The sequence below is a fragment of the uncultured Aquitalea sp. genome (assembly GCF_945957525.1).
GTDB lineage: Bacteria > Pseudomonadota > Gammaproteobacteria > Burkholderiales > Chromobacteriaceae > Aquitalea.
Genome location: NZ_CAMFLA010000001.1, coordinates 111,492 through 222,541 on the forward strand (window position 1 = coordinate 111,492; position 111,050 = coordinate 222,541).

A 111,050-nucleotide genomic window follows, 5' to 3' on the forward strand; every position below is an offset into this window, starting at 1 on the left:
CCGGCGCATTACAGATCACCAGCATAGATTTCATAACGGATACCCCTGATTCATGCGCGCCCTATTATTTGCTTTGCTGCTTTACCCGTTTCTGGAGATCGCCACGCTGGTTGCGTTGGCGGATCGTCTAGGCGGCGGCACGGTTTTCCTGATGGTGCTGGCTTCCAGTCTGCTGGGAGTCTGGATGTTGCGCAACCAGAAACTGGGCGCGCTCATCACGCTGGGCAGCGTCATGCGCCAGGGTGGGCAGGTGTCGCTCTACTCGCTGCTGTGGCCGCTGCGTTACGCCTTGGCCGGACTTCTGTTTGCCATCCCCGGTATTTTGAGTGATGCTTTTGCTCTGCTGTTATTGCTGCCGTTCAAGGGGCCCAGCATCAATATGGGCAGTGCTTCGCCCTTGCGGGAAGATGCGATAGAAGGGGAATATCGTCGTGTGGACGACACTACGCCGCCCGATCGCCGCCTTCACTGAAGTCTCAGCAAGGCCAGCACCGCCGCCGCATCCAGCTCGCTGGCGATGAGCACCACCTTGTGCCTGCTCTTGTCGCCGCTGACCAGTTCCACATCGCGGCGCGGCGCATCGAACAGTGCCGCCAGCCAGGCGATCAGTGCCGCATTGGCCTTGCCGTCCACCGGCGGCGCGGCAAGACGTATTTTCAGGCAGTCGCCATGTTCGCCGGCCGCCTCGGTTTTTTTCGCCCCGGGTTGCACGTGCAGCGTCAGGCGCACACTATGCCCGTTGCACAGTAGCCAGGGTTTCATGCAGTTTTCCGTAAAAAGGGGAATTCTAGTCCAGAACGCCCACCGCGCCCAAAAGCATGCCGTCGGGCCGGAGCGATGGATGGAAAACCCGGCAACAAGGAGATATTGGTATGGATATCGGCATCAATGAGCAAGACCGTCAGGAAATCGCCCATGGTCTTTCCCGCCTGCTGGCGGATACGTACACCCTCTATCTGAAAACCCACAATTTCCACTGGAACGTCACCGGTCCGATGTTCAACACATTGCACCTGATGTTCGAAACCCACTACAACGAATTGTCGCTGGCAGTGGATCTTATCGCGGAACGCATCCGCGCTCTGGGACATTACGCGCCGGGCAGCTACGCCGAGTACGCCAAGCTGACTTCGATCCCGGAAGCCGTCGGCGTCCCCAAGGCGGAAGACATGATCGCCCAACTGGTGGACGGCCACGAGACTCTCTGTCGCACCGCTCGCAGCATTTTCCCCATTGTCGACCGCGCTGCGGACGAACCGACTGCCGACCTGCTGACCCAACGCCTGCAGACGCACGAAAAAACCGCCTGGATGCTGCGCGCCCTGCTGGACAAATAAGCACGCGCGCTGTTGCCGGCGCACCACCCGCAACGCCGCGCCCTGCGCGGCGTTTTTGCTGGTCGCCGCAGCCAAAAGCGCAGCCATGCTACACTTCGGCAAACCGTTATTCTCACTTTGCCCATGTCCAGCCGCCTTGCACGACCGGTATCCCGCCAGACCAATCTTCCCTTCATGGTGATGATTGCCGTCTCCGTGCTCGCGCATCTGATACTGTTGGGCGCCAGCGCCGTGCGCTGGGTGCTGCCGGTTCATCTACCCGCCGACCAGATCATCAGCGTCAAACTCACCGAAAAGCCCGTACTGAACGCCCCCAAGACCGCCAGGCTGGCAGAGAACAACAATCAGGGCCAGGGCAACACCGCCAAGCAAGGCAAGCTGGCCACGCACAGCGCGCAACGCGGCGCACCCGACCCGATACCAGCCCAGCCAGCCGAACCTGCCGCGGATCAAGCCATGCCGGCCACCATCGCCCACCCGAAGCCGGGCAAACGCGCCATCACGCCCGCCACGCCAAGCAATGAAGCCGCTCCTGCCTTCTCTTCGGCCAACCTGCTGGGGCAGATCGATAATCTGATGGCCAGCAAAGGCGACGACGGACTGCGCGACAGCCCCCAGGAAACCGGCAACGCCAACGGCAGCGGGGACAGCGCACGACGTTACGAATGGGCCCGGTACCAGACCGACTGGCGCCAGAAAATCGAACGCATCGGCAATATGAACTATCCGGATGAAGCCCGTCGCCAGAACGTGCACGGCTCCGTCACACTGGAGGTGATCATAATGCCCTCTGGCGCGCTGAAGAGCAGCCGCGTACTGCGCGGCTCCGGACACAACGTGCTGGATGACGCCGCCCTCAACATCGTGCGCATGAGCGCCCCCTTCAGCGCCTTTCCGGCCTCGCTCTCCGGCCAGGGGCCGCGCAAGATCACGCAAACCTTCGCCTTTACCAAAGAAAACCAGCTCAGCAGCCGCTAAGCCGCAAGGAACACCATGTACGAAGTCAATCGCAGCATCGCCCTCATCCGCCCCAATGCGCCTTTTCTCACCTGGTTGAAAAGCCTGCCCGGCGGACTGGACGCCGGCTTGCGACTGGAAGATCTGGCCGCCGACTGCAATGCCCTGCTGATTCCGCCGGTGGATGACGCAGACAGCGCTGCCGACTTTGTCCTGCATCATTACCAGACGCTGTTCCAGGCCGAGCTTGCCGACTGGTGCGAAGATGAAACGCTGTGGCCGGCGCCGCTGACGGCCGAGCGTTTTTCCGAATGGTTCTCGGTGGAAATCCATTCGGTCCTGACCGACCTTGTCGACGCGCCGTTAGAGCGCGAGGCCTTTGTTCCGCTGGACCTCAACGCCGAGGATTGAGGCCCGGCTTCACTGCAAGCACAAAAAAGGGGAAACACAATGACGCATGAAACCCGCATCAAGGTGCGCGGCTACCATCTGGACCTGTACAGCCACGTTAACAACGCCCGCTACCTGGAGTTTCTGGAAGAGTCCCGCTGGACCTTCTTCGAAGAGCGCGGAGACTTGCCCTGGTTCCTGCAGTCCGGCCTCGCCATGGTGGTGGTCAACATCAATATCGACTACCGCTACCCGGCCACCATGGGCGACGAGCTGGCCATTGCCACCTCGGTGAAAACCATCAGTACCCGCAGCGCGGTGCTGCATCAGCGCGTAACGCTGGCCGGCACTGACAAAGTGGTGGCGGAAGCGGATGTCACCTTCGTCATCTTCGACGCAAAGCAGAACAAGGCGGTGGCGCTGGAAAGCCGCCTCAAGGAACTCCTGCAATCCATGCAGGACCAATAACCCGTTTCGCGGGAGCGCCGCTCTCGCCCCATTCAGGACCGCAGCACATGAAGAAGGCATTGATCGCACTGGTGGCGCTGGTAGTGGCAGGACTGGTCGGCTACACCTTGATGGACCGCAACCCCGCGCCGCAGGTGAATTTCACCTCCCTCAAGGGCGAGCAAGTCAGCACGGAATCTCTCAAGGGCAAAGTTGCGCTGGTGAATTTCTGGGCTACCAGCTGCCCTGGCTGCGTGGAAGAAATGCCGGAAATCAAGAAGCTGCATCAGGACTACGCCGCACACGGCCTGAAAGTCATTGCGGTGGCGCTCAGCTATGACCCGCCCAATTATGTGCAGGCTTTCGTGGATAAATACCAGCTGCCCTTTTTTGTGGCGCTGGACAGCCAGGGCGTGATCGGCAAGGCTTTCGGCGACATCCAGCTGGCACCCACCACCTTCCTCATCGACAAGCAGGGCAATATCATCAAGCGCTATGTCGGGGTAATGGACTTCAAGGAAGTACGCCAGATTCTGGACAGCCAGCTCAAAGGCTGACGCCGCCAGCCTGTGGTTGGCCGAAGAAAAGCCCCGCAATGCGGGGCTTTTTTCTTGTGCCGGTCATCCATTCTCAAGCATGTCGCCCACCACATACCGGGCAGGCGGGATCGCGCGGAAAACGCAGCTGGCGGAATTCACCGCTCAAAGCATCGTACAGGGTAAGGCGGCCAGTAACCGCTGCATGACCGGCCAGCAACTTGATTGCCTCCACCGCCTGCAGGCTGCCAATTACCCCCACCAGCGGCGACAACACGCCGAAAGTCGCACACGGGCCATCGCCAACCTCGCCCTCTTCGGCAAACAGGCAGTGATAGCAGGGGGTGCCCGGCTGGCGCGGGTCAAACACCGCCAACTGGCCGGCAAAGCGCACCGCCGCACCGGATACCAGCGGTACTCGGGCAAGCACCGAAGCGCGGTTGACAGCATGTCGGGTAGCGAAGTTGTCGGAACAGTCCAACACCAGATCGTGCGCGCTCACAGCAGCCTGCAAATCCTCGCCTTGCAAGCGCGCCGCCAGCGCATGCACCTGTACGGCGGGATTCATCGCATGCATGCGCCGCGCGGCGGATGCCGCCTTGTTGACGCCCAGACTTTGCATGTCGTGGGCAATCTGACGCTGCAGATTGGTCAGCTCCACCTGGTCGTCATCCGCCAATGTGATGCTGCCTACACCGGCGCTTGCCAGATACAAGGCCACCGGCGAGCCCAGTCCGCCCGCGCCGACCACCAGCACGCGCGCAGCCAACAGCCGGCGCTGCCCTTCCACATCGATCTCCGGCAACAGAATGTGCCGGCTGTAGCGCAACAGCGCCTCGTCATTCAATTCGGTCATGGCAGCAAGGGTAGCGCAGCAGTCCGTCGCCGCGCCATAGTCTCGAAGAGCTAGAAAACAAAACGCCGGCACAAGGCCGGCGTTGCGGATAAAACGGAAAGCGCGCTTACTCTTCCACCACCTTGCGGGCGAACTTGATGCCCAACTGCTTGAGCTTTCGGTAAAGGTGAGTGCGTTCCAGGCCCACTTTCTGCGCCACGCGGCTCATATTGCCGTTTTCCAGCGAGATGTGGTACTCGAAATAGCGGCGCTCCAGCTGCTCGCGCAATTCGCGCAGCGGCATGTTGAAATCGAAGCCCGACTCTTCCACCGGTTTTTCATGGCGGAACTGCGCCAGCACCTTGTTCACTTCCGGCGCATCCACGTCGTCCGACTCAGACGTCAGCGCCAGGCTCTTGATGATGCTGCGCAGCTGCTCGAGGTTGCCCGGCCAGTCGTACTGGCGCAGCGCGTTGAGCGCAGCTGTGGTGAGCTTCTTGTTGGGTACCTGTTTGGACTCCACCAGCTCGATCAGGATCTGCTCGGCAATGAAGATGATGTCTTCGGAATGCTCGCGCAGCGGCGGAATCGGCACAATGACGCTGGAGAGCGCAGTCAACAGACGGTTGTCGCACTCCGGATCAACCAGCAGCTCCTGCAAGGGGCGACTGCAGGAACAGAGCAGGCGCACATTGAAGCGGTCTAGCTTGGACAGCAGGAACAGCAGCCCCTGCTGGATGCGGCGATTGTATTGGCCGATTTCCGGCAGGTAGAGCACGCCGTTGTTTGCCTTCTGCAGCAACTCCAGCGGCGCGTCGGCCAGCTGCTCGGGCTTGGCCGGCGTCACCCACGGGGTATTGCCCTGATGGAAGAAGCGCGCCACCAGCTCGAAACCGGAACCCGGCTCGCCGGTCAGCAGCACCGGCGACTTCACTTTGGCCACGCGCTCCAGCTGGCGTTTGAGTTCCTGGATCGGCTCGCTGCGCCCCAGTTTGTCCAGGTTGAGCGAGGTATTGGCCTGCATGTCGCCATACTTGAGCGCGCGCTGCACCGTGGTGAGCAGCTTTTGCAGGGCAATGGGTTTTTCCAGAAAGTCGAAGGCGCCGATGCGCGTGGCTTCGACTGCGGTATCGATGCTGGCGTGACCCGACATCATCACCACCGGCATATTGAGCTGACCGGACTTGGCCCACTCCTTCAACAGGGTGACGCCGTCGCAATCAGGCATCCAGATGTCCAGCAGCACCAGCGCCGGGCGCGTCTGATTGCGCAATTGCCTCGCCACTTCGGCATTTTCCGCCAAAGCGACCGTGTATCCCTCATCCTGCAGGATCTCCGAGAGCAGTTCACGAATCCCGATCTCGTCATCAACTATCAATATATCGCTGCTACGCATTAGGCCTCCAGCAATGGCAGGGTGAGAAGAATTCGCGCGCCTTGCTGCTCGGCATTCTCCAATGTGACCTGTCCGCGGTGCTCCTCTACGATCTTCTTCACCACGGCCAAACCAAGGCCTGTCCCCTTGGATTTACTGGTCACGTACGGCTCGAATGCGCGAGTGAGGATGTCCGTGGCGAAGCCCGGACCGTTATCCTGGACGCAGACGGTCGCGTTTCTTCCTTCTTGTCGGCTGCTAATGTGAATCATCGGGTTGACAACGTCAAGGACGGCATCTTGCGCATTCTGAATCAGATTGTGCAAAACCTGCCTCAACAATGCCGGGTCGCCCATGATCATCAGCGGCCGGTCTTCCAGTTCCATCTTAACAGCCGGACTGGATTCGTACAGGGTCATCACCTCCCGGATCACCTGATTGAGATCAAGCTCCGTGAGCTTGATGCGCGGGGCACGCGCGTAATCGCGGAATGCGTCAACCATGCCTTTGAGCGCCGCCACCTGTTTGACGATGGTGTCGGTCGCCCGTTTGAGCATTTCGGCGTCCGGCGCTTCCAGCTTGCCGGACAATTTCATCGCCAGCCGTTCGGCCGACAGCTGGATGGGCGTGAGCGGATTACGGATTTCATGGGCCAGCCGCTTGGCTACCTCGCCCCACGCCGCGTCGCGCTGCGCGCGCGCCAGGTCGGTAATATCGTCGAACACCACCACATAGCCGCCGCCGGACTGTTCCGGCAGCCGGGCGCCGCGCACCAGCAGGGTGCGCTCTCCCTGTGCGGTAACGTATTCCAGCTGGGTGTTCCAGTCTTCCTGCTTGGGATCTTCCGCGTGCTGCAGCATGACTTCCACTAGCGGCGTCATGGCCGGCACCAGCGTGGACCACTGCCAGGCCGGCAAGGGCGCTATCTCGGAAAAATCCACACCCAGAATCCGCCCGGCGCTGGTATTGGCGGCGCGCACCAGCCATTCGCCGTCCAGCGCCATCACGCCGGCGCTGAGCGTGGCCAGAATGCTTTCCAGGTAAAGTTTGCCGCTTTCCAGCGCCTGCTGGTTCTGCACCGCCGTCAGCCTCGCCTCTTCCAGTTGCTGCGTCATGCGGTTGAACAGGGTGGTGAGCATGCCCAGTTCATCGCGGCGAAACACCGGATGCCGCCGCGAGAAGTCGCCCTGCGCCACCGCCCGCGTACCTGCGGCCAGCTCCGACAGCGGAGCGGACAAGCGTTCGGACATGAACAGCGCGAAAGCCAGCGCCGAGGTCAGCGCCAACAGGCAGGCCAGCGCCAGCGTCAGCATGTAAAACGTCTTTAAGCCATCCCGCGACAACAAAAGCTGGTGATACTCCGAGCGCGCATTTTCAATCTGTTCCGCGTCGCGGGCAATGCCCGGCGGTGCGGACTGCAAGACCTGCAGCACGCGCATCTGATCGTCCAGGCCGCGATAAGCCAGTAAAACACGCAGATTCAGGCCGGAAGCGTCGTTCTCGATACTCTTGTCGGCGATGCGCGGCTTGAGCGCGCGCACCGCATTGCGGGCCGGTGGTTGCGGCAGGCCGGAGCCGCCATTGGCGAATGCCTGCAACTCACCGTTGCGATTGAACAGGGCCACTTCTTTGAGGCCGAACTGTTCGCGCAAGCGCTCCAGTCGCGAGGGCAAAAGCCCATCCGGCGCGCCATCGATATCGTCCAGAATCACGCGACTCTTTCGGCCAACGTCGTCCAACACGTAGTTGAGCGAGCTGCGGCCCAAGTCCAGGCCGCGCTCCAGCGCCGACTCGACGCGCACGTCGAACCAGCTTTCGATGCTGCGAGTGAGAAATTGGGCGGAAATGGTGAAAACCAGCAAGCCCGGCACCAGGGACACCAAGGCAAACATCACCACCAGCCGCTGGGTGAGCTTGGCGCCGAATACGCGGTTTTTCACGCGCTGGCGCAAGCGCAGCAACTGGCGGCCCACGATGGCCAGCAAGGCCAGCAACAAGGCGCTGTTGAAGCCGAACACCCACCAATAATATTCAGCCAGCTTGGAGGCGTTGCCGGTGGCCACCGCCAGAAGATAGAGCATGATGGCGCCGAACGCGGCCAGGGCCGTCACGGCAAAACGCATCAGCCGCCCTCCTTGACATTGAGGGAGGTCCAGTTGGAGGACAGGCTCCAGTCGGAAGAGCCCAAAGCATTTAACTGGAAGGGTTTGGGCAACTCGCCGATGTCCAGTACCAAGCGGATGCGGCCCGCCACTTTGCCGGGGCTTTTCGGGTCCAGCGCGCCGTTGTCCAGTACGCGCCAGTCCTGAATGGCGCCCACTACGCCCATGGCTTCGTTCAGTGAGCCGTAGTAATTGGAAAAGCTGCCGATGGTGACGCGGTAGCGCGAGGTCAGCGGTTGGTAGCTGAGTTTGTAGGCCAGCGAAGCATGCGGATCGAACCACTCCTTGAGGTCAAGGTAGTAGGCGGTGCTGCGCGGTTTGGTCAGCTGGAATTCCAGCCGGAAGGTGAGGGTAACGCCCTGCTGCAGGGCATCGCTGAGGCTGTTCGGCAAACGGGTCTGAAAGCGGCTGCTTACCGACAATTGGCCGTCAGGCGTCAGTTCTGCCTCGGCTCGACGCGCCACAATGCCTTCGGCCTGCGCCGTCATGACGGTGCAGGCCAGCAGCCAGATGCACAGGCTAATGTTTCTCAAGCAGCGCGTAATAGAAGCCGTCATGGCGCTCACAAGGGAGCAGCTGCCGCTGCTCAAGACAGACGGCGTCAGCGTGGCGGCTCAGGAACGCCGTCAGCTGCTGCTGGTTTTCTTCCGGAAAAATCGAGCACGTAGCGTAAAGCATTTTCCCGCCGGAAGCGAGTAGCGGCCAGAGCGCGTCCACCATGGCGGCCTGCTGGCGCGCCAGTGCGGCGAAATCGCCCGGACGGCGCAGCCACTTGATATCCGGATGCCGACGCACCACTCCGGAAGCCGAGCAGGGCACATCGGCCAGGATGCGATCAAAGCGGCGGCCTTCGGCAAACGTGTCGGCCTGGCCAGCATCAGCTGCCAACAAGGTGGCGTTCAGACCGATGCGGTCCAGATTGTCCCGCACCCGTTGCAGGCGTTGTGCGTCGATATCCAGCGCGGTAACGTCCACGTCGGCGATTTCCAGCATGTGGCAGGTCTTGCCGCCCGGCGCGGCGCAGGCATCCAGCACATGCTGTCCGGGCTGGAGATCCAGCAGCCGCGCGGCCTGTTGCGCGCCCCAGTCCTGCACCGATACCCGGCCTTCGGCAAACCCCGGCAGTTCGCGCACATTCACCGGCCGGGCCAGCAGCACCGCAGTGTCGTCCAGCGCCTCGCCCTCCATGCCGGCCTGGCGCAAGGCGTCCAGATAGGCCTTGGCGTCGCCATGGCGGCGATTGACGCGCAGCGTCATCGGCGGATGGCTGTTATTGGTTTCCAGCACGCGCTGCCATTCTTGCGGATAGGCTTTCTGCATGGCCTTGATCCACCAGCGCGGATGGCTGGTGGCGGCTTCCAGATCGCGATCCGCCGCCGCGATCAGGGCCTCCCGCTGGCGCAGGAAGTTGCGCAGCACGCCGTTGACCAAGCCTTTGAAACGGCCTTGCTCCAAGCGCTCGGCCATTTTCACCGCTTCGTTCACCACCGCGTATTCGGCGGCGCGGGTATGCGTCAGCTGGTACATGGCCACCATCAGCAGACGCTCGACGCGCGCCTCCGGCAAGGGCTTGGCCACCAACCGTCGCAGCCAGAAGCGCAGACGGCCCAGATGGCGCAACGAGCCGTAGCTGATGTCCTGCAGCGCGGCGCGCTCGGGCGGCGGCAAATCGCCCTGACGCTGGGCTTGGGCCAGCGCCTCGGTGAGCGTCTTGCCGGATTCCACATCGCCGATCACGCCGGCGGCCAATTGCTGAATGTAATGCATGCCTGTCGCTATACCTTGCTGTCGCCGCCTCTGGCGGCATGAAAAACGGCCGGGGTCGCGCGGGACGCCGGCCGATATTGCCCGTATCGGGAGGGAATGATACTTCAGACCACCCCGCGCGCCATAGCCTGCAAACGGGCGACGCGCTCTTCCGTGTGGGGATGGGTGCGGAACAGATCGCCCATGCCGCCGCCGGACAGCGGGTTGATGATCATCATCTGCGCGGTTTCCGGATGCGCCTGCGCGGGCGGCATGGCAATGCCCTGCGCGTAGTACTCGATTTTTTGCAGTGCGTTGGCCAGCGCCAGCGGATCGCCGGAAATTTCCGCCCCTCCGCGATCGGCTTCGAATTCCCGCGCGCGGGAAATGGCCATCTGGATCACGCTGGCGGCCAGCGGCGCCAGCAGCGCTACCAGAATGCCGGCCAGCGGATTGACGGGTCGGCCGTTCTCATCGCGGCCGCCAAAGAACATGGCGAAGTTGGCCAGCGCCGATACCGCGCCGGCCATGGTGGCGCTGATGGTGGAGATCAGCGTGTCGCGGTGTTTGACGTGCGCCAGCTCGTGCGCCATCACCCCGCGCAGCTCTCGGTAATCCAGCATGCGCATGATGCCGGTGGTGGCCGCCACGGCGGCATGCTCCGGGTCGCGCCCAGTGGCGAAGGCGTTGGGCTGATCCTCGTGGATAACGTAAACGCGCGGCATGGGCAGGCCGGCACGCTGCGAAAGCTCCGCCACCATGCTGTAAAATTCCGGGGCGCTCTGGCCGTCCACCTCCTGGGCGTTGTACATACGCAACACCATTTGGTCGGAATTCCAGTACGCAAACAGATTCATGCCGCCGGCAAACAACAGTGCCAGCAACATGCCGCTCTTGCCGCCCACCATGCCGCCGATCAACCCGAGAAATGCCACGAAGGCGGCCATCAGCGCCGCCGTTTTCATCCAGTTGTTCATCCTGTTACCTCCGTCGCGTCAGACGTCACTCGCCCAGCCGGGTTCCCGCCAGCGAGGCGCGGCCCGCGACAAACTCCCTTGCCGCCAGTCGCTTACCGCCAGCCGCCTGCAGCTGGCTCAATGCCACCAGCCCCTCACCGCAGCCCACCACCACCCCGTCGGCATCGGCCCTGACAACCTTGCCCGGTTCGGCCTGCCCGGCCACCGCCTGCGCCATCCACAGTTTGAGCGGCTCGCCGGCCAGCAGCGTATGCGCGCCCGGCACCGGGTTGTAGGCGCGAATGGCCCGCGCCACCTGCTCGGCCGGCAGCGTCCAATCCACCAGCGCCTCTGCCTTGGTCAGCTTGTGCGCATAGGTAACGCCCTCTTCCGGCTGCTTGACCGGCGCAAGCGCATCCAGCCCTGCCAGGGCGGCAACAATCGCCTCCGCGCCGCAAACAGCCAGCCGGTCATGCAGGCTGGCGGCAGTTTCATCGGCGGCAATGTCCAGTTCATGCACCGACAGCATGTCGCCGGTATCCAGTCCCACGTCCATCTGCATGATGGTGATGCCGGTCTGGGCATCCCCCGCCAGCAATGCCCGCTGAATGGGCGCCGCGCCGCGCCAGCGGGGCAGCAGCGAAGCATGGATATTGAGACAGCCGCGCTGCGGAATCTCCAGCACCGCTTTAGGCAACAGCAAGCCGTAGGCCGCCACCACCATCACTTCGGCGCCCGCTTCGGCCAACATGGCCTGCGCTTCTTCCGTTTTCAGACTCAGCGGCTGCTCAACCCGCAGGCCGGCGGCCAGGGCCACTTCCTTGACCGGGCTGGGCTTGAGCTTCATGCCGCGCCCGGCCGGGCGGTCCGGCTGAGTCAGCACCAGGGGAATATCATGCCCGGCATCGATCAGCGCCTTCAGGGCCAGAGCGGCGAATTCGGGCGTGCCCGCAAAAATCAGTTTCATGGAAAGCCTTGTTGCGTAAAGAGAAAGAGACACGCTTTGCGTGTCTCAGATTATTGACACCCCCTATCGCTTCCCGGTCAGAAAGCGAGGCTCCCTTGCGGGGCAAGGGGGGATTGGGAGTAAACGGGAAGGCCGCGAAACCAACAGCTTGGCCGAAGGGCCCTTTCTCCCAATGACTTTGTCAGCAGCCTGAGCACGCTTCGCGCGTCTCTACAAATCCGGCCATGAGCCATCGCTTGCCCATGTTGGCCGAAGGCTTACATATTTTGCCGCTCCCGCTTCTTGAGCTTGGTGCGGATACGGCCCTGTTTCATCTCGGACAGGTATTCAACAAACACCTTGCCGTCCAGATGATCGATTTCATGCTGGATGCAAATGGCCAGCAAGCCGTCGGCTTCCAGTTCAAACTCTTTGCCGTCGCGGTCCAGTGCGCGCACTTTCACTTTCTCGGCGCGCGTCACCTTGTCATAAATACCGGGTACGGACAGGCAGCCTTCTTCGTAAACTGTCTCGCCTTCTTTTTCCACGATCACCGGATTGACGAACACGCGCGGCTCGTTGTGATCTTCGGAAATATCCATGACGACAAGCCGCTTGTGGAAGTCGACCTGAGTAGCCGCCAGGCCGATGCCCTTGGCGTCGTACATGGTTTCGAACATGTTGTCGATCTGAATGCGCAGGGCATCGTCAAAGGTCTGCACTGGCGTTGCCACGGTGTGCAGTCGCTCATCCGGGTAATGCAGAATGTTCAGCAGCGCCATCGGTTTTGTAGCTCCAAGTTGTCGTAATGCCATCAGCACGCCGATAATAGACGTGTCTGACGCATGCTCGTTTGTGGAAGGAGCGCACTCAGGCGCTCGATACTCTCATTATTGGGGCACTTTTCATGCGTAAAAGTATTATATCGCTTGCTTTGGCTCTGGGACTGGCCCTCCCAGCATTTTCCGACACGCTGACCCTGCGCGCCGATGCGCCCACCCGTTACACGGTGGTGAAGGGCGACACGCTGTGGGGCATCTCCGGCCGCTATCTCAAGAGCCCATGGAAGTGGCCGCAGCTGTGGCGGATGAACAAAAGCGAAATCCGCAACCCGCACTGGATCTATCCCGGCGACGTGCTGGTGCTCACCTACGTCAACGGCGAACCCCGCCTGACGCTGGAAAAAGGCGCGCAAGGCGACATCAAGTTATCGCCGCAAATGCGCATGGATGACATCGACCAGGCCGTCAACAGCATCCCGGCCAAGGCGATCGAACCTTTCCTCAAACGCCCCCTGGTCACCGACCAGGCCCAGTTCCAGAGTGCGCCGGTCCTCATCGCCGGCCCGGAACAACGCCTTGCCTTCGGCACCGGCGACAAGGTTTACGCCAATGGCGTGACCGAACCGGGCAGCTGGCAGGCCTTCCGTCCCGGCAAACCGCTGATCGACCCGGACACCAAGGAAAACCTGGGTTACGAGGTTGTCTACGGCGGCGACCTCGTGGTGGACAAGATCTCGCCCGATGTGCAAACCCTGCGCGTCACCGGCATCGCCGAAGAAATTCTCAAGGGCGACAGACTGGTGAAAGCGCCGAAAGACCAGTTCGTACGCTATGTGCCGCACGCGCCCGACAACGGCGTACAAGGCAAGATCATCGCCATCTACAACGGCGTGGACGGCGCGGCCCAATACTCCACCGTGATCATTAATCGCGGCAGCCGCGAAGGCGTGGAAAGCGGCCATGTGTTCGGCGTGTTCAAGAAAGGCAAGCCGATGGAAATCACCGCTGCAGACGGCCAGAAGAAGGTTGTGCTGCTCCCCGCCGAGCCGGGCGGCAAGGTGTTTATCTACCGCGTATTCGAGAAGGTTTCCTACGGTTTGGTCATGGAAAGCGCCACCGAACTGAACAAGGGAGACGTTATCGCCGCGCCGGAAGCGGAGTGACGGACAAAGCCTGGCTGCAACTGGCGCTGACGCCGGGCATAGGCCCGGCGGGTTTTTTGCGCCTGTTGCAGGCTTTCGGCCAACCTGAAGCGGCAATTGCCGCTCCTGCGGCTCATACCACGCCCTTCATCGGCCCGGCTGCCGCGCAAGCCCTGCGCGAGGGTGCCTCAGCAGCCGATGCCGATGCGGCGCTGATCTGGGCCGAACAAGCAGGCTGCAGCCTGATGACCCTGGCCGACCCCGACTACCCGCAAGCGCTGGCGGAGTCTCCCTCCCCGCCGCCGCTTCTGTTTCTGCGCGGTCGCAGAGCAATGCTGCAACAACCACTGCTGGCCATGGTGGGCAGTCGCAGCGCAACCCCGGTTGGCGAGAAAACCGCCCGGCGATTTGCCGGACAATTGGCGGAGCACGGCTACACCATCGTCAGCGGACTGGCCGGCGGCATCGACGCTGCCGCGCATCGGGGCGCGCTGGAATATCCGTCGTCCACCATCGCCGTCATCGGCACCGGCATCGACCGCGTCTACCCTTCGGCCAACCGCCAGTTGGCCCGCGATATCAGCGATCAAGGCCTGATCGTTTCCGAGTTCGCCCTTGGCCTGGGCCCGCTCGCCAGCCACTTTCCCCGCCGCAACCGCATCATCGCTGCCCTGTCGCGCGGTTGCCTTGTCGTGGAAGCCGGACTGAAATCCGGCTCGCTGATCACCGCAAGACTGGCAGCCGAGCAGGGGCGCGAGGTCATGGCGGTCCCAGGTTCCATCCATAATGCGCAAGCCCGCGGCTGCCACCAGCTGATTCGCGACGGCGCAGCGCTGGTGCAGAGCGCAGAAGACGTCCTGGATGAAGTGGGCCGCCTCCAGCGCCAAGCCAAGCCCAAAACAGTCATCCAGCCCTCGGACAGCGAGCACCCGTTGCTGGCCGCCATGGGGCATGACGCCATCCATGCCGAACAACTATCGCAGCAACTCGGGTTGACGCAAGGAGAGGTTTACGCGATGCTGCTCGAGCTGGAGCTTGCCGGCAGGCTGGCAACCCTGTCTGACGGCCGCGTCCAGCGGCTGGACTGACCCGGTCCGGCCCTCATGGCTTTATCACTGAAGATGATCTGATGTTTGACATTCTCGCCTACCTGTTTGAACAGTACCAAGACCCGGATTCCTGCGGCGATCGCGGCGTGCTGATGCGCCAGCTCGAAGCCGCCGGTTTTGAGGACGAGGAAATCAACGACGCACTGGACTGGCTGGACAGCGTGGCCAATATGGCCGACGGCCTCTACGCCAGCGCTGACGACGCCAGCGGCATGCGCATTTATGCCGATGCCGAACAGGAACGCCTGCCGGCGGAAGTGCGCGGCCTGATCCAGTTTCTGGAAGACCACGGCGCCCTGTCTCCGTCACAGCGCGAAATGGTGATCGACCGACTGTTCGCCCTGCCGGAAGACGATATCAACGTCGGCTCGGCCAAGCTGGTGGCATTGATGGTGCTGTGGGCGCAAAAAGCGGAACTGCCCATCCTGCTGGGCGAGGAGTTGCTGGACGCCATCCATGGCGAACCCACCATGCAATGACTTGTCAGCGGGCTATGGCCGGCTTACCATCCCGGCCTCCAAGCAAGCGGGCCGAATGACGGATTTCGACACAAGAGCGCCGACTGCGCTCTTGTTTTATTTGCATAGTTGCTTTATTTGATAGATAGACCCGCTATCAGAACCGCACACACCGGTTAACCAACGAAACGAAAACATGCCCTCCAGCCTCTTGATCGTTGAGTCGCCGTCCAAGGCGAAAACGCTGAAGAAATACCTGGGCCCGGACTTCGAAGTCCTGGCGTCCTACGGTCACGTGCGCGACCTGGTCCCCAAGAACGGGGCGGTGGATCCCGAAAAGGGCTTCGCCATGAAGTACCAGCTGATCGCCCGCAACAGCAAACACGTCGACGCCATCGTCAAGGCAGTTGGCGAGGTTGACCACGTCTATCTCGCAACTGACCCGGACCGCGAAGGCGAGGCCATTTCCTGGCATCTAGTGCAGATTCTCAACGGCAAAAAACTGTTGAAGGACAAAACCGCCCAGCGCGTGGTGTTCCATGAGATCACCAAAAACGCCGTACTGGACGCCATCCAGAACCCGCGCGAGGTAGCGCAGGAGCTGGTGGACGCCCAACAGGCTCGACGCGCGCTCGACTATCTTGTTGGTTTCAATCTGTCGCCGCTGCTGTGGAAGAAAATCCGCCGCGGCCTGTCCGCCGGTCGCGTGCAAAGCCCCGCGCTGCGCCTGATCTGCGAGCGCGAAAACGAGATCCGCAGTTTTGTGCAGCAGGAATACTGGTCAGTTCATCTGGACAGTCACAAAGGCCGCACCCGCTTTTCCGCCAAGCTTACCCAGCTGGCCGGCAAGAAGCTGGACCAGTTCGACATCCCCTCGGAAACCGAACAAACCGACATCCTGGCACGCTTGGCCAATGCCCCAGCCAGCGTGTCCAGCATCGAGAAGAAAAAGAAGTCGCGCAGCCCCGCCGCGCCCTTCACCACTTCCACCCTACAGCAGGAAGCCGTGCGCAAGCTCGGCATGACTACCGATCGCACCATGCGTACCGCCCAGCAACTGTACGAGGGTATCGACATCGGCCAGGGCACGGTGGGTCTGATCACCTATATGCGTACCGACTCGGTGGCGCTGGCCAATGAGGCCGTGGAAGAAATCCGCGGCTACATCAGCGACAAGTTCGACAACGAATTCCTGCCGAAAAACCCGGTCGCCTACAAGAACAAGTCCAAGAACGCGCAGGAAGCGCACGAGGCCATTCGCCCCACTTCCATCCTGCGCACGCCGGAATCGGTCAAGCCCTTCCTCACCAGCGACCAGTTCAAGCTGTACGACATGGTGTGGAAGCGCACGCTGGCCTGCCAGATGGCGCCTGCGCGCTTCGACACCACCTCGGTGGACATCGCCATGGGCGAAGGCGTATTCCGCGCCAGCGGCCAGGTGCAAACCTTTGCCGGCTTCCTCGCCATCTACGAAGAAGACGTGGACGACGCCGAAGACGAAGACAACGCCAAACTGCCGCTGCTGGAAGAGGGCGAAGCCCTGCCGGTGGACAAGCTCTACGGCGAGCAGCACTTCACCCAGCCCCCGCCGCGCTTCTCCGAAGCCAGCCTGGTGAAGGCGCTGGAAGAGTACGGCATCGGCCGTCCGTCCACCTACGCCAGCATCATCTCCACGCTGAAGGATCGCGAATACGTCATCCTGGACAAGAAGCGCTTCTTGCCCACCGACACCGGCGACATCGTCAACAAATTCCTGACTGAGCACTTCAGCCAGTACGTGGACTACAACTTCACCGCCAAACTGGAAAACCAGCTGGACGACATCGCCAGCGGCCAGCGCGCCTGGGTGCCGGTGATGGAAAGCTTCTGGAAGGGTTTTTCCAAGCAGATCACGGAAAAAGAAAGCATTTCCCGTGCGGAAGTCACCACGGAAAGCCTGGATGAAGCTTGCCCGAAATGCAGCAAACCCTTGTCGATCAAGTTCGGCAAACGGGGGCGCTTCATCGCGTGCACCGGCTACCCTGATTGCGACTACACCCGCAACATCGGTGAAACCGCCGAACAGGCGGCTGAAGAGGCGGAAGCGCCCACCATCATCGAAGGCCGCTCCTGCCCGGACTGCGGCGGCGAACTGCACATCAAGAAGGGCCGTTACGGCAAGTTCATCGGTTGCGCCAATTACCCGAAGTGCAAGCACATCGAACCGCTGGAAAAACCCCGCGACACCGGTGTGGAGTGTCCGGAGTGCAAGTCTGGCCACCTGATCGAACGCAAGAGCCGCTATGGCAAGCTGTTCTACAGCTGCAACACCTATCCCAAGTGCAAATACGCCACCTGGAATCCACCGGTAGCCGAGCCTTGCCCCAAGTGCAACTGGCCCATCCTGACCATCAAGACCACCAAGCGTCGCGGTACGGAAAAGGTGTGCCCGCAGAAGGAATGCGGCTATAGCGAAGTGATTGCTCCGCCGGAAGCCAAGGCTGAAGAATAAGCCGGCAAGTACGTACTGCCCGCCATCACAACGCCGCGCTACCGCGGCGTTGTTTTTTTGCAGCCGACCCACACCCCAACACGGATGCGACATCAGCGCATTGTCATCAACAAACAACTGATTTTAATGATTATTTTCCAGCAAAGAGGCCTATAATCCGCTGACCGGACCACAACACGGGCCCGAGTTGTGCGGGCCGGAACGCAGCCGGTCGCAACGGTTCCCTCGACGGACCGCCCCACCCTTGATGGGCAAGGCGCCGCCTTTACCAACAGGCGGCGCTTTCTATTTCGCCGCGCCCCATCCCGTCCGCGGCACAGGCAGATTGCTGGACATGAATAGTCGGTTCTTTTTCATCGGAGGCACGGTCCTCACCCTGTTCGGGCTGTTGTCAGGCCATTGGCTGATGCTGCCCATCGCTTTCTTCGTGGCGTTTTCCGGCATGATTTTGGCCGACCGCGAACAATTGTCCGAGATGGACGCACACACCGCCGCCATGCTGCTGGCGGTACCAGGGCGTCCACCGCTGTTGCCGCTGGACCACTTCACCGGCCGCGAGCTGCTGTTTTACCGCGCCGGCTGCCCGGTCTACCGCCAGTTGCTGTCGCAAGGGCGCTGCTGGGAGCTGGTGGGCGAACAGGGCAAGGTGGAGGATGAGTCCGGCTGTATCCGCGTTTACCCCGGCTATCTCTACCGACGCGTTCAGCGCTGAGCCTCTTCGGCCGACGTCGGTTCGGCCTCTGTTTCCCGGATCTCCCGACCAAGAAAGAAGTTGAGCGCGGTTCTCAGTACCGCAATCGCCGCCAGTTTGCCGATCTGATCCCAACTGGGAGCCACTGCGGTGGAAAGGATGTCTGCCGCCAGTTGCAGCTCCAGCGCCAGCGCCAAGAAGCGAGCGAAGCGCAGGCGCACGGCGTTGTATCGCATCGCGCTGCCGGGGCTCAGGCAGCTTTTCAGATACAAAGCACCCGCAGACACCACCCCGACGCCAATCACCAGCGCGCCGCAAGCTTCCACGCCCAGCTTCAGCCACAGCACCAGATTGAGCACCAATTCTTCCACGCCGGCCTCAGTGGGGTTCAGCATGCGCGCCTCCTGTTCTTCATAGACAGCTTGGAGCTTGCCAGAGTCGAGGCTCCGGCTCCAGCGCAACGGGCAAGGCCGGCTCGACGCACGCTACAATGGCGCGTCCCTCCCTTGTCCTTGCCATGCTTATTCTTCTCAAAATCGCGCTGGTGCCAACGCTGCTGTACTTGCTGGCCCAAGCAGGCCAACGCTGGGGCTACCGTCGCGCCGGTTGGCTGTCTTCCTTGCCTTGGGTGGCAGGGCCAATTCTGTTGGTGCTGACGCTGGAGCAAGGCCCGCGCTTTGCCGCTCAGGCCGCCCTACTGTCGCTGGCGGCCATTGCCGCGTCGGAAGCCTTCAATCTGGCGTACGCTCACGTCTGCCGGCGCACAAACTGGCCTGCCGCGCTGAGCGCAGGCCTGGGCGCCTGGCTGATTATCGCCTCGCCGTTGCCCTGGCTGGCTGTCAATCTGCCTGCGGCTTTGGCCATTGCAGCGCTGGCTTGCGTGGTAAACCTCTGCTGGCTGCCTATTGCGGCAAACGCATCGCCGCCCTTGACCACCGCCAGGCGCAGCCTGCTGCCCCGCATGCTGGCAGGCGGACTGCTAACGCTGGCGGCTTCCCTGATAGCGGGTCGCGCTGGCCCGCACTGGGGCGGCATCGTGGCGGTTTTTCCCTTGCTGGGCAGTCTGCTGGCGATTGAGGTGCAATGCAGTCAGGGCACGAATGCGGTTTGGCATCTGATGCGGGGGATGACCCAGGGGCGACCGGGCTTTGCAGCTTTCTGCGCGGTACTGACCACCAGCCTTGGCAGTTTGTCACCGGCAGTTGCGTTTGGCGCGGCAACCATCGCCAGCGTCGCGGTTCAGCAGGCCGCGGAACAATGGCGCAGGAGAAGGGAAATAACGGTAGCACTGCGCAGCTGACCCCAACCCGGCCCCGTTCAAGCCTTGTCGCTAAGCGGCAAGGCTTGCGCAATGCGATATTGGAGATGGGCTTTTTGCGGGGCGAGCCAAAGCGCAAGCAAGACAAGCAGAGCGGGATGTCAAGTGCATTCCGCGGCCGCTTTAACGACGCGCGGCGCGCTCGCTGTGATGCTTAGAGAAAACAACAAACTACTGATGCCACGTTGCGCCGGCTGGCTTTACGCAAACAGTGCCGGCGTCGTCGCGCCCTGGGTCAGCCGTAAAACTGATTTTTGGCAGCCGTTCTTAGCCGAACAACACCAGCCCCCACATGGTGGCCAGATTGATCAAGCCCAGCAGCTGGGCGGCGCTGCCCATGTCCTTGGCGCGCTTGGCCAGCGGGTGGCGCTCCAGCGAGGTGTGATCAACGGCGGCTTCGATGGCCGAATTAAGCAGCTCAATGATCAACGTGGCGATGGAACTGGCGATCAGCAAGGCGCGCGCCAGGGGTGAGGCGTGAATCAGCAGCGCGGCGGGAATGAGGATGATGGCCAGTAATGAGAGCTGCCGGAAGGCATCTTCATGGCGAAAGGCGGCGCGCAAGCCGTCCAATGAGTAACCGAATGCGTTGATGAGGCGCTGGACGCCGGTCTTGCCCTTGAACGGGCTTTCCTGATGCTGGGTCATGTCGGATATCCAGTAATGGTCATGGCGCGGCGCGCGGCCGGCCGGGTCGCAGGCATGGTAATGGCTGGCGGGACGCCATCGCAAGCCTTGCCTTGCGCTGAACCGTCGCAGTTGCACGCTCCTGCTCCATGCTGCGCCCGGTTGATGACAAGACGTCAGGCGCTGCTTTTTAGCGCAGGCAAGATGATGGCCGCACCGGGAAAACGTTTCGGCCAACCGCGAGGTTGGCCGAAGAGGTGCTCCGCGAGAAGCAAAGCCGCTGCGCGATGAGACGGTTTAACGCCGCTGACGACACCTCGCGCAGACCCTGGGTCATGGTGCTCCGGCGCTGGCAGTACTTGAGTACGACAAGGAGGCGCAACGCAGGATCAGGGGTTTTGTCAGCGGGTCTTACTGGCCGCAGGCGCGCTCCAGCGCATCGATGTACAAGCCTGCAACATTGAGGTCGGTCTGGTCCATGATTTCGCGGAAGCAGGTGGGGCTGGTAACGTTCACTTCGGTCAGGTAATTGCCGATGACGTCCAGGCCGGCCAACAGGATGCCGCGCCGCTTCAGTTCAGGCCCGACGATCTCGGCGATTTCGCGATCGCGCGCGCTCAGGGGACGGGCTTCGCCGCGACCGCCGGCAGCCAGGTTGCCGCGCGTTTCGCCGGCAGCGGGAATGCGCGCCAGGCAGTAATCCACCGGCACGCCGTCGATCACCAGCACGCGCTTGTCGCCGTCGCGGATTTCCGGAATGTAACGCTGCGCCATCACGGTGCGCTTGCCGCGCAAGGTGATGGTTTCCAGAATCACCGACAGGTTCGGATCATCCGGCGTCACGCGGAAAATACTGTCGCCGCCCATGCTGTCCAGCGGTTTGAGAATCACATCCAGATGCTGGCGCACAAAGGCCTTCAAGCGGGCCGCCTCGCCGGTGACCATTGTGGGCGCCGTCAGCTCTGGGAAATTCAGGATCGCCAGCTTTTCGTTGAAATCGCGCAGCGCCTGACCGCTGGTGAATACCTTCACGCCCTGACTCTCGGCCATGGTGAACAGCTGAGAGGCGTAGAGGTACTCCATGTCGAACGGCGGGTCCTTGCGCATCACCACCGCATTGAAGGCGGTGAGCGGTTGGCGATGCATCTCGTCCAGCTTGTACCAGGCGGGATGATCGCCCTTGCGCTCATCCGTGACGGTGAGCCCGCGCGCGTCCACCAGCAGGCGGCCGCCCTCCACCGACAAATGCCTCGCTTCGGCAAACGACAGGGCGTGGCCGCGGCTGGCCGCCTCCTCCATCATGGCGAAGGTGGTGTCCTTGTAAATCTTGAACTGCTCAAGCGGGTCGGCGATGAACAGGATGCGCATGGGTGTCTCCTGAGTGAGGGCTTAATCGCGCTCGGGGTCGGTGGCTTCAAGTTCCAGCGCGGAAGCCAGCAGCGCCAGACGGGCGATGACACCGTAGGCGTAGAAGCGGTTGGGCGCACAGTCCGGCGTGCCGTTCTTGTCCGGCAGGCAGACTGTTTCGAAAGACAACGGCACAAAGTGCATGCCCGGCGCATTGAGGTTTTCGTCGATGCCGCGACCAGTATGCACGCGATAGAAACCGCCGGTAACGAAGCGATCCATCATGTACACCACCGGCTCGGCCACGGCATCCTCCACCGTTTCGAAGGTATAAACGCCTTCTTGCACGATGACTTCGGACACTTCCAGACCTTCCTTCACCACCGACATCTTGTTGCGCGCCTTGCGGTTGAGGCCGATCACCTCTTCCGGCGACTTGACGCTCATCACGCCCATCCCGTAGGTGCCGGCATCGGCCTTGACGATGACGAAGGGATCGTTGCTGATACCGTATTCGCGGTACTTGGCGCGGGTGCGGTCCAGCATGCGCGCCACAGCCTCGGCCAGCGCGTCCTCGCCCTGGCGAGCATGGAAATCCAGCCCGCTACAGCTCTCGAAATAGGGATTGATCGTCCACGGGTCGATGGAAATGAGCTGGGCGAAATCGTTCGCCACCTTGTCGTAGGCCTGAAAGTGATTGCTCTTGCGGCGCACAGCCCAGCCGGCATGCAGCGGGGGCAACAAATGTTGCTCGATGTCGACCAGCAGCTCCGGGATGCCTGCTGACAGATCATTGTTGAGCAGTACCACACAGGGGTTGAAACCATCCGCCAGCATCAGGCGATTGCCGCGACGCACGATGGGTTCCAGACGGACGATATCGCCGCCCGCGCTGGTCAGCTCGGTGATTTCCGTGATTTCCGGGTTGAGCGAACCCAGGCGTACCTTGAGGCCGGCCTGCTCGAAGATGTGCACCAGCGTGGCCACGTTCTGCAGGTAGAACGTGTTGCGAGTGTGATTCTCGGGAATCAGCAAGATGGAGCGCGCTTCCGGGCACACTTTTTCCACGGCGGCCTGCGCGGCCTGGATGGACAAGGGCAGGAAATCGCGGTTGAGATTGTTGTGGCCGCCCGGGAACAGGTTCATGTCCACCGGCGCGAGCTTGAAGCCACTGTTGCGCAAATCCACCGAGCCGTAGAACGGGGCCGCGTGATTGTGCCACTGGCTGCGGAACCAGTGTTCGATGTGAGGCTGCGCCGTGAGAATGCGGCTTTCCAGCTCCAGCAGCGGGCCGGTCAGGCTGGTGGACAGGTGTGGGACGGTCATGTGCTCCCCTTCGGTGCAATGCATCGGAATAATCCTTGCATGGTGGGGGTGTGCAGGCGTTTCTTCAAGCGATGCGTGCCATTCGTTTTGCATTTTCAGCGCAACAAGGGCCGCGCATGCGCGGCCCTTGTTCGACAGTCTGACGGCAGTCACCGCACACGCCGCTGCGAGCGGCACTTGCTTACGGCAAACCACTGCAGCTCAGCATCAGGTATTTGCTGGCCGCGCTTAGGCCGGCGCGCCATCAAACGGCCAGTCCTCGTGGTATGCGTCCCGATACAGCGCCTGCAATGTGTCCCAGCCAAAATGGTGGTTCTGACAGCCCGGCGTCGTCACCTTGATGGCGCCGATGATGTTGGCGAGGCGGCCAGTGAAGCGCCAGTCCAGTCCGCGGCTGATGCCGTACATCAGGCCGGCGCGGAAGGCGTCGCCGCAACCCATCGGGTCCACCGGTTTTACCGGCATCTGCACGCGCGGAATCAGATGGATGGAGTCGCCCACATACACCTCCGCCCCCTTGGAACCGCGCGTCACCACCAGCGCCTTCACCTTGCGGCGCAGGTCCTCCACCGTCAGGCCGGCGCGCTCGCGCATCAGCTCGCTCTCGTAGTCGTTGATCGTGACGTAACTGGCCAGCTCGACGATCTGGTGAATCTCGTCGCGCGACAACAGCGGCAGCTCCTGACCCGGATCAAAAATGAAGGGGATGCCCGCTTCGGCCAACTCGCGGGAATGTTGCAAAAAGGCCTTGTAACCGCCCGGCGAGAGTATGGCCAGTTCGATGGGGTCGGGAATGTCGGCAATGTGGTTTTCCGTAGCGAAATCCATCGCGCCCGGATGGAAGGCCATCAGTTGATTGCCGTCTTTGTCGGCGATGCCGAAACACTGCGAGGTATACTGCTTGCGGATCAAGCGGATGAAGCGGTCGTCCACGCCTGCGCGCTTCAGGTGCTGGCGATAGGGCTCGAAGTCCTCTCCCACCACGCCCATCACGATGGGTTTCTCGCCCAGCAGCGTCAGGCTGTAGGCGATGTTGCCGGCCATGCCGCCAAATTCGCGACGCATGCCGGGGGCAAGGAAAGTGGTGGATATCTTATGCAATTGATCGGGCAGAATCTGACTGTCGAACCTGCCGTGAAACGAGAACAAAGTATCGTAGGCCAGCGCCCCGCATACCAGGAGAGACATGCTGAATCCGGAAAAAAATCAATCTAGTAGTTTAACATGAAACTATCTGACAATTCCGAGCCTGTTCAACAGCTTGCGCGCATGCGTGCGGCATGGTACGGGCAGACACCATACTGCAGGACAGCGTTCGCGCAGAGGCCTGAACGGAAACTCTGTCCCACCGCTGCCCTCCAAGCCACTTCACCGTTATGAGCACAACCACCATGAATCGCCGCTCCCTGTTTGCCGCGCTGCTGCTTGCCTGCGCCCTTCCCCTCGCTGCCCAAGCCGACACGCCGCTGGCGCAAACCCGCTTCGGCACGCTGGACGGCAAAGGCAGTACCACGCTGTCCGCCTGGCGCGGCAAAGTAGTGCTGGTGAATTTCTGGGCCACCTGGTGCGCGCCCTGCCGCGAGGAAATGCCCATGCTCAACAAACTGCGCGAACAATACAAAGGCAAGGGTCTGGAAGTGGTGGGCATTGCACTGGACAATCGCACGGAAGCCAGCAACTTTGCCAAGCAATTGCGCATCGGCTATCCAGTGGTGATAGGCGACAGCGATACCCTGGGCCTGCTGCGTCAACTGGGCAATCCCGCCGGCGCGCTGCCCTACTCCATCATTCTGGATCGCAACGGCCAGCAAGTGGGCAAGTTGCTGGGCAAGCTGGATGAAAAAACGTTGTCCGACACCTTGCAACGCTATTTCTGAGCGCCCGCGCGGCGCTTGGCGAGAAGGCTGCGCATGCCGCAGGACATATGCTCGCCCTGAGGCCGGAGCCCGCGCCGTAGCGCCAGACAGACAAAACGCCCCGCCGGTTCATACCCGGCGGGGCGTTTTCGTTTGCTTGCCGCGCAAAGGGCACGGCGGGCTGGCTTACAGACTGGCAGCCAGCGTCGCGCCCTGATTGATGGCGCGTTTGGCGTCCAGCTCCGCCGCCACGTCGGCACCGCCAATCAGATGCACCGCCTTGCCAGCATCCAGCAAGGGTTGTTGCAGTTCGCGCAGCGGCTCCTGACCTGCGCAGAGAATCACATTGTCCACCGGCAGCACTTGCGGTTCGCCCTTGATCACCACGTGCAGGCCGGCGTCGTCGATGCGCTCATAAGACACGCCGGACACCATCTTCACCTTCTTCATCTGCAGGCTGGCCCGATGAATCCAGCCGGTCGTCTTGCCCAGACCGTCGCCAACCTTGCTGGCCTTGCGCTGCAACAGCCACACTTCACGCGGGCTGGCGTGCGGCTGCGGGCCTTGCGGGCTGAGACCGCCCGGATGCTCCACCGCCATGTCCACGCCCCATTCGCGCATGAAAGCTGCGACGTCCAGCGAGGTGGACGGGCCTTCCTGGGTGAGGAACTCCGCCGTATCGAAACCGATACCGCCCGCGCCGATGATGGCCACGCGGCGCCCCACCGGCTTGCCGTGCTTGAGCACATCCAGATAGCTCAACACCTTGGGATGATCCACGCCCGGGATGGCGGGGGTGCGCGGCGCGATGCCGGTCGCCAGCACCACCTCGTCAAACGCTGTCAGGTCTTCAGCCTGCACGCGGCGACCCAGCGCCAGCGCGACGCCAGTTTCCTCGATACGTTTGCCGAAGTAGCGCAGGGTTTCATAGAACTCTTCCTTGCCCGGCACGCGCTTGGCCACATTGAACTGGCCGCCGATTTCAGCGGCGGCGTCAAACAGGGTGACCGCGTGACCGCGTTCGGCGGCGATGGTGGCGCAAGCGAGGCCGGCCGGGCCGGCGCCGACCACGGCGATGTTCTTGCGCTGGGCGGCCGGCGTGTAGTTGAGCTCGGTCTCGCGGCAGGCGCGCGGATTCACCAGGCAGCTGGTGAGCTTGCCCTGGAAAATGTGGTCCAGACAGGCCTGATTACAGCCGATACAGGTGTTGATGCTGTCGGCGCGGCCGGCAGCGGCCTTGTTGACGAAGTCCGGATCCGCCAGGAAGGGACGCGCCATCGACACCATGTCGGCGCAGCCCTCGGCCAGGATGCCCTCCGCCACTTCCGGGGTGTTGATGCGGTTGGTGGTAATCAGCGGAATCTTCACCTTGCCCATCAGCTTTTTGGTCACCCAGGCAAAACCGCCGCGCGGCACCATGGTGGCGATGGTGGGCACGCGGGCTTCATGCCAGCCGATGCCGGTGTTGATAATGGTGGCGCCAGCCGCTTCGATCGCCTGCGCCAGCTGGGCCACTTCGTCCCAGCTGCTGCCGTCCTGTACCAGGTCCAGCATGGACAGGCGGTAAATGATGATGAAGGCCTCGCCCACGGCGGCGCGCACCGCCTTGACGGTTTCCACGGCGAAGCGAATGCGGTTTTCAAAACTGCCGCCCCAATCATCGCTGCGCTTGTTGGTGGCGCGGGCGATGAACTGGTTGATCAGATAGCCTTCGGAACCCATCACTTCCACGCCGTCATAGCCGGCGGCCTGCGCCAGCGCTGCACAGCGGGCAAAATCGGCGATGGTTTGCCGAATGTCGGCATCGGAGAGTTCACGCGGTTTGTAGAAGTTGATCGGCGCGATCAGCGGCGACGCGGAAACGCACTTTTCCTGAAAACTGTAGCGGCCGGAATGCAGAATCTGCAGCGCGATCTTGCCGCCGGCGGCATGTACGGCGTCGGTCACTTTGCGGTGGTCCGGCACATGCGTTTCGTCCGCCAGCATGGATGCGCCTTCCGCCACGCAACCTTCCGCGTTGGGCCCAACGCCGCCGGTGACGATCAGCCCCACGCCACCGCGCGCGCGCTCGGCATAGAAGGCGGCCATCTTATCGAAACCGCCGGGGGCCTCTTCCAGACCGGTGTGCATGGAACCCATCAGCACCCGGTTTTTCAGCGTGGTGAAGCCCAGGTCCAGCGGCGCGAGCAGATGCGGGTAAGCGGTCATGTTTCGTCCTCGTGTTGCCGGGCAGTTTCGCCCGGTCGGTGTTGCGGCGCGGCCCGCTCTTGGAAGAGGCGCGGGCGCGGCGTTCATGATGCGTCGACAATACTTACTAGTAAGTAAGTTGTCAACGCGCTCTCCTGTGCGCCGGCTGGTCAAAGCCGTCGGCACCGTGGACAATGGCTTTTTTGCCTCAACTTCACCGCATCATGACCACGCTGACCGGCCCACGTTTGCGCCTGCGCCCGCTCACTGCCGACGACGCCCCTTTGCTGGTGGCGGCCGCCAGCGATGGCGAACTATGGCGCTCGCCCTTTACGGTCATCCCCTCGGCCGACACTGTCGCCGCCTATCTGGACAAAGCCCTGGGCGGACTGGCGCAAGGCCATATGCTGCCCTTCGCCATTGAGGCGCAGGCCAGCGGCCAGGTGATAGGCAGCACCCGTTTCTGGAAGATAGACCACGCCAACCGCAAGCTGGAAATCGGCGGCAGTTGGCTGGGCCTGCAATGGCAAGGCGGCTTTGCCAATCCGGAAGCCAAATGGCTGATGCTGTCGTACGCCTTCGACCAACTACGCTGTGTGCGGGTGCAGTTCACCACGGATGTGCTCAATGAGCGCTCGCGCGCCGCCATCCTGAAGCTGGGCGCGGTAGAAGAAGGGATCATCCGCCATGAGCGCATCATGCCGGACGGCCGCCTGCGCGACTCGCTGCGCTTCAGCATGCTCGACCACGAATGGCCGGCCGCACGCGACCGCCTGTTAACCCGCCTTGCCCACTTTGACTGAACCATGTCCCTTGCCCGCACCCTAGGCCGTCTGGCCGCCCTGCCGCCCCTGATGGCCGCAGCGGTTGTCGCCCTCACCGATTCGATGTTCTGGCCCGGCGCGGTTTACCTTGCCCTCAGTCTGCCCACTCTGCTGCTGTATGGCTGGGACAAACGGCAGTCCATGCGTCATGGCCGGCGCATTCCGGAAAAATGGTTGCATCTGTGCGAACTGGCCGGCGGCTGGCCCGGCGCACTGATCGGCCAACAGTGGCTGCATCACAAATGCAGCAAAGCCGCCTATCAATGGCGCTACTGGCTGATCGTTCTGATTCACTGGGCGCTGTGGGCCGGCTATTTCGGCTGGCGCTGGCATCTGGCCCACCCTGTTCCGGCCGCCTGACCTCCTCCAGCAGTTCAGCGCAACAGCGGCAAACTGCCGGTGTGGCCGGTCACCCTCTCGGATGGGCCATACAGCGCCAGTCCCTGATAGCGGAGACTCGTCTCAGGCGTGACCGCCAGATGCGCGGCGTATTCCTCATAGCTGCGGGTGGTGCGAGTAGCGCTGGTCACCTCCACTACCGTCAAGCCGGTTTCGGCGTGCAAGGTTTGCCGAAGGGTAGAGAGCTGTTCGGGCGTGGCCTTCAATACCGGTAAGGCCAGACGGGTAATGCCGGCGCGTTCGCGGCCTTCAGCATCGGGCAGATCCTCGCCCACCAGTTCCGGGTGCCGCCGCCCCAGGCTCAGCGCCAGGATGGCCGCAGTATTGGCAATCACGCCGCCCGGCAGGGTGCCGTCCAGCACCAGCACGCATTTCAGTTGTGTCATGGGATAACTCCGAGTGGTGAAAACGCTACTGTAGCGGGCGGACAGCGCCGACATAATCCCATAATATTGACGCTCACCATTCTACAAAATCGAACAATGATCGATGACCTGCGCGCGCTGGCCGTGTTTGCCAGCACGGTGGACAACGGCTCCTTTCGCGGTGCGGCAAAACAGCTGGGGCTGTCTCCTTCGGTGGTAAGCCACCATGTGGCGCGACTGGAAAGCCGGTTGGGCACGGCCTTGCTGTATCGCTCCACCCGGGCGCTGTCGCTGACCGAGGCGGGCGCACTGCTCTATCAGCACGCCAGCGTCATGCTGGCTTCCGCCCGCGAAGGGCTGGATGATGTGACCCGGATGCAGGCCCAGTTGCGCGGCACGCTCAAACTGACGCTATCCGCCTTTCTGGCGCGCCACCCGCTGCTGGGCTGGCTGGCCGAATTTGCCGCCGCGCACCCCGGCGTGGGCCTGCGCATGGACTTTTCCGATGACAAGCAAGCGCTGATCCGCGACGGCATCGATCTTGCCATCCGGGTGGGCCCGCTGGAGGACAGCAATTTGCGCACGCGGCGACTGTTCAGCCTGCAACGTTGCCTGGCGGCGTCGCCCGCCCTGTTGCGCGAGCGCGGCCATGCAGCCTCTCCCGAAGCGCTCGCCGACTGGCCGTGGATAGGCCTGAGCATGCGGGCCGACCACAAGACGCTGCGCCATGCCGAACTGGGCGACAAGCACTTTCGCATCCGGCCGCGCGTGGTGGTGAATCAGGTGGATGCCGCCTGCCAGTTGGCGGCTGCCGGGGCAGGTTTGGCCACCCCGCCGCTGTTTCTGGCGCAGGCAGCACTGGAGAGCGGCGCGCTGGTCAATCCCCTGCCCGGCTGGGCGCCGCCGCCGCTGGAGGTGCAGGCGGTGTGGCCGGCAGGCGGCGCGGAAAGCCTGGCGCGACGATTGGCGGCCTGGCTGGCCGAACGGGCCGAGACTAGGCCACTCGTTTGAGCCAGCCGAGCAAATCCGCCATCACTTGATCGCGATTGCTTTCGTTGAGCATTTCGTGACGACCGCCCGGATAAACCCGGGTTTCCACATCACGCAGCCCCGCCGCCCGATAGCGGCGCGCCAACTGCCCCAGCGCCAGCTTGCCCTGGCTGACCGGATCGCGACTGCCAGCCAGCAAGTAAACCGGACAGTCCTTCGGCAAACCTTGCCCCGCCGCCTCGCCCGCTTCCATGGCGATGATGCCGCCAAACAGGTCATGCCACAGCCCGGGAGCCGGGTCGCCGCCGCACAGCGGGTCGGCAATGTAGGCGTCCACCTCGGTCGAATCGCGCGACAGCCAGTCCATGCGCGTGCGGGTGGGCATAAAAGCCAGGTTGAAACTGCCAAACACCAGTTTGGCCATGAAGGGGCTGGCTTGCTGCCAGCCGCGTCGCCTGCCGTCCCAGGCCGCCAGCTTGCGCAGGATGGCCGCCAGCCAGCGCTGCCGATAGCCGGTAGACGACAAAACCAGACCGGCCAGCCCTTCGCCATGACGCAGAAAATAGGCGCGGGCGATGAAGGAGCCCATGCTGTGACCCAACACCACCAGCGGCAAACCGGGGTGGGCTGCCTCGGCGTGGCGGCGTACCGTGTGCAGATCCGCCACCACCCTGTCCCAGCCCTCCTCTTCGGCAAACCAGCCAAGACGCCCCTCCTGCGCGGCCTGCGCGCCATGACCGCGATGATCATGGGCATACACGGCGTATCCGGCCGCGTTCAGCGCCAGTGCGAAGCGATCATAGCGGGCCGCGTACTCGCTCATGCCATGCGACACCAGTACCACGCCGCGCGCAGCCGTGGCCGGCAACCAGTGGCATAGCGGCACGTCCTGGCCATCTTCGGCCCTCAATCGGGAAAGCTGCATGATGTTTTTCCTCGTGGCCGGTCGCTCGGCATCCGTACAAGCCTTGCCGCGTTTCGGCAGGCATTGCACAGTTGCTCCGGCACCCGCTCAATAGGCGGCGCTGTCGCGCCTTATGGTTGAACCGCTACTCATGCCAGCATGGTGGCGGGATCGAACTGCTCGTTGATGAGCGAAGTCAGCACGTGATCGCGCCATTCGCCGTTGATGAAGAGATAGCGCGCCGCCTGGCCTTCTTCCACAAACCCCAGCCGCTGCAACAAACGACCGCTGCGCAGGTTGGCCGGCTGGTAGTTGGCCTGGATGCGATGCAGGCGCAAATCGTCGAAGGCGAAACGGACCAGCTCGCGCAAGGCTTCGGCCATCAGACCCTTGCCCTCCTGCTCGCGGTCGATGCTGTAGCCAAGATGACAGGCCTGAAACACACCGCGCACGATATTGGTGAAGCTGGCCATGCCGATGACGGCGTCCGGCGCACCGCGCAGCGTAAGCAGATAACGCGCCGTGCGCCCGTCCTCCCAGCCTTGCGCCGATTGGCGCAGTTGCATGGTCCAGTACAGCTCGGTGAAAAACATGTCGCCGGGTTTCGGGTCCCAGGCGGCCAGATGCTGGCGATTGCGCACCTGATAATCCAGCACGGCGCGGGCAAGGCCGATATTGGCGGGCAGCAACTGGAGATGTTCGGTCTGCAAAACAGGCTGGGATGCGGGCATGGCGGTGCGGGACGATAGCGGTGACAAGGCCTCAAGACTACGTCATCCGCCGGCAGGGCAGCAATACGGGTTGCGCATTCCGCGCCGGCTCGCCGGGCAGCGTCGGGAAAGCTTGGCCGGACAAGCAGCAAAAACGCCCGGCAAGCCGGGCGTTGATGGATGTTGGCCGAAGCTGTTAGCCGGTGAGGCGTTCCAATGCCTCGCGGTACTTGGCGGCGGTTTTTTCGCGCACGTCCAGCGGCACTTTCGGTGCCGGAGCTTGCTTGTTCCAGCCGGAGGCTTCCAGCCAGTCGCGCACGAATTGCTTGTCGAAGGACGGCGGGTTGCTGCCTTCGGCATAACTGTCGGCCGGCCAGAAACGGCTGGAATCCGGCGTCAGCGCCTCGTCCATCAGCACCAGCGTGCCGTCTTCGTCCAGACCGAACTCGAACTTGGTGTCGCAAATGATGATGCCGCGGCGGGCGGCGAATTCAGACGCGGTTTTGTACAGCATGATGGCGGTGTCGCGCACCTTGGCGGCCAGCTCGGCGCCGACGATTTCCTCGCAACGCTCGTAGCTGATGTTTTCATCGTGGTCGCCCACGGCGGCCTTGGTGGACGGCGTGAAAATGGGTTCCGGCAATTTGCTGGATTCTTTCAGGCCGGCTGGCAGTTGCAGGCCGCACACCGTACCGGACTGGCGATATTCCTTCCAGCCGGAGCCCGCCAGATAACCACGCACCACGGCCTCGATCGGCACGGCCTTCAGGCGCTTGGCCACCACCGCGCGGCCTTCCACTTGCGGCAGGTCTTCGGCCGACACCATCTCCTCGGCCTTGTCGCCGGTGAGGTGATTGGGCACTACGTCTTTCAGAGTGTCGAACCAGAAATTGGAGATGGCGGTCAGAATCTGGCCCTTGGCCGGAATGGGATCGTCCAGGATGACGTCGAAGGCGGACAGGCGATCGGTGGCGATCATCAGCATGCGCTTGTCGTCGATCTCGTACAGGTCGCGAACCTTGCCGGAGTAGATCTTCTTCAGGCTCTTCAGATTGGTGGTAGTGATACCGGTCATGACACGTCTCTCATCAAATTGATCGTTTTGATTCCGGCGCGGTGCGGGCAGTCCGGCGCCGCGCCTCAGTCAAACCATTGCATGCCTGCGTAGGGCTGCTGCCTGCAGGCGGCCAGGCGCCTCTCCAGCGAGCCAGCGTGCAGCTCGAGCAGGTGGCCATCCGGATCCCGGAAGTAGAACGACGCTCCCTCGCTGCGATTGTCCTTGCAAGCAACGATGCCCAGCGCCTGCAGCGCGGCCACCGCATCGGCGAATTCCTCCGCCTTTACGCTGAAGGCGGCATGGGTGTAACCCGCCCGAATGCCGCCGGCAACGGCGTCGTCCTGCGACAGGCACAGCCAGGCGTCTCCCCACAGCAGATAGCCGCCGCCGTCCCAGCGGGCTTTTGGCCTGACTCCCGGCAAGGCGGTGTAGAAGCGCCAGGCGCGTTCCAGATCCGCCACCGCCAGAGTCAGGTGATTCAGCCCGGCCACCATCACGGCCTTACAGCGTGTCCTTGAGGGCCTCGGCCTGCTCCAGCGCGGCGTCGGCGCTGGCCGCCATCACGTTGAAGTGGCCCATCTTGCGGCCCGGGCGCGCCTGTTTCTTGCCGTACAAATGCAGCTGGGCATTAGGGGTTTCCGCCAGCACGTCCCAGTTGGGTTCGCCGCCGTCTTCCTTCCACACGTCGCCCAGCAAATTCACCATCACCACCGGGCTGAGCAGATCGGTTTTGCCCGGCAACAAGCCGCACATGGCGCGCACTTGCTGCTGGAACTGATCGGTCAAACAGGCGGTAAGCGTGTAGTGGCCGGAATTGTGGGGACGCGGGGCCATTTCATTGACCACCAGCGTATCGTCGCCCAGCACGAAGAACTCCACGGCCAGCACGCCAACATAATTCAGCTCTTCGGCCAACCTGACAGCCATCTGCTGCACCTGTGCGGCCAGCGCGGCGCCGATGCGGGCCGGGACGATGGAGACATCCAGAATGCCGCCCTCGTGACGGTTTTCCGCCACCGGAAACACGGCCACCTGGCTGGCGCTGGTGCGGATGACGATGGCGGACACCTCCAGTTTGAGGTCCATCATCTTTTCCAGCACACAAGCCTGGCCACCCAGATCGGCATAGGCGGCGCGCGCCTCCTCGGCGGTGCGTACGCGCACCTGGCCTTTGCCGTCATAACCCAGACGCGCGGTCTTCAGGATGCCCGGCAGGTAGGGAGACAACTCCACCTGGATGTCGGCCACGGTCTCGATCGCCAGATAGGGCGCGGTGGGCAAACCCGCCTTGCGCACCCAGGCTTTTTCCGCGATACGGTCCTGCGCGATGGCTACGCAATCGCCGGACGGCGACACGGGCACGCGGCGCGCCAGCTCGCGCATGGCGTCGGCGTTGACGTTTTCGAATTCGGTTGTGACCGCGGCGCAGGTATCCGCCAGCGTTTTCAGCGCGCCGGCGTCGTTGAACGGCGCGCACAGATGCACATCGGCAAACTGCGCGGCGGGCGCGTTTTGGTCCGGGTCCAGCACAGTGACGCGGTAGCCCATGGTCTTGGCGGCCATGGCGAACATGCGGCCCAGCTGGCCGCCGCCGAGAATGCCCAGCATGGACGGCGGCAGAATGGCGCGCATCACAGCACCTCCGGCAAGGTCATTGCCAGCACGGTGTCTTCCTGACGCTTGCGGAAAGCCTTGAGCTGTTCGGCCAGTTCGGCGTTGCCGTTGGCCAGCATGGCCACGGCAAACAGGGCGGCGTTGGCGGCGCCGGCTTCGCCGATGGCGAAAGTGGCGACCGGAATGCCCTTGGGCATTTGCACGATGGAAAGCAGGGAATCCTCGCCGCGCAGGTACTTGGACGGCACCGGCACGCCCAGCACCGGCACATGGGTCTTGGCCGCCAGCATGCCCGGCAGGTGGGCCGCGCCGCCGGCGCCGGCGATGATGGCCTTCAGACCGCGCGCTTCGGCGGTTTCAGCGTACTGGAACAGGAGATCGGGAGTGCGGTGGGCGGAGACGACGCGGGTTTCAAAGGCGATGCCGAAGTCTTTCAGAACGCGCGCGGCGTTTTGCATGACTTCCCAGTCGCTGTTGCTACCCATCACGATGCCGACTTCAATCATGGCGGTGAAGCTCGCAGGGAGGAAAAAACAGGGATTTTACCCGAGTCGGCGGGTGGTCAGATACGGTTTTTTATTTTCAGATCAAGACATTTGCCACAGTCCGGCCAAGGGCCCCGCTCAATAGGCAGCCAGACGCGGATAGGTAAACAGCAAGAGATGCGCCAGATTGAAACCCGCGTGCGCCAGCGCCGCCAGAAGCACTTGGCCGGTGGCCGCGTACACCAGCCCGTAACCCAAACCGGCCAGCGAAGCCAGCATCATCCAGCTCCAGCCGCCGGCCAGATGCGCCCCGCCAAACAGCAGCGAAGCGGCAATCAGGGCCGGGAAGGGTTCTACCCGGTTCTGCAGCCAGCGCTGCGCGCCGTGGCGAAACAGCGCCTCCTCCGGCAAGGCCACCAGAAACACATTGGCAAACAGCCAGGGCGCCAGCCAGACCGGCCACTTGGGCGCAAAAGACACCATGCCCATCACCTGCGCCAAGGCCAGGGTCAGCGCCAGCAGCAAGCAGCCCACCCAGGCCACGGTCGAGCCCCAGGGCTTGCCGGCAAGACCGGCCTGCCCGGCGCCGCAGAGCAGCAGCCAGCCGGCCAGGCCTTTGTCGAAGCTCCAGTACAGGCGGAACACCTCGCTGTCCGGCGTAGCGCGCCCCTGCCACAGCAGCGGATTGGCGTAGCCCGGCAGCGCGTGCAGCGCGATGGTCAGCAGCAAGGCCAGCCAAATCAGCCGCCACTCCAGCCTCGGCGCAAAGCGCACCAGACCGGTGAGGATCAAGGCCGCCGCCACCGACAATAGCCCCAAGGGCTGCAACAAACCGGACAAGGCCGCCACACCGATGGCAAGCGCGCCGCCAAACCAGCCCACGCGCTCCAGACGCAGGCACTGCGCCAGCATGGCCAGCGCCAGCAGGACGAAGGCCGCCAGCATCGGTGGCGGCGGGTGGGGAATGGTGGCGAGGTTCATCAGGAAAACGGGGCCGGAGCCCCGTTGCTTACATCTTGGTGAGCTGCTCGCGCGCTTTCTGCGCGGCGGAGCTGGAGGGATACAGCTTGATCAGGCGCTTGAGCGTGGCTTTGGCGATGTCGGCCTGCCCCAGATCGCGCTGGCAATTGGCCACGTTGCGCAAGGCGTCCGGCGCTTTGGCATTGTCCGGATACTGTTCGGCAAACCGGCGATGGATATCGATGGCGGCGTCGTACTGGCGCTGCGCGGTATGCGCCACGCCCAGCCAGTACATCGCGTCCACGGCCTGCGGCGAGGCGGGGTTCTGCTTGATGAACAGCTGCAAGGCGTCAACGGCGCGCGGGAAATCGCGGCTGCGCAGCAAATTCAGCGCCTTGTCGTAATCCGGGCTGGCTTGCGTGTCGGCGGCGGCGGGGCCACTGGCTGCGCCCGGCTGGCTTTGCGCGGCGGCATTGTCACGGCCAGCGTTTTCCAGATGGCCCAGACGGCCGTCCAGATCGGCATAGAGATCGTTCTGCCGCTTCTGGGTGGTTTGCAGGTTGTAGTTCAGCACTTCCACATCGCCGCGCAGTTTGGCCACTTCGGCTTTCAGGCTGTCCACCTGATTCACCATCTCCAGCAGCTTTTCATTGGAGAGCTTGCTCTCCACCTCGGTCAGGCGCGTGGAAGCCTGACGATTGACCTGATCAATCTGACGACGGGTTTCTTCCAGATCGCTGGTGGAAGCGCAGGCACTGAGCAGCAACAACAGCGCGGCACTGAGGGCAAGCCGTTTCATGAGCGGGGGTTTCCGGTGGTTGCGGGAACAGGTTGGCCGAACATCATACCAAAATCCCATTGGCGTGATGCCCGGCCAGCGTTCGGCGAAAAGCCGGTTTATTCGCCGTTGTACAGAATATCGGCGCGGCGGTTCTCAGCGAAATCCGCCTCGGTATTGCCGGTGGCCTTGGGCTTTTCCTTGCCCAGGCTGACGGCTTCCACCTGATTGTCCTTCACGCCCAGCACTTCCAGCGAGCGCTTCACGCTTTCGGCACGGCGCTGACCCAGACCCAGGTTGTACTCGCGGCTGCCGCGCGAGTCGGTATTGCCCTGGATGATGACTTTGCGGTCGCCGTGCTCTTTGAGGTAACCGGCATGCGCCTCAACGGTGGGCTTGTCGCTGCTCTTCACGCTGGAGGAGTCGAATTCGAAATAAACGCTGCGCTTGGCCAGCGGGCTGTTCGGATCATGCAGCGGATCCACCTTCATCTGACCCTGATTGGCGGCGCCAGTGTCCACCGGGGCCGTAGTCTGGCCGGAGGCGTTGCTGCCGCTGGTTACCGGAGCCGGGGTTTCCGGTTTGGTGCTGGCGCAAGCGGCCAGCAAAGTCACGGTTGCGGTACCCAGAACGAGTTGTTTCCAGTTCATGCCTTCACTCCTCAAGTCGGTTAGCGGGTTTAGGGGTTATTGAACGGACCCCATGACGGGTCCTGCACATCGCCGTTGATCACTGCCAGTTTCATTCTGCTGCCACCATCCACATTGGCGGCGTACAGCACGCTCTTGCCGCCGCTCTGGCTGGCGTAAAGCACCATGCGGCCATTGGGCGCAAAGCTCGGACGCTCGTTGTAGCCGTTTTCGGACAGCTGTCGGGTGTCGCCGGTGGCGAGATCTTTCATCATCACCTTGAAGCTACCGCCCTCGCGACGAATCCAGGTCAGCGTCTTGCCGTCAGGCGACACGCGCGGGGAGACGTTGTAACCGCCTTCCCAAGTGACCCGCTGCGCCGGACCGCCGTTGACGTCGCTGCGGTAAATCTGTGGGCCGCCGGTGCGATCGGACACAAAATAAAGCTGACTGCCGTCCGGGGTGAAAGCAGGCTCGGTATCGATGCCGTCGCTATAGCTCACCCGGCGCGGCGAACCGCCGGCCGCGCTCACCACATACACTTGCGAATTGCCTGTAGTGGTCAGCACCACCGCCAGCCGGCTGCCGTCCGGGCTCCAGGCAGGGGCGGAATTGCTGCCCTTGAAGTTGGCCACTGCCCTGCGGCTGCCGGTAGCCAAGTCCTGCACCCAAACCACGGGTTTCTTGCTCTCGAAAGAAACATAGGCCAGACGACGACCGTCCGGGCTCCAGCTGGGCGAAATGATCGGCTCCTTGGAGCGCAGGATCGTCTGCGCGCGCTCGCCGTCGATATCCGCCACTTGCAGCAGGTAATCCCGGCCTGCTTTCAGCACATACACAATGCGGGTGTTGAAGATGCCCTTCTGCCCGGTAATGGCTTCGTAGATCATGTCGGCGATGGTGTGCGCCACTTGCCGCGCCCGATCCGGCGACACGGTGAACTCACCGCCGGTCAGCTGCTTCTTCTGCGCCACGTCCATCAGCCGGAAGCTGATCTTCACCTGCCCATCAGCCGCCGGCTCCACTTTGCCGAAGGCCACGGACTGCGCGCCGGCGCTCTGCCACAAGGGATAGCGCACATCGGCCGGCTCGTAAGGCACATTGGCCACCGAAACGGCATCGACGATGCGGAAAGCGCCGGACAGATTCAGGTCGTTGCGGATGACCGGCGTCAGCGGTTCGCGCACGCGGCTGGTTTCATCCTTGAACGGCGTGACGGCGATAGCGTGGCGATTGGCCCCCCCGCCGACGATTTCCACCACGATTTCCGCTTGCGCGGCGCTGGCGGCAAACAGGACAACAGTCAGCAACAGCTTTAACAGAGTGCGCATGCTTGGCATGAGTTCCCTCAAAAACACGAATTCATCATCAAATCATGATGTACTGGTTAACGCGGCTTCCGGGCGATGGATGACATCAGCCCGGACGGAATTTCAACAAGGGCTTGCGATAGTCGCCGCCAAAGGACGCGCCCGCCGGCAAGGACGGGAAGGTGCGCGCTTCCATTACCGCCCGCTTCACGGCCTCGTCATAGGCGGGATTGCCACTGGATTTCACCATTTCCACGCTCTGCACTTCCAACGTGGGCAGCAGTGTGACGCGCAATTGCACTTCCTGCGTGGGCTTGGCGTTGGGTGGCACCTGCACCAAGGGGTGGATCTTGGCCTGGATGCGGGTGATCCAGCCGGCGGCAGCTGTGCTGGAACCGTTGGCCGAACCACCAGCCACGCCATTGGCGCTGCCGGCCTGATTGCTGCGCGCCGTTGCCTTGTGGGTGGTATCGGTACTATCGAGCGAAGCCAGCAGATCATTGGTGTCGTCGCTGTAGGCCTTGGCCGGTTTGCTGCCCTTGCCGGGCGCATGGGCGGCTGGCGGCTGCGCTACCGGCTTGGCCGGCTTTTTCTCCACCACCGGCGCTGGCGTGGGTTTGGCCGGAGCCTTTTCCGCCGGCTTGGCCGGTTTCTCTTCTTTCTTCACCGGCTCAGGCTTCTTCGGCGCCGGCTCCGCTTTCTTTTCCGGCGGTTTCTGCACCAGCTTTTCCGGCGGCGGCGTCTTTTCCTTCTTGCCCAGGTTCACCTCGGCCGGCGGCTGCACCGGCGGCGGGGGCGCCGGCTCTGCTCTGGGCGCGGCTTTTACCGGCGCGGGCACGCTGACTACCGGCGGCGCGGACGGCGCGCTGGTCCACAGCTCAAGCGCCAGCGGAGCCTGTTCGACTGGCTGGGTTTTATTGAGGCCAGCCCACAGCAACACGGCGATGAACAGGCCGTGCAGCAGCACGGAGCCAAGCAGGGACCAGCGCGAGGAAATCGCTTCGCGACGCATTGCTCAGTTCTTTGCCTTGACGGTGAGAGCGACGCGCTTGATGCCGGCTTCGTGCAGCTTGTCGGCCACGCGCACCACATCCTGATATTTGAGGTTGCCGTCGGCGGTGATGGCGACCGGGCGGTCGCCGATCTTCGGCAAACCCTTGAAGTGGGCCAGCAGTTCTTCCAGCGAAGAAACGGTAGTTTTCTGGTCGTTGTCGGTGATGTCGAAGCGGTTTTCCGCTTGCAGCACCACTTCCACCGGGCGGGTATCCAGCGCGGCGGCGCGCGACACGCTGGGCACGTCGATGACGCCGGGCGTGAACATCGGGGCGGTCACCATGAAGATGACCAGCAACACCAGCATGACGTCGATGTAGGGCACCACGTTCATCTGGTTCATCTGACGGCGGGGACGTCGATTGAGCATGACAGGTCTGTTCGTAAAATCAGGGAATCATCATAGCACCGGCTTCCTGTCCGCCGAATGACAATGAGGAAGCCAGTCTGACCGCCGGGCCGCGCGGAAAGTTCGGCGGTCTGGCAAGGTTTGCCGAAGCGGGATGCGCTGACGGGCAAGGTGCCCTTACAGGCGGGTGCACAGCGTGAGGCCGTCGCCCACCGGTAGTACGGCATGACGGATGCGCGGATCGCGCGCCAGCTCGTCGTTGAAGGCATGCATCAGATGCACGCCCGGCGGGTCTTCCGGCTGCGGCGATACGACGCGGCCGGAAAGGAAGATGTTGTCGATGGCGATGACGCCTCCGGGGCGCACCAATTGCAGGCAAGCTTCGTAGTAATCGCGATAGGACGGCTTGTCGGCATCGATGAAGGCGAGGTCGAACTGCCCCGCCATGCCTTCGGCCAACTGTTGCTGCAGGGTGGACAACGCCGGTTGCAACACCAGTTCGATCTGCCCGTCCACGCCAGCTCTGGCCCAGTAATCCCGTGCGATGCTGGTAAAGGTGTCGCTAACGTCGCAGGCCAGCGCGCGGCCGGCCGGCCCCATGGCCAGCGTGACCGCCAGCGCGCTGTAACCGGTGAATACGCCGATCTCCAGATAACGGCGCGCGCCGATCAGGTGGGCCAGCCAGCCCATGAACTGGCCTTGCTCCGGTGCGATCTGCATCTTGGCCATGCGGTGGCCGGCGGTAAATTCGCGCAATTCGCGCATCACCGGATGTTCGGTAAGGCCGATGCGCAGCAGGTAGTCATGCAAGGCGCCATCCATCGGCACGGTACGACTGGTCATGAGTTTCCGTTCAGAAATGACAAAACGCCCTGAGCGGGCGTTCAAGGTTGACCGAAGCCCAGGCGGGCCGGCGACTTATTCCGGCTGGTAGACGTAGGGCTTCTGCGCCACGCGGGATTCTTTCCAGCGGCGCTGGTCTTCCAGATCCACCTTGCGGTCCCACAGGGTCAGGCGCAGATCGCGGCGCTGCTGCTCCACTTCCGGGTGCTTGTCCAGGTAGTCGTTCATGAATTTGGTGAAGTCGGACTGATACATGGTGGTTTCCCCTGATAGATCGGGCGATTCTAATGCATCTGCCGGCGCGCGGTCACGCGCCGCGCCCACTAGGCGACGGGAATGCCACAACCGGCCTCAGCGCGCTACCGCCGGGGTCTTGTCGCCGTACATCTTGCGATCCGCCGCGTCCAGCAGCTCGTCGATCAGCACGCCGTCTTCCGGATAATAGGCAATGCCGATGCTGACGCCCAGCGAGATGGCGTGACCCTCCACCTCGAAAGGCTGCTGGATGGCGTGCTTGAGACGCTCCGCCACCTGATCTGCCTCGTTGCCGGACACCACGTCCTCCATCAGCAGCACGAACTCGTCGCCCCCCAGCCGCGCCACTGTGTCTTCGGCGCGCATCACGCTCAGGATGCGCGCCGCCACCAGCTGCAACACCTTGTCGCCAATGGCGTGGCCGTAACGATCGTTCACCGGCTTGAACCGGTCCATGTCGAGAAACAGCACGGCCAGCTTTTTCTGACTGCGTTGCTGGCGCGAGACGGCGTGCTGCAGACGGTCGTAGAACAGGTTGCGATTGGCGAGGCCGGTCAGCCGGTCATGGTTGGCCAGATGGAAAAGATGATCTTCGCGAGCGCGGTAATGCCGCTGCTGCCGCCAGTAGAAACGGGCCGCCAGCGCAATCAGCAGCAGCATGACCACCGACACCAGCAGGATGCTCACCCGCTCAAACACCGACAGCACCGACCAGCCCAGGCGCCAGTCCAGACGCACCACCAGCGGCTGGGTATCATCGCCGACATGTTGCGTCAGTTGCAGATGCGGCAAGCCCAGCGTCTCGAACCAGTGGCGCGGCGCAGCCGGCTGGTCGACAAACAGTTCCGGCTGCAGCCGGCTGTCGCGTTGATGCCAGATTTTCAGTCCGACGCCTTCGGGCAACAGCAGCGTGGCCGGCTTCAAAGCGTCGGCGCGCACCACCATGGCGATGAAGCGATCGTTGACGCCAACTTGTCTTGGCAGGGCGCGAATCAGCAGATAACCGCGGTAGCCCTCGCGCAGCATGAAAGGCAGGGAGGTGGCGGTACGCCCGCTAAGCTGGGTTTCCTGCAAGGCCAGCCGCAGGTGGCGATCATGGGAAATATCGGTGCCGAGCAAGGGTTTGACGTTGTCCGGCAAGGGCTGGATGGAAACAAGGCTGTAGAACGCCGGTTGGGCTGGCAGAGGGAAGACCACCGCGCCGTCTTCCGGCCGGTAGGCATGCAGCTGAAAACCCATGCCCCAACGCACGCGCTGACGCGCTAGCCAACGCTCGCGATCGGCATCCTCTACCCGCTCGATACGCTCCAGCGCCGTCAGTTGCGGGTAGCGCGCCTGCATCTGGCTGACAAACAACTGCTCCTGCCGCGCGATGTCGCGCTCTCGCATGCCGCTGAAGGCGGCGAAGCTGTCCAGTACCGTCTCGTCGGCCAGCGCCTGCTGGGTGATCTGCTCTTCCAGCCGCTGCGCCAGCGCCGCCAGCTCCTGCTCCGCGCCCAGCACCGCGCGGCTGATGAATGCCGTGGCAATCAGGGCGGTGAGCAGCAACCAAAGCAGGAAGCCGCCCAGCAGCAGCAGTCGCATTCTCATGAAGTCGGGGCCGGAAAAGGATGGGCGCAAAAGCGAAGCCCTGATTCTATAAGACGGGGCCCGCTTTTTTCAGGTTTTGCCGCGCAATCCGGGCAGCGGTACGTAGTTGCACCTAGCCGAAAGTGTCACAGCATCAGCCGAAACATGGTCAGGAGGAGGTCTGCAGCGCCATGCGCAGGGCAGAAAGTTGCCGACGACTAACGGGCAAGGGTTGCGGCATGTCGCGCAGGAACACCATCCATTGCTCATCTTGCGGCGGCCCGACGCGCTCGATGCGCAGCACGGCGTGGCGCATCACCAGACAATTGCGATGGATGCGCAGCACGATATCGGGCAAGCGGGATTCCAGACTGGTAAGCGATTCGTCCAGCAGATACTCGTCGCAGGCGGTGACCAGCGTGACGTACTTCAGCTCGGCTTTGAGATAGCGCACATCGGAAAACGGCACCAGCAGCATGCGGTCGCGATGGCGCACAGAGAAATGCGGTTCGGGGGCGGGCGCTTCGCCGCAGCGTCGCGCCGCGCGTTCCAGCGCCTGACGGAGACGCTCCAGCCGCACCGGCTTGAGCAGGTAGTCCACCGCGTCCAGCTCAAAAGCATCCACCGCATGGTTTTCGTGCGCGGTGGTAAACACGACTTGCGGCACCAGCGGTTGGGTCCGCAGCTTCTGGGCCAGCTCCAGCCCGTTCATGCCGGGCATGGAGATATCCAGCAGCAGGACATCGGCCGGGTGGCGCTCCAACCAGCGCAAAGCGTCCTGACTATCGTCCAGTGCGGCAACCGCGCGCGCGCCGCACTGCGCCACCAGCGCCACCATGCGGTCCCGCGCCGGCGGTTCGTCGTCCACCACCACCACCCGCAGCCTGTCTAGAGCACCCATTGCGGCTTACCCATTTTTTCCACCAGCATGCGCCAGGCTTTGAGAATCTTCTGGAACTTGTTGTTGGTGGGTGCCTCGGCGCGCACCTTCACCAGCATGTCGTAAGCGCGACGCATGTGGCTTTCGTGCCAGCCGTTGCCGTGCACATAGGCCATGGTGGCGTTGACCAGGTTGAGCATCACCTGCACGTTGTGCGGCATTTCATCGTGCGCTTTGACAAAGCGGTCGATGGCCGAGTCAAACTGCCCGGCCTGGGCTTCGCGCACGGCCTGGTTGTTGAGCTCCAGCACCGACTGCACATTGTCGGCGATCAGCTGGCGACCTTCATCGCCCAGGCCCATTTCTTCAAACAGGCTGCCAATATTGGACAACAGCTCTTCGTTGTCGTGATTATTGCGCACAAGACTGCGCATGGCGGCATTGCCTGCATCCTGTTTGCCTTGCGAAAAACAGGCGCGGGCGAATTCCATCTGCGCCTCCGCCGGCAGATCGTCCTGCAGGCGATCAAATGTGGTTTGCGCATCGGCCAGCAGGCTGCGCGCCTTGTCGCGGTTGCCAAGCTTGGTCTGCAACTGGCTGTCCACCACATTGCACATCCATTCGCCCAACTCGTTGTAACGGTAATCGCGCCGCAGATTGCCCAAGGTCCGACCGGCGGCCCCGGTTTCACCGCGCGCCATTTGCACCCTCGCCAGCATGGCATAGTGGGTGGGGCTGCGGTGCCAGGTGTATTTGGCGATATTGAGAGTTTCCTGGCTGGCCTCTTCGGCCGTTTCCAGATCGTTGTTGAGCAGCGCCACTTCGGCCAACTGCTTCTGCCGCCTCAGCACCACCGGCGACAGGTCCGTAGCCTTGTGCAGGGTGGATTGCGCGCCGGGCAGGTCGTGATTGATGCGATGCAGCTTGGCCAGCCAGTCGTAGGCTTCCATGATGCGATCGTTTTCGGTAAGCACTTCTTCAAACAGCAGGCGCGCCTCGTCGTACGATTTCAGCCCGGTCAGCGATTTGGCCAGGCCCAGCTTGGCCCAAGGCAGCGCCTTGATGCGCAGCACATCCATGTACAGGCCGCGCGCGGTGTCGTAGTCGCCGATTTTCTGCGCCAGCGAGCCTTTCAGCTTCATGAAGTCCAGCGTGAACTCGCTGCGTTCGGCAATCTTGCGGCTGCAAGTATCTATGGCGGCCAAGTATTCGTGCCGCATGATGGCCTCGTCCACCGCCTTGAACGCCTCGCGGCGGCGCATAGCCTTTTCCAGCCGCTGGCTCAGCACTTCGCCGGTGAAGGGCTTGAGGAGATAGTCGTCCGGCGCCAGTTCGGCGGCGGAAATCACGCGCTGGGAACGGCGCTCGCCGGTGACGATCATGAACACGCAGGACTGTTTGATGAGGTTGCGCTCCTTCACCTCTTCAAACAGGTAGAGCCCGTCATAGCCGTTGCCCAGATCGTAGTCGCACAACACCACGTCGAATTCGAACTTGGCCATTTTGGCCAGCGCGTCGCCAGCCTTGCTGGCGTACTCCACCTTGTCCGCGCCGAAAGACGCCAGCGTCATCGCCAGCGCGCGCTGCATTTCCGGCAGGCTGTCGATGATAAGGAACAGCCGGCTGCCGTACGGATCCTGATAGGAAGTCCGCTGGGCAGGTTTGTCAGCCTGAACCAGGCTTTGGTAACTATTGGAAATCGGCGCGTCGCTCATGACGTTATCTTGGTCCATGCCGGCCGGTCTGTCACCCACCGACCGTGAGTTTGGCGTAGCGCAGGTCCAGCCATTTGAGACCATGCTCGGCGAAATTGATCTGCAAGCGCACATCGTCGCCGCCGCCTTCGGCGTTGATCACCACCCCGGCGCCGAACTTGGCGTGCGTCACCGACTGGCCGATGCGATAGGCCGAACCCGCCCCATCGCGACTTTTGGGCGCGGCTGCCGGCGCGTCGTTCATCCACGGTGCGCGCGCCGGCGCGGCCGGCTTGGAGCGGGACGAGATTTCATGCAGCAATTCGCCCGGAATCTCGTCAACAAAGCGCGAACGGATGGGGTAGCGGCTCTGCCCATGCAGCATGCGGCTTTGCGCGCAGGACAAATACAGACGCTGGCGGGCGCGGGTGACCGCCACATACATCAGCCGGCGCTCTTCCTCCAGCCCCTTGGCGTCGCTGAGGCTGTTTTCGTGCGGGAAAAGCCCCTCTTCCAGGCCGGTAACGAACACCGCATCGAACTCCAGACCCTTGGCGGCGTGCACCGTCATCAGCTGCAGCGCTTCTTCACCGGCTTCGGCCTGATGCTCGCCTGCTTCCAGGCTGGCGGCGGTGAGGAATTCAATCAGCGCCATTTCCGGCACGTCCGGCATGAAGCCCACGGCGGCGTTGACCAGTTCGTCCAAGTTGGCGAGGCGCTCTTCGCCTTCTTTCTTGTCCTGCTCGTACATGCTGCGCAAACCGGAATGGTCCACCGCCAGGCTGACGCACTCGGCCAGATTGGCCCCTTCGGACTTGGCGCGCAGTTTTTCAATCAGCAGGACAAACTCGCCGATCTTGGCGGCGGTGCGGCCGCCGCCGGCCGAGCACGCTGCCTGCCACAGGGTAACGCCCTGTTCGCGGCTGGCGGCCTGCAAGCCTTCGATGGTGCGGGCGCCGATGCCGCGCGCCGGCACATTGATGACGCGCAGTAGGGCGTTGTCGTCATCCGGGTTGGCCATCAGTCGCAGGTAGGCCAGCGCGTGTTTGATTTCCTGCCGCTCGAAAAAGCGCAGCCCGCCGTAAATGCGGTAGGGCAGCTGGGCGTTGACCAGCACGTGCTCGAGAATGCGCGACTGGGCGTTGGAGCGGTACAGGATGGCAACGTCGGACAGCGCCACGCCCTCTCGCTTGAGGCCGCGCACTTCATCAACGATGAACTCCGCCTCTTCGCCATCCGACCAGGCTTCATACAAGCGCAGTTTTTCGCCGTCGCCGGCGTCGGTCCAAAGATTCTTGCCCAAGCGGCCGTCGTTGCGCTCGATCAGCGCGTTGGCCGCATTGAGGATGTGGCCGGCGGAACGGTAGTTTTGCTCCAGCCGCACCGGCTCCGCCACGCTGAAATCATTCAGCAAGGCGCGCATATTGCCCACGTCCGCACCGCGGAAGGCGTAGATGGACTGATCGTCGTCGCCCACGGCGAACACGGCGTTGTGTTCGCCCGCCAGCAGCTTGAGCCAGGCGTATTGCAGGCGGTTGGTGTCCTGAAATTCGTCCACCAGAATGTGGCGGAAGCGGCCCTGATAATGTGCGCGCAGGGCTTCGTTGGCCGATAGCAGCTCAAAACTGCGCAGCAACAGCTCGGCGAAATCCACCACGCCTTCGCGCCGACATTGCGCGTCGTAGGCGGCGTACAGTTCCAGCAGCTTGGCCTCGTAAGGCGTCATCGGCGGCGGCATGCGCTCAGCGCGCACGCCAGCTTCCTTGTTGCCGTTGATATAGCTTTGCACCGCGCGCGGCGGGTATTTTTCGTCGGACAGTTCGAGGCTTTTCAACAGGCGCTTGATGGCGGCCTGCTGATCGGCGGAGTCCATGATCTGGAAGGTTTGCGGCAGGCCGGCATCGCGGTAGTGGGCGCGCAGGAAGCGGTTGCACAAGCCATGAAAGGTGCCTATCCACATGGTGCGCACGTTCACCGGCACCATGCCGCCCAAGCGGGTGTGCATTTCCTTGGCGGCCTTGTTGGTAAAGGTGACCGCCAGGATGCCCGAAGGATTGACCTGCCCGGTGGACAGCAACCAGGCGATGCGGGTGGTCAGCACGCGGGTTTTGCCGCTGCCCGCCCCGGCCAGCACCAGCGCGCTCTTGGCGGGCCAGGTGACGGCGCGCAGTTGTTCGGGGTTGAGGCCGGCTAACAGATCACTCATTGGGGCGGTCCAGAAATTGCGTCAAAGCGCCATTTTACACGAGAGCCCGGCTGATTCCTTCGGCCAACATCCCGGCCTGCCCGGCGGCCGCTGTTCGCTCCGCGTCATTACAATGTCTTGAAACACCAGTAAGATGACCGCCAGACGCATAAGATGATTTTCCCGCCAATATCCCTGCTGTACCTGTGGGAAAACATCGGCTACTTTCTATCCGGTATCCGCTATCCCTGTCCGCCATGCTCCGCTCCATGCTTATCGGCACAGCCTTGTCGCTTTGCCTCGCCTTGCCCGCCTTTGCTGCCGACATTGCCGCTTACACGGAGGAGCTGCCGCCGCTGAATTACCAGCGACAGGATCAGGTGGCGGGCTTCGCCAGCGATTTGCTGGCCGCCATGGCGGACAAGGCCGGGCTCTCGGTCAGCCGGCAGGTGCTGCCTTGGCCGCGCGCCTACGCCATGGTGCAAAACACGCCCGACACGCTGCTGTACAGCACGACGCGCACGCCGGAGCGCGAGGACCAGTTCCGCTGGGTGGGCCCGATCGGCCAGCGCCGCATCTATCTTTATCGTCTGGAGCGGCGCAAGGACATTCGCCTGCACACGCAGGATCAATTGCTGCAGTACCGGGTGAGCGCCATGTTTGAATCCGCCTCGCAAAAACGCTTGCAGGAGATGGGGCTGGTGCTGGACAAGGAGCTGGACGTTGGCCGAAGCGATCTGGTGAATCTGACCAAGCTGAAGGCGGGCCGGGTGGACATGGTGGCCATGCTGGACTGGGCGATGGCCTGGCAATTGCCGCAGGCCGGCATGAAGCCGACGGACGTGAAGCCCGCCGCCCTGCTGGACGGCCGTCATCAGTACTGGTTCGCCCTCAATCGGCAAACCTCCGAGCTCAAGGCGCAACGCCTGCAAGCCGCGCTGGATGGCCTGGTGAAAAGCGGGTTTGTCGACCACTTGCGCCAGCGATACCTGGGTAAGGATGCCGCTCCCGCGGATCTGGCGGATTTCAGCCGCCCCTGAGACCCGCCCAGAGGCGACGCTGGCCATTACACGTAAGTGTTGATGGCTTGACCCACACGCATCAAGCCGGCTTCAACGCTGTCTACGCCGCTGGACACTGCCGATTCCACCGTATCCAATCCGCCGTACAGGGCCGAGCCCAACTCCTGCGCGCCGGTGGAGAGCGATGCGCCCACCGCCTTGGAGCCGTCCGCAATCGCATCCCCCACCGAACTGAGCGTAGAGGAGAAACTGTCGGCTGCCGCCTGCAGGTCTTTTTTGGTCTGCGCATAACCGGAATAATTTGTTACGGTTTGCGTAGCACTGCTGATGGTGGTCATGACTCACCTCTTCTTTCGAAAATTTACAAGATTTAAATCCTATTTACAGCACACTGCCATTCAGAGCGTATTGAATTTCAAGCTGCTTCACTACCGGATTTACATATCATTACTCTTTTTTTCAGCCTGCAACATCAATTAACAAAGCAATATGAATAACATGGGAGCACAAATAAAACCCTGAGAGAGAATAAATTGAAATCACCGTTAATCGGCGCATCCGCTTCTTTAATAGTCTGCATATTTATCAACGGCTGCTCTTCAACCCCTCAGTCATTGGTGAGCGCGCCAATGCATATCCGCCCGCAATATATCCCTACCGCTCTGGAAGAAAGCCCCGGCACCATCTATCAGCCCAACCGGGCCATGTTGCTGTTCGATGAGCCCATTGCCAGCCATGTGGGCGATACGCTGAAGATCAACATCGCGGAAAACCTCACCTCCAGCAACGACGCCAACACCAACACCTCACGCAGCAGCACCCTGTCCGAGCAGGGGCCGGGCGCGCTGTCGTCCATGGGCGGCCTGCTGAAAGAAATCTTCGATTACAGCGGCAAGGCAGCCGGCAGCGCCACGCTCAAGGGGGTGGGGCAGGTCAGCAACAAGAGTCAGATCACCGGCAGCCTGATTGTCTCGGTCGTGGAAGTGCTGCCCAACGGCTACATGTCGATTGCCGGCGAGAAAGCCGTAGCGGCCAGCGGCAACACCACCGTACTGCGCTTCTCCGGCGTAGTGAACCGCCGCGACATCAAGGCTGGCAACGTGGTGTCGTCCAGCGATGTGGGCGATGCGCGCATCGAACAAGTGGTGAACGGCGTGGCGACGGATGTGGCGACGCCGGGCATGATGCAGCGCTTCTTTGCCGGCCTGATCAATTTCTGGTGATGACGGGGCGCGCCTTCGCGGCGGGCTGTTCGGCGGCGGCGCTTTCTGCCGCAAACATTTTCTGCAGCAGCGGCGCCAGCTTCTTCGGGGTCGAGGTCCACTTGTCGTAGGCCAGGCTGTCCACGCTGTACGCCGCCGTGGCAACCACCTTGCCGCCCTGCTTGAGAAAAAGATTGATGTCGCTGATGTAAGGCGCCGCATTATCGCTGAACAGGGGCGTGGCCCATTTGGTTCTCACATCGTATTTCATGATCTCCGGGCAATCGCCGGGCGCCATTCCCGCATCGTAAACACGACTGGCGATACTCATGGCCTGTAGCTGCCTTTGCAGTTCCGGCAAAAAATCACTGGCGATGACTTGTGAATTCCACTCAATGCAAACCGCGCTGGTTTTGTCTTTTTGAAACACAACAGCGGATGTGCCTATATTAGGCGCCATATTCGACACCATACTGACTGCGGAGCTGGCCATTTGCACGCTAGTAGCAATGGGAGAAGTAATCAGCGAACACCCGCCAAGCCCTATCGTCAGCGGGATAATATAAATAGCACAAACAGATTTCACGGCCGGCATTCTAAAAACAAAACCGTGCCACCCTAGCAGCAAATAAAAATGCCCCGAAGGGCATTTACAGCAAATTACAATAAACAGGAAGGTTTTACACCTTCCCGCTGGTTTTACATTTTTACGCCCAATTCGCGCAGCCGTTCATCAAGATAGCTGCCGGCCGTATGACGCTCGGACAGCATCACCTCCGGGCGCGGATGCAGGAAGAGCGGCAACGAAACGCGGCTCTTGCGCGCGCCCTCGCCCACCGGGTTCACCACCCGGTGCTGGGTAGACGGGTAGTAGCCGCGCGAGGCCTCTTGCAGCATGTCGCCGATATTGATGATCAGCATGCCGAAATCACAGGGCACATCCACCCATTCGCCATCCTGGCCTTGCACTTGCAGGCCCGGCTCGTTGGCGGCCGGGAGAATGGTGAGCATGTTGATGTCGCCGTGAGCAGCGGCGCGCAGCGAGCCGGCCGGCTCCTCGCCGGTGAGCGGCGGATAGCGCAGCACGCGCAACAGCGTCTGCTGGCTGTTTTCAATCATGGCCGGCAGCGGTTCGGTGTAGCCGGCTGCGATGTCGGCCGGGGTGTATTCCTGCACCCAGCCCAGCAGCTCTCGCGCCAAGGCGTTGGCCCCGTCGTAATAGCGACGGGCGTCTTCGGCCAAGGCAGGCGGCACTCGCCCCCAGGGGTAGATGTGGAAGTATTCCTTGATGTCCTTCAGGCTGGCGCCCTTGGCGGTTTCGGAAATCTCGGGAGAGAAATATCCATCCTGTTTTTCCACGGAAAAGGCGTAGTCATGCTTTTCCGGCGTATTGAAGAAGGCCAGCCAGTCGGCGTAAATCTTCTCGACCAGTTGCTGGTCGATAGGGTGGTTCACCAACACGCCGAAGCCGGTTTCATGCAGGGAGCGGGTGAATTGTTCGGCAGCATCGGCTGCGCGATAGTCGACAACGCGGACGTTCATGGGTGGGAATCCTTGCGGAAGGCGGCCGTCAGGCAAGATCGGGACGGGCCACGGCGGCGGATTTTACCCGCGCCGCCGCCCTACGCAAAGCCGCGCAGCGAGAATCAGGCCAGCGCCGCGCGCGGCGGGCCTTCCGGCTGCGGCGTCAACGCCACACGCCCGGCTTCGGCCAACATGGACAGCCGCCAGAAGAGATAAGTATCCGGCACAAAAGCGGACTGATGCCGCCCCATCACCACGCCCACCACCCGGGCGGCGGCCTGCTCGCCGCCGTCGCGCAATACGGCCAGCAAGGCGTCGTCAAAGCAGTCGGCCGCCAACTCGCTTATCGCCTGTCCGGTCAACTCGCGCCAGCCGCGCCCGGTCTCCTGCCAGTACGCCCATTCAGCGGCATGGCACTCCCGCTCCGCCACCGACAACAAGCGGGCCTCGCTCAGCAAGGGGCGCAGCGCGTCCTCGTCGTACATGCCCAGCGCCACATGACCGTGATGGCTCGCCGCCACCTTGCCGCTGACCTCCACCACCGACAGCGGCTGGCTGGCGTGGGCGTGGGCGCAGGCCATGTCCAGCAGCAAGCGGTCATGCGCGCCGTCGCCCAGCCACAGGCACAGCGGCTGACGTTGGCCGAAGGCGAGAAACAGCCGTTTGCGGCACTGCCAATAGGCTTGCAGGAAGGCTTCGTCGATGTCCGGCAGCCAGCGCATCGACCACCACAGCCGGTTCCACCAGGCCACGCGCGCCTGCGGATCGATGGCGTCGGCATCCGCCAGCGGGCCGTGGGAGAAGTCTTCCATCACCTCCAGCACCTCGTCCTCGGGCAACATCGCGCGCAGCGCCTCAGCCGCCGATGGGCCGGTCAGCAAATGCAGGAGGCCGTTTTGCCCGTTCACACGCGTTGATCCATATCCAGCGAGGGCATGCCCTGATTGGCTTGCGCCACCACCCGCGCCGGCACGCCGGCCACGGTGGTGTGCGGCGGCACATCCTCCAGCACGACGCTGCCGGCGCCCACCTTGGCGCACTCGCCCACGCGGATATTGCCCAGCACGGCCGAGCCCGCGCCCAGCATCACGCCGTCGCCGATCTTGGGGTGACGGTCGCCGCGCTCCTTGCCGGAGCCGCCCAGCGTCACGCCGTGCAGCATGGAGACATTGTTGCCGATGACGGCGGTTTCACCCACCACCACGCCGGTGCCGTGGTCCAGCATGATGCCGTGGCCGATACGGGCGGCGGGGTGGATATCCGCGCCGGTAACTTCGGAAATGCGGTTTTGCAGGAACAGCGCCAGCGTCTTGCGCTCTTCGCGCCACAGCCAATGGGTGATGCGCTGGCTCTGGATCGCGTGAAAACCCTTGAAGTAGAGCAAGGGGGTGGAATAGCTGTCGCAAGCCGGGTCTCGCTCGAAACAGGCGCGGATGTCGGCACGCGCCGCTTCGCTGATCTTGCAATCGGATGCCAACGCTTCGCGGAACAATTCCATCAGCGCGCGAGCGTCCATGACCGGACTGGCCAGCTTGCTGGAGAGATGAAACGCCAGCACGTCTTCCAGCGTGGCGTGACGCAAAACGGTCATGTGCAGGAAGCTGGCCAGCAAAGGCTCGTCGCGAGCGGATTGCTCCGCCTCCTGCAGGATGGCGCGCCAGAGGGCGTCGCCGTGAGAATCGGTCATGCTTGCTGCTCCGTAACGACAAGGCCCGGCATCCGCCGGGCCGATATCTGCCGCAGATAAGATTTACAACAATACTACGTCAAACTGTTCCTGCGTGTAGGTGGCTTCCACCGACAGCGAGATGGGTTTGCCGATGAAGTCCACCAGCATCGCCAGGCTCTGCGACTCTTCGTCCAGGAACATGTCGATTACCGGCTGCGCTGCCAGGATGCGGTAGCCCTTGGCGTCGAACTGGCGCGCTTCGCGCACGATCTCGCGCTGGATTTCATAGCACACGGTCTGAGCGGTTTTGATTTCCCCGCGCCCCTGGCAGGTGGGGCAGGGTTCGCACAACACGTGCGCCAGGCTTTCGCGGGTGCGCTTGCGGGTAACTTCCACCAGACCCAGGCTGGTAAAGCCGTTGAGCGTGACGCGAGTGCGGTCGCGCGCCAGCGCCTTGGCCAGCTCGGTCAGCACCGCCAACTGATGTTCTTCGCTGTCCATGTCGATGAAGTCGACGATGATGATGCCGCCCAGGTTGCGCAGCCGCAGTTGGCGGGCGATGGATTGCGTGGCTTCCAGATTGGTCTTGAAGATGGTTTCGTCAAAGTTGCGGTTGCCGACAAAGCCGCCGGTGTTGACGTCGATGGTGGTCATCGCCTCGGTCTGATCGATGATCAGGTAACCGCCAAACTTCAGATTCACCCGCCGCGCCAGCGCCTTGTCGATTTCCGCCTCGATGGAAAACAGCTCGAACAGCGGGCGCTCGCCGCTGTAGCGCTCGATCTTGCGCACGGCGGACTGCACATAGCTTTCGGCAAACTCCACCATGCGGCTGTAGTTTTCCGTCGAGTCGACAATCACGTGCTCGGTGGTGTCGCTCACCATGTCGCGCAACACGCGCACTGCCAGCGGCAGGTCTTCGTACAACAGGCTTTGCGCCGGCAAATGCTGCGATTTGTGGCGAATGTCGGCCCACAGCTTTGAGAGGTAATCGATGTCGGCCAGCAACTCTTCATCGCCGGCGGTTTCCGCGCTGGTGCGGATGATGTAGCCGCGCGGGGTATTGGGCGGCAGCAGCTTTTCCAGCCGCGCCTTCAGGCTGAGGCGCTCGGTCTCGCTTTCGATTTTCTGCGAGATGCCGATGTGCTCCTCCTGCGGCAGATGCACCAGAAAGCGGCCTGCCAGCGAAATCTGCGTGGACAAGCGCGCGCCCTTGGTGCCGATCGGGTCCTTGATCACCTGCACCAGCACAGTCTGGCCTTCAAACAACATCTTCTCGATGCGTTGCGGCTCGGTGGGGTGTTGACGCTGTTCCAGTACGTCGGCGATGTGCAGGAAGGCGGCGCGTTCGAGGCCGATTTCAATGAAGGCGCTCTGCATGCCGGGCAGCACGCGCTTCACCTGGCCCAGATAAATGTTGCCGACAATGCCGCGGCTGGCGGCGCGCTCGACATGCAGCTCTTGCACTACCGAGTCTTCCAGCACGGCCACGCGGGTTTCCTGCGGCGTGATGTTGACGAGAATCTGTTCCTTGGGGCGCTGGATGTCGCGCGGCAGGGGAATGGATTGATGCAGCATGAGGTTCCCCTTGCTTACGGAAAGCGGTGACCGAACAGGCCCAACAGTTCGGCGGTTTCAAATACCGGCAGGCCCATCACGCCGGTGTAGCTGCCCTCGATGCGGGCGATGAACACGGCGGCGCGACCCTGGATGCCATAAGCGCCGGCCTTGTCGAAGGGCTCGCCGCTGTCGATATAGCGCTGGATGTCTTCTTCGCTCAGCGGACGGAACACCACCTCGGTCACCGAAGTGCGCAGTTCGACGCGATCGTCCTGACGCACCGCCACGCTGGTGACCACTTGATGGCCCCGACCGGAAAAGGTGCGCAGCATGCGGGCGGCATCGGCGGCGTCTTCCGGTTTGCCGAAGATCTCGCCATCCACCACCACGGTAGTATCGGCCGACAGCAAGGGGCGGGACGGCAGGCCGCAGGATTGCACCACGGCCCAGCCGGCGTCGGCCTTGCCGCGCGCCAGCCGCTCGGTATACGTCACGGCGTTTTCGCCGGGCAAAACGGATTCATCGATGTCGGCGTGGATGCGTTCGATGTGCACGCCCATTTGTTCAAGGATTTCCCGGCGGCGCGGACTGCCGGAGGCCAGATAGATGCGGGTGTCGCTCGAAATCATGATGAGGTCGCTGCAAGAGGTTGGTATTCGGTTGTCGCCTGCAAGGTTAACAGAGCGGGCGGGCGCTGGGCATCCGCGCGGCTACTGAGCGGGCCGGCCGCCGGATGCGAAAACGCCCTGCGCACAAGCAGGGCGTCGGTATCGGAATCAGGCGAAAGCCCGCGTCGGGATTACTCCAGACGACCGTGGCACTGCTTGTACTTCTGACCGCTGCCGCAAGGACAAGGATCGTTGCGGCCCACGCGCAGGCCTTGCGCCGCCAAGGCTTCCGGCGACAGCGGATTGTCCTCTTCGCTCAGCGAAGAGCCCGGTTCGGCGTGATTCAGCTGCATGCCGTCCACTTCGTGCGGCTCCATGGCGTCGGCGTCTTCCTGGCTGCGGATCTGCACCGTCATCAGCACATTGACCACGCTGCGCTTGATGCGCTCCAGCATGTCGGCAAACAGTTCGAAGGCTTCGCGCTTGTATTCTTGCTTGGGGTTCTTCTGGGCGTAGCCGCGCAGATGAATGCCCTGACGCAGGTGGTCCATCGACGCCAGATGTTCGCGCCAGTGGGTGTCCAGCATCTGCAGCACCAGACTGCGCTCAAACTGGCGCATCACGCCTTCGCCGGCCACTTCCACCTTGGCCTGATAGGCGGCGGCGGCCAGTTCGATGATGCGTTGCTTGATGTCGGGGATGTCCAGCGTGGACTCGGCCTTCAGCCAGTCTGCCACCGGGGCCTCCAGCTGGAATTCCGCTTCCAGTGTTTTTTCCAGCCCGGCCAGATCCCACTGCTCTTCCATGGAGTCCGGCGGCATGTGCAGGTCAACCAGATCGGACAACACGCCTTCGCGCATGTTGATCACCACATCGGTGACATCCTCTTCTTGCAGGATGTCGTTGCGCTGCTGGTAGATCACCTTGCGCTGGTCGTTGGCGACGTCGTCGTATTCGAGCAACTGTTTGCGGATATCGAAGTTGCGGCCCTCCACCTTGCGCTGGGCGTTTTCGATGGAGCGGGACACCCACGGATGCTCGATGGCTTCGCCATCCGGCATCTTCAGGCGGTCCATGATGGCGGCCACGCGGTCAGAGGCGAAAATGCGCAGCAGCGGGTCTTCCAGGCACAGGTAGAAGCGGGAAGAGCCCGGGTCGCCCTGACGGCCGGAGCGGCCGCGCAGCTGGTTGTCGATACGGCGTGATTCGTGACGTTCGGTGCCGACGATATGCAGGCCGCCTGCGGCCAGCACGGCGTCGTGGCGTTCTTTCCACTCGGCGCGGATGGCGTCGATGCGGACTTGCTTCTCGGCGTCGGACAGGCTGTCGTCCTTCTGCACGGCCTTGATTTCCGGATCGGGGTTGCCGCCCAGCACGATGTCGGTGCCGCGACCAGCCATATTGGTGGCCACGGTGATGACGCCCGGTCGACCGGCCTGCACGACGATGTCGGCTTCGCGGGCGTGTTCCTTGGCGTTCAGCACGTTGTGCGGCAGCTTGGCCTGTTTCAGCAGATCGGCGATCAGCTCGGAGTTTTCAATGCTGGTGGTGCCCACCAGCACCGGCTGGCCGCGCTCGTGGCAGTCCTTGATGTCGGCCAGGATGGCGTCGTATTTCTCGCGCGCCGAGCGGTACACCTTGTCCTGCGAGTCCTTGCGCAGCATCGGGCGGTTGGTGGGGATGACCACGGTTTCCAGGCCGTAGATGCTCTGGAATTCGTAGGCTTCGGTATCGGCGGTGCCGGTCATGCCGGACAGCTTGCCGTACAGACGGAAGTAGTTCTGGAAGGTAATGGAGGCCAGCGTCTGGTTTTCGCGGTTGATCTCCACGCCTTCCTTGGCTTCCACCGCCTGGTGCAGGCCTTCCGACCAGCGGCGGCCGGCCATCAGGCGGCCGGTGAATTCGTCGACGATCACCACTTCGCCGTCCTGCACCACGTAGTGCTGGTCCAGATGGAAGAGCGAATGGGCGCGCAGGGCGGCCATCAGGTGATGCATCAGGGTGATGTTGGCGGCGGAGTAAAGGCTGTCGCCCTCCTTCAGCAGGCCCAGCTGCGTCAGGATATCTTCGCAATGTTCGTGGCCGGCTTCGGACAACAGCACCGAGTGGGCCTTTTCGTCCACCCAGTAGTCGCCTTCGCCGTCTTCGGTCTCCTGGCGCTTGAGCATCGGCGGCACCGCGTTCATGCGCTGGTACATGTCGATGTTGTCTTCGGCCGGGCCGGAAATGATCAGCGGGGTGCGGGCTTCGTCGATCAGGATGGAGTCCACTTCGTCCACCACGGCGAAGGACAGCTTGCGCTGCACTTTCTCGCCCACGGTGAATACCATGTTGTCGCGCAGATAGTCGAAGCCGAATTCGTTGTTGGTGCCGTAGGTGATGTCGCAGGCGTAGGCGGCCTGCTTTTCATCGTGCGGCATTTGCGACAGGTTCACGCCCACGGTCAGACCGAGGAAATTGTACAAACGACCCATGATGCCGGCGTCGCGGCTGGCCAGGTAGTCGTTGACGGTGATGACGTGCACGCCTTCGCCCTTCAAGGCGTTGAGGTATACCGGCAGTGTGCCCACCAGGGTCTTGCCTTCGCCGGTGCGCATTTCAGCAATCTTGCCGTTGTGCAGCACCATGCCGCCGATCATCTGCACATCGAAATGGCGCATGCCCAGTACGCGGACGGAGGCCTCGCGGCATACGGCAAAGGCTTCGGGCAGGATGCGGTCCAGCGATTCCCCGTTGGCGATTCGCTCCTTGAACTCGGCGGTCTTGGCCGCCAGCGCCTCGTCGGACAACGCCTTCATGTCCGGTTCAAGCGCATTGATACGCGCCACTTCCTGACGGTATTGCTTGAGCAGGCGGTCGTTGCGGCTGCCAAAAACTTTCTTGAGAAGCGAGGAAATCATGTATTCCAATCCAGGGGCCCGGCGGGCCGGCAAAAACAAAATAGGCGAAAGTGTAGCACATCCCGAAAACAAGTTATGGGGGCGAGCTTGCGTTGAATCAAGCACCCCGATGTCGCTCTCCGCGCAAAATCCGGCGGCGACGCCAGCTCGAACCGGGATTCCGGGGTTGGCCGAAGGGGCTTTACGGCGCGGCCCGCGGCCCGCTGGCGGGGCAGTCGGAAAAAGTTACAGAATTAATACAATTCTTTGTCCGTTTTCATAAAACTTTTATCTGCGCCTTGCTATCATTCACGCGCATTGCAGAGCCACAATTTTGATGTCTGACACGGGCTGTCCGTGAAAAGAACAAGAGATGGTGCTCATCTGATGAAGAAGCGCGACGGGGCCTGCACCGCTCGCGCCAGGTTCAACGCCAATCGGAGAGGCCTGATGACTTCCGTTGTCCGCCCGTTCATACCCGCCACCGCCAAACGCTTGATGCCCAACCGCTGGGATCTGGTGGCCTTCCCGCTGATCATCGGCTTCCTGATGTTCGCCACAACCGGCATCGAAGGCACCTGGGCGCCCATCAGCGCCCTGCAGACCGAGCCGATATCGCTCGATCCGTCCAATCTGCCCGAGTACGCGCTGCGCACCACCTTGCGTATGTTGGCGGCCATGGCGGCCAGCATCGTGTTCACGCTGGTCTACGGCACGCTGGCGGCCAAGAGCCGCCGTGCGGAGAAACTGCTGGTGCCGATCCTGGACATCCTGCAGTCCGTGCCGGTGCTGGGCTACATCTCTTTTACCGTCACCTTCTTTCTGGCGCTGTTTCCCGGCCGGGTGCTGGGGGCGGAGTTTGCCGCCATTTTCGCCATTTTCACCTCGCAAGCCTGGAACATGACGTTCAGCTTCTACCAGTCCATGCGCACGGTGCCGAACGACCTGAAAGAAGTGTCGGTCAACCTGCGCCTGTCCGGCTGGCAGAAGTTCTGGAAGCTGGAGGTGCCCTTCGCCATGCCGGGCATGATCTGGAACATGATGATGTCCATGTCGGGCGGCTGGTTCTTCGTGGTGGCGTCCGAAGCCATCACCGTGGGCGACAAGACCGTGACGCTGCCGGGCGTGGGTTCCTACCTGGCCATGGCCATCGACCACAAGGACATGGGCGCGGTGGGCTGGGTGATTCTGGTGATGGTGGCGGTGATCCTCATCTATGACCAGTTCCTGTTCCGTCCGCTGGTAGCCTGGGCGGATAAATTCCGCCTGGAAGACACCATGTCGCAGGCGGCGCCGGAATCCTGGGTGCTGAACCTGATCCAGCGCACTCGTTTCATCCAGCAGCTGCTGCGCCCCTTCGGCAAACTCATGAAGACGCTGGCCCGTCTGCGGCTGAACATCAGCATGCCGCAGTACATCCACACCGAAGCGCACACCACAGTGTCGCGCGCCATTGATGTGGTGTGGGGCGTGTTCATGGCCGGTCTGTGCGCCTTTATCGTCTGGCGGCTGTTCAGTTTCATCACGACCGAGGTGCATCTGCTCGAAGCGTTGCGCGTGGTGGGGCTGGGTTTCATCACCCTGATCCGGGTGACGCTGCTGATCGCCATCGCCTCTGTGATCTGGGTGCCGCTGGGCGTCTATATCGGCCTGCGCCCGGCGCTGGCGGAGAAGGTACAGCCGCTGGCGCAGTTCCTCGCGGCCTTCCCGGCCAATTTGCTGTTTCCGGTATTCGTCATCTTCATCGTGCACTTCAAGCTGGACCCGGACATCTGGCTGTCGCCGCTGATCGTGCTGGGCACGCAGTGGTACATCCTCTTCAACGTGGTGGCGGGCGCCAGCGCCTTCCCCAACGACTTCCGCGAAGCGGCCACCAACTTCCGCATCCGCGGCTGGCAATGGTGGCGGCAGGTGATGCTGCCGGGCATCTTCCCCTACTACATCACCGGCGCCATCACCGCCTCCGGCGGCGCCTGGAACGCCAGCATCGTGTCGGAGATGGTGTCCTGGGGCAACGACAAGCTGGTGGCGCATGGGCTGGGTTCGTATATCGCCCAGACAACCGCCGCCGGCGACTTCCCCAAGATTCTGCTGGGCATCACCGTCATGTCGGTGTTTGTCGTGCTGTTCAACCGCTTGCTGTGGCGTCCGCTGTACGCCATCGCTGAAAACAAACTCCGTCTCAACTAAGAACCGCTCGCCAAACCTCGCAGGAAACCTGAACCAAGGCGCGCCGACGCAGGCCGTACATCAAGTACGACAAGCAGGCGCAAGGCAGGATCTGGGGTTTGGTTGGCGGGGCCAAGGAGGCCGATCATGACTATCGACAACACTACCCTGCGACAAGAAATCTTCTCCCTCAAGCACGTGGACAAGGGCTTCCGCAAAGGTGGCGAAGAAGACGTCCAGGTGCTGGACGACGTCAACCTCACCCTGCTCGAAGGCGAGATTGTTGGCCTTTTGGGCCGCTCCGGCTCCGGCAAATCCACCCTCTTGCGCATCATTGCCGGCCTGATCCAGGCCAGCAGCGGCGAAGTGAATTACTTCGGCAAACCCCTGACCGGCCCGGCCGAAGGCGTGGCCATGGTGTTCCAGACCTTCGCCCTCTTCCCCTGGCTGACCGTGCTGCAAAACGTGGAGGCCGGGCTGGAAGCGCTGGGCGTGCCGCCGGACGAGCGCCGCAAACGTGCACTGGCCGCCATTGACCTGATCGGCCTGGACGGCTTCGAAAACGCTTATCCGCGCGAGATGTCCGGCGGCATGCGCCAGCGTGTGGGCTTTGCGCGCGGGCTGGTGGTGAACCCCACCCTGCTGCTGATGGACGAGCCCTTCTCCGCGCTGGACGTGCTGACCGCGGAAACGCTGCGCACCGACTTGCTGGACCTGTGGAACACCCGACAACTGCCGATCAAATCGGTGCTGATCGTCACCCATAACATCGAAGAAGCCGTGTTCATGTGCGACCGCATCATGGTGCTGTCGTCCAACCCCGGCCGCGTAGTGGCGGAAATCAAGGTGCCCTTCCCGCATCCGCGCAACCGTCTGGACCCGGCCTTCCGCAAGATGGTGGACGACATCTACGCCCTGATGACGCGTCGCCGCAGCGCCGACACGCTGAACAAGGTGCAACTGGAAGTGGGCAGCCCGCTGACCGAGGTATCCACCAACCTGATGGCCGGCCTGATGGAAGCGCTGGCCGCGCCGCCCTACAACGGCCGCGCCGACATGCCGGAAATCGCCGGCAAGCTCTTGCTGGAAGTGGACGATCTGTTCCCGGTGGCGGAAATCCTCGAACATTTGGGCTTTGCCGAGCTGAAGGACGGCGACATCCTGCTCACGGCCGCCGGCAAGCAATTCGCCGACGTCGGCACGCAGGAACGCAAGGTGCTGTTTGCCGAACACCTGCTGCGCAATGTGCCGCTGGCCGCCCGCATCCGCCGCGTGCTGCAGGAACGCCCGGGCCAACGCGCGCCGCGCCTGCGTTTTGAGCAGGAACTGGAAGACTACCTCAGCGACAGCGCCGCCGAAGAGACACTGGACACGGTGATCAACTGGGGACGTTATGCGGAAATCTTCTCCTACAACGACCACACCGAAACCTTCAGCATGGAAGACGTGGAAGGCGCGCTGTAAGGCGTCCTCAAAGGAAACGCCGCACCAGCGGCCGCTTCCACCCGCAACGGGGGCCGACGACGCCAGTCTCGGCCCTCGCCGCTTTTGGCGCTACAATGCGCTTATTCACCGCTCCTCTTCCGCCAGCTCATCCATGTCCGAACGCCAGTTTTCCGATATCGCCCGCCAGGACGGCAATCTGTCCCGCCTGACCAGCGAAGCGCGCGCGCTGATGGCGCTGGACCGGGCGTTTCGCCAGCTGCTGCCTGGCAATCTGGCCGATTGCTGCCGCGCCGTGCGCATCCGCGACGACGAGCTGGTGGTGTTCGCCAATTCCGGCATTGTGGCGGCGCGTTTGCGCATGCTGGGCAACAGCCTGCTGCCGCCGCTGGCCGCCAAGGGCTATGTGGCCAGCAGCATGCGGGTAAAGGTGGATATCCGTCTGACGCCGCCGCCGCGCCCGGCTAAGCGCATCGCCATCAGCACGGCCGCGCTGGATACCATGAGCGCCGCCATCGACAGCGTGGGCAACGCCGATGTGAAGCAAGCGCTGGCCAGCCTCATCGCCAAGCATCGCCGGCAAGCCCAGGACTGAACCCGCTCCGCGAGCGGTAAGCCGCTTTCCATCCTCTCCCCTTTTTTTGCTTCCCCGCTGCCCGCGCGCTCTCCGCCAGACGTGGTCCGCGCAACAATCCTTCGGCCAACCTCGCCGCTGGCGTGGAAATTGCCTAGTCCCTGTCATGAAGCTTGGGTATGCTGATCGGCCACAAGCGGCTTGAGCATTGCGGGCAAGGGGCAGGCAATGCTGAAACCGTTTAATCAGGATTGACCCACCATGCTGACCCCGCACGCCCTGCGCCGCGAGCTCAACGAGGAAGCGCACGCGCGTCCCTATGCGGCCATACAGTCGCCCGCGCGCCTGACCTCGCTGACGCTGTACTACGACTACGACGATACGGCCCAGCAGGCCGCCATCCGCCATCTGGCCGACCTCATCGGCCTGCCGCCGCTGCCCGAACGTTGCAGCCACTACTCCGGCTCGGCCGGCGACCTGACCGTGCGCTGGTCGCTGCATACCGAATTCGCCCGTTACACCTTCATCATCACCGGCGACTGCAACGACCCCTTCGATCGCACCGCGCTGGACCGCATCCCACCGGTATGGCTCAACAACATGCCCGGCGTGGTGCTGGTGGCGCTGCACGCGGTGCTGCTGCCGGCGGAGCGCGAAACCGAGCTGCAAGACATGGCGACGCGCTGGTTTGGCGGCCGGGAGCTGATCGGCGCGGAAATCGGCGACGGCAACGGCGTGGCCTACACCGACCTGCGCCTGCACCCCGACGCCCGGTTGGCGGACGGCTTCTCGCGCTATGTCGTGGTGGACCGCGCCATGGGCCCCAGCCAGTCCGGCCGCATGTTGCAGCGCCTGTTCGAAATGGAAACCTACCGCATGCTGGCCCTGCTGGCCCTGCCCATCGCCAAGCGTCAGATGAAAGAGCTGGACGACTTGGGCATCGAGCTGCGCGCCATCACCGAACGCATGGGGCTGGCCAAGGGCTCCGATTCACAACTGCTGACCGAGCTCACCGAACTGGCCACCCGCGTGGAACAGCTCATCGCGGAAAGCCAGTACCGTTTCTCCGCCGCTCAGGCTTATTACAAGCTGGTGGAAGGGCGCATCGGCGAATTGCGCGAAAGCCGCATCTCCGGCATGCAACCCTTCCGCGAATTCATGGAGCGCCGCTTGTCGCCGGCCATGAATACCTGCGAAACCGTCATCCGCCGCCACGATCGCATCACCGCCCGTCTGCAACGCACCACCGCGCTCTTGCGCACGCGGGTGGAAGTGCTGCACGAGGAACAGAACCGCGCCCTGCTGGCCAGCATGGACCGCCGCGCCGCCCTGCAATTGCGGCTGCAAGAAACCGTGGAAGGCTTGTCGGTGGGCGTGCTGACCTACTACATGGTGAGCCTGCTGCACCATTTGCTGAACGCTGTGGAAGCCGCCGGCATCCATCTCAATGTGGAGCTGCTGACCGGCCTCGCCATACCACTGGTGGCCGGCGCGGTATGGCTGGGCATGCGCCGGCTGAAAGCCGGCATCAATCGGGATGCTCACGGCTGACAAGCCGATGTCATGTGACTTTCATCAAGGAGAGTGCGTGCCAGTCGCGCTACTCTCCGTCAGCCCGCTTCAACCGGTGCGGCATCCACGCAACGGATCAAAACTATTTCAGCAGTAGGGTAAAAGTTCGTTGTCCGACAAAGTCCTTTCTAGGACAATCCAGCCTCTTACTGCGAATCACACTCAATAATCAGAACATGGCCGCCAAGACCACCCGACTCAAACCCCTGCTTGTCAGCTTCATCATCACCGTCATCACTCTGGTTGCCGCCCTGGCCGTCGGCGGTTTTCTCAGCCTGAGTCGCGTCAATATCGCCCTCCACGGCGAGCAGGACGGCACCAACCTGCTGGTTGGCCAAATGACGGATGTGCGCTACCACGTGGTACAGATCCAGCAATACCTCACCGACGTCAGCGCCACCGCCGACCCCGATGGCTTCAAGGATGCCGAGACTCACCACCAGGCCGTCCTGAAAAATCTGGATGAAATCAGCCGCCTGTCACCTGAACTGAAAAACGAATCCGACGCCATGCGCGCGTCGCTCGAACAGTTTTACGAGGTGGGCAAGCGCATGGCCAACGCCTACAAGGATCAGGGCCGCGAAGCCGGCAACGCGCTGATGAAGCAAAAGGACAGCGGTTTTGACGATAGGGCCGACGCGCTGACCAAGCAGGTGGAAACCCTCAACGAACGCATCCACAAGCTTGATGATCGCGCCTACACCGACATCAACGACACGCTCAGCCTGATGCAGACCTTGCTGCTGGCGGTCAGCCTGACGCTGGTGGCAGTGGTCGCCGCCGGCGGCGTACTGGTGTATCGACGCGTGTTCGGCATGCTGGGCGGTGAGCCGGCAGACGCCATGGCCGTCGCCAACCGCATTGCGGAAGGCGACCTCGGCCAGCCCGTACCCGCTTCGGCCGGCGCCGACGACAGCCTGATGGCCGCACTGGCCGCCATGCAAAGCCAGCTGCGCGGCATCACCGGCAACATCCGCGGTCTGGCGGCAGAGCTGGACAGCAGCGCCGGCGCCGTGGCCGGCTCGGCGCACGATCTGCAAAAAAGCAGCATGGTGCAGGCGGAGTCCACCCGCGCCATGAGCGCATCGGTGGAAGAGGTGCTGCAGAGCATCGAGCAACTGGGAAGCCAGAGCCATGATGTCGGTCACGAGGCGCGTTCCGCCGGCCGCATGGTGGGCGACTGCGAAGCGCTGATCACCACCACCGCAGAGGACATCAGTTCTATCGCCGAACGCATCGGCGACGCCGCCCAAGCCATCGACAAGCTGAACCAGCAAACCGACGCCATCGCCTCCATCACACGCACCATTCACGACATTGCCGACCAGACCAACCTGCTGGCGCTGAACGCGGCCATCGAAGCGGCCCGCGCCGGCGAAATGGGCCGCGGCTTTGCGGTGGTAGCCGACGAGGTGCGCAAGTTGGCCGAACGCACGGGCGTGGCCACGGTGGAAATCTCCAGCCAGATCGATACCATCCGCCAGGGCATGTCCGACGTGGTGGGCGTGATGCAGGGCAGCGTGGACGCTTCGCGCCATGGCGTGAGCCAGACCGAAGCGGCGCGCGAATCCATCGTCGGCATCCGCCGCAACACCGACCAGATCGTCGAGCACATCGAAGGCGTCAGCCTGGCGCTGAGCGAGCAGCAAGCCGCCATGCGCGACATGGCGCAGAAGATCGAAGTGATCGCCAGCATGACCGAGGCCAATCAGGCCACGGTGGACGCCAGCGCGGCCGCGGCCGACCAGATGGATAGCCACGCCGAAGCGCTCAACGGCGCAGTCAGCGTGTTTCGCGTCTGACCTGCGCCCGGCGGGCAGGCTGCCCGCCTTCGGCCAACATAAAAACGGCCGCCCCAAGGGACGGCCTCATTAATTGGCGGCGACTGACCGGCACCGCCAGCAACTTACTTTTGCAACACGGCGTCTCGTACTTGCTCAAGGCCGGTAGGATCGTCCAACGTGGTGAGATCGCCCGGGTCGCGGCCTTCGGCCAGTGCCTGGATCGAGCGGCGCAGCACCTTGCCGGAGCGCGTCTTGGGCAACTGATTCACAAAGTACACGCGCGCCGGGTTGGCAATGGCGCCCAGCTGCGAGGCCACTTTGGCGATCACTTCCTTCTCCAGCGCCGCGCGCCGTTCCGGGTCTTGCAGTACCGACGGGTCTTTCAGCACGGCGAAGGCCTGAGGCACCTGTCCCTTCAGCGTGTCGTTCACGCCCACCACCGCCACCTCGGCAATAGCGCTGTGTCCGGAAACGGCCTCTTCGATCTCCCGGGTGCCCAAGCGATGCCCAGCCACATTGATCACATCGTCGGTGCGCCCGAGGATGGTGAAGTAGCCGTTCTCGTCGCGCACGCCCCAGTCGAAGGATGAATACACCAGCCGGTCCGGCAGCAAGCTGAAGTAGGTGTTCACAAAGCGCTCGTCCTGTCCCCACACCGTGCTCATGCAACCCGGCGGCAAGGGCGGGATGACGGCGATGACACCCTTCTCGCCAGCCGGCACTTCCTCGCCGGTACTCTCGTTCAGCAACTTCACGTTGAAGCCGTACACCGGCAGGCCCGGGCTGCCGATCTTGACGGTTTGCGGTCCCACGCCGTTGCACAGCGTCAGCATCGGCCAGCCGGTTTCGGTCTGCCAGTAGTTGTCCAGCACCGGCACGTTCAACTCGCCGCCAATCCAGCTGGCGGTGGGCTCATCCAGCGGTTCGCCGGCCAGGAACAGCGCGCGCAGGGAGGAGAGATCGTATTTGTGCAGCCAGGACGGGTCCTGCTTTTTCAGCACGCGAATGGCTGTGGGCGCGGAGAACATCACCGTCACCCTGTGTTTTTCCACCAACTGCCACCAGATGCCCGGATCGGGCCGCACCGGCAACCCTTCGTACACCAGCGTGCTCATGCCGCACAGCAAGGGTGCGTAAACAATGTAGGAATGGCCCACCACCCAGCCGATGTCGGAGGTGGAGAAGAAGGTTTCCCCCGGCCTGCCGCCGTAGATGTATTCCATGCTGGAAGCCAGCGCCACGGCATAGCCGCCGGTGTCGCGCTGCACGCCCTTGGGCTTGCCTGTGGTGCCTGAGGTATAGAGGATGTAGCTGGGATGGCCGGATTCCACCCATTCCACGTCGGCCCGGTCGTTAAGGTGCTGCTCGCGCAGCGCGCCGTAATCCAGATCACGGCCGGGTTTCATCATCGGCGCTTCAGCCACGCCGCGATTCACCAGGATCACCTTCTTGGGCGCGGCGGCGCCGGCCAGCGACAGCGCTTCGTCCACCAGCGGCTTGTAGGCAATCACCTTGCCGCCGCGCAGACCGCCGTCGGCGGTAATCAGCAATTTAGGCGCGGCGTCTTCGATGCGGGTGGCGAGACTGGCGCTGGCAAAGCCGCCAAACACCACCGAATGGATGGCACCCAGCCGCACGGTGGCCAGCATGGCGAATACCGCTTCAGCAATCATCGGCATGTAAATCAGCACCCGGTCGCCCTTGCCCACGCCTTGCGCCTGCATGATGGCGGCGAAACGGCTGACTTCTTCATGCAACTGGCGATAGGTGTAGCTGATTTCGCTGTCGGTTTCGGTGGACACATACACCAGCGCGGCCTGATCGCCGCGCTCTTCCAGGTGCCGGTCCACCGCGTTGTAACAGAGGTTGGTCAGGCCGCCGGCAAACCATTCGCGAAAAGGCGGCTTGTCGTACTCCAGCACTTTGTCGAAAGGTTTGTGCCAGTGTATCCGCTCGGCCTCGCGCGTCCAGAAGGTATCGGGATCGTCGATCGACTGCTGGTAGAACGCCTGATAGCCGGTCATGCCTGTGACTCCTTGTCGTGGTCTGTCGCGCCGTTGTCGGCGACTTATGATCAACCAAGCGGTTGCTTGTCTGACAAAGTAAGCCATGAGCTAAACAGGGTCAAGCCAAACCGCCTTACTGCCCGTTATAGCAGCCCAGCCTTATTTACTTGTCGCCACACCCCCTGTGAGCGTCACTCATCTAAAAGTTTTCAACACAAATAGCTACACCATTTGATTGATAATACAAATAATCTTAACCAGCGCGTAACAGCGCCATCACCATGCCCGCCTAGACTCCAGCCATCACACATTCGCACTGGAGCACACGCCATGCCGCTGGACAGCATACCCCGCGCCGGTCAGGCCAACTCGGTGGCCGGCCACCTGCTGCAAACCCCGCCCACCGTCGCCCCCACCGACAACAACTATCAGGTGATGGACCTGTTCTCGCAGGACACCCTGCTGGCCAACATTCCGGTGGTGGAGCAAGGCCGCGCGGTGGGCATCATCAACCGCAACACTTTCATGAGCACGATCGCCCGGCCCTTCCACCGCGAGATTTTCGGTCGCAAATCCTGCACCGCCTTCATGAACGCCAGCCCGCTGATCGTGGACTACCTGACGCCCATCACCGAGCTGTCCTTCCTGGCGCTGGGCGCGGGGGAGAAAGTGCTGTCCGACGGCTTCATCATCAATGTGGACAACAGCTACGCCGGCATGGGGCAAGGCGTGTCGCTGATGCAGGCGCTGGCCGACCAGCAGGCAGAAAAGCACCGGCAGATGATGGAGAGCATCAACTACGCCAGTGTGATCCAGCAATCCTTCCTGCAAAGCTCGCGCCGCGACATGGCGGCGGCGCTGGAGGATTACTTCATGGTGTGGTCGCCGCGCGACATCGTCGGCGGCGACTACTACTACTTCGTCAAACGCGACGACGGCTTCTTCGTGGCCGTGATCGACTGCACCGGTCACGGCGTGCCCGGCGCCTTCATGACGCTGATCATGGCCTCCACCCTCAAGCAAGTGCTGACCACGCATGATCTGCGCAACCCGGCCGAACTGCTGTGCGCCATCAACCGCCAGGTGAAGCAGTCGCTGGGGCAGCTCACTCCGGAAGAAGCCGGCATCGACGACCATCCGGAACTGAACTCCGACGACGGCATGGACGGGGCTTTCTGCTGGTTCGACAAGGCCAGCCGCACGCTTACCTACGCCTCCGCCAAGACGCCGCTGTTTGTGCTGCCGCCGGAAGGCGAAGAAGTGCACACACTGGAAGGCAACAAGAAAGGCGTGGGCTATGTCGGCACGCCGCTGGATTACGAGTGGAAAAACCACGCGGTAAAACTGGCCGCCGGCAGCCGGCTCTATATCAGCACCGACGGCATCATCGACCAGATCGGCGGCCCCAAGCGCATCTGCTTCGGCAAGAAACACCTCAAGGAACAGATTCTCAAGCACGGCCACAAGCGCATGGAGCAACAACAGAAGCACATCATCGACGCCTTCCTGCGCTGGCAGGGCGACAACAGCCGCCGCGACGATGTCAGCCTGTTCGGCGTTTGCCTGGATTGAGCCGCTTCCGTCCTTCGGCCAACCTTACAACGACGGAATCCGCACCATGAGCCTCAGCCGTTTTCACCGTTTCAAAGACCTGGCCCGCCAGGAAAACGTAGTGTTTTACTACACCGGCTTTTTCTCGCAGAGCATCGTCGCCGCCATGGGCGACTCGCTGCGCCTGCGCCTCAACAGTCTGGAAGCCAGCCAGCCGCTGCGACGCAAGCTGTTCTCCATCTTCGTGGAAATGGCGCAGAACATCGTGCACTACTCCGCCGACGCCCTCACCGCCCGCGACAGCAACGACAACGAAGTACGCATGGGTTCGCTGTGGGTGGGCGAGGAAAACGGCCACTTCTACGTGGTGTGCGCCAACCCCATCGGCAGCGACAACGTGGCGCGCATCCGCGACAAGCTGGAGCCGCTGCGCAGCATGAGCAACGACGAGATCAAGGCGCTCTACAAGGAAAAACTGCGCGCCGAGGACGAAGACACCAGCAAGGGCGCCGGCCTCGGCTTCCTTACCGTAGCGCGCGACTCCAGCAACCCCATCGAATTCGACTTTGTGGCAGAAGACGGCGCCCACGGCCCGTTCACCACCTTTTACCTCAAGGCAACCATCTGAGTTTCATCACCATGCAAAACCTCTATATCGCCGCCACCAGCTCCACTCCGGAAGTGGACTTCCGTTTCGACAGCCACCAGCTGAGCCTGCGGGGCGAAAGCTATCCGGAAAACGCCCACGCCTTCTTCGGCCCCATCATGGACGCCGTGCAGGCCTACCTGCCCAAGCTGCACGCCACAACGGTAACACTGGACATCCAGCTGGCTTACTTCAACAGCTCCAGCACCAAAGTGCTGCTGGAACTGTTCGGCCTGTTCAACAAGGCCGCCGTCGCCGGCAATTATGTTCACCTCAACTGGCACTACATCGAGGATGACGAAACCATCCTCGAATTCGGCGAGGAGGTGGCGGACGACTACACCGCGCTGGATTTCCACCCCTGCGCCATGGTGGGCTGAGCGCAGTCGGCTCGCCGCGCCGCCGGACAGGGGAAAGCGCCGCCAGAACATGGCTGCCCCTGCCCCTGTCCGACAATATCCGGATGCGCGAAACTGGCCGATGCCAGTGCTTTGGGTTACTCTCAAAGGCAACGCCAAAGAGACAGTGCATCAGGACATCGAGATGAACGTAAAAGAGTATATGCAGCGGGTTGGCCAGGCCGCCCGCAAGGCCAGCCGCCTGGTAGCCCGCGCCGACACCCTGCAAAAAAACAAGGCGCTGAACGCCATGGCCGACGCCATCCTGCGCGACAGCGACAAACTGCTGGAAGCCAACCGCAAGGATCTGGACGCCGCCCGCGCCGCCGGGCTGGAACCGGCCTTCATCGACCGCCTCACCCTCAACCCGCAAACCGTCGCCGCCATGGCCGAAGGCTTGCGTCAGATCGCCACCCTGCCGGACCCGGTGGGTGAAATGGACGATTTCCGCTTTCGTCCGTCCGGCATCCAGCTGGGCAAGATGCGCGTGCCGCTGGGCGTGGTGGGCATCATTTACGAAGCCCGCCCCAATGTCACCGCAGATGCCGCCGGCCTGTGCCTGAAATCCGGCAACGCCACCATCCTGCGCGGCGGCTCCGAAGCCTTCCACAGCAACCAGGCCATCGCCGCTTGCGTCAGCGAAGGCCTGCGCGTGGCCGGCCTGCCGGCTGAAGTGGTGCAAGTGGTGGAAACCACCGACCGCGCCGCCGTGGGCGAGCTCATCACCCTGCAAGAGTATGTGGATGTGATCGTGCCGCGCGGCGGCAAGAGCCTCATCGCCCGCATCAGCGCCGAAGCCCGTGTACCGGTCATCAAGCATCTGGACGGCAACTGCCACGTCTATATCGACGACACCGCCAATCCGGACAAAGCCTTCAACGTGGCCATCAACGCCAAGACCCAGCGCTACGCGCCGTGCAACACCATGGAAACCCTGCTGGTGCACTCCGCTTTCGCCGCCTTCATCCTGCCAAGGTTGGCCGAAGCCTACTGGGAAAAGGGTGTGGAACTGCGCGGCTGCGAACGCACCCGCGTGATTCTGGGCGACAAGGTATCGGCGGCAACGGAAGAGGACTGGTTCACCGAATACTCCGCCCCCATCCTCGCCGTGAAAGTGGTGAAGGATCTGGACGAAGCCATCGAGCACATCAATCACTACGGCAGCCACCACACCGACGCCATCATCACCGAAGATTACGGCCGTGCCCGCCGCTTCCTGCGCGAGGTGGACTCCTCCAGCGTGATGGTGAACGCCAGCACCCGCTTCGCCGACGGCTTTGAATACGGCCTTGGCGCAGAGATCGGCATCTCCACCGACAAGATCCACGCGCGCGGCCCGGTGGCGCTGGAAGGGTTGACCAGCCAGAAATGGATCGTACTGGGTGACGGCCAGATTCGCAGTTGAGCACCGATTGGCGCAAAAAAAGCCGGGATCATTCCCGGCTTTTTCATTTACGCCCCTTCGCATACAAAAACCACACCCCACAGAACATTCACTCATGTCTCGCCGCCCACGACTTGCCAGCCCAGCGGCGCTTCTCTAACGTAGCAGCATATCGCCGCCCGGAGGGCCATCATGCTGCTATGGCTGTCAGCCTCGCTCCATCTGCTGGCGCTGGGCTTCGGTCTGGCGGCGATAGCCATCCGCTCCCGTCTGCTGGGGCAAATCCCCGATCCCGCCCTGCTGACCCGCCTGTTCCGCGCCGACAATTGGTGGCATCTGGCCCTCGCGTTGTGGCTGCTCAGCGGCGGCGCTCTGCTGGCGCTGGCGCCCCCTGCTCATCCCTCCCCGTGGCTTTATCTGAAACTGGCACTGTTTCTGCTGATCCTGCTGCCGGAATGGCATTGCTGCAAAGTGCTGCGTCAATGGCGCGAGCGGCAGGCGCGCAGCCGCTTGCCGGCGCCGGGCGACGCGGGCTTGCTAACGCTGATCAGTCAGTGGCAATTGCTGGCCAGTGTGCTGTGCCTGTTTGCGGCCACAGCGGTTCGCCTCTTTCAAATATCCTGATTGCATTCAAACACTTGTTAACAAATACCATAGACAGCGACAGGAACCCCTGCCGGTCTTCGGCCAACCAAACACGGGTGTGCCATTCAACCGTTGCCCTGCCATGTCTCTCCTCTCCCGTTTGCTGCTCTGCGCCAGCTGCGCACTGTTCCCCGTTCTGCCCGCTCATGCCGCCGTCCACAAGGAACCGTACGAAATCAACTCCACCAAGACGCCGCAAACCATCGCCGGCTGCCTCGATCAAGGCATCGCCAAACTGAAAATTCCCAAGGAATACGTACGCCACGACACCGCTGACAACGGTGCCCTCTCCGTCATGCTGCATAATCCGGTATCGGGCAAAACCGGCCTTGCCATCACGCTGCGCCCCAAAGACGAGGGTGCGACGGTGCAGGTTGACCCCAACGGCATTCCGGTTGCCAAGCCCTGGGAGCGGATGATCGAACGCTGCGCCCGTTAAGCTGTGGATAAATGCCACTCATTGCGAAAATCTGTTGGTCATGTGGATAGAAACTGAACAAGCTGTGCATAAGTTCATTTGCCAGCGCCGCATTGCGTGACAAGGGCTTCGCACCCATCTGCTCCCCTCTGTGGACAAGCCGAGCAATCAGCTACAGCCCTGTTGATGATGTGGATGATTCGGGATAACTCTGTGGATAACTACGCATTCAAACCTTTGTCGCTGGCGTTTGACGACATCCAGCTGCAGGCGGACACACTGGGTGCCGGCCCATGTCAGCGGGCGCTGATGCTGCTGCATGGCGCGGGCGGGGCGCATCGCGGCGTTTATGCGGACTTGCGCCATTATCTGGCAGGCCAAGGCATCAGCAGCTCCGCGCTGGACTTCGTCGGCCATGGCGAGACCGGCGGCTCGCTGCTGGGGTCCAGCCTGGCCTCGCGCGTGGCACAAGCGGCAAGGTTGGCCGAAGCCCATCCCCCGCAGGCCTTGCTCGGCAGCAGCATGGGGGCCTATATCGCCATTCGCCTGCTCGCGCAGCTTCCCGCTGTCACCCATCTGGTGCTGCAAGTGCCCGGCGTCTACAACCCGGCGGCGTTCGAGACGCCATTCGGCCCCGAATTCAGCGCCATCCTGCGGCAAGAAAACAGCTGGCGCGACAGCGACGCCTGGGACAGGCTGGCCCGTTTCGAGGGGCATTTGCTGATTGTGGCGGCGGAACGGGACGAGGTGATTCCCCACGAAATCGTCGAGCGCTTGTACGCCGCCGCCGGCGCCACCTGCAGCCGGGCGCTACTGACAATCGATCATGCCGGCCATCAGCTTGGACGGCACTGGGCGGAAAACCCGTTGGCGATGACCGAATACCGCCAGAATCTTGCAGCGTTTCTCGCCAGGGACTGAGCTGTGCGCCGGCCAGTCCCCGCCGTCGCGCTTGAGGGGTACACTGGCCGATGACACCATCCTGATCGCCATTACCATGCCTACCGCCGTCCATCCCCAGTTCGAACGCTTGCAAAACTCCGGCAAGGAGCGCCGCAGCGCCTGTCCGCGCGCCGATCAGGCGCTATGCAAGCTTGATCCCCGCCGCGACATTGTCGCCATGATCCGCCAGACCTCCGCCGGCCGCGTGCCAAAGCTGGTGCCGCTGCGCTATGAGCGCATGAAGGTTTCGCCGTTCACCTTCTTTCGCGGCATGGCGCTGATCCAGGCGGCCGACCTCGCCAGCGCCCCGGACAGCGGCCTGAAGCTGCAAATCTGCGGCGACGCCCACCTGATGAATTACGGCTTTTTCGCCTCGCCGGAGCGTCAGTTGATGTTCGACATCAACGACTTCGACGAAACCCACCACGGCCCCTGGGAATGGGACGTCAAACGGTTGGCGGTGAGCCTGGTACTGGCCGCCCGCGAGCGCGGCTTCAATGAAAGCGCGGCCAAATCCGTGGTGGCGCACATGGTGGCCACCTATCGCAAGCGCGTGAACGAGTTTGCCCAGATGGGCCAGCTGGCCACCTGGTACAGCAAGCTGGGCTATGAGCAGCTGCTGGAACGCGCCACCGACGACGCCATTCGTCAGCAGCTGGTGAAAGTAGCGGACAAGGCGCGTACACAGACGCAGGAACGCCTGCTGCCCAAGATGACCACGCAGGAGGATGGTTCGCTGCGCCTGCGCGACAACCCGCCGGTGATTTTTCACATGACGCCGGACGATCAGGTATGGGGACAAGACGCCGACTGGCTGGGCGAAGGCCATGCCAACGACCTGCTCAAACCCATGCTTTCCAGTTACATCAACACGCTGAAAGAAGATCGCCGCACCTTGTTGCAGCGCTTCAGACCGGTGGACGCCGCCTTCAAGGTGGTGGGCGTGGGCAGCGTGGGCACCCGCTGCCTGGTGGTACTGCTGCAGGACGACTACGACCAACCGCTGTTTCTGCAACTGAAAGAAGCACGCAACTCGGTGCTGGAGCCCTACACCCAGCTTTGCGTGCACGGCCATCAGGGCAAACGGGTGGTCTTCGGCCAACGTCTGATGCAGGCCGCCAGCGACCTTTTCCTCGGCTGGACTACCGGCCCCGGCCAGCGTCATTTCTACGTGCGCCAATTGCGCGACATGAAGGGCTCACCGGCGCTGGAGAGCTTTGAAACGGCGGACAGCTTGGCAGCCTTCGGTCAGGCCTGCGCCTGGGCGCTGGCGCGAGCGCACGCCAAATCCGGCGGGCAAGCGGCTGAACTGGCGGGCTATATCGGGCAGTCCGACCGGCTGGATCAAGCCATCGCCGCCTACGCGCCGCTGTATGCCGATCAAGTGACGCAGGACTACAACACATTCTGCAAGGCCTTGAAGAGCCGCAGTCTATAAAGGGAGAAGTCGACTGATTTGTTCGGCTATTATCAAACAATGTTTTAACATCACCTCGGCATTCATAACAAAGTGATGAAACAATCACCCGCTTGAACACACTACCCAACTCAGGACAACACCATGCGCGTCAATACCCGTCTTTTGATCCTGATCGGCGCCAGCCTGCTGGCGCTGGTGCTTCTGGCGGCCGCCTCGCTCTTCGCTACCCGCACCACCCTGCAAGACGAAAAGCGCGAGCAGATCACCCTGCTGCTGAAAATGGCCGAAAACACGCTGGGCTATTACGCCAAGCAGGAGGCAGCCGGCAAACTTACCCGCCAACAGGCTCAGGACGCCGCCCGCAAATCGCTGAAGGCGCTGAAAGTGGACGACATCTACTTCTTCGCTCGCGACAATGAAAACCGTTTGGTGCTGCACCCCAAAGCGGAACGAGAAGGCAAGGTGGACATGGGCAGCCCGGTGCCCGACGGTCGCACCACCGTGGCCTTGTACAAAGAGGCACTGAGCAAAGAGCACTACGGCATCGTTACTATTCTCACCACCCGCGCCGGCAGTCAGGATTCGCTGCCCAAACTCAACGGCGTAGTGCGCTTCGACCCCTGGGGCTGGACGGTGGGCACCGGCTTCTTCATTGACGACATCGACAAACTGTTCTGGCGCGAAGCCACTTTGTTGCTGGTGCTGGGCGGCGTCGCCACCGCCCTGTTGGCGGCGCTGGGCCTGACCATGTCCCGCAGCATCGTTCGCTCGCTGGGCGGCGAACCTGCCTATGCCGCAGAAGTGGTGCGCCGCATTGCGGCCGGCGATCTTGCCGGCGAGATCACAGTCAACGGCCCGCAAGGCAGCCTGCTGGCGGCGATGCGCGACATGCGCGAGAAACTGCGGGAGATGATTGCCGGCATTCATGCCGCCACTGCCGACATCGGCGTGGCCAGTCGCGAACTGTCTCAGCAGATTGCCCGGGTGGATGAGGTGTCCGGCGTGGCTAGCAACTCTACCGCCTCTGCCGCCGCCGCCATCGAGCAATTGTCGGTCAGCATTGACCACGTCAAGGACAACACGCGCGGCACCGAAGACGGCGCACGCCGCTCCAGCGAAATGGCGCATGCCGGCGAGCAAGTGGCGCGCGAAGCCGCCAACGGCATCGAAGCCGTAGCCGGACAAGTGGAAGACGTGGCCGGCCTGGTTAGCACCTTGGCCGAACGTACCCGCAACATCAGCGGCATAGCTGAAACCATTCGCGACATCGCCAACCAGACCAATCTGCTGGCGCTCAACGCCGCCATTGAGGCGGCGCGCGCGGGCGAAATGGGCCGCGGCTTCGCCGTGGTGGCCGATGAAGTGCGCAAACTGGCCGAGCGCACCGCCAGCGCCACCAGCGAGATCGGCGCCATCGTCCAGGTGGTGGTGGATGACACCGGCAGCGTGGCCACGCGCATGCAGGACATCCGTCCGGCGGTAGAGCAAGGCGTGGCGCATGCCAACGCCGCCGCGCATACGCTGGACAACCTCAATCGTCAGGCACATGCCGCGCTGGACAACCTGCACGGCGTGGTCAGCGCCATGACCGAGCAGAGCCAGGCAGGCACCAGCATCGCCGCCAGCGTGGAACAAGTGGCCGGCGTGGTGGAGGAAACACAAAGCTCGGTCAAAGTGGCGGTGGAAGCGGTTCTCCGCATCGACTCGTACGCCGAACGCCTCAACGCATCCGTCTCCCGTTTCCGCCTCTGATCATATCTTTTACCTTGCCTTCGCAGCCCCGGTCCGCAAACCGGGGCTTGCCCTCCCCCCCGCAACTGGCATAATGCCCACTGCGCCCAGACGCCAAATACAAAAACATCGCCTCACCGACAGACAGGCAAATCGTTGAATCATCTACATGGATTACTGGGGAGACTTGCATGTCCCACGCTGCCATCCCGGCCGAACTGGCCGAATGGTTGATTCAGGAAAACGTCCGCGACGTTGAACTGGCTTTCGCCGACGTCACCGGTTTCGCCCGCGGCAAAACCCTGCCTGCCAAGGCTTTGATCAAAGGCCAGGCCCTGCGCATTGCACGCGCCGTGCCCATCCAGACCTGCGTCGGCGAATTTCCCGACTACCGTTTTTACGGCGAACACGATCCGGACGTCACGCTGGAACCGGACTTTGCCACCCTGCGTCGCATTCCCTGGGCCAAAACCCCGCGCGCGCTGGTCGTGTGCGACTGCGTCGACCACGACGGCAGCCTGGCTCCGCTGGCGCCCCGCTCCATCCTGAAAACCGTGCTGGCGCGCTATGCCGAACGAGGCTGGTCGCCGGTGGTGGCTCCGGAGCTAGAATTCTACATTTTCGACGCCCACACCGACCCGGCAGCGCCCTTCCTGCCGCCGGCGCTGCGCACCGGCCGTCGCGAGAGCGGCTTTGACGCCTTCAGCTTCTCCACCCTCAACGATCTGGAACCCTTCTTCGACGACCTGTATCGCGCCTGCGAAATGCTGGGCATCGATACCGACACTTTCGTGCACGAAATGGGCCCCAGCCAGTTTGAGATCAACCTCAAGCACGGCAACGCGCTGGATCTGGCCGACCAAACCTTCCTGTTCAAGACCGCGCTGAAGGAAGTGGGCTGCCAGCACGGCCTGACCGTGGTGTGCATGGCCAAGCCGCTGCCCGGCCAGCCCGGCAGCTCCATGCACCTGCATCAAAGCCTGGTGGATAGCGAAGGCCGCAATGTGTTCAGCAAGGCTGACGGCGGTGAAAGCGAAACCTTCTTCCAGTTCATCGGAGGCCTGCAGCAGCACCTGCCGCGACTGATGCCGCTGTTCTGCCCCAGCCCCAACTCCTTCCGCCGCTTTGTCAAAGGCCTGGCCGCACCGGTCAACGTCAGCTGGGGCGTGGACAACCGCTCGGTGGGCCTGCGCGTGCCGGTCTCCGGCCCGGAAGCCCGTCGCGTGGAAAACCGCCTGCCCGGCTGCGACGCCAACCCCTACCTGTCGCTGGCCGCCAGCCTGGGTGCGGGCCTGCTCGGCATCGAGGACAAGGCCGTGCCCGGCGAACCGGCCACAGGCAATGTGTTCTTCGATGAAAACTGCGCCACCCTGCCCACCACGCTGGATGCCGCTTGCGAACTGATGGCCGCGCATGACAGCGCCACACGCCTGTTCGGTGAGGAATTCAGCCGCGCCTATCTGGCAGTGAAAGAGGTGGAGCTCACCCACTTCCACCACCAGATCACCCCATGGGAACGGCAATATCTGGCTACGCTGGCCTGATTGCCCACGCCGTACCCGCCTTCGGCCAACCTTCGGGTTGGCCGTTTTCATTGCCGCCGCCCCTCATTGACCCTGCCGGCCGCGACGAGCAACATGATTCCGCCCGATTCGGACGGGCAAGCCGGCAACAAGACCGGCTCAGCAACCCAATGACAGAGGACCGCCCCATGTTGCCCATCCCTCGTTCCGTGAGCCTGCTTGCCCTGGCCGCCTTGCTGGCCGCGCCAGCCGCCATGGCCGACAACGCCAGGCCCGAGGCCGCCAGCGGCTTTACCGGCAAGCAAGCCGTGCGCGCCCGCCAGTTCATTATTACCACTGCCAACCCCTATGCCAGCGAGGCCGGTTTGGCCATGCTCAAGCGCGGCGGCAGCGCCATTGACGCCGCCATCGCCGCGCAGATGGTGCTTGGCCTGACCGAACCACAGTCTTCCGGCATCGGCGGCGGTGCGTTCATGCTGTATTTCGATGGTCGCGCGCTGACCAGCTTCGATGGCCGGGAAATCGCGCCGGCCACCGCCGATCCCGAGCTGTTTCTCAAAAACGACCGCAAACCGATGGATTTCTATGAGGCGGTAGTGGGTGGGCGCTCGGTGGGCGTACCTGGCGTGCTGGCCATGCTGAAGCTGGCGCATCAGCGCGACGGCAAACTGCCGTGGAGCGCGCTGTTCCAGCCCGCCATCAAGTTGGCCGAAAGCGGTTTCCGCGTTTCCCCGCGCCTCAACACCCTGCTCAGCGGCGAGAAATTCCTCAAGGACGACCCGGAGGCCCGCGCCTACTTCTATCAGGCAGACGGCAGCCCCCTCCCGGTGGGCAGCTTGCTGAAAAACCCGGCTTATGCCGCCACCTTGCGCGAGATCGCCGCCAATGGGACGCAAGCCTTTTATCAGGGCGACATCGCTCGCGCCATCGTGGAGAAGGTCAACGGTCACAGCCGCAACCCCGGCAAGATGCTGATGGCGGACCTGGCCGCCTATCAACCGGTGGAACGCCCGGCGGTATGCGGGCCTTACCGCAGCTGGAAAGTGTGCGGCATGGGAGCGCCCAGTTCCGGCGGCGTGGCGGTGCTACAAATGCTGGGCATGCTGGAACGCTTCCCGATGGCCAGCTACGCGCCAGGCAGCGTTGATGCCGCCCACCTGTTTGCCGAAGCCAATAAACTGGCTTTCGCTGATCGCAACCGCTACCTTGCCGATCCCGGTTTTGTCGCCGTACCGACGGAAGGCCTGATCGACGCCGGCTACCTCAAGCAGCGCAGCATGCTGATCGATCCGGCGCGCGACCTTGGCAAGGCCCAGCCCGGCGAGCCGGCCGGCGTGAAGATTGCCGAGCGCGGCCGCGACAACGCGCCCGAATTACCCTGTACCTCGCACATCAACGTGGTGGATGGCCGCGGTCATGTGCTGAGCATGACCACCTCGGTTGAAGACCAGTTCGGCAGCCGCTTGATGGTGAAAGGTTTCCTGCTCAACAACCAGCTGACCGATTTTTCCTTCTCGCCGGTGGACAACGGCGCGCCGGTGGCCAACCGGGTGGAAGCCAGAAAACGCCCCCGCAGCAGCATGTCGCCCACCCTTGTTTTCAACGGCAAGGGGCAGTTCGTGCTGGCCACCGGTTCCCCCGGCGGCAGTCAGATCATCGGCTATGTCGCGCAGACGCTGATCGGCATGCTGGACTGGCGGCTCGACCCGCAGGCCGCGGTAAGCCTGCCGCACTACGGCAACCGCAATGGCGCCACCGAACTGGAAAAAGACCGCGGCCTGGACCCGCTGGCAGCTGAACTCAGCGCGCGCGGACATCAGGTGAAAATGACGGAGATGACCAGCGGCCTGTCGGCCATCGTCAAGACGCCGGGTGGTTACATCGGCGGGGCGGACCCACGCCGTGAAGGCGTTGCGCTGGGTCGCTGACCACGCGTTTGCCGAAAGACAAAGCCCCCGCAGGACGGGGGCTTTTTGCTGGGCGAGATGCGCTGAACAAGCGCTTGCCAGCACATTCAGGCCGGACTGTGCGCCAAGGCCTGTTCAACTGCGGGTAGAGCGCAAGCGGCGGGCCAGTTCGGCCACCGCGTCATCGCGGGTCAAGGGCGGCATCTGCTGATGCTGGGTGGTGGTGATCCATTTTTCCACCACGGAGCGGTCGCCGCGGGCGGCCTTCAGCAGCAGGCCGAAATCATGCCCGGTGGAATGCTCCAGCGGTTCGATGCCGCGCAGCTGGGTATGAGCCGCATAGGTATGCGTTTGTGTGTCCGGGGCTTTTTTCTTTTTGCCGGCGCTGCGCACCCAGCCGAAAACCAGCAGGATCAGCACCAGAGTAACCAGCGTAAAAATCAGCATGTCGCTACCTGTTTCCTTATGTGAATGCCGATGAAGGCCATGTCATTCAAACAGTTGCTTTAGATCAACTGCATAAAGCATGGTTCACTGCCCAAAATCTGTCGAAATAGTATGCTGAATGGGACAGCGCCGCACGGACCCGCTGCGCCGCCCACTAGAGGACGACAAGGCGAAAATTCCGCACAATGCCCGCAGAAAAGCGTGAAATGCCACACCAAGGCCTGTCGCCAATGTTTTTCATGAGGGAGTCTTGCATGTATCAGCACATTATCGTCGCCGTAGATGGTAGCCGCACGGCGGCGAAAGCGCTACACGAAGCCATACGTATTGCCAAATCTTTACAGGCTCGCCTGACACTGGTGAATGTGGTCAGTTTGCGCGATCTCGCCATTGAAGGGGTCGGCTCGCTGGATACCCATCAATTACACGAACAAGCCTTCCGCCAGGCGCGGGAATTGCTCGAAGCCGCTGAAAAAACCGCATTGAACGAAGGCCTGACCAAAGTGAATTTCCATATCGCCGAAAGCTGGGAAGGCGGCAAGGATCTAGCCGAAGTGCTGATCCGTTTTGTGGAAAACGAAGCCGCCGATTTGCTGGTGCTGGGCACCCACGGCCGCAGCGGCATAGCTCACTTGTTGTTGGGCAGCTTTGCCGAACTGGTCATGCGTCGCACGCCCTGCCCGCTGATGGTGGTGCGCGGAGACGGAGACGACGACATCAAGGTCGATTGAAAACCGCAGCCAATACCACTTGGCCGCCTGAAATCCGTACCGGCACCGGCAGGCGGGCGAAGTGTGGTTTTGCAAGCGGCTCCGACAGGAGCCGTCCCACCGCTTTCGTCATGGGCAAGGTGACGGAAGCCATCCGCAGGCTGTCATGCAGCCTGCGGATTTTCTTTTCCCGCCTCAATCGCAGCGGCGCGCCAGCACAAAGAACTCGCGATTGCCGTCGCCGCCCTTGATCGGGCTGTCGAACCATTTCTCCACCTGCCAGCCCAGCTCGCGCAGGCAGTGCGTGATTTTGTCCTGCACCAGCGGGTAGTAGCGCTCGTCCTTGACGATGCCGCCGCGCGCGAGTCCTTCGCGCCCCACTTCGAATTGCGGCTTCACCAGGCTGAGCAGATAGCCGCCTTCGCGCAACAAGGGCAAGGCCGACGGCAACACCAGCGTCAGCGAAATGAAAGACACATCGCACACCATCACATCAAACAGGCGGCCCTCATTCGCCGCCAGAATGGTGTCATGCTCCAGCGCGCGGGCGTTGACGCCTTCGAAATAGCGCACACGCGGGTCTTCGCGCAGCCGGCCGTGCAATTGGTCGTGCCCCACATCCACGCCCACCACCCGGGCGGCGCCGGCCTGCAGCAGGCAATCGGTAAAGCCCCCTGTGGACTGGCCCACGTCAAGCGCCAGCCAGCCTTCAACCGTCAGGCCGGCGGCGGCCAGCGCGCCTTCCATTTTCAGACCGCCGCGCGAGACGAAGCGGTCGGCCGGATCAGCTTTCACCATCAACGGCGCATCCAGCGGCAACTTGAGGCTGGGCTTGCCAATCAGCGCGCCGTCCAAGCTCACCCGACCGGCGTCGATCAGGTGCTGGGCAGCGGTGCGAGACACCGCCAGGCCTTGCTCCACCAGCAGGATATCCACCCGTTTCATTTCGTCTCCGTATGCGGTCAGCAAGCAAAAAGGGGGACAGATTGTCGGCTGCCCGCCATGCTGTCAAGCCGGCCTTCGCTGATGACAGTTGTCAGCGCAAGTGTTTACAAGCGTTTGCTAATAATGCTACCGTAAAAAGGCAATGCTTTGAATTCATTGACTTAGCGCTGCCAGTCGCCTCGCGCTTCCATCTCTCGCAGCGTGGCGGCAGCGGCTTCCAACCCAGTCTTCGGGCAACCTGCCCGCTTCTGCAACCGCCCGTATCCCGGGCACCATGGCGCGCCGCCCCGCACCGGGCGCACGCCATTCGGCTCTTGCCTTGAGTCGTCCGCCAACAGACCCATCCGGCCCGTTTCCGGCAGTGTTCCGCTGCCCGCGACGGCCGCTCAAGGAGACATTTCGCATGGTTTTACGCGCATCGCTGTTTCTCACCGCGCTGTTTGTCCTGTGGGGCATTGCCGCCCCGGCGCATCTGACCGACACCACGTCGGCGCTGCTGTCTTACACCATTTCACGCTTTGGCTGGTTTTACCTGCTAAGCGTGTTCGGCTTTCTGGTGTTTTCCCTGTATCTGGCTTTCGGCCCCTTCGGCCACATTCGCCTTGGCCGCGAAGACGAAGAGCCGGAGTTCTCGCGCGGTAGCTGGTTCGCCATGCTGTTTTCCGCCGGCATGGGCATTGGCCTGGTGTTCTGGGGCGTGGCCGAACCGATTTCCCACTTCGCCACGCCGGCCAACGCCGCCGTCACGCCGGAGTCGGCCGAAGCCGCCCGCGCCGCCATGCGCTACTCGTTTTTCCACTGGGGCCTGCACCCCTGGGCGGTGTACAGCCTGATGGGGCTGGTGCTGGCCTATTTCAAATTCAACAAGGGCATGCCCGGGCTGATCAGCGTCACCTTCCGCCCCTTGCTGGGCGACAAGGTGGATGGCCCGCTGGGCAAGGCCATTGATGTGCTGGCGGTGCTGGCGACGGTATTCGGCGTGGCCACCTCGCTGGGCTTCGGCACCCTGCAGATCGAGAGCGGCCTGCAAAAGCTGTTCGGGATTCCGCCCGGATTCTGGCTGACCGCCGGCATCGTGGTGACCGCTACCGTGCTGTTTCTGCTGTCCTCGCTCACGGGCCTGTCCCGCGGCATCAAATGGCTGTCCAACCTCAACATCCTGCTGGCCCTCGGACTGCTGTTGCTGATCATCGGTCTGGGCCCCACCGGCTTTATCTTCGACACCTTCACCACCACGCTGGGCGACTACTTGGGCAACCTCACCAGCAACAGCCTGCGCATGTCGCCATTCAACCAGGGTACCTGGATTGCCGGCTGGACACTGTTCTACTGGGCCTGGTGGGTGACATGGGCACCGTTTGTGGGCATGTTCATCGCCCGCGTGTCGCGCGGCCGCACCATCCGCGAATTCGTGGTGGGTGTGATGTTGGTGCCGGCGCTAGCCAGCTTTATCTGGTTCTCCGCCTTCGGCGGCACCGCCATTGACCTGCAGTTGTTTGCCGGCGCGGACATGGTCAGCGCAGTGAAGGCCGATGTGTCCACCGCTCTATACGTAATGTTCGACCACCTGCCGGGCAGCCAGGCTTTGTCTTTGCTGGCCATGGTGCTGGTGGTGAGTTTCTTCGTCACCTCGGCCGATTCCGCCACCTTTGTGCTGGGCATGCTCACCTCTAAGGGCAGCCTCAATCCCGGCCACCGAGTCAAGCTGATCTGGGGCGTGCTGCTGTCCGCCATCGCACTGGTGCTGCTGTCCAGCGGTGGCCTCAAGGGCCTGCAAACCATGTCCATTGTCGCGGCGCTGCCCTTCATGCTGATCATGATAGGCATGGCGGTGTCGCTGTACCGGGCGCTGTCGGATGAGGAGCACCAGTCGCGTCTGCGCGAAATCCGCCGTCTGCACAAGCTGCAAGCACTCATGGACGAACGTGACCGCTAAACATCGGCAAGCGAAACCCGCCCCCGCCTCGCGCGGGGGTTTTGCTGTCTGCTGCAAGGTGAGATGATGCAGCCATCCCGGAACAAGGAGCAGCACATGGATACGTATCAACTGGAAGCGGCGGAAGTGCGCGTATTGGGCGCCCTGGTGGAAAAACAGGCGCTGACCCCGGACAGCTACCCGCTGACGCTCAACGCGCTGGGCTCCGCCTGCAACCAGCTCACCAGCCGGGAGCCGGTGATGCAGCTCTCCGATGCCGACATCAGCGCGGCGCTGGACAGCCTGATCGCCCGCAAACTGGTTGCCGAGCGCCTGCCGGCCGGCAGTCGTGTGGCCAAATACGAACATCGTCTCAATTACGAGTGGAATATCGACGGCGCACGCCTGGCGGCGCTGGCCATGCTGATGCTGCGCGGCCCGCAAACCAGCGCGGAAATCCGCACCCGCGCCGGGCGCGTCTATACCTTCGGCAATGTGGAAGAAGTGGAGACCGCACTGGAAGCGCTGGCCGACAAATACCCACCGCTGACGCAGAAACTGCCTCGCCAGCCGGGCGAGCGCGAAGCGCGCTGGTGCCATCTGCTGTCCGGCGAACCCACCCTCACGGAGATCTCCGGCGGCGCCGCCATCGACGTGGGCGTGGCGGGCCGGGTAGCCGCGCTGGAAGCCGAAGTGGCCGCGCTCAAGACCCGTCTGCTGGAACTGGAAGAGCGCTTGGCCGAATAGGCGGCCTGGCCGTCGCCGGCGCCTGCCTGCGATGTCGGCGGCGACCGCAAGACCGAAACTTATGACAACAGCGGGCGTCAGACCGGCTTTTGCACTGGATCGACACCATGAAGCATCTGCCCCTGCTACTGGCGCTCGCCGGCCTCAGCGCAGCCGCCCAGGCCGCTGATTACTCCCTGCAAGCCGGCAAGGACTACTACCAGTTCAGCCGCACCCCCCAAGGCGCCGGCATCGGCCTGACGCTGGACTACATCGACCACAAGGATCATGGCAGCGCCGGCGGTGCGGGCCTGGAGTTCGCCCTGCCGCTGGGCCGCCTGACGCTGGCCGGCGGCGGCAAACTGATGGCGCTGGACCCGGACAGCGGCTCCGGCACCGCCGCCTTGCTGGGCGGGCGCGCCAGCTTTGAGCTTGCCCCCAAGATCAGCCTGTACGGCCAGGCCTACTATGCGCCTTCATCTTTCTCCAGCGGCAGCGTGGACAAAGTAAGCGACGTCGGTGCTGGCGTGCGCTGGAACGTATTCGGGCCGCTGGCGGTGGACGCCGGGTATCGTTACTTCGATATCAGTCGCAGTGAAGACAGCCGCAGCCGCAAGCTGGCCGATGGCTGGTATCTGGGTGCCGGTCTCGTGTTCTGAGCAGTGCCCTCCGCCATGAAAAAGCCCCGGCTCGCCGGGGCTTTTTGCATCAGTTTGGCCGAAACGCCAACACGCGAGGGGTCTGTTCAATGTTGCTTGGGTTCGAAAATGGCGTAGGTCTTGCGTGCCGGCTCAATCACCTCCCACTCCCCGCTGAAGCCTGCCGGCACCACGAAATGATCGCCCGCGGTCAACTCCACACTGCGGCCTTGCTCATCGGTCAGCCGTACTCGGCCTTCCAGCAGGGTGCAGAATTCATGTTCGGTGTAACGCACGCGCCAGCGCCCCCTGCCGCCAGTCCAGATGCCTGCGTGAAACTGCCCGCTGGGGTCGGAGTAATGATTGGCCACGGTTTGCGCGCAATCGCCTTCAATCAGACGGTCCGGCGCGGCGACAAAGGCATCCTCCTCTACAGGGTGACGCTGGAACACGATGATGGTGGGTTGTTGGCTCATGCCTGGATCTCCTCTTGATCTGTTTGGCCGGGCTAGCAAAATCATGTTGCCAACCGTCTTATTTGATCAAATTTGGCACAAGCCAGGGTAACTGTCCAACCCTACGCCGCCGTCAGCCGCCAAGCACCACCCTGGTGCCAAAAACTGTCAGGCCGGCACAACAACGGTGCTGACGCAAGCTGCCTCTTGGGGCGGACCGTCTTGCAATTTCAGCTCCCAATAGCCCACATCCAACCAGCGGCCGTGTTTCCAACCCACTTCATGAAAGGTAGCCACATGCTGGTAACCCAGGCTTTCATGCAGGCCGGCGCTGGCCGGATTGGGCAAGGCGATGCCGCCGATGGCAAGATGCGCGCCCAGCGCCTGCAGCCTTGCGATCAATTCCCGGTACAGCTGGCTGCCCAGCCCCTGCCCGCGCGCTTCCGGCGAGAAGTACACCGAGGTTTCCACCGCAAAGCGGTAGGCGCGCCGCTCGCGCCAGCGAGTGGCATAGGCGTAGCCGAGAATCTCGCCTTCTTGCTCCATTACCAGCCAAGGCAGCCCCTGTCCTTGCACTTTCTGTATGCGCTCCACCATTGCTCCCACCGTGACCGGCTCTTCTTCAAAGCTGATGGTGGTGCCGAGGATGTAGGGGTTGTAAATGGCGGCGAAGGCCGCTGCATCGTAGGGCTCCGCGGAGCGGATGGTGACTGGGGATGTCATGACGTTCTCCTTGGGTGGCAAGCCTTCATCTTGCAAGATGCGGGCCAGCTGGTACGAGCCGTCAGACTGGCCTCAGTCCGCTTCAAGGACGCGATGGCCAACGCCTACGAAGGCTGCCACTCCGGGTACCAGGCCTCGCGCATCCGGCTCACATAGGCCATCAGCGTCGGGCGGGCGCGGATGGCGCGGATGGATGGCGTTTCGCCCAAAGCACGGGTCAAGCCGCCGGCGAGGAAGGCGAACATGCTGGCGTCCGCCCAGCACGCACGTTGGCCGAAGAGGTAATCCTGATTGCCCAGCAGGCCCGCCAGCGCATCCAGGTCCATTTCAAGCAGGCGTTGCCGCTCTTCGGCGCTGAAACGCCCCAGCCCCTGCCCGTGCAAGGTTTTGCGCACGCCGCGGCGCACCATGGCTTTCACCAGACCGCGCAAGGGCGCCGGCACCGGCTGGAAGAAGCGGGCCGGGCCGCGCTCAAAGGTGGCGTCATCCAGCCAGCGCTCTTGCACCACCAGCCAATACAGATGATCGCCGCACAAACAGTCGACGGCCCAGGCGGTGGCTTTTTGCGCTTCGCTCAGCCCCTCGTCCAGCGTGATGCAGTGCTTTTGCGCCAGATGCAGGCGGATGAAAGTGGAATCGGGAACGCATTCGCCATCGTCGTCGATAAAGGGCAGCTTGCCCTTCGGCGCTTTGCGCATATTGCCGCGCATCGTGCGGTAAGGCAGGCCGGATAATTTGAGCAAAGTCTCGGCCTTGAGCACAAAGGGGCTGGGATCGGGCAGCCCGAAAGCCGGGCCAAAGGTGTGCAGGGTGATCATGGACGGCTCCGGACTGAAAACCCCAGTCTGGCACAGGCCACCGTCCATGCAAACGAGCTATGGCTTGCGATGCGCCGTCATTCGCGGCCACGATCGGGCCACAAACAATGACGGCAGCAGCTCAATCCATCAGCCGCTGATAGAGATACACCAGCACCCGGGCCAGATCTTCCGCCGTATGCTCCTGACCGGCGTTGCCAGTATGGCCGCCGCTGTCGGTTTCGTAGAACAAGGCGGCATGCCCGGCTTCGGCCAACCTTGCCACCATCTTGCGCGCGTGCGCCGGGTGGACGCGATCGTCCCGACGGCTGGTGGTGAAGAAGGCCAAGGGATAGGCCGCGCCTTCCCGTACATGGTGATACGGCGAATAGGCCAGCAAGGCGGCGCGCTCCTCCGGCACTGCCGGGTCGCCGTATTCATCTATCCAGCTGGCGCCGGCCAGCAATTCCGGGTAGATCAGCATGTCCAGCAGAGGCACTTCGCACACCACGGCGCGGAACAGCTCTGGCCGACGGATCATGCAGGCGCCCACCAGCAGGCCGCCATTGCTGCCGCCTTCTATCGCCAGCTTGGCCGGTGAGGTGAGGCCAGTCGCGATCAGGTCTTCTGCCACGGCGATGAAGTCGTTGAAGCTCACTGGCCGGTTCACCCCCTGAGCCGCCTGATGCCAGGCCGGGCCGAACTCGCCGCCGCCGCGGATGCAGGCCAGCACGAAAGCCCCGCCCTTGCCCAGCCAGTGCTGACCAAAGTTTTCCACGTAGTAAGGCATCATCGGCACTTCAAAACCGCCGTAGCCATACAACAATGTCGGCGTGCCGCCATCCAGCGCCACATCGCGCGCCCGCACCACAAAGTAGGGAATGCGCACCCCGTCCGCCGCCACGGCATAGCGCTGTTCGGCGACATAGGGCGCGGCGTCGAAGGCTTCCGGCTGGCGACGCAGGCATTCCGCCTCGCCGTCGGACAGCTCCAGCCGATACAGGCCGGTTGGCGTCAGGAAGTCGCTGTAGCTGTAGTAGAGGGTGTCGCTGTCCCAAGGCTGGTCGGCGAACTCGATCACGCCGCTCTCCGGCACCGGCAAGCGGCGGGGCTGCCAGCCGTTTTCGTCGCGATCGAACGCCAGCAGGCGGCTCTTCACCTGATCGATCAGGTTCACCACCAAATGATTACGCGTAGACTCCACCGACTCGATGGCCAAACCCTCTTCCGGAGTCACCAGCGGCTGAAACGCCTTGCCAGTGGGCGCGCGCAGTTCTGCCAGCGGCACCGCCAGCAGGCTGCCGGCCGGCCACAGCGTATCGCCGCATTGCCAGTCTTCGGCCAACTTGACGATGAAATCGCCATGCAGAAACGCTTCGATATCGGCACGCGGCGGCAAAGGCAGCGGGTGGCAGTCCAGCCCGGAGTCCACCAGAAAATACGTCTTGCTGTAAAAACTGTCCGAGGCTTCAATGATGTCCAGCCAAGCGTCGTGGCCGTCCAGATAGCGCCAAGCCGCCACCATCATGGCGTCGCGCCCCGCTTCAAACACCTTGCTCCAGCGATGCTGACCGGCCTCGCCACGCTCCACCAGCCACACTTCGGCGGGATAACCGGCGCGCGTCAGTGGCGCGCCCTTCCAGCCGGGGCAGACCCACAGGCTGTCCGGATCGCGCCAGGCCAGATGGTTCTTGCCTTCCGGAAAGGCGAAGCCTTGCTCCACCCAGTCGCCGGCTTCTAGATCAAACTCGCGGGCAATACTGGCGTCGCCGCCGCCGTCCGACAAATGCACCAACACCCGGTTCGGCTGCACCGTACAGTGCGCCACGCCGTCCAGATACCAGTCACGACCGTCGGCTGCCGCCAGCGCGTCGATATCCAGCACCGTACCCCATTCCTGACTACCGGCGCGGTAGGCCGGCAAGGTAGTGCGCCGATAGATGCCGCGCGGGTGTTCGGCGTCCTGATGAAAGTTGTAGAGCCAGCCGTCGTGCTCGGAGAAAAAGGGAATCTGCCGGTTGTCGCGCAGGTGGGCCAGGATGTCGTCCCGCAGCGGCAGGAAGCGCGCGTCCGCATCAAGTTGCGCCGCCGTAGCGGCATTCTGTTGCTCCACCCATTGCAGGGCGGCGGGGGAGTCCAAGCTTTCCAGCCACTGGAAGGCGTCGTCAGGCAGGCTCATGGATGTCTTCACCAAGCAAATAAGGCGCACAGGGTATCAGCGCCTTGGGCAAACACCAACCCTGTCTCGGCGCCGCGCTGCGCAGGCGGTAAATCGGCAAACCGAAGCAGCCGGCAATAACCTGCCCAAAAAGGCAGTAGCTCTCGGGCTGGAGAATTCCTAATCTTGACTCAGATGTTTCCGAATAAGTTTAGGAAACCACACAGCCAAGAAACGCAAAAGGAGTTGTGCCATGAGAATCTTACTAACTGCCGCCCTCTTTGCCCTCCTTGCCGGTCAGGCCACCGCCGGTGGCGTCATCGGCTTTACCGGTCGCATTATCAATGCGCCTTGCACCATCAGCAACGACACTTGGCTGGGCTACGCACAACACCCCCGCGCGTATCAGCAGGCCAAGGCCCAACCGGGCTCTCCGTCCTGTGCCGGCGTGGCCGCCACCCGCACGGTACAGCTTAACCGACCCAATATCCAACGTCAGGACCAAGGCGTCCTGACCGTCAGCTACTATTGAGCCGGCGACGGTTGGCTGGCCGCATCCGGATTGCCGCCGGCAGAGGACACATGCCGCCGGATCCACTCGGCAGCCTGCGTCACTACCCTTTCCTCTATACCGTTGTAGCCATGCCAGGCCCAGGGCTGACACGGATCGCCGCGATCTTGCCCACCCTCCATCACCAGCAGCTCGCGCGCGCTAGACTGGCTCAGGCCATCCACCACCGGCTGCAAATTGGCCAGCAGGCTTTCGGAGCAGGCGTCCTGCCGATGCTGTATCAGCAAAGCTGGCTGGGTAATGCGCGCCAAGGGCAGGTCCGCCACATTGCCGCGACCGTGGTCGATAGTGGAAGTCAGCACCACGCCGGCTACCAACTCATGCCGCAAAATGGCGATGGATGCCGCCGAGGTGGTGCCACGACTGGTGCCCACCAGCCATACCGGCACAGTGGCGCGGCGGCGCAAATCGGCAATCACCGCAGCGATATCGCCGGCATGGGTTTCGCTCTGGCGGAACTCGCCCTTGTTGAGCCCCAATGATTGCCGATCGGACGGCGCATCCACTACTGCCACCTGAAAGCCCTGCGCCGCCCACTGCGCGCGAGTGCGCACCAGGAAGTTGCCGCCGACGCCCAGAGCACCGTTCTCGCTCAGCCGCAGCACGCCATCTCCGCCGGCAAACAGCACTAGGCTGGCCAGCGGCGGCTTGTCCGGCGTCACCAGCAGATAACGCAGGCTGATATCGGGACGCGGCGACAGCGTCACCACCTGCTCCGCCATCGCCCACGCCGACCAGCAGGTCGCGCACCAGATCAGCAGCCATCGCGTCATCTTGCTCTCCCGTACTTCGCCCGCTCCGGATCGCGCCTTGAGGCGCGCATGGCGCTGGGGGCGACATTGTCACTCGCTGAGGAAATCCCGCATCACTTCAACCAGCGCTTCGACGGCTGCGCGATCGGTTTGCCAGTGCGTGACAAACCGCATGCGACCGGCTTCCGGCGGATTGGCCTTGATACCGGCCTTGCCCAACGCGGCCATCAGTTCGGCCACATCGATATCGGCGGTAAAACGGAACCACACCATATTGATGTGCACATCATCCAGCGCCACCTCCACGCAGGGCATGCCCGCCAGTTGCTCAGCCAGATAGCGCGCATTGGCATGGTCTTCAGCCAACCTTTCAGTCATTTCAGTCAAGGCGATGATGCCCGGCGCGGCCAGCACACCGGCCTGGCGCCAACCACCGCCCAACAGCTTGCGGTTGTAGCGCGCCTTGCGGATGAAATCGGCAGAGCCGGCCAGAATCGACCCCACCGGCGCGGCCAGACCCTTGGACAAGCAACACATCACCGTGTCGACATGGCGGGTGATCTCTCGCACATCGCAGCCCAGATGCGCAGCCGCATTGAAAACCCGCGCCCCGTCCAGATGCACCGGCACGCCAGTACGCCGGGCGATATCGGCCGTGCGGGCCATGATGTCCAGCGGAATCACCCGACCGTTGCTATGGGCGTTTTCCAGACAGATCAGTCCGGTGCGCGGCCAGTGCACATCCTCGCCCACCCGGATGCGCTGCTCGATCTCTTCCGGCGGCAAGACGCCGTCGCGGCTGGCGATGGTGCGCAGCTGCACGCCGCCAATCACTGCCGCGCCGCCGGTTTCATGCCAGACGATGTGGCAATCGTCGCCCAGAATCACTTCGTTGCCTCGCTGGCAGTGCGTAAAGATGGCCAGCTGGTTGCCGAAATTGCCCGTGGGCACGAACAGCGCCGCCTCCTTGCCCAGCCGCTCCGCCGCCAGCGCTTCCAGCCGCGCTACGGTGGGGTCGTCGCCATAGACGTCATCCCCCACTTCTGCGGTCATCATCGCCTCGCGCATGGCGGGCGTCGGCTGGGTTACGGTATCACTGCGAAAATCGATCCACGGCATGAAAGCGTCCTTTGCAGAAACAACGGCGACCGAAGGGTCGCCGTTGCATGGTTGACATCAGCTAAGCTGATTGTGCCAGCAAATGGCCGGCTAAAGGACGCGGAGAGGCGTCTGGGGCGTAGATCAGACCACGCGGTAAGACTGTTTGAGTTCGCTGACGCGGCGCTGGGCAGCCATGATGCCGGTGGCGGTCAGGCTGATGTCGCTGCCGCATTTGCAGCGCAATGAATGGTCGGGGGACAGGGTCTTGAGATGATGGCGCGACTCATGCCCGCAATCCACGCAGGCTATGACTACTGTCGCGTTGTAGTGCTTGTCGAGGTCAATGTCGAATCTCGGATGCATCATGGGAATCTCCCTTGCGATAACGGAGGCGGCCCACCAGAGCAACGGTCGACACGTTGATGACAGGCCCTCGAAAAGCATAGGCAAGGGGATGCGCCGGGGCAAGCCTCAGCGCGCCGGCAGCGCGGGGGACCGGGATAGCCAACCCTGATAGGAGGCAAGGTTCTCGCGGGTAATCAACTGCACGGGCACCACCACGCTGCGCTGCGGATGTGACCCGTTTTGCAACAGTTTCTGACCAAGCTTGACTGCCTCGCTGCCAATCATCAGCGGCAACTGCCCTGCCGATGCGACGATCGGCCCGCTGCGATGCAGCGCCGCCTCTATGTCTGGAGAACCATCCACACTGGCCACCAGCACATTGCGCCGCGCGGCATCCCGCAAGGCCTGCTCAACACCCAGCGCCTGCCGGTCGTTGATGGCAAACACCGCGCTGACGCCGGGGAAGCGTTTCAGATGCTCCGCCATCAGTTTGCGACCACCCCAACTGGAAGCCTGACCGTCTTCGTTGTCAGACAGCACCCAGATGCCCGGGTATGCCTCCAGCGCCTTGCGGCAGCCGGCCACGCGATCAGTCACCGAGGATACCGGCGGCCCGCTCTGAATGATAAAGCCGCCCTTCTCATGCATCTTGTCCGCCAGATAGCGGCACGCCAGCTCGCCAGCCTGACGGTTATCCGACTTCACCGTGCCGTCGGCGCCGGGAGCGTCCACATCCACCGCCACCACTTTGATGCCGGCCTGTTGCGCCTTGCGCACCAGCGGTTCCACCGCCTTGCTGTCCACCGCGCCCAACAGGATGAGATCCACCTTCTGCTCGATCAGCTGCTGTATCTGTCTTTCCTGATTGGCCAGATTGAAACTGGCTGACAAGGTGGTGATCTGCACCTCCGGATTTAGCCCGCGCGCCGTCTGCATCGCGCCTCGCACCAGCGCCTGATAAAAGGGGTTGTCCAAAGCGCCAACGGTAATGCCTATGCTGGCCGGCACCACTTCTGCGGCATGACTGGCAAAAACGGCCATACAGGCCGCGCCCAGAATCAGTCTCGTTCTTGCGCGCATCGCTTCTCTTCGCTTCCGGTCTGATAATGACGAACACCTTCCAGTGTAGCCGAGGCGGCGCGCGCGTCATCATCCTTCTTGCAATCGGGGTCTTTGCTGGAGCCGCTCCGCGCCATGGTTTATCCTTGACGGTTTTCCTTTGCCTTGGATTGTCATGTCTGCCGATCTTGAACGCCGCTTCGGCGGCATTGCCCGGTTGTACGGCGAAGACGCCCTGCGCCGCTTCCAGCAAGCCCATGTCTGCATCGTGGGCGTGGGTGGAGTGGGCTCGTGGGCAGTTGAAGCGCTGGCTCGCAGCGCCATCGGCAAACTCACGCTAATCGACTTGGACAATGTGGCTGAATCCAACACCAATCGGCAGCTGCCGGCGCTGGACCCGCTGTACGGCATGGCCAAGGTGACCGCGCTGGCGGAACGCGTACGCGCCATCAACCCTGCCTGCGAGGTGACCGAAATCGAGGATTTCGTCACTCAGGACAATCTGGACACCATGCTGGGACAGGGCTTCGACTTCATCATCGATTGCATTGACGATCTGCGCGTGAAAACCGCCATGGCCGCCTGGTGCGTCAAACGTCGTCAGCCCTTCGTCGTCTCCGGCGGCGCGGGCGGCCAGATGGACCCCACCCGCATCCAGTTGGCCGACCTGACCGACGTCACCAATGATCCGCTGCTGTCCAAACTGCGCTACAACCTGCGTCGGCATCACCAATTCCCCCGCGAAGCCGGCAAAAAGCTGCGAGTACCCTGCGTTTTTTCTACAGAACAGCTGGTTTACCCCGACAACAAGAGCTGTAATGCCGACGAAGGGCGCGGTCCGCAAGGGCTGTCTTGCGCCGGTTTTGGTGCAGGCATGGTGGTGACCGCCAGCTTTGGGCTGGTGGCCGCCTCACACGCGCTGAAACATCTTTCCGGCAATAAAAAACCCGGCCGTTAAGGGCCGGGTTGATAGCGGATTGCCCTTCGGCAAACCCCGGTTTACTGATATTTGGTCTGGATCAGCTTTTCCAGTTTCACTGCGCGGTCGCCTGGGGCCGGGTGGCTGGCCAGCATGCTGCTGTCGTTGCCATACAGTTCAGCCAGCTTGCGCAGAGCGGACGGACCACCGTCCAGCTTGTAGTTGTGGCGCTTGAGGAAGTCCAGACCGTAAGCGTCGGCATCGCTCTCCTGCGACTGGGAGAACTGGGCGTTCACCACGGCTTCGGCAAAGCCGCCGATTTCAGAGGAGGACAGCTCGGCGGCGGCGGCGTTGCCGCTACCAGCGGCAGCCTTGCGGGCGGCGGAAGTACCGTAAGCCACTTGCATGGCTTTCTTGGTGTGGCCCAGTTTTACGTGGCCGATTTCATGGCCGATCACGAAACGCACCTGATCGTCATCCATTTTGTCCAGCAGGCCGCTGTAAACGCGCACGGTGCCGTCAGCCATGGCGAAGGCGTTGACATCCTTGGTCTGATACACCTTGAAGTTCAGTTTGGTGCCGTCTTCGCTATCCAGACCTTTCACGATCTTGGCCAGACGCTTGCCGTAGGCGCTGGAGGGCGCGGCAACCTTGTTTTCCTTGTCCATCTGGGCGCTGGATTGCGCGGCCAGGGCTTTCACATCGGCATCGCTCAAGGTGGCGGCCTTCAGGGCGTCGGTACCGGCGCTGATCATGGAGCCAAGGTCGAAAGCGTGAGCGCTGCCGGCCAGGGCCAGCATGATGGATGCAGCAAGAGTGATTTTCTTCACGGGAGACTCGCTTGTTATGGTTGGGAAAAGCGATATGCTAAACGCCTAAATTGCGAAAGCCAAGCCAGCGCGGTCAATGGCGTCGCAAATAGAAAACGCCCCGTCATCCGGGGCGTTTTCATTACAGACAGTTCAGAACAGTCAGGCAAGCAGGCAGGACGTTTGTGTCTTGTCGCTGACCGGACGCAGCTTGGGCAGCTCTTGCGAGCAGCGCTGCTCCGCCTTCGGGCAACGTGTGCGAAACACGCAGCCGGAGGGCGGATTGATCGGGCTGGGCAAGTCGCCTTGCAGGATCTGGATGGTCTTGTTGCGTTCCAGTTTCGGGTCCGGAATCGGAATCGCCGACAGCAGGGCGCGCGTGTAGGGGTGGCTGGGCACGTCGTACAGGGCGTACTTTTCAGCCAGTTCCATCTCGCGACCCAGATACATCACCAGGATGCGGTCGGAAATGTGCTTCACCACCGCCAGGTCATGCGCGATGAAGATCAGCGACAAGCCCATTTCGCGCTGCAGCTCTTTCAGCAAATTGATGATTTGCGCCTGAATGGACACGTCCAGCGCGGACACCGGCTCATCGCAGATGATCAGCTTGGGCTCGAGGATCAGCGCGCGGGCGATGCCGATACGCTGGCACTGGCCGCCGGAGAACTCGTGCGGATAGCGGTTGATCATCTGTTCGCGCAAGCCCACTTTGGTCATCATGCCGCGCACACGCTTCATGACTTCCTCTTCGGGCAACTCGGGGCGGTGCACTCGCAGCGGCTCGCCAATGATCTGAGCGATGGTCATGCGCGGGTTCAGCGAGGCCAGCGGATCCTGGAAGATCATCTGGATATCCTTGCGCACCGCGTGCCAGTCCTTGGCGCTGCCCTTGGTCAGGTCCTTGCCCATCCAAACGATCTCGCCGGCAGTGGCCGGAATCAGATTGAGGATGGCGCGCGACAGGGTGGACTTGCCGCAACCGGATTCGCCCACCACGCCCAGCGTTTCGCCTTCATAGAGGTCGAAGCTGACACCGTCCACGGCCTTCAGCGTTCGCTTGCCGCTCCACGGCCAGGCGCCGTCGCCCTTGACCTGAAAATGCACTTTGACGTTGCGTACCGAGAGAATCGGCTTTTTGTTTTGCTCAGACATGGGCCACCTCGCGGGCTTCGTTCACCAGTTCCGCCGCCGGCTTGTGACAGGCGCGCAGAATATGCGGGTTGAGCGCGCTGGCCGCCAGCGGCGGCAGCTCGTTCACGCAGCGATCGCTGGCGTGGGCGCAACGTTCGGAGAACGGGCAGCCTTTGGGCATGCGGGCCATGTTCGGCGGATTGCCGGGGATGCTCACTAGCTCGCTGCCATCGTGGTCCAGGCGCGGCAGGGCGCCGAGGAGGCCGATGGTGTAAGGATGGCTGGGCTGATAGAAGATTTCGTCGGCGGTGCCGTATTCCATGACGCGGCCGCCGTACATCACCATCACTTTTTCGCACAGGCCGGCCACCACGCCCAGATCATGAGTGATCATGATGATGGAGGTGCCGAAATCGCGTTGCAGATCCTTCAGCAAGGTCAGGATTTGCGCTTGCACGGTGACGTCCAGCGCGGTGGTGGGTTCGTCGGCGATCAGCACTTCCGGTTCGCACAGCAGGGCCATGGCGATCATCACGCGCTGACGCATGCCGCCGGAGAACTCGTGCGGGTACATGTCCACGCGACGGGCCGCTTCCGGAATGCGCACGGCTTCCAGCAGCTCGATGGCGCGCTTTTTGGCTTCGCGACGGGTCATGCCCTTGTGCAGTTCCAGCACCTCGGTCATCTGGCGCTCTACCGTGAGGTAGGGGTTCAGCGAGGTCATCGGGTCCTGGAAGATCATGGACACGCGGTCGCCGCGAATGCGGTTGAGCTCGGACGGGCTCATGGTGAGCAGGTTCTTGCCGTTGTACACCGCTTCGCCGCTGGTTTTGCCGTTGCGGGCCAGCAGACCCATCATGGCCAGCACGGTCTGGCTCTTGCCGGAACCGGACTCGCCCACGATGCCGAGGGTCTGGCCCTTTTCCAGGTCGAAACTCACGCCGTTGACGGCGCTGACGATACCATCGTTGGTCGTGAACTGGACCCCGAGGTTATTGACTTTCAGAAGACTCATTTCTCGCTACCTCAACGATCCTTGGGATCGAGCGCATCGCGCAGCCCGTCGCCGATATAGTTGGCGCAATACAGAGTGATAGACAGCATGCCGGCCGGGAACAGCAGGATCCACGGCGTGGCGTCCATCACGCCGGCGCCGTCCTGGATCAGCACGCCCCAGCTGGTCATCGGCTCTTGCACGCCCAGGCCCAGGAAGGACAGCACGGATTCAGTCAGGATCACCCCCGGTACGGTCACGGTGGTGTAAATCACCACGATGCCGAGCAGGTTGGGCACGATGTGGCGGAAGATGATGGCGCCGGTGGACACGCCAATGGCGTGAGCGGCTTCGACATACTCCTTGGACTTGATCGCCAGCGTCTGACCGCGCACCACTCGCGCCATGTCCATCCAGGAGAACACGGTGATAGTCAGCACCACCAGATAGAACTCGCGGCCCAACAGGGTCACCATCAGGATGGCGATCAGCAGGTAGGGCACGGCGTACATCATGTCGACGATGCGCATCATGACCGCGTCCACCCTGCCGCCAAGGAAGCCGGCGGTAGCGCCCCAGACAATGCCCAGGGTAACGGACGCCAGTGTGGCCAGGGCGCCCACCATCAGCGAGATGCGGCCGCCGATCAGGCAACGCACCAGCAGGTCGCGCCCCAGCGCGTCGGTGCCAAACCAGTGGGTGTTGACCAGCGTCGGCGCTACCGACATGGCCTCCCAGTCGGTGTCTTCATAAGAGTGCGGCAGCACCATCGGCCCGAAAATACAGGCCAGCGTGATCAGCGCCAGCACCACCAGGCTCACCACGGCGGCCTTGTTGCGGAAGAAGCGGATGCGAGCGTCGCGCCACAGGCTGCGCCCTTCGATGGCCGCCTCGTTCAGACCGGATTCCACGGCCTCGACCATGGCTTTCTGTTTGGTTTGCATCATGTTGTTGTGCTCCCGCTCAGTAACGGATCTTCGGATCCAGCAGCGCATAGGCCAGATCGACGAGCAGGTTGAATACGACGGTGATCACCGTCACCAGCACCACCAGACCCAGCACCAGCGTGTAGTCGCGGTTGGCCGCGCCGTTGACGATGAGCTTGCCCAGGCCAGGCAGGCCGAACACGGTTTCGGTTACTACGGCGGAAGTGATGGACGAAATGGCCAACGGGCCGATCACCGACACCACCGGCATCAGTGCCGGCTTGAGCGCATGGCGCAGCACGATGGTGCGCATCGGCAAACCCTTGGCGCGAGCGGTGCGGATGAAGTTGCTGCCCAGCACCTCGATCATGCTGCCGCGCATCACGCGGCCGATGGTGGAGATGTTGATGAACACCAGCAAGGACATGGGCAGAACCATGTATCGCACATCGAAGCTGTCCCAGCCGCCGGCGGGGAACCAGCCCAGACCAATGGCGAAGATCATCACCAGCACCGGGCCCAGCACGAAGGACGGGAAGGCACCGCCGATATTGCCCAGCAGCATCACGAAATAGTCGATCAGGCTGTTCTGGCGCAAAGCGGCCACCACGCCCAGCACCACGCCGATCACCAGCGAAATGAGGATGGCGCCGCCGCCGATGGAGGCGGAGACCGGCAGGGCCTTGCCCACCAGATCATTGACGGTCCAGTCCGCGTAACGGAAGGACGCGCCCAGATCGCCTTGCAGCAGGCCCTTCAGGTAATAGAGGTATTGCTGCCACAGGGGCATGTCGAGGTGATACTTGGCCTGCAGATTGGCCAGCACAGCCGCGGACACCTTGCGTTCGCTGTCGAACGGGCCGCCCGGGGTCATGTGCAGCAGCAGGTAACAGACGGTGATGACGGCGAGCAACGTGGGTATCGTTGCCAGCACTCGCCGGAAGGTATAAGACCACATGGGGAAGACTCCAGTCGGGTCGACTTGCCGGTCCGCGCGCTCTTGTGGAGGGGCGGGCCTGCCTTGCCGGGCCGACATGACTGCTTACATCACAAGCCGGATGCCCGCCATGGCGGGCATCCGGCCTCTTGGTTCCGGGGAGGTTGCCCTCCCCCCGACATCATTCCGGCTTAGTGCTGGATGATGTACAGGTCCTTGCCGCGGTAACGGTCCATCGGGTTCTTGCCGTAGCCACCCACATAGGACTTCACCAGACGCGGAGCGGTGTACTGCAGCAGCGGGATCATCGGATAGTCATCCATGATCATCTTCACTGCTTGAGTAAACAGCTGCTTGCGCTTGGCTTGATCAGCGGATTCGCTGCCTTGCTTGATCAGCGCTTCGGCCTTCGGATTGCAGTTTTTGTTGTCGTTCTGGTCGTTGTCGCACTGGATCAGCGCCAGGAAGGTGGTGGCGTCGTTGTAGTCGGCCACCCAGCCGTTGCGGGCTACCTGGAAGTCGGCGTCATGACGCTTCTTCAGCAGCACCTTGAACTCCATGCTTTCCAGCTCGGTGTTCAGGCCCAGTTTGTTCTTCCACTCGGAGGCGGCGAAGATCGCCATCTTCTTGTGGTAGTCACTGGTATTGTAGGAGAACTTGAGCTTGGTGCCCGGCTTCACGCCAGCGGCGGCCAGCAGCTTCTTGGCCTCTTCCACGCGCTTGGCCATCGGCCACTTCGCCCAGTCGTAGGAGGTCACATCGGCGCCGGAGGTGCCGGCAACAATGGCGCTGTAAGCCGGAGCCTGACCGTCAGCGGTCACTTTTTGCGCCAGAACGTCGCGGTCCAGCACCATGGACAGCGCCTTGCGCACGCGCACGTCCTTCAGCAGGCCATCCTTGTTGTTCAGCGAGTAGTAACGCAGACCCAGGAAAGGCGCGTTGCGGATTTCCTTCGGATACTGGGTCTTGTACTTGTCGTAGGTGCCGGACGGCAGTTCCAGCACCCAGTCGGTTTCACCAGACTCGAACATCTTCACGTCGGCGTTGTGGTCTTCGGTCGGCAGATAGGTGATCTTGGCCAGCTGAACGTTCTTCACGTCCCAGTACTGGGCATTCTTCTCAGCCACGACCTTGCTGTTTACTTGCCAGTCTTTCAGCGCGAAAGCGCCGTTGGACACCATCTTGCCCGGCTTGGTCCAGTCCTTGCCGAACTTGTCGATAGCCGCTTTCGGCAGCGGAGCCAGCTGGGTGTTGGCTACCAGGGAAGGCATGAAGGGCACCGGATACGGGGTCTTCACTTCCAGGGTGTTCTTGTCGATGGCCTTCACGCCCAGCTCGGTCACCGGCTTCTTGCCTTCGGTGATTTCCTTGCCGTTCAGCAGGAAGATGCCGTAGGTGGAGGCGTACGGGGAAGCGGTCTTCGGATCGACAAAACGCTGCCAACCGTAGACGAAGTCGCCAGCAACAACCGGGGAACCATCAGACCACTTGGCATTCTTGCGCAGGTGGAATACCCAGGTGGTCGGGCCGGTTTGCTTCCAGGATTCTGCAACGCCCGGCACCACTTTGCCGAAGCTGTCGGTGGCGGTCAGGCCTTCGAACAGGTCGGCGGTGATGGTGTTGGCCGGTACGGACTCAGCCAGTACCGGGTCCAGCGATTCCGGCTCGGAGCCGGTGGTGCGGGTCAGTTCCTGCTTGGCGGCCAGTTTGACGCTAGCCGGAACCTGGGCGGCCGCGGCGAAACCGGCGTAACCGGCCAGCGCCATGGCAACAGCTGCAGTAGCCACTCGAAGCGATTTATTGTGCGACATTCGCCTACTCTCCTGTTTGTAGTGCCCCGCTCTTGCGGGTGTACGGAATTTATCCCGAACAATCGTGTTGATTCGGGCCGGGCCATTATGCGCTTGCGTTTTTGGATTCTTCAAGTATGGATCAGAACAATATGACAAGAGTTTTATAAATACCGTGGTTTTTCAACGACGTCTCACTCTCCACAAGCAATTTTCACGGCAGTGCTTGTGGGTAGCACAATATTTTTCGCCTTAAACATGAGTATTTATATTGGCAGCCATTATTCTGACTCATGGCCAATTCATTTCCCGGTAATTCAATACGGGTAATCAAGGATTTGAAACCCGGAAAATAAGCTGATGACATTTTCAGTCATTGGCCAGCACCGTGAATTCAACCGCAAGCCACGGCCACACAGGCCTGCACTGCACGGCATGACGGCAAAGTCCTGCGAATGCGGCGAGGCTGGCATGTTGGCCGAAGACACAGTGTGGTGAATCCACCATGGCCATGATTTGCGATAGCGCAAGTTTCGCGCCCTGCCCTTGCCGCGCCTTTCCTCGCGATGGGCATGAAAAAGGCCCCTTCCCGGGGCCTTTTTCAGCGTGCACTCCACAGGAGAGCGGCTAGTCTTGCAGCTTCCAGCCAATAGTTTCTCCGGCGCGCAACGGCACCAGCGCCTCATCGCCGAACGGCAGCTCCGCCGGCACGGTCCAGCTTTCCCGCCGCAGGGTGATACGGTCGGCATTGGGCGACAGGCCATAAAAAGCCGGGCCGTTGAGACTGGCGAAAGCTTCCAGCTTGTCCAGCGCGCCAGCTGCTTCAAACGCTTCCGCATACAGTTCGATGGCGGCGTTGGCGGTATACATGCCGGCGCAACCGCAAGCGCTTTCCTTGGCATGACGGGCATGCGGCGCGCTATCGGTGCCAAGGAAGAAGCGCGGAGATCCAGACGTGGCGGCTTTCACCAGCGCCTCGCGGTGCAGTTCGCGCTTGAGTACCGGCAGGCAGTAATGGTGCGGCCGGATGCCGCCGGTAAACAGCGCGTTGCGGTTCATCAGCAAGTGATGGGCAGTAATGGTGGCGGCCACATTGTCCGGCGCGGCTGCGACAAACTCGGCGGCGTCGCGCGTGGTGATGTGCTCGAACACCACGCGCAGCGACGGCAGACGACGAATCAGCGGCTGAAACACAGTATCGATGAACACCGCTTCGCGGTCGAACACGTCAATGGCCGGATCGGTCACCTCGCCGTGCACCAACAGCGGCAGGCCGCATTCGGCCATGGCTTCCAGCGCCGGCATGGCTTTGTCGATATGGCTGACGCCAAAGTCGGAATTGGTGGTAGCGCCGGCCGGATACAGCTTGACGCCATGCACGAAACTGCTGGCCTTGGCCTTGCGCACTTCTTCGGCCGACGTATTGTCGGTGAGATAGAGCGTCATCAGCGGCTGGAAAGCGCTGCCTGCCGGCAAGGCGGCCAGGATGCGCTCGCGATAGGCGGCGGCGGCTTCCACCGTGGTGACTGGCGGCTTGAGGTTGGGCATGATGATGGCGCGGCCCATCTGGCGGGCGGTGTCGGCCACCACGGCAGCCATGGCGGCGTCATCGCGCAGGTGGAGGTGCCAGTCGTCGGGGCGGATCAGGGTCAGGGTCTGCATGGGATATCGGCTCGGGCGGGTGACAGAGAGGGTTCGGCCCCGCCTTGCCGGCGCGACCGGTTGTCGCTTACTTGCGGCGCAGCACCAGGCGGAACTTGCCCTCCTCGGTAGTATCCGAAGTCAGCAGGGCATTGCCGGTCTGGCGGCAGAATGCTTCGAAATCCTTGGGAGCGCCCGGATCGGTAGCGATCACCTCCAGCACGCTGCCGCTTTCCATATCGGCCAGCGCCTTCTTGGCGCGCAGGATGGGCAGGGGGCAGTTCAGGCCGGACAGGTCGAGGTGGCGGTCAGGGCTCATGCGGGGTACGCTCCGTCATACGTTACAATAAAACTTGCAGGGCGCTATTCTACCGGCTTGCCGGCGACTTTGCGCCATTCTCTGCCCTCTTTCGGGAAGCCGCCCTCATGTGTGTCATCGCCTTCGCCTACAAGACGCCCGGCCTCGGCCAGCTGGTGCTGGTGGCCAACCGGGACGAATATTACGCGCGTCCGACCGCGCCGCTGGACTGGTGGCAGGAACATGACGACACCCTGGGCGGCCGCGATCTGCAGGCCGGCGGCGGCTGGCTAATGGTGGACGGCCGCGGTCGTTTCGCCGCGCTGACCAACTTCCGCGAAGGCTACGGCAAAAGCGGCGCCCGCTCGCGCGGCGAGCTGGTGCAGCGCTTCGTCACAGGCAATGACGACCCCTTCGCCTTCACCGACTGGCTGAAGGCCAATGTCGACCAGTACGCGCCCTTCAATCTGTTGTTTGGCGCCACTGACGATCTGTTTCATTTTCACAGCCGGGGCTCGCGCATCGCCCGGGTCACGCCCGGCATCCACACGCTGTCCAACGCCACACTGGACACGCCGTGGTTCAAGAGCGAAAGGCTGGCCGGGCACCTGCGCGGTTTGCGCCGTCCGCCTGGAGAGGACGAAGCGTTCGGCTGGCTGGCCGACGCCACTCAGGCCGGTCCGGGCCAGTTGCCCAATACCGGCGTGGGTCTCGCGCTGGAAAAAACTCTCTCTCCGATCTTCATTCAGGGGCGGGATTACGGCACCCGGGCGTCGATGCTGCTCACAGTATCGGCCCGAGGTGATATAAGCTTGTCTGAATTGACGTGGGGGCTGGCCGGACGCGAAGCCGGACGCCGCCGCTACACTATCCGCCCGGGGCAAGTTCAACACCCCGCGCAGCGTTAAGCAGGAGTCATCTTGAAACGTCGTCTTATCGGACTGGCCATCGCCGGTCTTCTCGTCGCAACGCAGGCCTTGGCGGGAACCCAGATCCGCAGCAACACCAACTACGCCTTTGAAGACCAAGGCCCCTGGACCGAAGGCGCCTACACCCTGCCCCTGTATCCCGCCATGCCCGACTGGGTGGGCTTTTACGTGTTCAAGGAAAACCCGAACAAGTATTTCGTCGACGCCAAATCGCTGGCCATCGGCGAAGACGGCGTGATCCGCTTCATCCTGCGCGTGCAAAGCCCTTCCGGCGCCGAGAACCTCAGCGTGGAAGGCATTCAGTGCAAGCAAGGCACTTACCGCAGCTACGCCTTTGGCGACAGCTACAACAAGCGCTGGATCGAATCCACCCGCGCCGACTGGCGCAAAATCGAGTACGAAGACAAGACCCGCCGCGTGTTGCGCGAGGACATGTGCCCGGAACGCGACGTCCCCAAGTTGGCCGAAGACGCCATCAAGCTGCTGCGCAGCGCGCCCTGGCGCTAAGGCACGCTGACAACGCCCCGCCGCGGCTTTGCGCCCCCCCAGGCCGTACTCTGCGTACTGCCTGGGCCGGCGCTGTTTGCCTCATGGTCTTTGCGTGATTTGCTTGGCAGCCCCGGACTCGGCGGCATGACAACCGGGTGAAAATCGGGTATCAATGGGTTTTGCCCTGCGATACCCGACGTGCCTCACACCACCCACCCGCTACTGGGCCAGTTCAAGATCCTGCTGTCCTCCATCGGCTTTGGCAGCATGGCCATTTTTGCCCGCTTCGCCTATGCCGAGGGCGTCTCCACCCCGACCCTGTTGTTTTTGCGTTTTGCGCTGGCAGCCTGCCTGTTGCTGCCCTGGTGTCTGGCCAAAGGGCTGCCCTGGCCGCGCGGGCGCTCGCTGCTGGTGCTATGCCTGATGGGCAGCCTGGGTTACGCCGGCATGGCGGCCTGCTACTTCACCGGCTTGCACTATGCCAGCGCGGGTACGGTGTCGCTGCTGCTGTACCTCTTCCCCGCCATCGTACTGGTGCTGTCCACGCTGCTTTTCAAAGAGCCGTTTACCCGTCGGCGATTACTGGCCACCAGCCTCGCCATTGCCGGGCTCATCATCACCGTAGGACAGCAACTGAGCGCCAAGCCGCTGGGCCTAGCACTGGGCTTGGCGTCCGCCGTGATTTACTCGCTTTATATTCTGGCCGGCAGCCGTCTGACGCGTGGTGGCCACCCGCTCACCTCGGCCTGCGTGGTAGTGATGTCAGCAGCCGCCTGCTATGGCGGCTGGGTGCTGCTGGATGGCTTCAACGGCCCGCAAAGCGCATTCAGTTGGGCTGCCATCTTCGGCATCGCCGTGCTCGGCACCGTGGCGGCGCTGGCCTTGTTCCTGTCGGGGCTGGAAAGCACCGGCGCTACGCAGGCCTCATTGATTGCCACGGCGGAACCCGTGGTCACCATCCTGCTCGCCTGGCTGTTTCTGGGAGAGGCGCTCACGCTGAGCCAGGCTGTCGGCGGCGCGCTGATTTTGCTGGCGGTGGTGCTGATCAGTCGGGAATCCCGCCCGGAAGAGGTCATCCTGACCGATCTGCACGACTAGCGCAGCCCGCTTGCGTCAGCCAAGCGGTTTCATGCTGCCCTCGTCCAGCAAGCGCTGGTGCCAGGACAAGGCTTCGGCCAACAGGTGGGGGGTGTGCTTGCCCTTGCTGTCTCGGCAGGCGCGGTCAAAGTAATCTTCCAGCTGTGGCCGGTAATCCGGATGGGCGCAATTGGCAATCATCGCCCGCGCCCGTTGTTTGGGCGACAAGCCGCGCAAATCGGCCAACCCCTGCTCGGTAACAATCACGCTGACATCGTGCTCGGTGTGATCCACATGGCTGACCATCGGCACGATGCAGGAGATGGCGCCGCCCTTCGCGGTGCTGGGGGTGACAAAGCAGGACAGAAAGCCGTTGCGGGCAAAATCCCCCGAACCACCAATGCCGTTGATGATTGAGCTACCGGCCACATGGGTGGAATTGACGTTACCGTAGAGGTCCGCCTCCACCAGCCCGTTCACCGCGATGCAACCCAGGCGCCGCACCAGTTCGGCATGATTGGAGATTTCCTGCGGTCGCAGCACGATGCGTTCGCGATAGAAATCAATGTTGCGGCCGAACTCCTCCACGCCCTCCGGGCTCAGCGACAGTGCTGTGGCCGAGGCGGTATCGATGGTGCCGCTGCGAATCAGCTCCAGCATGCCGTCCTGAATCACCTCGGTAAAGGCGCTCAAGCCCTGAAAACCACCATCACGCAAGCCATACAGCACCGCGTTGGCGATATTGCCCACGCCGGACTGCAAGGGCAGCAGCTGGGCAGGCAAGCGGCCCACCTTGATTTCATGCTGCAAGAAAGCCACCAAGTGGCCGGCAATCATCCGGCTGCTTTCATCCGGCGGAGCAAAGCGGCCAAGGCGGTCCGGCGCGCGGGTTTCCACTACCGCCACCACCTTGGCCGGGTCCACCTGCAAATAGGGCTCGCCGATCTTGTCGCCCGGGTTCACCAGCGGAATAGGCCGACGGTTGGGCGGCAAGGCGGTGCCGTAATAGATATCGTGCATGCCATCCAGCCCCTGCGGTTGCGCGCTGTTGACCTCCAGAATCACCTTGTCCGCCAGATCAAGCCAGGTCTTATTGTTGCCCACCGAAGTGGACGGCACCAGCCGCCCGTCCGGCAAGATGGCGCTGACCTCCACCACGGCCATGTCGATCTTGCCGAGAAAACCGAACCAGGTGTACTGCGCCACCTGACCCAGATGGATGTCCATGTAGTCGATTTCGCCGCGATTGATGCGGGCGCGCAACTCGGGATCGGACTGATAAGGCAAGCGGAAATCAATGCCGCCGGCCTTGGCCAGCGCGCCGTCCAGCTCCGGCGCGGTGGAGGCTCCGGTCAACACCCGCAGTGCGAATTTGTCGCCGCGCGCCTGCGCAGCCTCGATGCGCTCGGCCAGCGCCAGGGGCACAGCTTTGGGATAGGCGGAGCCGGTGAAGCCGCTCATGCCTACCGTCATGCCCGGCTGAATCAGGGCGGCGGCTAGCTGCGGGCTCATGATTTTTTCCGCAAAAGGGGCGTAGTGAATGCGTCTGTCCATTTTTTCTCCATGGTTCTCCTCCCGGGCGCGAGCCTCTTTGGGCGGTATGCGCGCCGGGAAATTGATCGAGCGTGCGACCGGCGACGGTTTTCCGTTTACGTTCCCGTCATCCAGCCAAGCCCGCCACCATAGAGCAGCCATACCGCTTAGCCGAAAAAAACACAGGCTTTCCTGACATTGCTCAAAACAAGTCGATCAGGCGAGTGCTATGTGTAATCCTCCCCCATTGTCGCTGGACAAGGCATGAACCCATGCCCTGCTTCCGGCTGCCGCGCTGTCAAGCATCAGGCAGCGCACAAAGAAAAGGCAGCGTTTTACGCTGCCTTTTCTTTCGTTTTCCCGTACCCGCTAGTGGCAAGCCGCGCCCGGATAGCCCGGCAAATCAGCCGCCTCAGGCTGACAAGCCCACTGCCTGGCCTCCTGCAAACGCTGTTTGAGCGTGTCGCGCGTTACCGGCGCCCAGCCCAGCTTTTCACCCAGATAGCGCGCCCAAGCGAATTCGATGAAAAATACCTGCCCGTTCTTGCGGAACAGGCCTTGATCCTCGGCATAGCCGGCCAGGGAGCGATAGGGATCATCCGGCAGATCGCCAATGCGCTTCGGCAAACTTGACGACGCCACCATGTTGCCGCGCTCATCCCTCAGCCACGCCCAATGGCGGGCCTGCATGTCTTGCCAGAAAGTGTCCGCATTCTCCAACCGGCCTTCTATAGATACCGGTGCCTGACGCACGCCGTTGTTCCACAAGGCGCGCGACAGATGGTGACGATCCACCAGCCAGAAACCACCGTCCGGACCAATCACCACCGGAATGTGTTTTTTGACCACATAGGCAGTCAGTGCTTCATCGCCTCGCGCCTGCAGTTTGGCCAGCTTTTTACTTTCATCGGCCACTTGCAGCAGGCCCACACCGGGTTGGGTGGGTCGCAACTGGTCCAGCGACAGCCAACAGGCCGCGCCCACCGCCGTTTGCGCCGAGCAGGCAGGCAAGACGTCCGCCCATGCCGGGCCGGCAATCAATCCCAAACACAAAGTCCAGCGCGCGATCATGCTTCTTTCCGCCAGTGGCCGCTCTTGCCGCCTTCTTTTTCATCAAGTTGCACGCTCTCGATCACCATGCCGCGATCCACCGCCTTGCACATGTCGTAAATGGTGAGCAAACCGATGCTGGCAGCGGTAAGCGCCTCCATTTCGACACCGGTCTGGCCGGTACACTCAGCCGTTGCCGCGATGGCTACCCGGCTTTGCACTTCGTCCAGCCGGAACTCCACCGCCACCCGGGTCAGCGCGATGGGATGGCACAAAGGAATCAGATCGGCGGTGCGCTTGGAGGCCATGATGGCGGCGAGACGGGCAATGCCCAGCACATCGCCTTTCTTGTGACCGCCGTCACGGATCAGCGCAAAGGTGGCGGGCTGCATGGCAATGGCGCCGATGGCGACCGCGCGGCGACGGGTGCTGGCCTTGTCGCCGACATCCACCATGTGCGCCTGGCCGGCCGCATCGAAATGGGTCAGTTCGGACATATCGTTTCCTTGCGGGAGGGGCCGGCGAGAAACCGGCCAACAGGTGTGGCCAAAGTCTGCGCCTAGCGCAGCCAGCGGGCAATCAGCCAGAAGAGGGTAAGCAGCAGGCCAAAACCGCCAGTCCAACGGAATAGCCGCTTAACCCGCATGAGATAGAGCGGGTTGCGGGTGAGGGCATAGTTGATCAAGGCCCAGCCGAACAGCAGGACAATGACCAGCACCCACAACCGCCAGAACAACAGCATGTTCAGGCGGCCTCGGGCAGGCGGTGGAAACTGGACGGCGCGTCCAGCGGGTCCTGGAAGCTAACGTATTCCCAGGCGGAGGGGTCCTCCAGCAATCGGCGCAGCAAGGTGTTGTTCATCGCATGGCCGGACTTGTGGCCGGAGAAGGCGGCAATGAGCGGGTGACCGACAATGTAGAGATCGCCAATGGCATCGAGGATCTTGTGACGGACGAACTCGTCCGGAAAACGCAGGCCTTCTGGATTCAGCACGTACTCGTCGTCGATGACAATGGCGTTGTCCAGGCTACCGCCCAAGCCCAGCCCGTGCTGCCGCATGTATTCCACTTCATGCATGAAACCAAAGGTGCGGGCGCGGCTGATCTCGTCCAGATAGGAATGACCGGCAAAGTCGATTTCCACCTTTTGCGGCGCGAGATTGAAAGCGGGGTGATTGAACTCGATGGACAGAGTGACGCTGAAACCGTCTTTGGGGTCGAGGCGCACCCATTTATCGCCTTCCACAACCTCCACCGGCTTGAGCACCCGGATAAAGCGCTTGGGAACAGGCTGTTCCACGACGCCGGCGGTTTGCAGCAGGTAGATGAAAGGGGCGGCGGACCCATCCATGATGGGAATTTCCGCCGCCGTGACCTCAACGATGAGGTTGTCGATGCCGAAACCCGCAAAGGCCGACATCAAGTGCTCGATCGTGCCGACACGCACGCCGGTGTCGTTCACCAGCGTGGAGGAGAGGCGCGTGTCGTTGACGAGCATGGGTTCGGCTTTCACCTCCACCGGCTCGGGCAAGTCGGTACGGCGAAAGACGATCCCGGCATCGGGAGCAGCCGGCTTCAGGGTGAGCTTCACCCTTTCTCCGGAATGCAGGCCGACGCCTGTGGCGCTTATCGCTTGTTTCAGCGTGCGCTGGAATATCATGTGAACCTTCTCTCAACCGATCGGGAAAACCCGATTCTAGCACAGGAGAAACCTGGGCTTTATTGATTGATCGTCACACTTCAATAGTTATTAACTATTCTCTTTTCAGCGTCCTCAGTCTGCCTGTTTGCGCAGGAAAGCCGGGATGTCGTAGCTGTCGCTGACTTCCGGATTGGAGAAATCCATCGACGGCGCGGCGCGGCGACGGCTGTTGCGCATGATGGCCGGGGTGTCGAAATCGTCGTAGTTGATCACTTCCACCGGACGGTCGTCGGTGCCGGTCTTGACGATCTTGATGTACTCCGGACGCTCGTCGCGCTTGGGTTGTTGCTGACCCAGGCCGGTAGCGATCAGGGTGACGCGGATGGTGTCTTCATCCATGTCCTCCACTTCGGCGGTGCCGAACTTGATCTGGGCGTCTTCGTCGGCGTACTGACGGATGATGCTCATGATCTCGCGGTACTCGCTCATCTTCAGGCAACCCGGGGCGGTGGAAATGTTCACCAGCACGCCGCGCGCGCCTTCCAGGGTGATGTTGTCAAGCAGCGGGCTGGCCACGGCCTGCTCGGCGGCGACGCGGGCGCGGTCGATGCCGGAAGCGTAGGCGGAACCCATCATGGCCAGACCCATCTCGCCCATGACGGTGCGCACGTCGGCAAAGTCGACGTTGATCAGGCCCGGACAAGTGATGACTTCGGCGATACCGGCCACAGCGCCCTTGAGCACGTCGTCGGCCGCGCGGAAGGCTTCGCGCATGGTGACGTCGTCGCCCAGCACTTCCATCAGTTTTTCGTTCGGGATCACGATCAGCGAGTCAACGTGCTTTTTCAGTTCGTCGATGCCGGCCTGCGCCACTTTCATGCGCTTGCCTTCGTGTTCGAACGGACGGGTCACCACGCCAACGGTGAGGATGCCCAGCTCCTTGGCCACTTCGGCCACCACAGGCGCCGCGCCGGTGCCGGTGCCGCCGCCCATACCCGCGGTGACAAACACCATGTTGGCGCCGCGCAGGGCGTCAGCGATGCGCTCGCGGTCTTCCAGTGCGGCATTGCGGCCCACTTCCGGATTGGCGCCGGCACCCAGGCCACGCGTCAGGTTGTTGCCCAACTGCAGGCGTTGGGCTGACCGGTTGCGCTGCAGGGATTGCGCGTCGGTATTGGCGCAGATGAATTCCACGCCGTGCACATGGCCGTTGATCATGTTGTCGATGGCGTTGCAACCGCCGCCGCCAACACCGATGACCTTGATCACTGCCGACGTGGCCGTTTCTTGCATGACTTCAAAAACCATTCCGCTCATTTGCCTCTCCTCAAAGTTACGATGAGCACTACTGCAACTCATGGGTACTACTGCCCGAAAAAATAAACGCTTAGAAATTGCTGCCGAACCAGGCCTTCATCCGCGAGAACATGTGACCAACGCCGCCGGTTTCCGGCTTGTTGCTCACCACGGTGTGAATCTGGTCCTTGCCGTACAACAACAGGCCCACGCCAGTGGAGAAGCGCGGGGTCTTCACCACTTCAGCCAGGCCGCCTACATACTTGGGCACGCCAACACGCACCGGCATGTGGAACACCTCTTCGGCCAACTCCACCATGCCCGGCATCAGGCTGGCGCCGCCGGTCAGCACGATGCCGGACGACAGCAGGTCTTCAAAACCGCTGCGACGCAACTCCTGCTGTACCAGTTGGAACAGTTCTTCCACGCGCGGCTCCACCACTTCGGCCAAGGTGGCGCGGGACATCTGGCGCGGACCGCGTTCGCCCACGCCCGGCACTTCGATCATCTGGCCGGGGTCGGCCATGGACACCAGCGCCACGGCGTGCTGGATCTTGATGTCTTCCGCTTCCTTGGTGGGAGTGCGCAGCGCCATGGCGATGTCGTTGGTCACCTGATCGCCGGCGATCGGAATCACCGCGGTATGACGGATCGCGCCGTTGGCGTACACGGCGATGTCGGTGGTGCCGCCGCCGATGTCGATCAGACATACGCCCAGGTCCTTCTCGTCCTCGGACAGCACCGCGATGGCGGAAGCCATCGGCTGCAGCACGAGGTCGGACACTTCCAGACCG

Annotated in this window: 112 protein-coding genes (2 of these 112 cut by a window edge); 43 read left to right on the forward strand and 69 right to left on the reverse strand. The window is 62.6% G+C overall.

The annotated features are described in order from the left end of the window. Positions 1 to 25, reverse strand: the start of a protein-coding gene (gene cutA, locus Q0P52_RS00630; RefSeq protein WP_293759925.1) for a divalent-cation tolerance protein CutA. Its footprint begins 305 nt before the window's first position; 25 of the gene's 330 nt are visible here — the first part of the coding sequence; its start codon is at positions 23 to 25; its stop codon lies beyond the left edge, outside the window. 27 nt (positions 26 to 52) lie between these two features. On the opposite strand from cutA, the gene Q0P52_RS00635 reads away from it, so the two are divergent. After that, positions 53 to 472 carry an FxsA family protein gene (locus tag Q0P52_RS00635; RefSeq protein ID WP_293759909.1) on the forward strand — a complete coding sequence of 140 codons (420 nt, stop codon included), beginning with the start codon at positions 53 to 55 and terminating at the stop codon, positions 470 to 472. Here the strand turns inward: Q0P52_RS00635 and Q0P52_RS00640 are convergent. Next, entirely contained in the window at positions 466 to 762 is a 297-nt protein-coding gene (locus tag Q0P52_RS00640) for a DUF167 domain-containing protein (protein WP_293759907.1), read from the reverse strand. The two genes, Q0P52_RS00635 and Q0P52_RS00640, sit on opposite strands and share 7 nt — an antisense overlap. Positions 763 to 872: 110 nt before the next feature. On the opposite strand from Q0P52_RS00640, the gene Q0P52_RS00645 reads away from it, so the two are divergent. From Q0P52_RS00645 to Q0P52_RS00665, 5 genes are all read left to right on the forward strand, one after another. After that, a complete protein-coding gene (locus Q0P52_RS00645) occupies positions 873 to 1,337 on the forward strand; it encodes a Dps family protein (RefSeq protein ID WP_293759905.1) in 465 nt (154 codons plus the stop codon). 123 nt (positions 1,338 to 1,460) lie between these two features. Continuing rightward, positions 1,461 to 2,315, forward strand: coding sequence for an energy transducer TonB (locus tag Q0P52_RS00650; protein ID WP_293759903.1), 855 nt, complete (start codon positions 1,461 to 1,463; stop codon positions 2,313 to 2,315). Between the two features lie 15 nt (positions 2,316 to 2,330). Beyond that, positions 2,331 to 2,705: a VacJ gene (locus Q0P52_RS00655; protein ID WP_293759901.1), complete on the forward strand. Its 375-nt coding sequence runs from the start codon at positions 2,331 to 2,333 to the stop codon at positions 2,703 to 2,705. A gap of 39 nt (positions 2,706 to 2,744) precedes the next feature. Beyond that, positions 2,745 to 3,152, forward strand: coding sequence for a thioesterase family protein (locus tag Q0P52_RS00660; protein WP_293759899.1), 408 nt, complete (start codon positions 2,745 to 2,747; stop codon positions 3,150 to 3,152). Positions 3,153 to 3,199: 47 nt separating this feature from the next. After that, on the forward strand, positions 3,200 to 3,688 hold the full coding sequence (locus Q0P52_RS00665) for a TlpA disulfide reductase family protein (protein WP_293759897.1): 489 nt from the start codon (positions 3,200 to 3,202) through the stop codon (positions 3,686 to 3,688). 73 nt (positions 3,689 to 3,761) lie between these two features. On the opposite strand, the gene moeB is transcribed toward Q0P52_RS00665, so the two are convergent. The 8 genes from moeB to def form a co-directional block, all read right to left on the reverse strand. Beyond that, positions 3,762 to 4,523, reverse strand: a complete 762-nt coding sequence (gene moeB, locus Q0P52_RS00670; RefSeq protein ID WP_293759895.1) for a molybdopterin-synthase adenylyltransferase MoeB — start codon at positions 4,521 to 4,523, stop codon at positions 3,762 to 3,764. 106 nt (positions 4,524 to 4,629) lie between these two features. Beyond that, the gene (locus tag Q0P52_RS00675; protein ID WP_293759893.1) at positions 4,630 to 5,898 is read right to left on the reverse strand and encodes a sigma-54 dependent transcriptional regulator; all 1,269 of its coding nucleotides are present in this window, start codon (positions 5,896 to 5,898) and stop codon (positions 4,630 to 4,632) included. After that, positions 5,898 to 8,000 carry an ATP-binding protein gene (locus Q0P52_RS00680; protein WP_293759891.1) on the reverse strand — a complete coding sequence of 701 codons (2,103 nt, stop codon included), beginning with the start codon at positions 7,998 to 8,000 and terminating at the stop codon, positions 5,898 to 5,900. Before Q0P52_RS00680 ends, Q0P52_RS00675 begins: the two co-directional genes overlap by 1 nt. Beyond that, a complete protein-coding gene (locus Q0P52_RS00685; RefSeq protein WP_293759889.1) occupies positions 8,000 to 8,572 on the reverse strand; it encodes a DUF4390 domain-containing protein in 573 nt (190 codons plus the stop codon). The genes Q0P52_RS00680 and Q0P52_RS00685 overlap by 1 nt, the downstream gene beginning before the upstream one ends. Further along, positions 8,559 to 9,806, reverse strand: a complete 1,248-nt coding sequence (gene rsmB / locus Q0P52_RS00690; protein WP_293759887.1) for a 16S rRNA (cytosine(967)-C(5))-methyltransferase RsmB — start codon at positions 9,804 to 9,806, stop codon at positions 8,559 to 8,561. The genes Q0P52_RS00685 and rsmB overlap by 14 nt, the downstream gene beginning before the upstream one ends. Positions 9,807 to 9,910: 104 nt before the next feature. Continuing rightward, positions 9,911 to 10,762, reverse strand: a complete 852-nt coding sequence (gene htpX, locus Q0P52_RS00695; RefSeq protein ID WP_293759885.1) for a zinc metalloprotease HtpX — start codon at positions 10,760 to 10,762, stop codon at positions 9,911 to 9,913. A 25-nt stretch (positions 10,763 to 10,787) separates the two neighbouring features. Then, the gene (gene fmt, locus Q0P52_RS00700) at positions 10,788 to 11,708 is read right to left on the reverse strand and encodes a methionyl-tRNA formyltransferase (RefSeq protein WP_293759883.1); all 921 of its coding nucleotides are present in this window, start codon (positions 11,706 to 11,708) and stop codon (positions 10,788 to 10,790) included. A gap of 257 nt (positions 11,709 to 11,965) precedes the next feature. Next, a complete protein-coding gene (gene def, locus Q0P52_RS00705) occupies positions 11,966 to 12,469 on the reverse strand; it encodes a peptide deformylase (protein WP_293759881.1) in 504 nt (167 codons plus the stop codon). A 125-nt stretch (positions 12,470 to 12,594) separates the two neighbouring features. On the opposite strand from def, the gene Q0P52_RS00710 reads away from it, so the two are divergent. The 5 genes from Q0P52_RS00710 to Q0P52_RS00730 all read left to right on the forward strand — a co-directional run bounded on the left by Q0P52_RS00710 (position 12,595) and on the right by Q0P52_RS00730 (position 18,381). Beyond that, positions 12,595 to 13,632 (forward strand): LysM domain-containing protein, encoded by a 1,038-nt coding sequence (locus tag Q0P52_RS00710; RefSeq protein WP_293813632.1) that lies wholly within the window; start codon positions 12,595 to 12,597, stop codon positions 13,630 to 13,632. After that, a complete protein-coding gene (gene dprA, locus Q0P52_RS00715; protein WP_293759877.1) occupies positions 13,629 to 14,699 on the forward strand; it encodes a DNA-processing protein DprA in 1,071 nt (356 codons plus the stop codon). Before Q0P52_RS00710 ends, dprA begins: the two co-directional genes overlap by 4 nt. Before the next feature lie 41 nt (positions 14,700 to 14,740). Next, positions 14,741 to 15,199 (forward strand): DUF494 domain-containing protein, encoded by a 459-nt coding sequence (locus tag Q0P52_RS00720; protein WP_293759875.1) that lies wholly within the window; start codon positions 14,741 to 14,743, stop codon positions 15,197 to 15,199. Between the two features lie 175 nt (positions 15,200 to 15,374). Further along, positions 15,375 to 17,669: a type I DNA topoisomerase gene (gene topA, locus Q0P52_RS00725; RefSeq protein WP_293759873.1), complete on the forward strand. Its 2,295-nt coding sequence runs from the start codon at positions 15,375 to 15,377 to the stop codon at positions 17,667 to 17,669. A 334-nt stretch (positions 17,670 to 18,003) separates the two neighbouring features. Further along, positions 18,004 to 18,381: a hypothetical protein gene (locus tag Q0P52_RS00730; RefSeq protein WP_293759871.1), complete on the forward strand. Its 378-nt coding sequence runs from the start codon at positions 18,004 to 18,006 to the stop codon at positions 18,379 to 18,381. Here the strand turns inward: Q0P52_RS00730 and Q0P52_RS00735 are convergent. Further along, positions 18,372 to 18,755 (reverse strand): DUF1622 domain-containing protein, encoded by a 384-nt coding sequence (locus tag Q0P52_RS00735; RefSeq protein ID WP_293759869.1) that lies wholly within the window; start codon positions 18,753 to 18,755, stop codon positions 18,372 to 18,374. The genes Q0P52_RS00730 and Q0P52_RS00735 overlap by 10 nt on opposite strands. Before the next feature lie 122 nt (positions 18,756 to 18,877). Here Q0P52_RS00735 and Q0P52_RS00740 point away from each other — a divergent pair, with 122 nt between their 5' ends. Beyond that, positions 18,878 to 19,660, forward strand: coding sequence for a hypothetical protein (locus tag Q0P52_RS00740; protein WP_293759867.1), 783 nt, complete (start codon positions 18,878 to 18,880; stop codon positions 19,658 to 19,660). A gap of 285 nt (positions 19,661 to 19,945) precedes the next feature. On the opposite strand, the gene Q0P52_RS00745 is transcribed toward Q0P52_RS00740, so the two are convergent. The 4 genes from Q0P52_RS00745 to Q0P52_RS00760 all read right to left on the reverse strand — a co-directional run bounded on the left by Q0P52_RS00745 (position 19,946) and on the right by Q0P52_RS00760 (position 24,166). Then, positions 19,946 to 20,326 (reverse strand): diacylglycerol kinase, encoded by a 381-nt coding sequence (locus Q0P52_RS00745; protein WP_293759923.1) that lies wholly within the window; start codon positions 20,324 to 20,326, stop codon positions 19,946 to 19,948. A 390-nt stretch (positions 20,327 to 20,716) separates the two neighbouring features. Next, positions 20,717 to 21,673: a glutathione synthase gene (gshB, locus tag Q0P52_RS00750; RefSeq protein WP_293759865.1), complete on the reverse strand. Its 957-nt coding sequence runs from the start codon at positions 21,671 to 21,673 to the stop codon at positions 20,717 to 20,719. Between the two features lie 21 nt (positions 21,674 to 21,694). Next, positions 21,695 to 22,978 (reverse strand): glutamate--cysteine ligase, encoded by a 1,284-nt coding sequence (gshA, locus tag Q0P52_RS00755; RefSeq protein ID WP_293759863.1) that lies wholly within the window; start codon positions 22,976 to 22,978, stop codon positions 21,695 to 21,697. A 228-nt stretch (positions 22,979 to 23,206) separates the two neighbouring features. Continuing rightward, positions 23,207 to 24,166, reverse strand: a complete 960-nt coding sequence (locus Q0P52_RS00760) for a carbohydrate kinase family protein (protein WP_293759861.1) — start codon at positions 24,164 to 24,166, stop codon at positions 23,207 to 23,209. A 203-nt stretch (positions 24,167 to 24,369) separates the two neighbouring features. Between Q0P52_RS00760 and Q0P52_RS00765 the strand changes: the two genes are divergently transcribed. Further along, positions 24,370 to 24,855: a TlpA disulfide reductase family protein gene (locus Q0P52_RS00765; protein WP_293813633.1), complete on the forward strand. Its 486-nt coding sequence runs from the start codon at positions 24,370 to 24,372 to the stop codon at positions 24,853 to 24,855. Positions 24,856 to 25,020: 165 nt separating this feature from the next. On the opposite strand, the gene Q0P52_RS00770 is transcribed toward Q0P52_RS00765, so the two are convergent. Further along, positions 25,021 to 27,042 carry an NADPH-dependent 2,4-dienoyl-CoA reductase gene (locus Q0P52_RS00770; RefSeq protein ID WP_293759857.1) on the reverse strand — a complete coding sequence of 674 codons (2,022 nt, stop codon included), beginning with the start codon at positions 27,040 to 27,042 and terminating at the stop codon, positions 25,021 to 25,023. A 182-nt stretch (positions 27,043 to 27,224) separates the two neighbouring features. Between Q0P52_RS00770 and Q0P52_RS00775 the strand changes: the two genes are divergently transcribed. Together Q0P52_RS00775 and Q0P52_RS00780 are read left to right on the forward strand one after the other, a co-directional pair. After that, complete coding sequence (locus Q0P52_RS00775) at positions 27,225 to 27,824, forward strand: GNAT family protein (RefSeq protein ID WP_293813634.1); 600 nt, start codon at positions 27,225 to 27,227, stop codon at positions 27,822 to 27,824. A 3-nt stretch (positions 27,825 to 27,827) separates the two neighbouring features. After that, on the forward strand, positions 27,828 to 28,205 hold the full coding sequence (locus Q0P52_RS00780; protein WP_293759853.1) for a DUF1294 domain-containing protein: 378 nt from the start codon (positions 27,828 to 27,830) through the stop codon (positions 28,203 to 28,205). Between the two features lie 14 nt (positions 28,206 to 28,219). On the opposite strand, the gene Q0P52_RS00785 is transcribed toward Q0P52_RS00780, so the two are convergent. Beyond that, a complete protein-coding gene (locus tag Q0P52_RS00785) occupies positions 28,220 to 28,630 on the reverse strand; it encodes a DUF2000 domain-containing protein (protein WP_293759851.1) in 411 nt (136 codons plus the stop codon). A gap of 96 nt (positions 28,631 to 28,726) precedes the next feature. On the opposite strand from Q0P52_RS00785, the gene Q0P52_RS00790 reads away from it, so the two are divergent. Next, the gene (locus Q0P52_RS00790; RefSeq protein WP_293759849.1) at positions 28,727 to 29,620 is read left to right on the forward strand and encodes a LysR family transcriptional regulator; all 894 of its coding nucleotides are present in this window, start codon (positions 28,727 to 28,729) and stop codon (positions 29,618 to 29,620) included. Here the strand turns inward: Q0P52_RS00790 and Q0P52_RS00795 are convergent. The 18 genes from Q0P52_RS00795 to Q0P52_RS00880 all read right to left on the reverse strand — a co-directional run bounded on the left by Q0P52_RS00795 (position 29,604) and on the right by Q0P52_RS00880 (position 46,895). Then, entirely contained in the window at positions 29,604 to 30,524 is a 921-nt protein-coding gene (locus Q0P52_RS00795) for an alpha/beta hydrolase (protein WP_293759847.1), read from the reverse strand. The two genes, Q0P52_RS00790 and Q0P52_RS00795, sit on opposite strands and share 17 nt — an antisense overlap. A gap of 128 nt (positions 30,525 to 30,652) precedes the next feature. Further along, the gene (locus Q0P52_RS00800) at positions 30,653 to 31,234 is read right to left on the reverse strand and encodes a GNAT family N-acetyltransferase (protein WP_293759845.1); all 582 of its coding nucleotides are present in this window, start codon (positions 31,232 to 31,234) and stop codon (positions 30,653 to 30,655) included. A 175-nt stretch (positions 31,235 to 31,409) separates the two neighbouring features. After that, on the reverse strand, positions 31,410 to 32,288 hold the full coding sequence (locus Q0P52_RS00805) for a phosphoribosylaminoimidazolesuccinocarboxamide synthase (protein ID WP_293759843.1): 879 nt from the start codon (positions 32,286 to 32,288) through the stop codon (positions 31,410 to 31,412). A gap of 65 nt (positions 32,289 to 32,353) precedes the next feature. Then, complete coding sequence (locus tag Q0P52_RS00810) at positions 32,354 to 32,764, reverse strand: VOC family protein (RefSeq protein WP_293759921.1); 411 nt, start codon at positions 32,762 to 32,764, stop codon at positions 32,354 to 32,356. A 7-nt stretch (positions 32,765 to 32,771) separates the two neighbouring features. Next, on the reverse strand, positions 32,772 to 33,902 hold the full coding sequence (locus Q0P52_RS00815) for a 5-(carboxyamino)imidazole ribonucleotide synthase (RefSeq protein ID WP_293759841.1): 1,131 nt from the start codon (positions 33,900 to 33,902) through the stop codon (positions 32,772 to 32,774). Continuing rightward, on the reverse strand, positions 33,902 to 34,390 hold the full coding sequence (gene purE / locus Q0P52_RS00820) for a 5-(carboxyamino)imidazole ribonucleotide mutase (protein WP_293759839.1): 489 nt from the start codon (positions 34,388 to 34,390) through the stop codon (positions 33,902 to 33,904). The genes Q0P52_RS00815 and purE overlap by 1 nt, the downstream gene beginning before the upstream one ends. 117 nt (positions 34,391 to 34,507) lie before the next feature. After that, on the reverse strand, positions 34,508 to 35,350 hold the full coding sequence (locus Q0P52_RS00825; RefSeq protein WP_293759837.1) for a type II CAAX endopeptidase family protein: 843 nt from the start codon (positions 35,348 to 35,350) through the stop codon (positions 34,508 to 34,510). Between the two features lie 28 nt (positions 35,351 to 35,378). Beyond that, on the reverse strand, positions 35,379 to 36,128 hold the full coding sequence (ybgF, locus tag Q0P52_RS00830; RefSeq protein ID WP_293759835.1) for a tol-pal system protein YbgF: 750 nt from the start codon (positions 36,126 to 36,128) through the stop codon (positions 35,379 to 35,381). Between the two features lie 98 nt (positions 36,129 to 36,226). Then, positions 36,227 to 36,757, reverse strand: coding sequence for a peptidoglycan-associated lipoprotein Pal (gene pal / locus Q0P52_RS00835; RefSeq protein WP_293759833.1), 531 nt, complete (start codon positions 36,755 to 36,757; stop codon positions 36,227 to 36,229). 29 nt (positions 36,758 to 36,786) lie between these two features. Beyond that, a complete protein-coding gene (gene tolB / locus Q0P52_RS00840) occupies positions 36,787 to 38,067 on the reverse strand; it encodes a Tol-Pal system beta propeller repeat protein TolB (protein ID WP_293759831.1) in 1,281 nt (426 codons plus the stop codon). 85 nt (positions 38,068 to 38,152) lie between these two features. After that, on the reverse strand, positions 38,153 to 39,058 hold the full coding sequence (locus Q0P52_RS00845) for a TonB family protein (protein WP_293759829.1): 906 nt from the start codon (positions 39,056 to 39,058) through the stop codon (positions 38,153 to 38,155). 3 nt (positions 39,059 to 39,061) lie between these two features. Continuing rightward, positions 39,062 to 39,469, reverse strand: a complete 408-nt coding sequence (locus Q0P52_RS00850) for a biopolymer transporter ExbD (protein ID WP_293759827.1) — start codon at positions 39,467 to 39,469, stop codon at positions 39,062 to 39,064. Between the two features lie 156 nt (positions 39,470 to 39,625). Continuing rightward, complete coding sequence (locus Q0P52_RS00855) at positions 39,626 to 40,291, reverse strand: class I SAM-dependent methyltransferase (RefSeq protein ID WP_293759825.1); 666 nt, start codon at positions 40,289 to 40,291, stop codon at positions 39,626 to 39,628. 75 nt (positions 40,292 to 40,366) lie between these two features. Continuing rightward, entirely contained in the window at positions 40,367 to 40,546 is a 180-nt protein-coding gene (locus Q0P52_RS00860) for a DUF3460 family protein (protein ID WP_293759823.1), read from the reverse strand. A 96-nt stretch (positions 40,547 to 40,642) separates the two neighbouring features. Beyond that, a complete protein-coding gene (locus Q0P52_RS00865) occupies positions 40,643 to 42,136 on the reverse strand; it encodes a sensor domain-containing diguanylate cyclase (RefSeq protein WP_293759821.1) in 1,494 nt (497 codons plus the stop codon). A 148-nt stretch (positions 42,137 to 42,284) separates the two neighbouring features. Then, positions 42,285 to 43,016, reverse strand: coding sequence for a LytTR family DNA-binding domain-containing protein (locus tag Q0P52_RS00870; RefSeq protein ID WP_293759819.1), 732 nt, complete (start codon positions 43,014 to 43,016; stop codon positions 42,285 to 42,287). Further along, positions 43,004 to 44,728: a tetratricopeptide repeat-containing response regulator gene (locus Q0P52_RS00875; protein ID WP_293759817.1), complete on the reverse strand. Its 1,725-nt coding sequence runs from the start codon at positions 44,726 to 44,728 to the stop codon at positions 43,004 to 43,006. The genes Q0P52_RS00870 and Q0P52_RS00875 overlap by 13 nt, the downstream gene beginning before the upstream one ends. Positions 44,729 to 44,741: 13 nt before the next feature. Then, positions 44,742 to 46,895, reverse strand: coding sequence for a UvrD-helicase domain-containing protein (locus Q0P52_RS00880; protein ID WP_293759815.1), 2,154 nt, complete (start codon positions 46,893 to 46,895; stop codon positions 44,742 to 44,744). Positions 46,896 to 47,143: 248 nt separating this feature from the next. On the opposite strand from Q0P52_RS00880, the gene Q0P52_RS00885 reads away from it, so the two are divergent. Continuing rightward, entirely contained in the window at positions 47,144 to 47,914 is a 771-nt protein-coding gene (locus tag Q0P52_RS00885; RefSeq protein WP_293813635.1) for a transporter substrate-binding domain-containing protein, read from the forward strand. A gap of 26 nt (positions 47,915 to 47,940) precedes the next feature. Here the strand turns inward: Q0P52_RS00885 and Q0P52_RS00890 are convergent, their stop codons facing one another. Further along, positions 47,941 to 48,234, reverse strand: a complete 294-nt coding sequence (locus Q0P52_RS00890) for a hypothetical protein (protein ID WP_293759811.1) — start codon at positions 48,232 to 48,234, stop codon at positions 47,941 to 47,943. Between the two features lie 291 nt (positions 48,235 to 48,525). Here Q0P52_RS00890 and Q0P52_RS00895 point away from each other — a divergent pair, with 291 nt between their 5' ends. Then, positions 48,526 to 49,119 carry a flagellar basal body L-ring protein FlgH gene (locus Q0P52_RS00895; protein WP_293759809.1) on the forward strand — a complete coding sequence of 198 codons (594 nt, stop codon included), beginning with the start codon at positions 48,526 to 48,528 and terminating at the stop codon, positions 49,117 to 49,119. Here Q0P52_RS00895 and Q0P52_RS00900 read toward each other — a convergent pair. The 7 genes from Q0P52_RS00900 to secA all read right to left on the reverse strand — a co-directional run bounded on the left by Q0P52_RS00900 (position 49,106) and on the right by secA (position 57,359). Further along, positions 49,106 to 49,684, reverse strand: coding sequence for a hypothetical protein (locus Q0P52_RS00900; RefSeq protein WP_293759807.1), 579 nt, complete (start codon positions 49,682 to 49,684; stop codon positions 49,106 to 49,108). The two genes, Q0P52_RS00895 and Q0P52_RS00900, sit on opposite strands and share 14 nt — an antisense overlap. Positions 49,685 to 49,797: 113 nt before the next feature. Then, positions 49,798 to 50,640: a 2OG-Fe(II) oxygenase family protein gene (locus Q0P52_RS00905; protein ID WP_293759805.1), complete on the reverse strand. Its 843-nt coding sequence runs from the start codon at positions 50,638 to 50,640 to the stop codon at positions 49,798 to 49,800. Between the two features lie 104 nt (positions 50,641 to 50,744). Continuing rightward, entirely contained in the window at positions 50,745 to 51,530 is a 786-nt protein-coding gene (locus tag Q0P52_RS00910) for a DUF3658 domain-containing protein (RefSeq protein WP_293759803.1), read from the reverse strand. Continuing rightward, positions 51,527 to 52,309 (reverse strand): serine O-acetyltransferase, encoded by a 783-nt coding sequence (cysE, locus tag Q0P52_RS00915; RefSeq protein WP_293759801.1) that lies wholly within the window; start codon positions 52,307 to 52,309, stop codon positions 51,527 to 51,529. Before cysE ends, Q0P52_RS00910 begins: the two co-directional genes overlap by 4 nt. A gap of 63 nt (positions 52,310 to 52,372) precedes the next feature. Further along, entirely contained in the window at positions 52,373 to 53,869 is a 1,497-nt protein-coding gene (gene rng / locus Q0P52_RS00920) for a ribonuclease G (RefSeq protein ID WP_293759799.1), read from the reverse strand. Positions 53,870 to 53,883: 14 nt separating this feature from the next. Beyond that, entirely contained in the window at positions 53,884 to 54,480 is a 597-nt protein-coding gene (locus tag Q0P52_RS00925; protein WP_293759797.1) for a Maf family protein, read from the reverse strand. A gap of 170 nt (positions 54,481 to 54,650) precedes the next feature. Next, on the reverse strand, positions 54,651 to 57,359 hold the full coding sequence (secA, locus tag Q0P52_RS00930; RefSeq protein ID WP_293759795.1) for a preprotein translocase subunit SecA: 2,709 nt from the start codon (positions 57,357 to 57,359) through the stop codon (positions 54,651 to 54,653). Positions 57,360 to 57,788: 429 nt separating this feature from the next. On the opposite strand from secA, the gene Q0P52_RS00935 reads away from it, so the two are divergent. The 5 genes from Q0P52_RS00935 to Q0P52_RS00955 all read left to right on the forward strand — a co-directional run bounded on the left by Q0P52_RS00935 (position 57,789) and on the right by Q0P52_RS00955 (position 64,898). Then, positions 57,789 to 59,528: an ABC transporter permease subunit gene (locus Q0P52_RS00935; protein ID WP_293759793.1), complete on the forward strand. Its 1,740-nt coding sequence runs from the start codon at positions 57,789 to 57,791 to the stop codon at positions 59,526 to 59,528. Positions 59,529 to 59,654: 126 nt separating this feature from the next. Next, positions 59,655 to 60,971, forward strand: coding sequence for a nitrate/sulfonate/bicarbonate ABC transporter ATP-binding protein (locus tag Q0P52_RS00940; protein WP_293759791.1), 1,317 nt, complete (start codon positions 59,655 to 59,657; stop codon positions 60,969 to 60,971). A gap of 133 nt (positions 60,972 to 61,104) precedes the next feature. Continuing rightward, positions 61,105 to 61,545, forward strand: a complete 441-nt coding sequence (locus Q0P52_RS00945; protein ID WP_293759789.1) for a DciA family protein — start codon at positions 61,105 to 61,107, stop codon at positions 61,543 to 61,545. Between the two features lie 240 nt (positions 61,546 to 61,785). Continuing rightward, on the forward strand, positions 61,786 to 63,075 hold the full coding sequence (locus Q0P52_RS00950) for a DUF3422 domain-containing protein (RefSeq protein WP_293759787.1): 1,290 nt from the start codon (positions 61,786 to 61,788) through the stop codon (positions 63,073 to 63,075). A 197-nt stretch (positions 63,076 to 63,272) separates the two neighbouring features. Further along, entirely contained in the window at positions 63,273 to 64,898 is a 1,626-nt protein-coding gene (locus tag Q0P52_RS00955; protein ID WP_293759785.1) for a methyl-accepting chemotaxis protein, read from the forward strand. A gap of 104 nt (positions 64,899 to 65,002) precedes the next feature. Here Q0P52_RS00955 and Q0P52_RS00960 read toward each other — a convergent pair whose 3' ends face one another. Continuing rightward, a complete protein-coding gene (locus tag Q0P52_RS00960; protein ID WP_293759783.1) occupies positions 65,003 to 66,904 on the reverse strand; it encodes a propionate--CoA ligase in 1,902 nt (633 codons plus the stop codon). 312 nt (positions 66,905 to 67,216) lie between these two features. Between Q0P52_RS00960 and Q0P52_RS00965 the strand changes: the two genes are divergently transcribed. From Q0P52_RS00965 to ggt, 11 genes are all read left to right on the forward strand, one after another. After that, a complete protein-coding gene (locus Q0P52_RS00965; RefSeq protein WP_293759781.1) occupies positions 67,217 to 68,458 on the forward strand; it encodes a SpoIIE family protein phosphatase in 1,242 nt (413 codons plus the stop codon). Between the two features lie 46 nt (positions 68,459 to 68,504). Next, positions 68,505 to 69,065, forward strand: a complete 561-nt coding sequence (locus Q0P52_RS00970; RefSeq protein WP_293759779.1) for a SiaB family protein kinase — start codon at positions 68,505 to 68,507, stop codon at positions 69,063 to 69,065. Positions 69,066 to 69,076: 11 nt separating this feature from the next. Then, positions 69,077 to 69,463, forward strand: a complete 387-nt coding sequence (locus Q0P52_RS00975) for a DUF1987 domain-containing protein (protein ID WP_293759777.1) — start codon at positions 69,077 to 69,079, stop codon at positions 69,461 to 69,463. Between the two features lie 100 nt (positions 69,464 to 69,563). Continuing rightward, on the forward strand, positions 69,564 to 70,886 hold the full coding sequence (locus Q0P52_RS00980; protein ID WP_293759775.1) for a glutamate-5-semialdehyde dehydrogenase: 1,323 nt from the start codon (positions 69,564 to 69,566) through the stop codon (positions 70,884 to 70,886). 171 nt (positions 70,887 to 71,057) lie between these two features. Beyond that, positions 71,058 to 71,489, forward strand: coding sequence for a DUF2214 family protein (locus Q0P52_RS00985; protein ID WP_293759773.1), 432 nt, complete (start codon positions 71,058 to 71,060; stop codon positions 71,487 to 71,489). Between the two features lie 103 nt (positions 71,490 to 71,592). Then, positions 71,593 to 71,949 (forward strand): hypothetical protein, encoded by a 357-nt coding sequence (locus tag Q0P52_RS00990; protein WP_293759771.1) that lies wholly within the window; start codon positions 71,593 to 71,595, stop codon positions 71,947 to 71,949. A 192-nt stretch (positions 71,950 to 72,141) separates the two neighbouring features. Continuing rightward, complete coding sequence (locus Q0P52_RS00995; protein WP_293759769.1) at positions 72,142 to 72,849, forward strand: alpha/beta fold hydrolase; 708 nt, start codon at positions 72,142 to 72,144, stop codon at positions 72,847 to 72,849. A 31-nt stretch (positions 72,850 to 72,880) separates the two neighbouring features. Next, entirely contained in the window at positions 72,881 to 74,308 is a 1,428-nt protein-coding gene (locus Q0P52_RS01000) for a DUF2252 domain-containing protein (protein ID WP_293759768.1), read from the forward strand. 123 nt (positions 74,309 to 74,431) lie between these two features. Then, positions 74,432 to 76,042: a methyl-accepting chemotaxis protein gene (locus Q0P52_RS01005; RefSeq protein WP_293759766.1), complete on the forward strand. Its 1,611-nt coding sequence runs from the start codon at positions 74,432 to 74,434 to the stop codon at positions 76,040 to 76,042. Between the two features lie 170 nt (positions 76,043 to 76,212). After that, the gene (locus Q0P52_RS01010) at positions 76,213 to 77,565 is read left to right on the forward strand and encodes a glutamine synthetase family protein (RefSeq protein ID WP_293759764.1); all 1,353 of its coding nucleotides are present in this window, start codon (positions 76,213 to 76,215) and stop codon (positions 77,563 to 77,565) included. Positions 77,566 to 77,732: 167 nt separating this feature from the next. Then, positions 77,733 to 79,472, forward strand: coding sequence for a gamma-glutamyltransferase (gene ggt / locus Q0P52_RS01015; RefSeq protein ID WP_293759762.1), 1,740 nt, complete (start codon positions 77,733 to 77,735; stop codon positions 79,470 to 79,472). A 114-nt stretch (positions 79,473 to 79,586) separates the two neighbouring features. Here ggt and Q0P52_RS01020 read toward each other — a convergent pair whose 3' ends face one another. Next, complete coding sequence (locus tag Q0P52_RS01020; RefSeq protein ID WP_293759760.1) at positions 79,587 to 79,898, reverse strand: hypothetical protein; 312 nt, start codon at positions 79,896 to 79,898, stop codon at positions 79,587 to 79,589. Positions 79,899 to 80,152: 254 nt separating this feature from the next. Between Q0P52_RS01020 and Q0P52_RS01025 the strand changes: the two genes are divergently transcribed. Continuing rightward, positions 80,153 to 80,629, forward strand: coding sequence for a universal stress protein (locus tag Q0P52_RS01025; RefSeq protein WP_293759758.1), 477 nt, complete (start codon positions 80,153 to 80,155; stop codon positions 80,627 to 80,629). A gap of 174 nt (positions 80,630 to 80,803) precedes the next feature. On the opposite strand, the gene Q0P52_RS01030 is transcribed toward Q0P52_RS01025, so the two are convergent. After that, positions 80,804 to 81,553 carry a TlyA family RNA methyltransferase gene (locus Q0P52_RS01030; RefSeq protein WP_293759756.1) on the reverse strand — a complete coding sequence of 250 codons (750 nt, stop codon included), beginning with the start codon at positions 81,551 to 81,553 and terminating at the stop codon, positions 80,804 to 80,806. A gap of 403 nt (positions 81,554 to 81,956) precedes the next feature. On the opposite strand from Q0P52_RS01030, the gene Q0P52_RS01035 reads away from it, so the two are divergent. The 3 genes from Q0P52_RS01035 to Q0P52_RS01045 all read left to right on the forward strand — a co-directional run bounded on the left by Q0P52_RS01035 (position 81,957) and on the right by Q0P52_RS01045 (position 84,853). After that, positions 81,957 to 83,489: a BCCT family transporter gene (locus Q0P52_RS01035; RefSeq protein WP_293759754.1), complete on the forward strand. Its 1,533-nt coding sequence runs from the start codon at positions 81,957 to 81,959 to the stop codon at positions 83,487 to 83,489. Positions 83,490 to 83,585: 96 nt separating this feature from the next. Further along, complete coding sequence (locus Q0P52_RS01040; protein ID WP_293759752.1) at positions 83,586 to 84,215, forward strand: YceH family protein; 630 nt, start codon at positions 83,586 to 83,588, stop codon at positions 84,213 to 84,215. Positions 84,216 to 84,322: 107 nt separating this feature from the next. Then, entirely contained in the window at positions 84,323 to 84,853 is a 531-nt protein-coding gene (locus Q0P52_RS01045; protein ID WP_293759750.1) for a YfaZ family outer membrane protein, read from the forward strand. 86 nt (positions 84,854 to 84,939) lie between these two features. Here Q0P52_RS01045 and Q0P52_RS01050 read toward each other — a convergent pair whose 3' ends face one another. The 4 genes from Q0P52_RS01050 to Q0P52_RS01065 all read right to left on the reverse strand — a co-directional run bounded on the left by Q0P52_RS01050 (position 84,940) and on the right by Q0P52_RS01065 (position 88,986). Further along, positions 84,940 to 85,308, reverse strand: coding sequence for a cupin domain-containing protein (locus tag Q0P52_RS01050; RefSeq protein ID WP_293759748.1), 369 nt, complete (start codon positions 85,306 to 85,308; stop codon positions 84,940 to 84,942). 147 nt (positions 85,309 to 85,455) lie between these two features. Then, entirely contained in the window at positions 85,456 to 86,010 is a 555-nt protein-coding gene (locus Q0P52_RS01055; protein WP_293759746.1) for an arsinothricin resistance N-acetyltransferase ArsN1 family B, read from the reverse strand. A gap of 104 nt (positions 86,011 to 86,114) precedes the next feature. Further along, a complete protein-coding gene (locus tag Q0P52_RS01060; protein ID WP_293759744.1) occupies positions 86,115 to 86,828 on the reverse strand; it encodes a glutathione S-transferase family protein in 714 nt (237 codons plus the stop codon). Positions 86,829 to 86,949: 121 nt separating this feature from the next. Further along, a complete protein-coding gene (locus Q0P52_RS01065; protein WP_293759742.1) occupies positions 86,950 to 88,986 on the reverse strand; it encodes a prolyl oligopeptidase family serine peptidase in 2,037 nt (678 codons plus the stop codon). A gap of 232 nt (positions 88,987 to 89,218) precedes the next feature. Here Q0P52_RS01065 and Q0P52_RS01070 point away from each other — a divergent pair, with 232 nt between their 5' ends. Then, complete coding sequence (locus Q0P52_RS01070; protein ID WP_293759740.1) at positions 89,219 to 89,497, forward strand: hypothetical protein; 279 nt, start codon at positions 89,219 to 89,221, stop codon at positions 89,495 to 89,497. Here the strand turns inward: Q0P52_RS01070 and Q0P52_RS01075 are convergent. The 4 genes from Q0P52_RS01075 to Q0P52_RS01090 all read right to left on the reverse strand — a co-directional run bounded on the left by Q0P52_RS01075 (position 89,491) and on the right by Q0P52_RS01090 (position 92,814). After that, complete coding sequence (locus Q0P52_RS01075; RefSeq protein ID WP_293759738.1) at positions 89,491 to 90,309, reverse strand: alpha/beta hydrolase; 819 nt, start codon at positions 90,307 to 90,309, stop codon at positions 89,491 to 89,493. The two genes, Q0P52_RS01070 and Q0P52_RS01075, sit on opposite strands and share 7 nt — an antisense overlap. A 69-nt stretch (positions 90,310 to 90,378) precedes the next feature. Beyond that, on the reverse strand, positions 90,379 to 91,407 hold the full coding sequence (gene ltaE, locus Q0P52_RS01080) for a low-specificity L-threonine aldolase (RefSeq protein WP_293759736.1): 1,029 nt from the start codon (positions 91,405 to 91,407) through the stop codon (positions 90,379 to 90,381). A 123-nt stretch (positions 91,408 to 91,530) separates the two neighbouring features. Next, positions 91,531 to 91,755, reverse strand: coding sequence for a hypothetical protein (locus Q0P52_RS01085; protein WP_293759734.1), 225 nt, complete (start codon positions 91,753 to 91,755; stop codon positions 91,531 to 91,533). Between the two features lie 105 nt (positions 91,756 to 91,860). Further along, positions 91,861 to 92,814 (reverse strand): substrate-binding domain-containing protein, encoded by a 954-nt coding sequence (locus tag Q0P52_RS01090; RefSeq protein ID WP_293759732.1) that lies wholly within the window; start codon positions 92,812 to 92,814, stop codon positions 91,861 to 91,863. A 154-nt stretch (positions 92,815 to 92,968) separates the two neighbouring features. Between Q0P52_RS01090 and tcdA the strand changes: the two genes are divergently transcribed. Beyond that, positions 92,969 to 93,751 (forward strand): tRNA cyclic N6-threonylcarbamoyladenosine(37) synthase TcdA, encoded by a 783-nt coding sequence (gene tcdA / locus Q0P52_RS01095; RefSeq protein ID WP_293759730.1) that lies wholly within the window; start codon positions 92,969 to 92,971, stop codon positions 93,749 to 93,751. Positions 93,752 to 93,792: 41 nt separating this feature from the next. Here tcdA and Q0P52_RS01100 read toward each other — a convergent pair whose 3' ends face one another. The 8 genes from Q0P52_RS01100 to Q0P52_RS01135 all read right to left on the reverse strand — a co-directional run bounded on the left by Q0P52_RS01100 (position 93,793) and on the right by Q0P52_RS01135 (position 102,262). Next, entirely contained in the window at positions 93,793 to 94,542 is a 750-nt protein-coding gene (locus Q0P52_RS01100; RefSeq protein WP_293759728.1) for a M48 family metallopeptidase, read from the reverse strand. Positions 94,543 to 94,683: 141 nt separating this feature from the next. Further along, on the reverse strand, positions 94,684 to 95,676 hold the full coding sequence (gene oppF / locus Q0P52_RS01105; RefSeq protein ID WP_293759726.1) for a murein tripeptide/oligopeptide ABC transporter ATP binding protein OppF: 993 nt from the start codon (positions 95,674 to 95,676) through the stop codon (positions 94,684 to 94,686). After that, on the reverse strand, positions 95,669 to 96,670 hold the full coding sequence (locus tag Q0P52_RS01110; RefSeq protein WP_293759724.1) for an oligopeptide/dipeptide ABC transporter ATP-binding protein: 1,002 nt from the start codon (positions 96,668 to 96,670) through the stop codon (positions 95,669 to 95,671). The genes oppF and Q0P52_RS01110 overlap by 8 nt, the downstream gene beginning before the upstream one ends. 11 nt (positions 96,671 to 96,681) lie before the next feature. Then, positions 96,682 to 97,596: an ABC transporter permease subunit gene (locus Q0P52_RS01115; protein ID WP_293759722.1), complete on the reverse strand. Its 915-nt coding sequence runs from the start codon at positions 97,594 to 97,596 to the stop codon at positions 96,682 to 96,684. 16 nt (positions 97,597 to 97,612) lie between these two features. After that, positions 97,613 to 98,533, reverse strand: coding sequence for an oligopeptide ABC transporter permease OppB (oppB, locus tag Q0P52_RS01120; protein WP_293759720.1), 921 nt, complete (start codon positions 98,531 to 98,533; stop codon positions 97,613 to 97,615). Positions 98,534 to 98,703: 170 nt separating this feature from the next. Beyond that, positions 98,704 to 100,323: a peptide ABC transporter substrate-binding protein gene (locus Q0P52_RS01125; protein ID WP_293759718.1), complete on the reverse strand. Its 1,620-nt coding sequence runs from the start codon at positions 100,321 to 100,323 to the stop codon at positions 98,704 to 98,706. 606 nt (positions 100,324 to 100,929) lie between these two features. Beyond that, positions 100,930 to 101,964: a dihydroorotase gene (pyrC, locus tag Q0P52_RS01130; protein WP_293759716.1), complete on the reverse strand. Its 1,035-nt coding sequence runs from the start codon at positions 101,962 to 101,964 to the stop codon at positions 100,930 to 100,932. A 67-nt stretch (positions 101,965 to 102,031) separates the two neighbouring features. After that, a complete protein-coding gene (locus Q0P52_RS01135) occupies positions 102,032 to 102,262 on the reverse strand; it encodes a sulfurtransferase TusA family protein (protein WP_293759714.1) in 231 nt (76 codons plus the stop codon). A gap of 107 nt (positions 102,263 to 102,369) precedes the next feature. On the opposite strand from Q0P52_RS01135, the gene Q0P52_RS01140 reads away from it, so the two are divergent. The 3 genes from Q0P52_RS01140 to Q0P52_RS01150 all read left to right on the forward strand — a co-directional run bounded on the left by Q0P52_RS01140 (position 102,370) and on the right by Q0P52_RS01150 (position 104,757). Continuing rightward, complete coding sequence (locus Q0P52_RS01140; RefSeq protein WP_293759712.1) at positions 102,370 to 103,149, forward strand: NRDE family protein; 780 nt, start codon at positions 102,370 to 102,372, stop codon at positions 103,147 to 103,149. A gap of 12 nt (positions 103,150 to 103,161) precedes the next feature. Then, the gene (locus Q0P52_RS01145; protein ID WP_293759710.1) at positions 103,162 to 103,677 is read left to right on the forward strand and encodes a CNP1-like family protein; all 516 of its coding nucleotides are present in this window, start codon (positions 103,162 to 103,164) and stop codon (positions 103,675 to 103,677) included. 180 nt (positions 103,678 to 103,857) lie between these two features. After that, positions 103,858 to 104,757 (forward strand): DMT family transporter, encoded by a 900-nt coding sequence (locus Q0P52_RS01150; protein ID WP_293759708.1) that lies wholly within the window; start codon positions 103,858 to 103,860, stop codon positions 104,755 to 104,757. A 15-nt stretch (positions 104,758 to 104,772) separates the two neighbouring features. On the opposite strand, the gene Q0P52_RS01155 is transcribed toward Q0P52_RS01150, so the two are convergent. The 7 genes from Q0P52_RS01155 to ftsA form a co-directional block, all read right to left on the reverse strand. After that, entirely contained in the window at positions 104,773 to 106,290 is a 1,518-nt protein-coding gene (locus Q0P52_RS01155) for an acetyl-CoA hydrolase/transferase family protein (protein ID WP_293759706.1), read from the reverse strand. 348 nt (positions 106,291 to 106,638) lie between these two features. Next, a complete protein-coding gene (locus Q0P52_RS01160) occupies positions 106,639 to 107,340 on the reverse strand; it encodes a ParB-like protein (RefSeq protein ID WP_293759704.1) in 702 nt (233 codons plus the stop codon). Beyond that, positions 107,337 to 107,816, reverse strand: a complete 480-nt coding sequence (gene moaC, locus Q0P52_RS01165; protein ID WP_293759702.1) for a cyclic pyranopterin monophosphate synthase MoaC — start codon at positions 107,814 to 107,816, stop codon at positions 107,337 to 107,339. The genes Q0P52_RS01160 and moaC overlap by 4 nt, the downstream gene beginning before the upstream one ends. 62 nt (positions 107,817 to 107,878) lie before the next feature. Continuing rightward, positions 107,879 to 108,061: a hypothetical protein gene (locus tag Q0P52_RS01170; protein ID WP_293759700.1), complete on the reverse strand. Its 183-nt coding sequence runs from the start codon at positions 108,059 to 108,061 to the stop codon at positions 107,879 to 107,881. A 2-nt stretch (positions 108,062 to 108,063) separates the two neighbouring features. Further along, positions 108,064 to 108,975 carry a UDP-3-O-acyl-N-acetylglucosamine deacetylase gene (gene lpxC, locus Q0P52_RS01175; RefSeq protein ID WP_293759919.1) on the reverse strand — a complete coding sequence of 304 codons (912 nt, stop codon included), beginning with the start codon at positions 108,973 to 108,975 and terminating at the stop codon, positions 108,064 to 108,066. Between the two features lie 117 nt (positions 108,976 to 109,092). Beyond that, positions 109,093 to 110,277 (reverse strand): cell division protein FtsZ, encoded by a 1,185-nt coding sequence (ftsZ, locus tag Q0P52_RS01180; protein WP_293759698.1) that lies wholly within the window; start codon positions 110,275 to 110,277, stop codon positions 109,093 to 109,095. Positions 110,278 to 110,347: 70 nt separating this feature from the next. Continuing rightward, positions 110,348 to 111,050: the 3' portion of a cell division protein FtsA gene (ftsA, locus tag Q0P52_RS01185; protein ID WP_293759917.1), read on the reverse strand. Its footprint extends 509 nt past the window's final position; the window shows 703 of its 1,212 coding nt (coding positions 510-1,212); its start codon lies off the right edge, out of view; it ends in the stop codon at positions 110,348 to 110,350.

What these genes read in the sequence shown, in the direction of transcription:
- Q0P52_RS00635 (WP_293759909.1), top strand. Translation starts at nt 53, where the DNA reads ATGCGCGCCCTATTATTTGCTTTGCTGCTTTACCCGTTTCTGGAGATC.
- Q0P52_RS00640 (WP_293759907.1), bottom strand. Translation starts at nt 762, where the DNA reads ATGAAACCCTGGCTACTGTGCAACGGGCATAGTGTGCGCCTGACGCTG.
- Q0P52_RS00645 (WP_293759905.1), top strand. Translation starts at nt 873, where the DNA reads ATGGATATCGGCATCAATGAGCAAGACCGTCAGGAAATCGCCCATGGT.
- Q0P52_RS00650 (WP_293759903.1), top strand. Translation starts at nt 1,461, where the DNA reads ATGTCCAGCCGCCTTGCACGACCGGTATCCCGCCAGACCAATCTTCCC.
- Q0P52_RS00655 (WP_293759901.1), top strand. Translation starts at nt 2,331, where the DNA reads ATGTACGAAGTCAATCGCAGCATCGCCCTCATCCGCCCCAATGCGCCT.
- Q0P52_RS00660 (WP_293759899.1), top strand. Translation starts at nt 2,745, where the DNA reads ATGACGCATGAAACCCGCATCAAGGTGCGCGGCTACCATCTGGACCTG.
- Q0P52_RS00665 (WP_293759897.1), top strand. Translation starts at nt 3,200, where the DNA reads ATGAAGAAGGCATTGATCGCACTGGTGGCGCTGGTAGTGGCAGGACTG.
- moeB (WP_293759895.1), bottom strand. Translation starts at nt 4,523, where the DNA reads ATGACCGAATTGAATGACGAGGCGCTGTTGCGCTACAGCCGGCACATT.
- Q0P52_RS00675 (WP_293759893.1), bottom strand. Translation starts at nt 5,898, where the DNA reads ATGCGTAGCAGCGATATATTGATAGTTGATGACGAGATCGGGATTCGT.
- Q0P52_RS00680 (WP_293759891.1), bottom strand. Translation starts at nt 8,000, where the DNA reads ATGCGTTTTGCCGTGACGGCCCTGGCCGCGTTCGGCGCCATCATGCTC.
- rsmB (WP_293759887.1), bottom strand. Translation starts at nt 9,806, where the DNA reads ATGCATTACATTCAGCAATTGGCCGCCGGCGTGATCGGCGATGTGGAA.
- htpX (WP_293759885.1), bottom strand. Translation starts at nt 10,762, where the DNA reads ATGAACAACTGGATGAAAACGGCGGCGCTGATGGCCGCCTTCGTGGCA.
- fmt (WP_293759883.1), bottom strand. Translation starts at nt 11,708, where the DNA reads ATGAAACTGATTTTTGCGGGCACGCCCGAATTCGCCGCTCTGGCCCTG.
- def (WP_293759881.1), bottom strand. Translation starts at nt 12,469, where the DNA reads ATGGCGCTGCTGAACATTCTGCATTACCCGGATGAGCGACTGCACACC.
- Q0P52_RS00710 (WP_293813632.1), top strand. Translation starts at nt 12,595, where the DNA reads ATGCGTAAAAGTATTATATCGCTTGCTTTGGCTCTGGGACTGGCCCTC.
- Q0P52_RS00720 (WP_293759875.1), top strand. Translation starts at nt 14,741, where the DNA reads ATGTTTGACATTCTCGCCTACCTGTTTGAACAGTACCAAGACCCGGAT.
- topA (WP_293759873.1), top strand. Translation starts at nt 15,375, where the DNA reads ATGCCCTCCAGCCTCTTGATCGTTGAGTCGCCGTCCAAGGCGAAAACG.
- Q0P52_RS00730 (WP_293759871.1), top strand. Translation starts at nt 18,004, where the DNA reads ATGAATAGTCGGTTCTTTTTCATCGGAGGCACGGTCCTCACCCTGTTC.
- Q0P52_RS00735 (WP_293759869.1), bottom strand. Translation starts at nt 18,755, where the DNA reads ATGCTGAACCCCACTGAGGCCGGCGTGGAAGAATTGGTGCTCAATCTG.
- Q0P52_RS00740 (WP_293759867.1), top strand. Translation starts at nt 18,878, where the DNA reads ATGCTTATTCTTCTCAAAATCGCGCTGGTGCCAACGCTGCTGTACTTG.
- Q0P52_RS00745 (WP_293759923.1), bottom strand. Translation starts at nt 20,326, where the DNA reads ATGACCCAGCATCAGGAAAGCCCGTTCAAGGGCAAGACCGGCGTCCAG.
- gshB (WP_293759865.1), bottom strand. Translation starts at nt 21,673, where the DNA reads ATGCGCATCCTGTTCATCGCCGACCCGCTTGAGCAGTTCAAGATTTAC.
- gshA (WP_293759863.1), bottom strand. Translation starts at nt 22,978, where the DNA reads ATGACCGTCCCACACCTGTCCACCAGCCTGACCGGCCCGCTGCTGGAG.
- Q0P52_RS00760 (WP_293759861.1), bottom strand. Translation starts at nt 24,166, where the DNA reads ATGTCTCTCCTGGTATGCGGGGCGCTGGCCTACGATACTTTGTTCTCG.
- Q0P52_RS00765 (WP_293813633.1), top strand. Translation starts at nt 24,370, where the DNA reads ATGAATCGCCGCTCCCTGTTTGCCGCGCTGCTGCTTGCCTGCGCCCTT.
- Q0P52_RS00770 (WP_293759857.1), bottom strand. Translation starts at nt 27,042, where the DNA reads ATGACCGCTTACCCGCATCTGCTCGCGCCGCTGGACCTGGGCTTCACC.
- Q0P52_RS00780 (WP_293759853.1), top strand. Translation starts at nt 27,828, where the DNA reads ATGTCCCTTGCCCGCACCCTAGGCCGTCTGGCCGCCCTGCCGCCCCTG.
- Q0P52_RS00785 (WP_293759851.1), bottom strand. Translation starts at nt 28,630, where the DNA reads ATGACACAACTGAAATGCGTGCTGGTGCTGGACGGCACCCTGCCGGGC.
- Q0P52_RS00790 (WP_293759849.1), top strand. Translation starts at nt 28,727, where the DNA reads ATGATCGATGACCTGCGCGCGCTGGCCGTGTTTGCCAGCACGGTGGAC.
- Q0P52_RS00795 (WP_293759847.1), bottom strand. Translation starts at nt 30,524, where the DNA reads ATGCAGCTTTCCCGATTGAGGGCCGAAGATGGCCAGGACGTGCCGCTA.
- Q0P52_RS00800 (WP_293759845.1), bottom strand. Translation starts at nt 31,234, where the DNA reads ATGCCCGCATCCCAGCCTGTTTTGCAGACCGAACATCTCCAGTTGCTG.
- Q0P52_RS00805 (WP_293759843.1), bottom strand. Translation starts at nt 32,288, where the DNA reads ATGACCGGTATCACTACCACCAATCTGAAGAGCCTGAAGAAGATCTAC.
- Q0P52_RS00810 (WP_293759921.1), bottom strand. Translation starts at nt 32,764, where the DNA reads ATGGTGGCCGGGCTGAATCACCTGACTCTGGCGGTGGCGGATCTGGAA.
- Q0P52_RS00815 (WP_293759841.1), bottom strand. Translation starts at nt 33,902, where the DNA reads ATGCGCGCCATTCTGCCGCCGTCCATGCTGGGCATTCTCGGCGGCGGC.
- purE (WP_293759839.1), bottom strand. Translation starts at nt 34,390, where the DNA reads ATGATTGAAGTCGGCATCGTGATGGGTAGCAACAGCGACTGGGAAGTC.
- Q0P52_RS00825 (WP_293759837.1), bottom strand. Translation starts at nt 35,350, where the DNA reads ATGAACCTCGCCACCATTCCCCACCCGCCGCCACCGATGCTGGCGGCC.
- ybgF (WP_293759835.1), bottom strand. Translation starts at nt 36,128, where the DNA reads ATGAAACGGCTTGCCCTCAGTGCCGCGCTGTTGTTGCTGCTCAGTGCC.
- pal (WP_293759833.1), bottom strand. Translation starts at nt 36,757, where the DNA reads ATGAACTGGAAACAACTCGTTCTGGGTACCGCAACCGTGACTTTGCTG.
- tolB (WP_293759831.1), bottom strand. Translation starts at nt 38,067, where the DNA reads ATGCGCACTCTGTTAAAGCTGTTGCTGACTGTTGTCCTGTTTGCCGCC.
- Q0P52_RS00845 (WP_293759829.1), bottom strand. Translation starts at nt 39,058, where the DNA reads ATGCGTCGCGAAGCGATTTCCTCGCGCTGGTCCCTGCTTGGCTCCGTG.
- Q0P52_RS00850 (WP_293759827.1), bottom strand. Translation starts at nt 39,469, where the DNA reads ATGCTCAATCGACGTCCCCGCCGTCAGATGAACCAGATGAACGTGGTG.
- Q0P52_RS00855 (WP_293759825.1), bottom strand. Translation starts at nt 40,291, where the DNA reads ATGACCAGTCGTACCGTGCCGATGGATGGCGCCTTGCATGACTACCTG.
- Q0P52_RS00860 (WP_293759823.1), bottom strand. Translation starts at nt 40,546, where the DNA reads ATGTATCAGTCCGACTTCACCAAATTCATGAACGACTACCTGGACAAG.
- Q0P52_RS00865 (WP_293759821.1), bottom strand. Translation starts at nt 42,136, where the DNA reads ATGAGAATGCGACTGCTGCTGCTGGGCGGCTTCCTGCTTTGGTTGCTG.
- Q0P52_RS00870 (WP_293759819.1), bottom strand. Translation starts at nt 43,016, where the DNA reads ATGGGTGCTCTAGACAGGCTGCGGGTGGTGGTGGTGGACGACGAACCG.
- Q0P52_RS00875 (WP_293759817.1), bottom strand. Translation starts at nt 44,728, where the DNA reads ATGGACCAAGATAACGTCATGAGCGACGCGCCGATTTCCAATAGTTAC.
- Q0P52_RS00880 (WP_293759815.1), bottom strand. Translation starts at nt 46,895, where the DNA reads ATGAGTGATCTGTTAGCCGGCCTCAACCCCGAACAACTGCGCGCCGTC.
- Q0P52_RS00885 (WP_293813635.1), top strand. Translation starts at nt 47,144, where the DNA reads ATGCTTATCGGCACAGCCTTGTCGCTTTGCCTCGCCTTGCCCGCCTTT.
- Q0P52_RS00890 (WP_293759811.1), bottom strand. Translation starts at nt 48,234, where the DNA reads ATGACCACCATCAGCAGTGCTACGCAAACCGTAACAAATTATTCCGGT.
- Q0P52_RS00895 (WP_293759809.1), top strand. Translation starts at nt 48,526, where the DNA reads ATGCATATCCGCCCGCAATATATCCCTACCGCTCTGGAAGAAAGCCCC.
- Q0P52_RS00905 (WP_293759805.1), bottom strand. Translation starts at nt 50,640, where the DNA reads ATGAACGTCCGCGTTGTCGACTATCGCGCAGCCGATGCTGCCGAACAA.
- cysE (WP_293759801.1), bottom strand. Translation starts at nt 52,309, where the DNA reads ATGACCGATTCTCACGGCGACGCCCTCTGGCGCGCCATCCTGCAGGAG.
- rng (WP_293759799.1), bottom strand. Translation starts at nt 53,869, where the DNA reads ATGCTGCATCAATCCATTCCCCTGCCGCGCGACATCCAGCGCCCCAAG.
- Q0P52_RS00925 (WP_293759797.1), bottom strand. Translation starts at nt 54,480, where the DNA reads ATGATTTCGAGCGACACCCGCATCTATCTGGCCTCCGGCAGTCCGCGC.
- secA (WP_293759795.1), bottom strand. Translation starts at nt 57,359, where the DNA reads ATGATTTCCTCGCTTCTCAAGAAAGTTTTTGGCAGCCGCAACGACCGC.
- Q0P52_RS00935 (WP_293759793.1), top strand. Translation starts at nt 57,789, where the DNA reads ATGACTTCCGTTGTCCGCCCGTTCATACCCGCCACCGCCAAACGCTTG.
- Q0P52_RS00940 (WP_293759791.1), top strand. Translation starts at nt 59,655, where the DNA reads ATGACTATCGACAACACTACCCTGCGACAAGAAATCTTCTCCCTCAAG.
- Q0P52_RS00945 (WP_293759789.1), top strand. Translation starts at nt 61,105, where the DNA reads ATGTCCGAACGCCAGTTTTCCGATATCGCCCGCCAGGACGGCAATCTG.
- Q0P52_RS00950 (WP_293759787.1), top strand. Translation starts at nt 61,786, where the DNA reads ATGCTGACCCCGCACGCCCTGCGCCGCGAGCTCAACGAGGAAGCGCAC.
- Q0P52_RS00955 (WP_293759785.1), top strand. Translation starts at nt 63,273, where the DNA reads ATGGCCGCCAAGACCACCCGACTCAAACCCCTGCTTGTCAGCTTCATC.
- Q0P52_RS00960 (WP_293759783.1), bottom strand. Translation starts at nt 66,904, where the DNA reads ATGACCGGCTATCAGGCGTTCTACCAGCAGTCGATCGACGATCCCGAT.
- Q0P52_RS00965 (WP_293759781.1), top strand. Translation starts at nt 67,217, where the DNA reads ATGCCGCTGGACAGCATACCCCGCGCCGGTCAGGCCAACTCGGTGGCC.
- Q0P52_RS00970 (WP_293759779.1), top strand. Translation starts at nt 68,505, where the DNA reads ATGAGCCTCAGCCGTTTTCACCGTTTCAAAGACCTGGCCCGCCAGGAA.
- Q0P52_RS00975 (WP_293759777.1), top strand. Translation starts at nt 69,077, where the DNA reads ATGCAAAACCTCTATATCGCCGCCACCAGCTCCACTCCGGAAGTGGAC.
- Q0P52_RS00980 (WP_293759775.1), top strand. Translation starts at nt 69,564, where the DNA reads ATGCCAGTGCTTTGGGTTACTCTCAAAGGCAACGCCAAAGAGACAGTG.
- Q0P52_RS00985 (WP_293759773.1), top strand. Translation starts at nt 71,058, where the DNA reads ATGCTGCTATGGCTGTCAGCCTCGCTCCATCTGCTGGCGCTGGGCTTC.
- Q0P52_RS00990 (WP_293759771.1), top strand. Translation starts at nt 71,593, where the DNA reads ATGTCTCTCCTCTCCCGTTTGCTGCTCTGCGCCAGCTGCGCACTGTTC.
- Q0P52_RS01005 (WP_293759766.1), top strand. Translation starts at nt 74,432, where the DNA reads ATGCGCGTCAATACCCGTCTTTTGATCCTGATCGGCGCCAGCCTGCTG.
- Q0P52_RS01010 (WP_293759764.1), top strand. Translation starts at nt 76,213, where the DNA reads ATGTCCCACGCTGCCATCCCGGCCGAACTGGCCGAATGGTTGATTCAG.
- ggt (WP_293759762.1), top strand. Translation starts at nt 77,733, where the DNA reads ATGTTGCCCATCCCTCGTTCCGTGAGCCTGCTTGCCCTGGCCGCCTTG.
- Q0P52_RS01020 (WP_293759760.1), bottom strand. Translation starts at nt 79,898, where the DNA reads ATGCTGATTTTTACGCTGGTTACTCTGGTGCTGATCCTGCTGGTTTTC.
- Q0P52_RS01025 (WP_293759758.1), top strand. Translation starts at nt 80,153, where the DNA reads ATGTATCAGCACATTATCGTCGCCGTAGATGGTAGCCGCACGGCGGCG.
- Q0P52_RS01030 (WP_293759756.1), bottom strand. Translation starts at nt 81,553, where the DNA reads ATGAAACGGGTGGATATCCTGCTGGTGGAGCAAGGCCTGGCGGTGTCT.
- Q0P52_RS01035 (WP_293759754.1), top strand. Translation starts at nt 81,957, where the DNA reads ATGGTTTTACGCGCATCGCTGTTTCTCACCGCGCTGTTTGTCCTGTGG.
- Q0P52_RS01040 (WP_293759752.1), top strand. Translation starts at nt 83,586, where the DNA reads ATGGATACGTATCAACTGGAAGCGGCGGAAGTGCGCGTATTGGGCGCC.
- Q0P52_RS01045 (WP_293759750.1), top strand. Translation starts at nt 84,323, where the DNA reads ATGAAGCATCTGCCCCTGCTACTGGCGCTCGCCGGCCTCAGCGCAGCC.
- Q0P52_RS01050 (WP_293759748.1), bottom strand. Translation starts at nt 85,308, where the DNA reads ATGAGCCAACAACCCACCATCATCGTGTTCCAGCGTCACCCTGTAGAG.
- Q0P52_RS01055 (WP_293759746.1), bottom strand. Translation starts at nt 86,010, where the DNA reads ATGACATCCCCAGTCACCATCCGCTCCGCGGAGCCCTACGATGCAGCG.
- Q0P52_RS01060 (WP_293759744.1), bottom strand. Translation starts at nt 86,828, where the DNA reads ATGATCACCCTGCACACCTTTGGCCCGGCTTTCGGGCTGCCCGATCCC.
- Q0P52_RS01065 (WP_293759742.1), bottom strand. Translation starts at nt 88,986, where the DNA reads ATGAGCCTGCCTGACGACGCCTTCCAGTGGCTGGAAAGCTTGGACTCC.
- Q0P52_RS01070 (WP_293759740.1), top strand. Translation starts at nt 89,219, where the DNA reads ATGAGAATCTTACTAACTGCCGCCCTCTTTGCCCTCCTTGCCGGTCAG.
- Q0P52_RS01075 (WP_293759738.1), bottom strand. Translation starts at nt 90,309, where the DNA reads ATGACGCGATGGCTGCTGATCTGGTGCGCGACCTGCTGGTCGGCGTGG.
- ltaE (WP_293759736.1), bottom strand. Translation starts at nt 91,407, where the DNA reads ATGCCGTGGATCGATTTTCGCAGTGATACCGTAACCCAGCCGACGCCC.
- Q0P52_RS01085 (WP_293759734.1), bottom strand. Translation starts at nt 91,755, where the DNA reads ATGATGCATCCGAGATTCGACATTGACCTCGACAAGCACTACAACGCG.
- Q0P52_RS01090 (WP_293759732.1), bottom strand. Translation starts at nt 92,814, where the DNA reads ATGCGCGCAAGAACGAGACTGATTCTGGGCGCGGCCTGTATGGCCGTT.
- tcdA (WP_293759730.1), top strand. Translation starts at nt 92,969, where the DNA reads ATGTCTGCCGATCTTGAACGCCGCTTCGGCGGCATTGCCCGGTTGTAC.
- oppF (WP_293759726.1), bottom strand. Translation starts at nt 95,676, where the DNA reads ATGTCTGAGCAAAACAAAAAGCCGATTCTCTCGGTACGCAACGTCAAA.
- Q0P52_RS01110 (WP_293759724.1), bottom strand. Translation starts at nt 96,670, where the DNA reads ATGAGTCTTCTGAAAGTCAATAACCTCGGGGTCCAGTTCACGACCAAC.
- Q0P52_RS01115 (WP_293759722.1), bottom strand. Translation starts at nt 97,596, where the DNA reads ATGATGCAAACCAAACAGAAAGCCATGGTCGAGGCCGTGGAATCCGGT.
- oppB (WP_293759720.1), bottom strand. Translation starts at nt 98,533, where the DNA reads ATGTGGTCTTATACCTTCCGGCGAGTGCTGGCAACGATACCCACGTTG.
- Q0P52_RS01125 (WP_293759718.1), bottom strand. Translation starts at nt 100,323, where the DNA reads ATGTCGCACAATAAATCGCTTCGAGTGGCTACTGCAGCTGTTGCCATG.
- pyrC (WP_293759716.1), bottom strand. Translation starts at nt 101,964, where the DNA reads ATGCAGACCCTGACCCTGATCCGCCCCGACGACTGGCACCTCCACCTG.
- Q0P52_RS01135 (WP_293759714.1), bottom strand. Translation starts at nt 102,262, where the DNA reads ATGAGCCCTGACCGCCACCTCGACCTGTCCGGCCTGAACTGCCCCCTG.
- Q0P52_RS01140 (WP_293759712.1), top strand. Translation starts at nt 102,370, where the DNA reads ATGTGTGTCATCGCCTTCGCCTACAAGACGCCCGGCCTCGGCCAGCTG.
- Q0P52_RS01155 (WP_293759706.1), bottom strand. Translation starts at nt 106,290, where the DNA reads ATGGACAGACGCATTCACTACGCCCCTTTTGCGGAAAAAATCATGAGC.
- Q0P52_RS01160 (WP_293759704.1), bottom strand. Translation starts at nt 107,340, where the DNA reads ATGATCGCGCGCTGGACTTTGTGTTTGGGATTGATTGCCGGCCCGGCA.
- moaC (WP_293759702.1), bottom strand. Translation starts at nt 107,816, where the DNA reads ATGTCCGAACTGACCCATTTCGATGCGGCCGGCCAGGCGCACATGGTG.
- Q0P52_RS01170 (WP_293759700.1), bottom strand. Translation starts at nt 108,061, where the DNA reads ATGCTGTTGTTCTGGCGGTTGTGGGTGCTGGTCATTGTCCTGCTGTTC.
- ftsZ (WP_293759698.1), bottom strand. Translation starts at nt 110,277, where the DNA reads ATGAGCGGAATGGTTTTTGAAGTCATGCAAGAAACGGCCACGTCGGCA.